The following is a 115343-nucleotide window of genomic DNA, read 5'->3' as shown; positions in this document are numbered from 1 at the left end:
GGTTTTGACCGCCCTTGCCTGGCTGGTGTTCGAACCGCAGTTCGCGCTGGTCAATGCCGTGGCCGTGCTGATCATTGCCTGTCCTTGTGCCATGGGGCTGGCGACGCCCATGTCGATCATGGTGGGCACGGGCCGCGCAGCCCAGCTGGGCGTGTTGTTCAGAAAGGGCGAGGCGCTGCAGCTGTTGCGTGACGCAAAGGTTGTGGCTTTCGACAAGACCGGCACGCTGACCGATGGCAGGCCGGCGCTGACGGACTTCATCCTGGACGATGATTATGAACATGACGAGGTCCTGGCTTTTGTTGCGGCAGTCGAGAAGCGCTCCGAGCACCCGATCGCCCTGGCTATTGTGACAGCTGCCGAAAAGGCACGGATGGTTTTGCCAGAGGTGGAAGGCTTTGCGTCCGAACCGGGCCGTGGGGTCTCGGCGACGGTGGGTGGCCGGAAGGTCGAAATTGGCTCCGAGCGGATGTTTGCAGAGCACAATCTGGCCGATTTCAACACGGCTCGGCTGGCGGCTGAGGGCAAGACACCGGTTTACGCTTCCATAGACGGCAAGCTGGCCGCAGCGATCGTCGTGGCCGATCAGATCAAGCCGACCAGCAAGGCGGTGATCGCTGCGCTTCATGCGATGGGTATCGAAACGGCCATGATCTCGGGAGATAATCAGCAGACGGTGGAAGCGATTGCGAGGCAGCTGGGCATCGACCGCGTCGAGGCCGAAGTGTTGCCGGCTCAGAAGCTTGCCGCCATCAAGGCTCTGCGCGAGCGGCATGGGACGATTGCCTATGTCGGTGACGGCATCAACGATGCCCCCGCCCTGGCCGAGGCCGATATCGGCATCGCGGTAGGCTCCGGGACAGATGCCGCGATCGAAAGCGCTGACGTGGTGCTGCTCGACGGCGACCTGCGCAAGGTTGCGACGGCGCTCAAGCTCAGCCGGGCGACGCTGCGCAACATCTACGAAAACCTGGGCTGGGCCTTTGTCTATAATGCGGTGCTGATCCCGGTCGCGGCTGGTGCTCTCTACCCTGCCTTCGGAATACTCCTGTCGCCGATGCTGGGCGCCGGAGCGATGGCTCTGAGCTCGGTATTCGTCATCGCCAATGCCCAACGCTTGCGCGGAGTGACGCCATGAACATCGGTCAAGCTGCGGAGCGGTCCGGCGTTTCCGCCAAAATGATCCGCTATTACGAAGGAATCGGCTTGATCACCGCGCCGGCACGCACGGGCAGCAATTATCGGGTCTATGGCGAAGACGAGGTGCATGTATTGCGCTTCATCAAGCGGGCGCGGACGCTGGGCTTTTCGGTGGAAGAGACGGCGACGCTACTGGGCCTGTGGCAGGATCGATCGCGCGCCAGTGCCGAGGTGCGTGACATTGCCAAGGAGCATATCGTGGCGCTCGAAACCAAGATTGCCGAGCTCAATGGCATGGTGTCGACACTCAAGCATCTGGTCCATTGCTGCCACGGCGACGACCGGCCCGACTGCCCAATCCTGGACGATCTTGCACAAGGAAACCCACAATGAAGCATACGATCCTCGTCAACGACATGACCTGCAATCACTGCGTCGGCACGGTCCGCGGCGCGCTCGAAGACGCGCTGCAGGGCGCCGAGGTCGAAATCGATCTCGACAGCCACAAGGTCAGCTTCGAAGGCGATCGGGCAAAGGGTGAGGCTGCGATCCGCGAAGCGGGGTATACGCCAGAGGCTGCTTGAAGCTCTAGTATGTCAGATTTGGTGAGCTCCAGCGGCACCAAGGTTTAGGCGGGCGTCGCCCGGAGCTCGGGTGATAAATGCATAGGATCGGGTGACGTTCCTGCGACATTGTGACCAACAGAAAGGGCGCCTTTCGGCGCCCTTCCTGTTTGTCCGGTGGGGGCCACTCGAGCACAGCTCTCATGGCCTTCTCGCCTCTAGTCGCTCCACCGGAGCGATTAGCCCATACGGACGGCTCGAAGTCAGAACGGGGAGTCGGGGAAGTAGTAGGCTTCCGCATTTTCCTGGGTGATCAGCGGCGAACCGAGGATGTAGGAGCCGGTGACCGGGCCGTTCGAGGTGAAGTGGGCAACGGTCACGTCCATGGCGGTCGCAATCTGGGCAGGCGGATAGAGCACGTCGACGGGGACGAGCGCATCGCCATCCATCACGCCCTTGATGATTTCCTTCATGCCGGCGCCGCCGACCACGAACATTTCAGACTCGCGGCCAGCCTGCTTGATGGCTTCGACCACGCCGAGGGTGATGTCGTCGTCCTGGGCCCAGACGCCGTCGATGTCGGGGAAGCGCGACAGGAAGTCCTGCATCACTTCGAAGCCGTCGTCACGGTTCCAGTTGGCGAATTCATCGTCGAGAACGTTGATGCCGGTACCTTCGATGGCGCCCATGAAGGCGTCGAAGCGTTCGGTATCGAGCACGGTCGGAATGCCGCGCAGGATGACGATGTTGTCGCCTTCCTTGAGGCGGGTCTTCATGTATTCGGCCGAGTTGACACCCATTTCGGTGTTGTTGCCGGAAACATAGACGTCCTGGATGGTCGGATCGGTGAGACCACGATCAACCACGGTGATGAAGGCGCCGGTGTCCTTGACGGCACGGACAGGCTCGGTGAGCGGCTCGGATTCGAACGGCAGCACGACAAGGGCGTCGATCTGCTGCACGGAGACGAGATCTTCGAGATCGGATGCCTGGTCTTCCGGACCGTCGGCGGTCACGATGACAAGGTCGATATTGGGGTTGGCAGCTTCGAGGCGCTTTTCAGCTTCGGCGGCGTGCCAGTTCAGGCCACCCATGAAGCCGTGCGTTGCGGCGGGAATGGAAACGCCGATGGTGATCTTTTCGTCCTGCGCCACGGCGCCGCCGACGAGAGCGCTGGTGGCCAACAGGCCCAGTGCAATTGCCTTCAAAGACATTGTAGTCCTCCCTAAGTGAATTGGCGCTTTGCGAGCGCCGGTTATCCTGCCCATACGGGCCGGAATGCTTATTCGGCTGCCTTCTTGCGGCCGGCCCGGAAGGAGCCGCGCTGCAGGTAAACCGCCGCAACGATGATCACGCCCTGCACTGCCCCATTGAGGTAGTTGGAGATGATCTCGGTGAGATTGAGAATGTTGCCGATGGCGGTGAGGATCAGCGCACCGATAATGGTGCCGCCGACCCGGCCGAAGCCGCCCTTGAGCATGGTGCCGCCAATGATCACCGCGGCGATGGCTTCGAGTTCCCACAGCACGCCGGTCGCAGCGGAAGCGGAGCCCAGACGCGGCACATAGATGATGGTGGCGAGCGAGACGCAGAGGCCCTGAAGAATGTAGGTCCAGGTCTTTACCCGATCGACCTTGATGGCCGAGTAGCGGGCGACGTGCTCGTTGGAGCCGATCGCCATACAATAGCGGCCAAAGGCAGTGCGGTTCATCAGGATCCAGCCAATGATGGCGACAAAGATGAAGACCCAGACCGGATAAGGAATGCGCAGGAAGCTGTCGTAATAAACGGGGCGATAGATGTCGCGCGCATCACCGGCCAGCGAGAGCGTGCCGCCATCGGCGAAGTAGGTGACCAGGGAGCGATAGATGCCCATCGTGCCCAAAGTCACGATAAAAGCTTCGATCTTGGCTTTGGTGGTGAGGAAGCCGTTGATGAACCCGGCGCCGACGCCCAGGATCAGCGAACAGCCGATGCCGAAAAGGACGGTTGCGAGCGAGGCGCCCATCGCATCGACGGCCCAGTTCATGATGATGATCATGACGCCGGCGATGAAGGCCGCCATGGAGCCGACCGAAAGGTCGATGCCGCCGGCAGTGATGACGAAAGTGGCGCCGACGGCGATGATGCCAATAAAGGCGGAGCGGGTCAGGATGTTGGTGACGTTGCCTTCGCCCAGAAACAGCGGGTTCAGCGAATAGCCCAAGATCACCAGCAGGATCAGCGCGATCAGCGGGCCGGCGGTCTTGAGGTCGAGGCGAAAGCCCCGGCTGGGCTTGGCGGCCTCAGGCGCTGATACGGTTGTCATTGTCCCCATCCTGCTTAATGCCTGCGGCGTACCGCATGATTTCTGCTTCCACGATCTCGGCGCCTTCGAGCTGGCCGGCGAGGCGCCCGTTGCGCATGACCAGCACGCGGTGGGCAAGACCGATCACTTCCTGCATCTCGGAAGAGATGACGATGATCGATTTACCCTCGGCGGCGAGCGCTGCAACGATGTGGTAGATTTGTTGCTTAGTGCCGACATCGATGCCACGCGTCGGCTCATCCATGATGATGATGTCGGGCTCGGTTTCCATGGTCTTGCCCAGCATCAGCTTCTGCTGATTGCCGCCGGACAGCTGGCCGACGCGTACCGAGGCGTCGCGGGCGCGAATATCGAAGCGGCGGGTGGCACGTTCGAGCGCCTGCTGTTCGCTGTTGCCGTCAAGGAAGCCGTTCTTGAGGTGCTTCTTGAGCGTCAGCAGCGTCAGATTTGGCTGCAGGCCGACATTGAGCAGCAGACCACGGCCCTTGCGATCCTTGGTCATGTAGGCAAGGCCGGCATCGACAGACTTGGCGACATCAGTGAAGGCGGTCGGCTGGCCATTGAGCGAAACATCGCCGGCCGACTTGTTGGTCAGCCCGACAATGGCCTCGGCGACGGCGGTGCGGCCGGAACCGATAAGACCGGCAAAGCCCAGGATTTCGCCGCGGCGCAGATCGAAGGACACATCCTTGACGCCGGGGGCGACAAGGCCGCGAACGCTGAGCACGATCGGCGCATCGACATCGGGCTCGTGCTTTGGCGGGTAGAGGTTGGAAAGCTCGCGCCCGACCATCATCTGGGCGATGGAATCTGGCGTGAGGTTCTCGGTGCCGACGGTGGCGATCAGCTGGCCGTCGCGCAGCACGGTGACGCACTGAGCCAGAGCCATGATCTCGTCGAGCTTGTGCGAGATGAAGATGACGGCAACGCCGCGGGCCGTGAGGCGGCGGATCTGTTCGAACAGGGTCTCCGTTTCGCCCACGGAAAGCACCGCGGTGGGCTCGTCCATGATTAACACGCGCGCATCTCGGCTGATGGCCTTGGCGATTTCCACCATCTGCTTGTCGGCGACGGACAGGGTCGAAATGCGCGCATCTGGATCGACCCGGACATGAAGCGAGTCAAGGATCTCGGCCGAACGGCGGCGCATCTCGTTGAGGTCGAGAAAGCCCCACTTCTTGATCTCGCGCCCGAGAAAGATCGAGTCCGCTACCGTCAGGTGCTCGGCAAGATTGAGCTCCTGGTGGATCAGGACGATCCCCATAGCCTCAGCTTCTCCGTTGGGCGGCAGCGTGACAGTCTTGCCGTCGTAGACAATCGTGCCGGAGGTTGGCTGCTCGATACCCGATAGGATCTTGATGAGCGTGGATTTGCCCGCGCCGTTTTCGCCGATGATAGCGTGAACCTCGCCGGGGCGGATATCGAAATCGACGCTGAACAGCACCGGGATTTCGCCGAAGGATTTGGAAATGCGGTTCGCCGACAGGATCGACGGCGCAGTTGTGCCTTCGGCGATAGACATGTTCGAAACCCCTCCCCGGACATGGCAGGTGACCCAGCTCTTTGTCCTTGATCGATGATGTAAAGGTTTTCATGAATGCTGTAAAGGTTTACACAAACGGAAAACGGGTTAACCGTATCGGGAGGGTCTGGCGCGGACGACGCGATCTGCTAAAGGCAGCGAGCGCGGGCGCCAGAGGTGTGCGGGGCACATAGATTGCAGCACCAGAAACTGGCTACGATCGAGGACGTCGCTGCTTTGGCAGGTGTGTCTATCGCAACCGTCAGCCGTGCCATCAACGAGCCGACCAAGGTGGCCGAGGAAACGCGCCGCCGCGTGACCGAAGCGGTGGCCAGTACCGGCTACACCACCAATGCCATGGCGCGTTCGCTGCGGATGCGCCGCAGCAACATGATCCTGATCCTGGCACCAGATGTGGGTGACCCCAACTTTTCCAACATTCTGGTCGGTCTCGAAACCGAGGCCAGCAAGCGCGGCTATGGGCTGCTGATCGGCAACACGCAGAACGATGCGAGCCGGGAAACGGACTATCTGCGCTTCATCAGCTCGAACCAGGCTGATGGGCTGATCCTGTTCACGGGTCACCTGCCCTTCGGCTTTGGCGTTGGCCAGGACGAAAACCGCTTGCCGCCGATGGTGGCCGTCAACGAGCCAGTGACCGCGCAGGACGTGCCGTTTGTTGGTGTCGACAATTTCGAGGGTGCGCGGGTTGCGGCCGAACACCTCGTCAGCCAGGGGCATCGGCGCATTGCCTTTATTGGCCGTTCCCCCGGGAGAGAGGTCAATCGGCTGCGGGAGGCGGGTTATCGGGCGGCACTCACAGGCGCTGGTCTTGCCGTCGATCCGCGGCTGATCATCGATGGAGACGGAACAACGGAAAGCGGGCGCGCGGCGGCCGAGCTGATGTTCGTGCGCGACGCCCTGCCCACCGCATTCCTGTGCGTCAACGACGCGACGGCGCTCGGGGTGATCATCTCTCTCAACGCGCGCCGCTATGAGCTGCCGCGGCAGTTTTCCGTGATGGGATTCGACGACATTTCCTTTGCCAGCTTCGTCACGCCATCGCTGACCACGATGAAGCAGCCCCGCCACAAGATCGGCGAGGCGGCCATGGAATTGCTGCTGAGCCTGCTGGCAGGCGAAAAACCGAAATCACGCGAAGTGCTGTTCCGTGCCGAGCTGATCGTGCGCAATTCGGTATCGCCGCCGGGCGCCTAATGCTCGGCGTGGCCGTGCTCGGCGAGCCACTCCTTCATCCAGGCGATCTCGGCTTCCTGAGCGGCGATAATGTCTTCGGCGAGTTTGCGCACTTCGGGATCTCTGCCATGCTCGAGCACGATCCGGGCCATATCGACGGCCCCTTGATGGTGCGGCAGCATACTAAGGATGAAATCGACGTCGGGATCACCGGTGAAGTCGATGTCCATGGTTTCATGCATGCGCGTGTTGGCGTCCATATAGGCCGAAGTGGCGGCGCTCTCCTCGCCGGCTGGCGCCATATGTGCGGAGTGGTCTTGCGCAAAAGCCGGAAGCGAAAGCGCGGCAAGAGCAAAGGCAAGGACGACGGGCTTCATGAGTGTTCTCCATCTGGTGGTTCCCGATCCTGCCGCATTCCAAGGTGGGAAGGTCAAGCCCGCGGAGCGGCGTTGTCACGCAGGTGACGACATGGCATTCGGATGGGCATGAAAACCATCCTTGTCGTGGGCATCGGTACGGGCTCTCCCGAGCATATAACGGTTGCAGCGATCGCGGCGCTGAACCAGGCGGATGTGCTCTTTATTCCGGACAAGGGTGCGTCGAAGGCCGATCTGGCCGATGTGCGACGGACGATCATCGCGCGGTTTGTCACCTCGAACGCACGGCACCTGAGCTATGCCGTGCCTCGGCGGAAGGCGGCCGAACCTGACTATGGCAGGGGCGTCGACGACTGGCATGGCGTGCTGGCCGACGTTTTTTCCGGGCTGATCGATCAGGTGCCCGACGGTGGCGCTGGGGCGTTTCTCGTCTGGGGTGATCCGGGGCTTTACGACTCGACACTGCGCATTCTCGAGCGTGTCGAGACGCCGATCGAGGTTCTAGTGGTGCCCGGAATCACTGCGGTTCAGGCGTTGACGGCTGCGCATGGCATTGCGCTCAATCGTATCGGGGAGCCGGTTCTGATCACCACCGGGCGGCAGCTTGGCGCGGTCGAGACGGACACTGTCGTGATGCTGGATGGACAGCTGGCGTTTCTCCAAGCCGATCCGGAGCTCGAAATTTTCTGGGGGCTTACCTCGGCACCGAGGACCAGTTGCTGATCGCCGGAAGGCTGGGGGATGTGGCGGAGCGGATCGCCGCCACCCGCAAGGCGGCGCGCGAGCGGCATGGCTGGATCATGGACACCTATCTCTTGCGCCACCGCTAGTTCCCCGGGCATGCCAATCCGGTAAACCGGTGGCATGGCCGATCTACTCGACATCGTGGATTTTGCACGGCGCGGCGCCTGCCCGACGCTGGATGCGCCGATGCAGACCGGCGACGGGCTGTTAGCACGGGTGCGGATTGCCGGTGGGCGTGTGAGTCCCAGCCAGCTCGCGGGCTTGGCGCGGCTTGCGATGCAGCACGGCAACGGCCTGGTCGAGGTGACGGCGCGCGGCAACCTTCAGGTGCGGGGGCTTAGCGAGGATTCATCGGCGCCGTTTGCGGCGGCAGTTACGGAACTTGTGCCGGTAGAGACGGGTCTGGTGATCGATGTTTCGCCGATTGCGGGGAGGATCCTGAGCAGCTGGCTAGTTCAGCTCATTTGGCGCAGGCGATCCGGGCAGAAGTGCAAGATTTTGAGTACCTGCTGGGTCCGAAGGTCAGCGTGGTTGTCGAAGGCGGCGGACAGGTCTCGCTGGCCGCGCTGAAAGCGGATGTACGGTTGTTGGCGGTCGGCGACGGGCTGTGGTCGGTGCAGGTCGGGCGTGGTGCAGAAGAGATTTGTGACGCCGGGCGGGCGGTTGCGGTGACAGTTGAGACGCTGGCCAGATTGGCGGCGATCGGGCCGGAGGCTCGGGCGGGCGACCTGGTCGTCGAGAGCCCCCACCCGGCCTCCCCGTAAGGCGGGGGAGGAGTCTGATAGGGGTTGGGGCTGGATCTGCGGCTGACTCCGGCGGAACTCCTCCCCCTTCTCCAGGGGAGGTTGGATGGGGTGGGCCGCGCACTCCGGCTTCTGAGCGGAACCACGACGCCGATCGCCCTGCCCTTCGGCGCCGTGCACGCCGGGGTGCTTCTGCAGCTTGCGCAAGCCGCCGGAGAAAGCATCCGCCTTGCCCCGGGTCACATGCTGTTGTTCGACAACGCCTCCCCTGCCTTGATAGAGACTGCCCAAAGGCTCGGCTTTATCACCCGCTCCGACGACCCACGCTTGCGCATCTCGGCCTGTATCGGCAGCGATGGCTGCGCGTCCGGTTTCATGCCGGCGCGACGGCTGGCTGCTCGGGTAGCGAAGCAGGCGCCGCCTGGAAAATCTCTTCATGTCTCCGGCTGCGGGAAAGGCTGTGCACATCCGCGGCGGGCGGATGTAACGCTCGTGGGGCGGGCTGACGGGATTGGCCTTGTCATCGATGGACGTGCGGGCGATACCCCGGTGCAAGTGCTTGACGAGGCGGGCATTGTCCCTGCCTTCGCCGACCTGGATCGCCGATGACCCAATACGAGTACATCAAGGATGGAGATGCGATCTATCGCCAGTCCTTCGCCATCATCCGCGCCGAAGCAGATCTGGCGCGCTTCGATGCGGACGAAGCCGAGCTGGCCGTGCGGATGATCCATGCGGGCGGCATGGTCGAGGCGGCCGAGCAATTCGTTTTTGGCCCGGGCTTTGTCCAGGCGGCGCGGCGCGCGCTGATGGCTGGCGCGCCCATCCTTTGCGATGCGGAAATGGTGGTGCGTGGTGTTACGGCGGCGCGTTTGCCGGCGCAGAACAAGGTCATCTGCACCTTGCGCGACGGGCGCACACCGGCTTTGGCGGCAAGCATCGGCAATACACGGTCGGCGGCGGCGCTGCATCTTTGGGAAGAACATCTCGAGGGCGCGGTCGTCGCGATCGGCAACGCGCCGACGGCCTTGTTTCACTTGCTTGAAATGTTGCGTGATGGAGCGCCGCGACCGGCGGCAATCCTGGGGATGCCTGTCGGTTTTGTGGGTGCGGCAGAGTCCAAAGATGCTTTGGCCGAGAACTCTTATGGTGTGCCCTATGCCATCGTGCGCGGGCGGCTCGGGGGCAGCGCCATAACCGCGGCTTGCCTTAACGCATTGGCGAGGCCGGGGCTTTGACGGGCAAGCTTTTCGGGGTGGGCACCGGCCCGGGAGACCCGGAGCTGTTGACGCTGAAGGGCGGTCAAGGCACTGCAATCGGCTGACGTTGTTGCCTATTTTGCCAAGCGTGGAAATTCGAGCAATGCCCGGCAGATCGTCGCCGGTTACCTGCGATCGGACCAGATCGAAGAGGCGCTCCACTATCCGGTGACGACAGAAATGCACCGGCATGCGGACGGGTATAAGGCGCAGATCGAGGCTTTCTACGTCGAAGCGGCGGACCGGGTTGCAGCGCATCTCGACGCGGGGCGGTCGGTAGCGGTTCTGAGCGAGGGCGATCCGCTTTTTTACGGCAGCTACATGCATCTCCATGTCCGCCTGGCACCGCGCTATGAGACCGAAGTCATAGCCGGGATCACGGCCATGTCGGGCTGCTGGTCGGCAGCCGGATTGCCGTTGGTGCAAGGCGACGATGTGTTGACGGTTCTGCCTGGAACGCTGGAGCAGGTCGAGCTGGCGCGGCGGCTGGGCGACAGCGAGGGTGTGGTCATCATGAAGCTTGGGCGCAACCTGCCGAAGGTGCGTGCTGCCCTAGAACAGGCGGGCCGTCTGGCTGGTGCCGTTTATGTCGAGCGCGGCACGATGGGGAACGGCTTGTCCATGCCGGTGGCGGAAAAGCTCGATGATACAGCGCCCTATTTCTCGCTCGTGCTGGTGCCCGGCTGGAGTGCGCGGCCTTGAGCGGGCGGTTGGTGGTGTTGGGGACCGGTCCCGGCAAGCCGGAGCAGATGACGCCCGAGGCGGCGGCGGCGATCACCGAGGCTGAGGTATTTTTCGGCTATGGGCCGTATCTCGACCGCTTGTGGTTGAGGCCGGAACAGCGGGTTGTGGCTTCCGACAATCGCGCGGAGATCGACCGGTCGCGCGCGGCGCTGGAGGCGGCGGCTGGAGGAGCGCGGGTCTGCGTCGTTTCCGGTGGCGATCCGGGAGTTTTTGCCATGGCGGCCGCCGTGTGCGAAGCGATCGAGGATGGGCCGGCGACGTGGCGGGCACTCGATTTGCAGGTGCTGCCAGGCGTGACCGCCATGCTGGCCGTCGCTGCGCGCGCGGGAGCGCCACTGGGGCATGATTTTTGCGCTATCTCGCTGTCGGACAACCTTAAACCCTGGGAACTGATCGAGCGGCGACTGCGGGCGGTGGCCGAAGCCGGACTAGTGATCGCGCTTTATAATCCGATCTCGAAGGCGAGGCCGTGGCAGTTGCCGGCGGCGTTTCGAGTGTTGCGCGAAGTGCTGCCGGTGAGCGTGCCGGTGATTTTTGGACGGGCAATCGGGCGGGCGGATGAGCGCTTTGCCGTGGTGCCGCTGGCGGAGGCGGAGCAGCATTGGGCGGATATGGCGACTTGCATCATCGTGGGTTCGGCGGAAACGCGGACGATCGAGCGGCCGGGGCGTGATCCGCTGATTTATTCGCCTCGGAGTGCGCGGGGATGAGCGAGCCTTGGCTGACGATCGTGGGCATCGGCGAGGACGGGCTGGAGGGGATTTCGGCGGCAGCGCGGGCTGCGATTTCCCAAGCAGATAAAGTGTTTGGCGGCAAGCGGCATCTAGAACTGGCAGCCGCAGCGATCACCGGGAGCGTCCTGCCCTGGCTGTCGCCGTTTTCGGATTCGGTTGAGCAGATCGTGGCGGCGCGAGGGCGAAAAATCTGTGTCCTGGCGTCGGGTGATCCGTTTCATTTTGGAGTCGGAGCAACGCTGTCGAAGCGGGTTGATCCCACGGAAATGCAAGTGTTTCCAGTAGCTTCTGCCTTCAGCCTGGCCGCAGCACGATTGGGGTGGCCGTTGCAGGATGTGGTGAGCCTGTCGCTACATGGGCGGCCGGTGGATTTGATCCGGCCGCACCTGCATGCAACAGGACGGATTTTGGCGTTGACCTCGGATGAGCATGGGCCGGCAGGCCTGGCCGAACTTTTGACAGAGCTTGGTTTCGGCCGATCGATCATTACCGTTCTGGAGGCCATGGGCGGGCCGCGGGAGCGGGTGCGCTCGCAGATGGCGGAGTTTTTTGAACTCGAGAATGTAGACCCGCTCAACATCTGCGCGGTGACCGTGGCGCCGCTGCCCGGTGCGCGGGTTCTGGCGCTGACGCCTGGGCTCGACGATGCGCTCTTCGAGCATGATGGGCAAATGACCAAGCGCGAGGTACGGGCGCTGACGCTTTCCGCTCTCGCGCCGCGGCGGCACGAGCTGCTGTGGGATATTGGGGCCGGATCGGGATCGGTGGGGATCGAGTGGATGCTCGCCGATCCCTCCTGCCGGGCCATCGCGGTGGAGTCGCATCCAGAGCGGCTGGCGCGGATCGGACGAAACGCCAAGGTCTTCGGGGTGCCGGATCTGCGCATTGTCGAGGGGCCGGCGCCGGGTGCGCTTGAAGGGCTCGAGGCGCCGCATGCGATTTTTGTCGGCGGAGGCGGGTCCGAGCCGGGGGTGATGAAGGCGGCGATGACGGCCTTACGGCCCAATGGACGATTGGTGGCCAATGCAGTGACGCTGGAGATGGAAGCCGTACTGCGGGTCTTGCAGGCCGAGCACGGCGGCGATCTTACGCGACTGCAGGTGGCGCGGGCAGAGCCGGTGGGCACGATGACGGGATGGCGGCCGGCCATGCCGATCACGCAATGGCGGTGGGTCAAGCCGTGGTAGTGCACTTTATCGGCGCGGGTCCGGGGGCTGTCGACCTGATCACGGTGCGCGGCAAGACGCTGCTCGAGAACTGTCCGGTTTGTCTTTATGCCGGGTCGATCGTGCCCCGCGAGATGCTGGACTGGTGCCCGCCCGGCGCCCGCGTGGTGGATACGGCGCCGATGTCGCTTGACGAGATCGAAGCCGAATATGTGCGGGCGCATGGGGCGGACAAGGATGTGGCACGGCTTCATTCCGGAGATCTGTCGATCTGGAGCGCGGTGGCCGAGCAGATGCGGCGGTTGGAGCGGCTCGGGATCGCTTATACGCTCACGCCCGGGGTCCCGGCCTTTGCGGCAGCTGCTGCAGCGCTTACGGCGGAGCTGACGGTTCCCGAAGTCGCGCAAAGCGTGGTGCTGACGCGGGTCAGTGGGCGCGCCTCGCCGATGCCGGAGCGGGAAACGCTGGCGGCGTTCGGCGCGAGCAGAGCGACCATGGCGATCCACCTGGCCATCCATTCGCTACAACGCGTGGTGGCTGAGCTGCGCCCCTTTTATGGGGACGATTGCCCGGTCGCGATCGTGGCGCATGCAAGTTGGCCGCAGCAGAAGATCATCCGGGGGACGCTGGCGGATATCGAGGGGCGGTTTGCGGAAGACCCGGTCGAGCGCACAGCGATCATCTTTGTCGGTCGCGCGCTGGATGCGTCGGAGTTCAGGGAAAGCGCGCTTTACTCGGCAGATTACCAGCGGCGCTTTCGGGGCCGAGACGGGCTTTGAGAGCGTTGGTAGCCTGAACTCTGGCTAACGCCGGGTTGTGTACAATTGTCCGAATTTGCCTTGCTTTAGTTTAGAGCATTGCGCTGCATCTTGTGCTGTAATCGAGCATCATTGGAGGTGCGTCATGCAGGTGAACGTCTTTATCTCAGAGATCGAGCACGAGGGTGAGCGGACACAGATGCTGGTGCTGCCGACCGGGCCCGAAGCAATGATTCCCAATCATTTGCAGCATCGTAACTGGCGTTACTTTGCTACGACGGATGCTGACGATCAATGTATCGGCATGCCCAAGGGCGAGGTCGGGGTGGCGCTGTCGGTCGCCGAATATTTGCTGACAACGCCTTCAGTGGCGCGGCTGAGTTAGCGGCGCCGGAAGGCAGAGCACTAAATCGATCATGGGGCGTTGGCTTGTCCGAAAGAGAGGGCAAGATGTCCCAGCCAATCGGAACCAATACCGGCACAAGCAGTCCGACGGTCCCTTCCAAGGATGAACTCAGCCCTGTGCTGACGCGCAATATCGAGGCGATCCTCGAGCGACGCCAGTCGAAGGCCAAGGCGGCTTCGGCTGAAGAGAAAGCCGCGGCCGCGATCAGCAAATTCGCCGGCAGCATGGTGTTCATTTATATCCATCTGGTGCTGTTTGGCGGATGGATTTTGATTAATACCGGGCTCGTCCCGCTTATTCCGGCATGGGATTCCTCCCTAGTGGTCCTTGCTATGATCGCTTCAGTGGAGGCAATTTTCCTCTCCACCTTCGTGCTCATCAACCAGAACCGGATGGCTGCAGAGGACGACGCGCGATCCGATCTCGACCTGCAGATCAATCTCCTCAATGAACATGAAACGACGCGCCTGATTGCCATGGTCGACGCGATTTCCCAACATCTTGGGATCGAGGTAATGCAGGAGCGAGAGGTCGCGGAGATGAAGCGCGATGTCGCGCCAGAGGCAGTTTTAGACCGGCTGGAGAGCGAAACTGGCGAGGCCAGCTGACGCCAAGACTAAATTCAAATGCTTTAACCTGCGATAAGGCGTCGTTTCCTCCCTGCTGTAGTCTGCCAGGGCGAGGTGACGATGGCGGATAGCAGCACAGAGCTTAGCGGCAAGCGGATCGTGGTCGTCGAGGACGACTATCTTCTGGCGAGCGACATCTGCCGGGAGCTGCGTGAAAAAGGTGCAACCGTGCTCGGTCCGGCGCCTACACCATTCTATGCCATGCAGCTGATCGGTAATCGCAAGCTCGACGCTGCGGTGCTCGACGTTCGACTGCATGGGGCTACAGTTTACGAAGTTGCGGACATGCTGGTCGGGCGCGGCGTGCCGATTGTCTTCGCGACGGGATTTGCGCGCGCGGATATGCCCAAGCGCTTCCAGATGGCCAGCGTTTTCGAAAAGCCGCTGAACCGGAAAACGCTTCTGGCAGAGATTATTTCGATCACACAAAGGCCGGTGGCGCGACCGGTGCCAGCTTCCCAAACGCCGGGCAAGGGAACGCCGCTGGAGCAACCGGAGGAGATTTTTGCGCGGGCTCTGGCGCGAACGATGAGCGCTAGTGCACGCGAAGGTAGGCCGGGCTGAAGCTGGCGATCTTGGCGAGGCCGGCAAAGTTGAGCATGGTCACCTTGCTGCGCGACATGGCGATCAGGTTCTGCTTGCGCAATTGCTGAATGGTCCGATTGACGTGAACATTGGAGAGGCCTAAGGCCTCGCCCAGTTCGGACTGCGTCAGGGCGAAATCGAACTTGCCATCGGCCTCGACACATCCGACATCGCTCAGCCGCGTATAGATTTCGCAAAGGAGATGGGCGAGGCGCTGTTGCGCATCGCGCGTTCCAAGGCTGACGATCAGCTCCTGGGCAGCGGCATGCTGGATGGAAGCGGCCCTCATGCCCGCAAGGATAATATTGGGCAGGCTATTAGAGAGGCTGCCCAGTTGCGCCAGATCGATGCGACCGATGGTGGCCGGACCAAGGGTCATGACGCGCTGGCGAACTGGGCTATTGGACAGAAAGCCGAAATCGCAAAAATCGCCAGGTGTGATGAAACCCACCATCTGCCGCCGGGCACTGTCGAGCAGCCGGTATTGGCAGGCCAGCCCCTCCAGCAGGACGACCGCTTCGCTCGCCGGCCGGCCGTCGGTGTGAATGTCGCTATGGCTTGGAAGCTGGAATGGGCCTTCGATCAGGGCCGCGAGGGCTGCCGCTTCGTGGTCACGGCCGGGGAGCAGTTGCAGAAAACGGCGCGTCACGACAAAGGTGTAAGTGTTGTGCGGACGATCCGAAGAGCCGCGATTATTCTCTTTCAGCAAACCGTGCGTGGTCATGATCCCACCCTGTCGAATGCCGAATAGTACCGGAAGTGCTGCCTTTCGCGGCTAACATGGATTAGCAAAATTTCCGATTCCGCCTTCTCAAGTTAACAAAGCCCGGACACGGCGCGTGTAGCGATCAATCTGGCGCTGGATGCAGGATTGCTCATCTTGGCCATTGCGGTCCGCTGCCATGGTCCAGAGGCCGATCTGAAAGCCGAGATAGCAAAGTTGCATGGCCGCAATGAAGCTGGGGTCGTCGTCGCGACCCAAAAGGGCATAGAGTACTGGGCCAAGATCGTTGACCGGGAGATCGAGTTCGACCGCTGCACCGGCGAGGTCCCAAGCAATGTCCTGGCAGCCGATAAGGTCATGCGCCGCGTGGTGGTCGAGACCGTCGAGCTTGATCCAGCCTTCTGGTCCATGCAGCCATTCACAAGCATGCATGCGGTTGTCTGTGCAGCAGGGCTGCGCAGCAAAACGGCTGGGGTCGCCAAGGGCCAGCTTTGCGGTCTCGCCCCAATCTTGGCCAAGGATTTCGCCGATATTGTATTGTGCCATGCCGAAGAGTTCACCAAGGCTGGCGCCTGCCCCCGTGGGTGGCAGAGTGGTGCGGAGCGCGAGATAGTCGAGCACGCGCTCTGTCGGAGGCCCAGAGTTCGGCGTTGGCACGGACTCAACCCAATCCGTCAAAAGGAAGCCGTGGCAAAGGCTAGCGGGGGCTGGTGCGAAGCCAGACTCGGTCAGTTTTTGCGCAAGGAGGCGCTTATGCTCGCCGCTGTCGCCAAGGCCGACGAACTTGGCGAGGTACTTGCCGCTTTCGGCTTCGACCAGAAACTTGCGTTTTTCTATGGCTGGATCGGCAGGCGGCGATGACCTGGTGAGCGACCGCCAAGCGCCGCCGGAGAGGTCGCGCAGCGGGCGGTCAGCGGACCCATAGTATGGGTGATCCAATGCTCAAGGAGGTCCGATTGAAGCAGCAGCTGATCGAACTCGACCACGTGTTTGCGGGCCTTCGCCCAGCGTGCCCTGTGGGCAGGTTGTGCCTCGGGTCCAAGATCGCCAGCGTGGCTGGGGAAGAAGTGGATGCGGTCCTCGCTGATGCCGTTTTCGACAAGCCAATCAGCCACGCCGTTGAGCGAGCTGCCCGAGAGGCCTGGGCCTTCGTCGACGATGGCGATGGCTCCGGCGCTGGACAGGATGCGGGCGCGGGGGCCCTGCCCTATGTCGATGCGCCGATCAAATGGGTGCCCGACCGGGCGAACGCTGATGGCGGGCGCTGCGCCAAGAGCGGCGGCAACCATCGCCGCAAGGCCGATGCCGATGCTGCGAATGCCGATAACGGTGGTGTCCGGTCCGAGGCCGGATCGGCGCGCGGCATCGAGGTAGCTTTCGGGATAAAGGGCATAGAAGGCATAGCCTTCAGGCAGCTTGGTGCGGATTTGCTCGGGCAAGGACAGCTCCCCGAGCCCACTTTCGTCGACGGCAGGGAACTCGGCGAAATTGCTGTTCCATGACGCCGCAATCGCCTCTGCCAGCGACAACAACAAGCCGGCTCCCGCCTCTTGAGCCGAACTCAGTTCATCGACACCAAGCTGCTCCCGCTCCCGGTCGGCAATGGCTTGAACGAGCGTGCTGGCGTCAATGAAGACGGATACGAGGTCAGCGTGACGCTCCAGGCCCGGTGGCAGCCTTCGACATCTCGCGAGACGGGCCGAGACCCGTCCCGCTACCGCTCCGGCAGTCTCGCTTTGCTCCAGATCCCCAAAAACCAGCATGGATTAAAGTTGCCCCCGTTTCCGGCAGGAACAAAGCTTGGGAGGTGCCGTTGGCTTCATAGATCAGGAGTTCGGGAGCATCTACATGACGGCACAAAAGGTGCGCATCGGCATAGTCGGCGTTGGAAACTGCGCATCTTCGCTGGTCCAGGGCCTCACCTATTATCGGGATGCGGATGGCAACGAGCCGGTGCCGGGTTTGATGCATGTTAATCTCGGCGGCTATCATATTGCCGATATCGAGGTTGCCGCCGCCTTCGACGTGGATAGCAAAAAGGTCGGCAAGGACGTCGCCGAAGCCATCTACTCCGAGCCGAACAACACGCAGCGCTTTGCCGATGTGGCGCCCACCGGCGTCACCGTGCAGCGCGGGCAAACGCTTGATGGCATCGGCAAATATCTCGAGGACGCGGTCGACGAATCCGAGCTGCCGCCCGTCGACGTGGCCGACTACTTGCGCAAGGCTGGCGTCGACGTTCTGGTGTCCTACCTGCCAGTGGGTTCCGAAGAGGCCACAAAATTTTATGCCGAGCAGGCGATCAAGGCAGGTTGCGGCTTCGTCAATTGTATTCCCGCTTTCATCGCATCCAAGCCCGAGTGGGAGCAGCGTTTTGCCGAGGCAGGACTGCCGATCATCGGGGACGACATCAAGAGCCAGGTGGGCGCAACCATTATCCACCGCATGCTGGCCAACCTGTTCCGCGAGCGTGGCGTGCGGGTGGACCGGACCTATCAGCTCAATTTTGGCGGCAATACCGACTTCCTCAACATGCTCGAACGCGAGCGTCTGCAGTCCAAAAAGATCAGCAAGACGCAGGCGGTGACGAGCCAGATCGACGTACCGCTTGCGGCTAACGACGTTCATGTTGGCCCGAGCGACCATGTGCCGTGGCTGACGGATCGGAAATGGGCCTATATCCGGCTCGAGGGCACGACCTTTGGTGGCGTGCCGCTTAATGCCGAACTCAAGCTCGAAGTGTGGGACTCGCCCAATTCGGCGGGCGTGGTGATCGACGCGGTGCGCTGCGCCAAGCTGGCGCTCGATCGTGGCATCGGCGGCGCGCTGATCGGGCCATCGAGCTATTTCATGAAGTCGCCGCCGCGCCAGTTTACCGATGCCGAGGCCAAGCAGCGGACCGATGATTTCATTGCGGGCACCGAGACGCCGATGCTCGGGGCAGCCGAGTGACGGCAACAATCTTTCTGTTGCGACACGCGGCGCATGACAATGTCGGCGGGTTTCTTGCGGGCCGCACGCCGGGGATCAACCTCGGGCCCGATGGCCTGGCGCAGGCGAAGCGGCTAGGGCAGACCATGAAGCGCGAGAGCTTTGACGCGCTTTACGCCAGCCCGCGAGAGCGCACGCAGCAGACAGCACGGGCGGTGGCAGAGGCGCGTGGTGGCATGGCGGTCGAAACGGCGGAGGCGCTGGACGAGATCGATTTCGGCGACTGGTCGGGATCGACCTTCGAGGTACTCAACGCGCGTGAGGACTGGCAGCAGTGGAACAGTGTGCGCAGCCTCAGCCAGACGCCGGCGGGCGAAACCATGCTCGATGTGCAGCAGCGAGCCCTGGGTTTTCTCCGGCCAATTATTTCTGGTGCGGACCGCCGCATCGCGCTGGTCAGCCATGCCGATGTGATCAAGGCCATTGTCGGCCATGTGCTCGGCCTGCCGATCGACAGCTGGCAGCGCTTCGAGATCAGCCCGGCTTCGATCACCACGATCGTGGTGGGCAACTGGGGCGGCAAGCTCATCACGCTTAACGAAGTCACCCCATAGGAGGCCCCATGGTCCTTTCGACAGACGAGATCGCCAAGCGGGTCGAGGAACTCGGACCCTGGTTCCACAATATCGAGATCGGCGGCATCAGGACGGCGCCTAACCATTTTCTGGGCGACTATCCGAACCGGAAATATCGCAAGTTTGCCGATGCCATTCCGGCGGACCTTACGGGCAAGACGGTGCTCGATATCGGCTGCAATGCAGGGTTTTACTCGATCGAGATGAAAAAGCGCGGTGCCGAGCGGGTGGTTGGCGTCGATTTCGACGATCGCTACCTGGCGCAGGCGCGGTTTGCGGCGGAAGTCGCGGGGGTCGAGATCGAATTCCGCAAGCTCTCGGTCTATGACGTGGGGGCGCTGGGCGAAAAGTTCGATGTCGTGATCTTCATGGGCGTCCTCTATCACCTCCGCCATCCGCTTCTGGCGCTGGACCTGATCCGCGAGCATGTCGCCAAGGACATTCTGGTGTTCCAGTCCATGCAACGCGGCAGCACGGAGGTGCCGCAGCTTGCCGAGGATTATCCCTTTACCGAAACGGCGCTGTTCGACGATCCGGCGTTTCCCAAACTGCACTTCATCGAGAAGCGCTACTCGAACGATCCGACCAACTGGTTCGTGCCCAATGCGGCGGCGGCCGAGGCGCTGTTGCGCAGTGCGGGCTTCGAGATCACCGCGCATCCGGAAGCCGAGGTCTATATCTGCCGCGCCGTGACGCAGTCGGACGATGCCAAGCCTATCTACCCAGCCAAGGGAGCCACCGCATGATCGAAGCGGCTATGATCTGGAACGAGCCCAACAACAAGTCCCATTGGGATCCTGAAATCGACCCGGAATGGGTGCGGTTCGGCCAGATGGTCAACCTTGCCGCAGATGCGATTGCCGAGGCCAATGCGCAGGTGATCCGGGTGCTTGGCGGTATTTCGCCGATCGATCCGTCCTTCATGAACCGCATGAAGCGCTATGGCGTGCTGGACCGGGTTAATGCCGTTGCCGTGCATGGCTTTCCTCTCGACTGGAACCTCTGGTCTATCCATGAGTGGCCCAAAAGCTCGATGAGATCCGGGTGGTGACCGACTTGCCGGTATGGGTCAGCGAGGTGGGAATTTCTACATTCGGGGCGGAAGAGGTGCAGGTCTGGGGACTGCAGCGAACCGCCGAACTGCTCAAGGGCAATGCCGAGCGGATCCAGTGGTACAGCCTCTTCGACCTGCCGCAGGAATGGGGCGCGACAACCCGGCATCGCGAGGCGGAGGGTTCGTCGTATTACCGGCACTTCTATATGGGCCTGGTGCGAGAAGACGGAACGCCAAAACCGTCGCTCGAGGAGTTTGCCAAGCACACGCCGGAAATGGGCCTAGTGCAGTGGTTCCATTACCTCGATCCGCGCCTCGACGATGCCGTCAGGCTGATGAAGCAGCTGGGTGTGACGCATCTGCGCACGGGACTTTCCTGGGCCGACAGCTTTAGGCCCGATGCTTTGGCCTGGTTCGATCGGCAGATGGAAGCGCTGGAAGACTTCAAGGTCACGGTGACGTTCTGCTTTACGCCGGAGCATCGGGGCGTCGCGCCGCACCACACCAGTCCGCCGCAAGTGCCGGAAGAATTTGCGGCGTTTTGTGCGCAGATGATCGAGCGGTATGCGCCGCGACAGGTGCAGGCATATGCTGCGGCGCCGGACGGGTCACCTGTGCTGGCGCTCTAGTCGTTGCGCTTGGTGAGCCCTAGCTTTCGGGCGAGGACTCCCGGCCGACCGCGGCCGTAGCTTAAGCCTTGGTATAGCTGGAGCGAGGCGCGTGCCCAGCCGAGATAGAGCTGGGGCTGTTTGACGCAGCGGGAGAGCCAGAACAAGCGGTGGCTCCAGGCGCTAATGCCGTAGCGCAGGCGATAGATCAGCTTGCGGGGGAATGGCAGGTCGGTGCTGGGGGAGACGCGCTTGCGGGGGCGCAGACCGCGTTTGTGCCAGGCGAGGCGATAGGCGAGGCCCTCGCGGCGTTGGCGCAAACCAGCGGCCTGGGTGTCGGCTATATAGTCGGCGTCCACCGGTTTGAGTTCGAGACGGCCTTGGGCGATGCCTGCGTCGATCAGCTTTAGCATGAGCGGCGAGCGGACGACGGCGACATTGGTGCCGCGCCAATCGGAGGAATAGGGTTCGACCCAGGCGTCGCCGAAAGAAATGTCGGCGGTTTCGGCGAGGACGTCGTCGCACCAATTGCAGGCCGAGTTCTGGAAGAATCCGGCGCCCCAGTCGCCATCGGCGAGGTAGAACCAGTCCTTTTGTCGGACCTCGCCGTCTTTGAGCGTCAGCTGGGCGGTGTACCAGTTGGCGGGACGTTCGGGTCCCTTGAGGCGATATTCGGCGCGGGCGACGGCGTCGATCGCGGTGTCGGTCTGCCAGGCGAAGCTTTCCACGAGGCGCGCACTTTTCATGTGGCCGCAGAAAAGACCGAGGGTGAAGGCGATGCGGGTGCGGAAGAGCTCGTCCTGCGCGCGCAGGAGGTGTACGGCCTTGATGAAGCAGGGGACGCCGACGACAGCGTAACGGCCGGGTGTGGCGCGGATCTGGTCCAGCACTTCGGAGAGCTCGACCGGATAGTAGCGCGACTTGGCGCCGGCGTGGAGTTTATCGAGGGTACGGGAGATGCTGTAGCGGAAAAAGCCCCCTCCCCTGAGGGTTTAACGTGAGCGACGCCATCGACGAGGCCGCGGCGCAAGAGTTCGGCGGCGACCCAGCTGACCATGCCGCCGGAACTGCCATTGCTGCGGAAATCGGGTTCGGCCACAGCGCCAACATAGGCGGCTTCGAAGCGGCCTAGGCGGGCGTCGCGGTTTGGCGCGGCGGGGAAGCGTTCGGCGCTGAGGTGGTCTTCGTTGCGCGCATTGGGGGAGAATGGACAGAGCTGGGCGAAACGGGTGCTGCTTTCTTCCGTAAAGGCGCCTTGCGGCTTGTACTGCCCGTAGCGGTCGAAGGTCATGTCAGCGCGGTCAGGCTGCAGCGCCGCAACACAGCTGCCGCAGCCGATGCACATACCGCCCTTGACGATCTCTTGGGGGCTCAGCGCCTCAGGCGAGGATGCCATCGAGATAGCTTTCCGAGCTTTGGCGCAGGGTAGCGATGCGGGCACCGATCATCGGGTTCAGCGGTGTGCCGAGCAGGCGATCGTAGTCTGCGTCGGCGTTTGCTTCGGTGACAAGATGAAGCTGCGCATCCAAGGCGTTGACGAGGTCGCGGACCTTGTTGGAACGATAGTCGGACGGTGCGGTACCGAAGGGTTTGTTGTTGACCATGGCGAAGACGCAGCCGTGAAAGAAGTTGGTCACGACGGCATCGGCCCTGGCGATGAAGCCGGCAAATTCGGCGGGACCTGCGTCGATCCAGCTCTCGTCGGCCCACCAGTTACGATAGCCAATGCTGACGATCTGGCGCCCGATGCGATCGGCGAAGGCGCGGACTTTCTGCGCAAACCAGTCGGGCATGCCGTGGCCGTAAAGGGCGATATAGGGCGGACGCTCGTGCACCGGTGCCGGCTCGATGATCTCGGGAAATTGCAGTACCGGATCGAGCACCATCACTGGCTCGAGCCCAAGTGCCTTGCTGACGATGCCAGCGGAATTGGCGTCACGCACGGCCACGTCGTCGAAGTTGCGCAGGCGCTCGACCCAGGGATGATCGAGCTCGTAGGACTGGTTGCCGAAGCTGGCCGCATAGGAGGCGCGGCGCTTGGCGCGTAGGCCTTCGCCATAGAAAAGCGTCTCACCGCCAAACCAGGGGTGGCGGAGGTTGAAGACTTCGTCGCTGCCGACCACGACCAGATCGAAGGATCCGGCTCTTTCCGGTTCGTCCAAGGGAAATGATCGCGACAGCGGCAGGGTCTCGAAGGCGGCGAAGAACTTTCGCGTTTTTTCCGCATAAAGCTTGCGGTCCTCGCGCTCGCCCCAAAAACCCTGTGCGGGCCGGAGGGCGACGCGCCATTCGGCACGGTCGATGCGCGATGACTGATAGTCGAGCAGCACTGCATTGTGACCGCGGGCGATAAGGCCTTCGACGAGGCAGCGCGCCTGCCAGTAGGAGCCATAGTTGATGCAACGATGAAAGGTCAGGACGCCAATCGGCGCGGAACGGCTAGCGTCCATAGATCTGGTCGAGCGCGGCGGAGACCGCGGTGAAGTGCTCGGCTTCGGGATCGAAGCGTGCACCGGATGAGAGCTTTCCAGCCCAGTCGATTATGGCGCCGCCCGGCCAGTCGCGCTCCGGCTCGGCGAGCACCTGGCTCGACGTGCCGGTGTGATGCCAGGCGCCGAAATCGAAGAAAGAGCCATTCTGGTTCTTAAGGCTCGCGCCGCCTAGCGTGCCGTAAAAGTCGGCTTCGATGATGGCGTCGCGACCGACATTGAGGTGCCACGAACAGGCCAAGCGGAGCACGGTCCCGCCGCCAAGTGTCAGCGTGGCGCTGGCATAATCCTCGACCACGTCGTTATGCGGGCCGATCGGCTGGCCCTTGCTGAAGAGGTTGCCGGTTGCGGAGACGATCTTGGGAAAATCGAGGCCCCAGAGCGCGAGGTCGACGAGGTGGACGCCGAGGTCCATGACGCACCCACCGCCCGACAAAGCCTTGTCGAAGAACCAGGGCTTATCCGGGCCATAAGCGTTGTGGAACACAAGATCGATGCCGAAGACCTTGCCGAGGCTCCCTCGGCGGAGCAGGTCGCGGATGGCGACCATGCCCGCTGTATGGCGATAGGAGAGATCGACGCCCAGGAGCCGGTCGGCGCGGCGGCTGGCTTCCACGACGGCGGCAACTTCGGCTTCAGTGCGGCCCAAGGGTTTCTGGCAGAAGACAGCAGTGCCGGCTTCGAGCGCCTGGATGGATTGCGCTGCATGAAGAGCGCTTGGGGTGGCAATGACGACCCCGTCGAGGTTTTCGGCCAGCAGGCCCTCTAGGCCATCCACGACCTTGGCTCCTGGAGCGAGTTCGCGCGCGGCGTCGAGCATTTGCGGGCTGGGATCGGCGATGGCGGCAGCTCCGATGAGGCCGCTGTCGAGCAGCGACTGCATGCGCATGGTGCCGATGCGGCCGGTTCCAAGAAAACCGATCCGCAACTTCTCGGCAGCCGTCATGGATACATCACCAGCGCCTTGAGGAAGCCGTCGGGGCGGTCGCGCGTGGCATCGAGCGCCTTGTCGAGCTGGGCGAGGTCGAAACGGTCGGTGTAGAGTTTTTGCGGGTCGAGGCGGCCGGCGACAACGGCATCGACGGCATCCCGGATGCCCTGGATGTAGATTGCGGGATCGCGCTCGTGAGCGTTGATGACGTCGAGGCCGCGCCAGTTCCACATCTGCATGTTGACCTGCCGGGGGCCGTCCTGGTGGTAGCCGGCGATGACAAGCCGGCCGCGTTCCTTGGTGAGCTCGGCCGCAAGATCAAGCGGCCACTGTTTTCCCACCGCTTCGATGACGACATCGCAGAACTGGCCACTTGTCAGTTGCTTGACCTGTTCGATGATCTTCCAGTGGTCATCCATGACGATGGTTTCGGCGGCGCCCATTTCGGTCGCGAGATCGAGCGTGAAGGGGCGACGGCCGATGGCGATGACGCGGGCGCCGGCAGCGACGGCGAGCTGGGTAAGGAGCGCGCCAAGAAAGCCAATGCCGACGATGGCGACGGTCTGGCCGGCAGAAATCTGGGCGCGCTTAAAGATGTTCATGGCGCAGCCGAGCGGTTCACCGGGAAACGGCACGCCGGCAAGCTCGGGCGGCAGCTTCACCACGGCGCTGGCATCGGCAATGTCGTGGGTGGCGTAGCTATGGTAGGAGAGCGCGGCGACACGGTCACCGACCTTAAGATCACCAACATCGGAGCCGACGGCGTCGACAAAGCCCCAGCCTTCATGGCCGAGGCCGCCAGGCTCGGTCGGAAACTTCATCCATTCCGGCCCTGCCCAGGGCGTGAGGTTAGAGGCGCAGACACCGCAGCCCTCGAGCTTGATGCGGACCTGGCCGGGTCCGGGCTCGGGGAGAGGCAAGCTTTCCACGTGCATGGTGCCGGGGCCAGTAACAATGGCGGCCTGCATCTGCTGGTCGGTGATCATGGATGAAGTCTCAGTCACGGTTCACGAATTTATTAAAGCGGCTTTCGCCGCCGTCGGCGGTCCTGTCCTGGTAGAGGAAGGCCAGGTTGTTCTCGTCGAAGATGTCGAAGAACTCGTCCCATTCGATGGCTTCGAGATTGTCCTCGGGCTTGCCGAAATCGATGCGCAGGATGCCGCCTTCGCCGCCGGTATCGACCTTGGCCGGATGGCCATCGCGGGCCTCGGCCCATTCGCGGATTTCGTCATGATCGGTGGTCGTGCTTGAACTGCTCATGAAGGGCTCCTTGAGGTTTGCTCAGGCGGGAGACGCGGCAACGGCGAGGCTGGTGACGGTGCCCTGCCCGCGCGCCTTGGCCTTCGGCAAGACATCGGGACGGCCGATGGCGTGGTAGTGAAGGCCGGCGCGCGCTGCCTGCTCGCCCGAGAGGACGTTGCGGAAATCGAACAGGTGAAGGCCATGCATGGTTTCGGCCAGCTGCTTCAGGTTAAGAGCGCGGTACTCATCCCATTCGGTGAGGATGACGGTGACGTCGGCATCCCGGCAAGCGGCGAGCAGATCGTCGTGCCATGTGACGCCCGCCAGCTGACGTTTGCCGGCTTCGGGCTGCGGATCGTGGGCGTGGACGTCGAGACCGGCCTGCTGCAGCAGCGGGATGATCACGAGAGACGCGGCTTCGCGGACATCGTCGGTGTTGGCCTTAAAGCTGGTGCCGAGGATGGCGACCCGGCCGTTGGACGGCGCGGCAGCGATGATGCGCTGGGCGAGCTCGGCCTTGCGCCGGTCGTTGCCATCGATCAAGGCCTCAACCAGGGGCTGCGGCGCGCCGTGGCTTCGGCCGATGCTGGCGAGGGCGCGGGTGTCCTTGGGGAAGCAAGAGCCGCCGAAGCCGGGGCCGGCGGCAAGGAAAGCGGGGCCGATGCGACGGTCGCGGCCGATGCCGTCAGCCACGGCAGTGACGTCGCCGCCAACGGCTTCGCAGAGATTGGCGATGTCGTTGATGAAGCCGATCTTGAGGGCAAGGAGGGCGTTGGCGGCATATTTGATCAGTTCGGCATTGACGGTTTTGCCTGCGACCATGGGGATGCCGCGGCTGGTGAGGGGCGGTAGATTTCCCGCAGCACGGCTTCGGAACGGGCGTCGTCCGCGCCGATAACGATGCGATCGGCTTCGGTGAAGTCGCAGATGGCGGAGCCTTCGCGCAAAAATTCGGGATTTGATGCAACCGCGATGGCTGTGTCGCTACGCACGGCATCGACGAGTTGCTTGAGCTGGGCTGCGGTGCCAGGGATCACGGTGGACTTGACGACGAGGAGGGTGTCGGGACGAAGGCTTGGACCGATGCCGGACACTGCGGCTTCTACATAGGTCAGGTCGATATTGCCATGGTCGTCGGAGGGGTGCCGACGGCGAGGAACACGGCATCGGCGCGGCCGGCGTAGGTTTGCGCATCGGTCGAGAACCTAAGGCGACCGGCCGCGACCTGCTTGCCGACGAGTTCAGAAAGACCGGGCTCGAAAATTGGAATCTGAGCGCGGTTTATGGCCTCGACGCGGGCGTCATCGATATCGCAGCAGACGAGGTCGTGACCCAGTTCGGCAAGGCAGGCGCTGGTGGTGAGGCCAACGTAACCTGCACCCAACACAACAATCTTCATCAGTTCCGCCCTTTCGATCAGCGTGTGCTGCAATCGAGCAATCGTGAGCTTTGTTCCTGGTTTTGATTTTGAACCTCTAGCGAGACGAGGTCTACCCGCGCCTTATCAGCTCTTTGTTGCCCGAGGCGTCGGGGGCTTGGTGCTTGCAGACACCGACTACGAAGATCTTATCCGTCCGTCTAATGTTAATCTGGGATAATAATTGGCCGCACCAGCAGCGTTGAGCAGAGTTCCATTAGACCCCAAAGTTTTTCGGTGCAGCGGCTGAAACAAAGGCTTTGTTCGTACTTGAGGTTCCCGAGCCCAGCTTGGGATGAATGGGTGGCTGGAACCTGGCCTTGGAGGGATGGTTGGCGGAGCAGCTACTTACCTTCCAGGGGCACTCATGAAACAGATACTGATCACCGGCGGCTGCGGCTTTATCGGACGGTATGTGACCGAGGAATTGCTGGCGCAGGGCTATTCCGTGCGCATCCTCGACAGTCTGATCGACCAGGTGCATGGCGACGCCGCTGCGGCGACGCCGGATGGTGTGGAGCTGATCCGCGCCGATGTGCGCGACAAGGCGGCAGTAACGGAAGCGCTCAAGGGCATTGACGGCGTGGTGCACCTGGCGGCGGAAGTCGGTGTCGGGCAGTCGATGTACGAAATCGCGCGCTATGTGGGTGGCAATGATCTGGGCACGGCGGTGCTGCTGGAAGCGATGATCGACCTGCCGATCAAACGCATCGTGGTGGCGTCCTCGATGAGCGTTTATGGCGAGGGGCTCTACCAGACGCAGGATGGCACCCCGTCCGGCTCGATCCGGCGCCGCGGCGCCGACATCAAGGCAAGCCGCTGGGATCCGGTGGCGCAGGATGGATCGGCGCTGACCCCTACCCGACCGACGAGCAGAAGCCGGTTGACCTCGCCTCGATCTATGCGCTGACCAAATATGCGCAGGAAAAGTCGGTGCTGATCTTTGGCGAAGCCTATGGCGTCGATGCCGTAGCGCTCCTGTCAACGTTTTCGGCCCGGGCCAGGCGTTATCGAACCCTTACACAGGTGTGTTGGCGAATTTTGCGTCGCGGCTGATCAACGGGCAGTCGCCGATGATTTTCGAGGACGGGCGGCAGAAGCGCGATTTCGTCCATGTGCGCGACGTGGCACGGGCGTTCCGGCTGGCGCTGGAGCAGAAATCGGCTGCCGGGCATGTGATCAACGTGGGCAGCGGCAATGCCTATGCCATCGCCGACATCGCCAACATGCTGGCGCGCGCTATGGGCGTGCCGGAGCTTGGACCCGAAATCATGAACAAGGCGCGCTCGGGCGATATCCGCAATTGCTTTGCCGATATTTCCAAAGCACGCGAACTGCTCGGCTTCGAACCGCAATTCCGGCTCGAAGACTCGCTGGACGAGTTGGCAGAATGGGTGCGCGAGGCGCAAGCGGTTGACCGTGGCGCCGAGATGCGGCGGCAGTTGGAAGAACGAGGCCTTGTGTCATGACGACTGTTATTACCGGCGGGGCCGGTTTTATCGGGAGCAACCTCGCCGATGCGTTGCTGAGCGACGGCGAGAGCGTCACCATCCTCGACAATCTCAGCCGCAATGGCGTCAGCCAAAACCTTGATTGGCTCAAGGATCAATACAGCGATCAGTTGCAGGTGGTGGTGGCTGATATCCGCGATCCTGGTGCGATCGAGCCGGTCCTGGCCAAGGCCGACGCCGTATTCCATTTTGCGGCGCAAACGGCGGTGACGACGAGCCTTGTCGATCCGATCGAGGATTTCGACGTCAATGCGCGCGGCACGATCAATGTGCTCGAGGCAGTGCGCAAGGCCGGCCGCAAGGCACCGGTGATCTTTTCGAGCACAAACAAGGTCTATGGCGGGCTCGATGACCTGCGGCTCTACGAACTGCACGGGCAGCACGTGCCGGCTGACGAGCTGATCCGCGCGCGCGGCATCAACGAGGACCGGCGGCTCGATTTCTGCACGCCCTATGGCTGCTCCAAGGGTGTCGCCGACCAATACGTGCTCGACTACCAGCGCTCCTATGACATTCCGACGGCCGTCTTGCGCATGAGTTGCATCTATGGTCCACGCCAGTTCGGCACCGAGGATCAGGGCTGGGTGGCGCACTTTTTGATCCGGGCGCTGCGCGGCGAAGGCGTCACCATATATGGCGACGGCAAGCAGGTGCGGGATGTGCTGCATGTGAGCGATGCGGTGGCCGCGTATAAGGCAGCGTTGGCGAACATCTCAAAAGTTCGCGGACGGGCCTTCAACCTTGGTGGGGGACCAAAGAATGCGGTCAGCCTCAACATGGTTCTGGCCGAGATCGGCAAGCTGGTCGGGCGCAAGGTCGAGGTTTCGCACGAGGCCTGGCGCGAGGGCGATCAGCTTTATTTCGTTGCCGAAACCAGCCGGCTCAAGGCTGAACTCGGCTGGCGCGCACGTGTCAACTGGCATGACGGGCTGCAAGATCTTGCCGATTGGTTGATGGCACGCGAAAGCGCGGTGAGGGATCAGGCACGACAGGTCCAGGCATGAACGCTGCCTCCCTGGTCGCTCCACTGGCGGGACAGTCAGCCAGGCACATCCTGATGAGCGTCGATGCCGTTGGCGGTGTGTGGCGCTATGCCATGGACCTCGCCGCAGGCCTGTCGCGCGTAGGCTATCGCTTCACCTTTGTAGGCTTCGGACCCGAACCCTCGCCCGCGCAAAGCAGCGAGGCGGAGCGGATCGGGCAATTGCTGTGGCGGGACGCGCCGCTCGACTGGACGACCGATGACGAGACGCAGCTCGACCGCATTCCGCAATTGCTGAGCGAGATCGTTGAAAGCGCTGGCATCGACCTTGTGCACCTCAACCTGCCGTCGCAAGCGGCGGGGTTGACGCTCGACGTGCCGGTTCTGGTTGTGTCGCATTCCTGCGTGGTGACCTGGTTTGCCGGAGTTCGGGGCACGCCAGTACCGCCGGACTGGGAGTGGCAGTTCCGGCGCAACCGCGATGGGATGACGGCGGCGGATGCGGTGATCGCGCCGAGCCAGTCGCATGCGCAGATGCTGCGGCAGAGCTACGGCGAGATCGAAGGGCTCGAGGTGGTGCTGAATGGCTCAAACCTAGAGGTCGAGCCGGTAGCCAAGGAGCATGTGGTTTTTGCCGCTGGGCGCTGGTGGGATGACGGAAAGAACGGCGCTTTGCTGGATGCTGCCGCCGCCGAGACGAACTGGCCGGTGGTGATGGCGGGAACGCAGAACGGACCCAATGGGCAGCATCTGGCGCTGCACAACGTTGAAGCGCTCGGACACGTGCCGCATGACGAGCTCGCCAGAAGGGTGGCGCAAGCAGCAATCCTTGCTTCGCCCTCGCGCTATGAGCCGTTTGGGCTGGCGCCCCTGGAGGCCGCCCGGGCCGGAGCGGCGCTGGTGCTGGCCGATATTGCGACCTATCGCGAGCTCTGGGACGGGGCGGCGCTGTTTGCGGCGCCGGATGATGCGGCGGGGTTTGCAGCGGCGATCAACCGGCTAGCGGATGATGATGACTTGCGGGCCGACTATGCACAGCGGGCAAAGGCGCGGTCAGCACGGTATTCGATCGATGCGCAAGTGACGGCGATGCAAGACGTATACGATGGGCTGCTACAGCCCGCCCATGAACGGGGGGCCTAGTTTTGCGGTTTGTTTTTTACACCCATTCGCTCGTTTCGGACTGGAACCACGGCAATGCGCATTTCTTGCGAGGGGTCATGCGTGACCTGGTACGCCGCGGGCATTCGGCGCTGGCGCTGGAGCCGGTGGATGCTTGAGCCGCACAAACCTGCTGGAGACGCAGGGACAGGCCGCAATCGACCGCTTCGCGACGGACTTTCCGGAGCTCGAGTCGCGACAGTATGGATCCGATTTCGACCACGAAGCCGCATTGGCAGAGGCCGATGTGGTCGTCGTGCATGAATGGACCGATCCGGCGCTGGTCGAGGAAATCGGTCGCATACGCGCTGGCGGGGCGAACTTTACCCTCTTGTTCCATGACACCCACCACCGGGCGGTATCGGCCGAGGGCGATATCGCCGGGCTGCAGTTGCGCGACTATGACGGGGTCCTGGCCTTCGGCGAGACGCTGCGGCAGCGCTATCTCGATGCCGGCTGGGGCAAGCAGGTGTTCACGTGGCATGAGGCGGCGGATGACGCGCTGTTTCACCCGATGCCCGAGATCGAGCGCCGGAAGAACCTGATCTGGATCGGCAATTGGGGCGACAACGAGCGCACGGCCGAGATCAGTGAATTTTTGATCGAACCGGCGGCGGCGCTCCAGCTTTCTGGGACGATCCGGGGCGTTCGATATTCAGAAGAGGCAATTGTGGCGGTGAAGCGCGCTGGGCTCCATTACGGCGGCTGGATTGCCAATGCCGATGCGCCCAAGGCTTTTGCCGCGCATAAGGTGACCATGCACATTCCGCGGCGGCCCTATGTGCAGTCGCTGCCGGGCATTCCCACCATCCGCGTCTTTGAAGCGCTGGCCTGCGGCATTCCGCTCTTGTCGGCGCCGTGGGAAGATGCCGAGGACCTGTTTCGCCCGGGCAAGGACTTCCTCTTTGCGCAAGACGGAGAAGAGATGCAGCGGCTGTTGCGCGATGTGATCGAAAACCGTGATCTCGGCCGCGAACTGGCGGCGAGCGGCCTCGAAACGATCCTTTCGCGCCATACCTGCCGGCACCGCGTCGACGAGTTGCTGGGCATTCTGGGTCAGGTGGGCACCGCCCGCGTCACCACACATCTCGACGATCTGGAGACTACGCCATGAAGATCGCCTTTTATGGATCGAGCATTCTTTCCGCCTACTGGAACGGCGCAGCCACCTATTATCGCGGCATGCTGCGGGCGTTGAGCGCCAAGGGCTATGACATCACCTTCTACGAGCCCGATGTTTACGACCGGCAGAAAAACCGCGACATCGATCCGCCCGATTGGTGCAAGGTCGTGGTCTATGAAGGCACGGTCGAGGCGCTGAAGCAGGTGGCGGCGGAGGCGCGCCACGCCGATATCGTCATCAAGGCGAGCGGGGTCGGCTTCGAGGACGATCTGCTGCTGGAACAGGTGTTGTCGCATGCCTCGCCGCATGCTTTGCGCATCTTCTGGGACGTGGATGCGCCGGCAACCCTGGCCGAGTTGCGCGCCAATTCGGAGCATCCGCTCCGCAAGGCGCTGGAGACGATCGACCTTGTCCTCACCTATGGTGGCGGCGAGCCGGTGATCGCGGCCTATCTGGCGATGGGGGCGCATGATTGCATCCCGATCTACAATGCGCTCGATCCGTCGACGCATTTTCCGGTCGAGCCGAATCCGAGGTTTGCTGGCGATCTCGGGTTTCTAGGGAACCGCTTGCCGGATCGGGAAGCGCGGGTGGAAGAGTTCTTCCTGGTGCCGGCCATCCGCACGCCCAAGCAGCGGTTCCTGCTCGGTGGTTCGGGCTGGGGCGACAAGGTGATGGCCACCAATGTGAGCTATCTCGGCCATGTGGGGACGGCGGACCACAATGCCTTCAACAACACCCCTAAGGCGGTGCTCAACATTTCTCGGGAAAGCATGGCAGAGATCGGGTTTTCACCGGCAACGCGCGTGTTCGAAGCGGCCGGTGCGGGCGCTTGCCTCATCACCGACTATTGGGAAGGCATTCCGCAATTCTTCCTGCCGGACCAAGAAATCTTGGTGGCGCGGGACGGCAAGGATGTTAGCCAGATCATGGCCGAACTGACACCGGAGCGGGCCAAGCAGATCGGCGCGGCGGCGCTGGAGCGGGTGCTGCGTGAGCATACATATGCGCATCGCGCCGAGGATGCGGACCGCGTGTTCCGCTCGGCGCAGCGGCGGCAGGTGGAGGCGGCTGAATGAGCGCGCCCTACGACATCGTCTTTGTCGGGCTGTCGCTCTCGTCATCGTGGGGAATGGGCACGCAACGACGTTTCGGGCGCTGATCCGGGGCTTGCGCACGCATGGGCAGCGGGTGCTGTTTCTGGAGCGCGATGTGCCCTGGTACGCGAATAATCGCGACATGCCGCATCCGGATTTTTGTACGCTCGCCTATTACACGAGCGTCGATGAGCTGATCGAGAAGTACGGGGTACAGCTCAAGAGCGCTGGGGCGGTGATCGCCGGATCCTATGTGCCCGACGGGGTGACTGTGATTGATGCGCTGGAGCGGCTGAAGCTCAAGAGCTGGCATTTTTACGACATCGATACGCCGGTGACCCTGGCAAAGCTTGTGCGCGGGGACGAGGACTATCTGGCGCGGCGGCAGATCCCGTTATTCGACAGCTATTTTTCGTTTTCGGGCGGGCCGACACTGGAGCGGCTGCAGACGGAGTTCGGCGCCAAAACGGCATTGCCGCTTTACTGTTCGGTCGATGCGGACCGCTATGGGCCGACCGGCGAGGCACCGGAATGGGACCTAGGGTATCTGGGGACCTATAGCGTCGATCGGCAGCCGATACTGGAGCGGCTGTTGCTCGAGCCGGCGCGGCGGCTGCCGCGGATGCGGTTCGTGGTGGCAGGATCGCAGTTTCCAAGCGACATCGAGTGGCCGGAAAACGTGGAGCGGATCGAGCACCTCCCGCCGGCCGAGCACCGTTCGTTCTACAATCGGCAGCGATTTACGCTTAACGTGACGCGTGTCGACATGGTGGCGGCCGGGTGGTCGCCCAGCGTTCGGCTATTTGAGGCGGGTGCTTGCGGCACGCCGGTCATCAGCGATATTTGGGAGGGGCTGGACCAGATGTTCCCGGCTGACTCGATCGTCTTGGCACAATCATCGGACGACGTGGTTCGGGCGCTGGAGCGGACCTCGGCTTCGGAGCGCAACGCCATGGCGGCTTCGGCACGGCGCTATGTGCTGGCCGAGCATACCGGGACCGCGCGTGCCGGGGAGCTTTTGTCCATGCTCGGCCATGAGCGATCGGCGATCCGTCCCTCGGCCTGAAAGGCGAATGCATGAGCGAAGAACGAAAGACGGTTTTGGTGGCGGGGGTGCCGGCTTCGTCGGGTCGCATCTTTGCGATGCATTGCTGGCAGACGGGCACCGGGTCATCTGCGTCGACAATTTTCAGACCGGGTCGGCGCGCAATGTCGAGGCGCTCGACAACCATCCCGACTTCAGCCTGATCGAAGCGGATATTTGTGAGGTCTTCGCGGTCGATAGCAAGCTCGACCAAGTCTACAACCTCGCCTGCCCGGCTTCGCCGCCGCAGTATCAGGCCAATCCGATCCACACGATGATGACTAGCGTCGTGGGCACGGCAAATCTGCTCAAGCTAGCCGAACAGCATGGGGCAAGCTTCCTCCAGGCATCGACCAGCGAGGTCTATGGCGATCCCGAGCAGCATCCGCAGCACGAGGATTATTGGGGCCATGTGAACTGTACCGGGCCGCGCGCCTGCTATGACGAGGGCAAACGGGCGTCGGAGACGCTGTGTTTCGACATGCTGCGCATGGGGCGGGTCGATGCGCGGGTGGTGCGGATTTTCAATACCTATGGGCCTCGCATGAGCCCGGATGATGGGCGTATCGTCTCCAACCTCATCATCCAGGCGCTGCGGGGCGATGACCTGACGATCTATGGCACCGGGGAGCAAACGCGCTCGTTCTGCTACGTGAGCGATCTCGTGGCGGGCCTGGTTGCGCTGATGAATGTTGCGCCCAATCCGGGTAAGCCGGTCAATGTCGGCAATCCGGGCGAGTTCACCATCGGTGACTTGGCGGGCCTAGTGCTGGAGATGACCGAGAGCCGATCGAGGCTCGTCCACCTGCCCTTGCCAATCGATGACCCGCAGCGGCGCCGGCCGGATATCAGCCGGGCCAAGGAAGTGCTGGGCTGGGAGCCGCGGGTGTCGCTTTCAGAGGGCTTGGCAATGACCATTCCCTGGTTTGCCGGCCAGTTGCGGAGCAATCCGGCGGTAAAGGGCCGGTCGCAGCACTCTTCGGCGGTGGCGGCTGCCTTGTAATTCTTCGGCATTCGTTAACGTCCGTTAATTGACGTTAAAGCTTTCCGCTTCCATGCTTGCGTGGCGGCGGAGGACTTTAATAATGGAACGACAATCCCAAGTTTTGGACGTGACGGTCGAGCAGGACGGGCATCGCTATCAGGCGAGTTACTTCGTCGAGCGTGATGTTATTCATGCGCAGATCGAGGGCAAGGTGATGGAGATGCCGCTGGGCCGGAAGCCCGCAGCGGAGACCGTCAAAGGACTGCTTTCGGGCTTTTTGCTGCAGCGCTCGCGACAGCTGCGGCATGTGAATGCCTGGGCCGGCAAGTAGCGAACGAAGTCGGCAGTAGCGCATTATCCTGCGGCAGGCACCACAGAGTGCCGTCAACAGGAGCGCAAGAATGGCCAAGGTCACCTATGAGATCGTCGAGCATGATGGCGGCTTCGCCTACAAGGTCGGCGACGTGTTTTCCGAGACTTTTGTCAGCCATGACGAAGCGCACAAGGCGGCGGAAAGCGCGGCCCAGCGCCAGCAGCTGAGCGGCGAAGACGAGCAGATCCTCTACGAGGAAGCCGATGGCACCTGGAAGGAAGAATTTGCTTCCGGCGGCGATCGACCGGACGCGGTGGTCGAGGACGAGCTCGAAGACGACGCGCCTTAAGCGGCGATATCCTGCATTCTGTCGAGGCCTTGGACCAAGGCGTTGTAGCAGCGCCGGTCGATGGCCTTGTCGAGATCCTTGCGCATGATGGCAAGGGCATCGGACACCGACATGGCCTTTCGGTAAGGACGGTCGGCGGTCAGCGCGTCAAAGACGTCGGCCGTCGTGACGATGCGGGTTTCCATGTTGATCTCGGGGATTTCAGACCGAGCGGGTAGCCCCGGCCGTCGAGCCGTTCATGGTGGCTGCCGGCGATGGTTGCGGTGTCCTTGAGCGCCACGATCTTGAGAAGGATGTTGCGGCCCATCTCCGGGTGGCGCTTGATCTCGGCCCAGTCTTCGGCACTGGGACGGCCGGGACTGTCGAGGATGGTGTTGGAGACGCCGAGCTTGCCGATATCGTGCAGCAGTGCTGCCCGACGCAGGGTGCGCCGGCTGGGTGCATCGTAGCCCATGTGCTCGGCTATAAGATCGGAGAACAGCGCGACGCGGTCACTGTGGCCGGCGGTATAAGGGCTTTTGGCGTCGACGACCTTGGCAAAGCCGGCGGCAATGTCGTCGAGATAGGACTCGTCAATTTCGCGCACGAGGCTTTGTGGTTCGAGCGCGCTGACGCGGTCGACAAGGTCATTGCTGCGCATGGCGGCCCAGATGTCAGGCCGATCGGCGAAGCTTTCAAGGGTTTCGACGAGGACCGGATCAAACCAGCGGCCTGAGCGGTCACGGGCTTCGGCGATCGCTGCAGAGGCGCCGCCGCGCATGAAGAAGACGTCCACGACCTGTGAGAGAAGCGCAATGCGCGAGAAGATCGAAATTTCTTCGCGCACGCGCCGCAGGGGCTGGCCGGTGCCGTCCCAATGTTCGTCGAGATCAAGAATGCCATTGGCGACGGCGTGGGAAAAGCGCATGGAGCGGGCAATATCGGCGCCGCGGTGACAGCGGGTTTCCACCAATTCGCGAGCGATTTCGCCGCCGTTGCGGGCAATGTGGACCATGGCTTGCAAACGCTCGATCATGCCCGAATTGCGACCGGTGTGGGCCACGAGAAAGCGCATGACCTCCGGCAGCCGCGTGTCGACGAATTTGTAGGCGCCTTTGAAGCTCAGGTCGTCAGTGAGGTAGAGGCGGCAAATGCGGGCGGCATTGGAGCTGCAGCCAATGTCCTTGAGCAGCAGCGTATAATAGAGGTCAGAGAGTTCCTCGGGCGAGAGGCCGATGCGCTCGCCCAGATGCATGCCGATCCAGCAACAGCGCAGCGCATGCCCCACGGGCTGGCCTTCGGTGATGTCGAGCGCAAGGCTGAGCGCGCCGACGACGTCCGAAAGGTGAATGGCTTGCGCTGCATGCATGTCGATTTAAGTCCCCGGCCCAGCATAAGCAGAAGCCGCTAATAATTCCTTTGAAGGACCTTTCCACTTGTGTGGTCCGGAGCAACGCGATACTGAACTATATGGTTCAGCTTCAGCATGCTCGTTTCGATACGTCCTTTGCCGCGCTTTCCGACGCCACGCGGCGGGGCGTGCTCGAACAGCTCGGGCGGTCCGACGCTTCGGTCAGCGACCTTGCCGACAAGTTCGGCATGACGCTGACGGGGATGAAAAAGCATATCGGCGTGCTCGAGCAGGCAGGCCTCGTGACCACCGAAAAGGTCGGGCGGGTGCGCACCTGCCGGCTAGGGAGCAGCCGGCTCGAGCAGGAAGTGGCATGGATCGAGCAGTACCGCAGGCTGTGGGACGCGCGCTTCGACCGGCTGGACAGGGTCGTGGAAGAACTCAAACGTCAGGAGAAGAATGATGAATGACAAGCCAATGGATAGCCAGACCGTGGTCAGACGGGTGTCGGACACGGAGGTCGCCGTAACCCGCACCTTCGATGCGCCGGCGCGGGTCGTGTTCAAGGCGTGGAGCAATGCCGAGCTCTTTGCCAAGTGGTGGGTGCCCAAGTCGCTCGGGGCGACGCTGCGTTCCTGCGAAATGGATGTGCGCACCGGCGGCACGTATCGGCTCGAATTCGGCGAGAGCGCCGAAACCAGCTTCGCGTTCCATGGCAAATATATCGACGTCGTGCCGTCCGAGCGGATCGTCTGGTCCAATGAGGAAAGCGAGGACGGCGCCGTATCGACGGTGACTTTCGTCGAGAAGGACGGCAAGACGCACCTGACCTTCAGCGAGACTTATCCCAGCAAGGAAGCGCTCGAAGCCAACCAGGGCGGGCTCGACGGCGCGCCGGAGCAGTTCGAACAGCTGGATGCGCTCCTGCCGACGCTTTCGTAAGAACAAGCGGGCCGCAGCCTTTGCCGCGGCCCCTTTAGTTTCAGCTGATGATCTTGTCGATCGTGAAGGGCAGCGTTCGGAGGCGCTTGCCGGTGGCGTGATAAATGGCGTTGCCGATGGCTGCTGCCACGCCGACGATGCCGATTTCGCCCAGGCCCTTGACGCCGATCGGATTGACCTTGTCATCGTGCTCATCGACGAAGATCACCTCGATGTCCTCGATGTCGGCATTGGCGGGCACATGATATTCGGCAAGGTTGTGGTTCATGATCCGGCCGGTGCCGTGATCGAACAGCCCTTCTTCGTGCATGGCCATGCCGACGCCCATGACCACACCGCCCAGGATCTGGCTGCGGGCGGTCTTGGGATTGAGGATCTTGCCGGCGGCGATGGCGCTGACGATGCGCTTGACGCGGGCGACACCCAATTGCTCATCCACCCGCACTTCGACGAAGACGGCGGAGTGGGTGTAGCTGATATATTTTTGCATCTGCAGCATGTCGGGTCCGGCCTTGCCGGTTTCCTCGACGGCATCCCACTGGGCTGCCTGCATCAGCTCGGCAACGGAGATGGTGGGGCCGGTGCCATCGGTCTTTTTCACCATGCCCGCTTCGACGCAGAGGTCGGCCGAGGCGATGGGGAGGAAAGCCTCGTGGTGGCGATTGGCGCGATGGATCAGCTTGGTCTTGATGGCTTCGGCCGCAAGATGGACGGCACTGCCGACGGAGGCCGCCATCCACGATCCGCCTTCCACCGGTGAAGTCGGAAGGTCGGAGGCGCCGATGCTGACCTTGACCCGGTCTATCGGAATTTCGAAGGCCTCGGCGGCGATCTGCGCCAGGATCGTATAGGTGCCGGTGCCGATGTCGCTCGCAGCGGTCAGCACTTCGACCGAGCCGTCAGCAAGGAGCCGTACCTTGGCTTCGGCCTTGTTGACCTGGGCATCCCAGAAACCACTGGCCATGCCATAGCCCACCAGCTCCTTGCCATCGTGCATGGAGCGTGGCGTCGGCTGGCGCTTGGACCAGCCGAAGTGCTCAGCACCTTCGGCATAGCATTCGCGGAGTGCCTTGCTGGTAAACTCCTTGTCCATGTTCTGGTCGCGCTCGGCATAATTGCGGAGACGGAGTTCGAGCGGATCGATGCCCGCGGCATAGGACAGCTCGTCCATCGCCGTTTCCAGCGCGAAGACTCCGGTGGCGGCGCCGGGGGCGCGCATGTCGCCCGGGGTGTCGGTGTTGACCTGGGAGAGCGTGTACGAAAACGCGGCATTATCGCACTGGTAGGCAAGGCCCGACCAATTGACGACGGCCTCCTGGTAGTCCTCGAACAGCGACGTCGCCTGCACGGCATGATGCTTGAGCGCCAGCAACTTGCCGTTGCTGTCGGCGCCGATCGAGAGCTTTTGCAGTGTGATGGGCCGGTAGCTGAGATAGAACATTTCGCGTCTCGAAAGCTCGAGGCGGACCGATCGTTTGAGCTTGAGCGCTGCCATGACCGCGAGGAAAAGCTGATAGCGTGGGCGCAGGCCGGAGCCGAAAGCGCCGCCGACATAGGCGTTGACCACCTTGACGTCATCGAGGTCGAAAACGGCGGAGACGAACTGCTGGGCATTCTGCGAGCCTTGCGTCTTGTCGTAGATGGTGAGCTTGTCGTTCTCCTCGTAGATGACCGTCGAGGCGAAGAGCTCCATCGGGTTGTGGTGTTCGCTGGGCTGTTCGTATTCGGCATCGACGCGGAACGCTGCCTCGGCCAGTGCCTGGTCGAGATCGCCGCGCGGCTCAGGCGGCGGTGGCACGCCCTCGCGCTTTTTGGGCGGCTCGTACTGGTCGGCCTCGGCGGCGTGGATATCGGTCTGGTGCGGCGCAACTTCGTAAAGGACGTGGACCACGTCTGCAGCGTTGCGCGCGGCTTCGAAGCTTTCGGCGATAACGAGAGCGATGGGCTGCCCGTCGTAGAGGATGCGGTCGGAATGGAGCGGACGGAATGGGTGGCCAGGAGGGGCGGTGTCATCCTGCCAATCGCGATCCCACCAGGAGACGCCCTGCCGATCGAGATGGGTGAAGATCTGGACGACGCCGGGCATTGCGCGGGCTTCGCGCGTGTCGATGGCAACGATGCGACCGGCGGCGATGGTGCTGACGACGACATAGCCGTGCAGCAATTCGTTGGCTTGGTATTCGGCGGCGTATCTGGCCGCACCGGTGACCTTGAGCCTACCGTCGACGCGGTTGCGGGGCTGGCCGATGTGAGAAACCGAGGGGGCCATCAGAACACCACCTTTGCGGACTGATCCTGCGGGGTACCGGCGTGTGCCTGCTCAAGGGCACGGACGATGGCGCGGGGGCCAGATCGAGCTTGAAGTCGTTTTGTCCATGGCCGGTCGCGCCTTCGAGCAACGCCGCGGCGAAGGCTTCGAAGGTCTGCCTTGTAGCGGGACGGCCGGCGAACTCCCCTTCGACATCCTTGCGGCGCCAAGGCTTGTGCGCAACGCCGCCCAGGGCCACGCGCAGCTCGTCGATGGTGTCGCCTTCGAGCCTGATGGCAGCGGCGACGGATACAAGGGCGAAGGCGTAAGACTGGCGGTCACGCAGCTTAAGATAAGTGTGGTGCTGGCCAAACTTTTGGGGGCGCACGGAGATGGCGGTGACGATCTCGCCACGCTCCATGGTGTTGTCCAGGTCCGGACGATCGCCGGGAAGACGATGGAAATCGTCGAACGGAATCTGCCGCTCTCCCGCGGGGCCTTCGACCCTCACCACCGCATCGAGGGCAGCGAGAGCGACAGCCATGTCGGAGGGGTGCGTTGCAATGCAGTCCGGACTTTCGCCGAGGATGGCGTGGATGCGATTAACGCCGTTTAGTGCGCCGCAGCCGGAGCCTGGGCGCCGTTTGTTGCAGGGCGTCGAGGGATCGTAAAAATAATAGCAGCGGGTGCGCTGGAGAATATTGCCGCCATTGGTTGCGGCATTGCGCAATTGCGCGGAGGCAGCGGCGAGGATAGCGCTGGAGAGCAGCGGCCAACCGGATTCGACGTCGGGATGGTAGGCGGTATCGGCATTGGCGGCGAGGGCGCCAAGGTGGAGGGTCCCCTCCCCGTCCACCGCGATGCCGCGAAGATCGAGGCCGTTGATATCGATGACGGTGCCGGGACGGGTGACGTCATATTTCATCAGGTCGACGAGATTGGTGCCGCCGGCGATGACCTGCGCGGAAGGATCGGCAGCGAGCGCGGCTGCGGCTTCGGCGATGGTTTGCGGCCGGGAATAGCTGAAACGCATCATGGCGTGGGCGCCTTCGCGGTCTGGTCGAGCACGCTCTGGACGGCATCGACGATGTTTGTGTAGGCGCCGCAGCGGCAGATATTGCCGCTCATCAGTTCGCGGATTTCATGGCGTTCATGGGCGTGGCCTTCGTTAACGAGGCCGACGGCGGAGCAAATCTGGCCCGGCGTGCAATAGCCGCACTGGAAAGCGTCGTGTTCGACAAAGGCCTGCTGCATGGGGTGGAGGTCGTCGCCGGTGGCAAGGCCCTCGATGGTCGTGATCTCGGCGCCGTCCTTCATGACCGCCAGCGTCAGGCAGGAATTGATGCGCTTACCGTCGATCAAGACGGTGCAGGCGCCGCACTGGCCATGGTCGCAGCCTTTCTTGGTGCCGGTCTTGCCGAGCGGGCCGCGCAACAGATCGAGCAGGGTCGTCCAGGGATCGACGATGATGGAGCGCTCGGCGCCGTCAATGGTCAGGGAAATCGTGTGCGTGCCCGTCTCGGGCGCGACGGCTTCGGGCATCTCAACATGTCCTTGCGTGTGGCGTCGGAGAGCGAACGGGCCACCCACAAGCTTCGTTCCGCCGCAAGGGTTGGAGGCTAGGGCACCAGGCGGTAGCCGACGCCCATTTCGTTGAGCAGATGGCGCGGGGTTTTGGGATCGGCTTCGAGCTTGGCGCGGAGCTGGCCGATGACGACGCGCAGGTACTGGACATCGTCGCCATGGGCGGCGCCCCAGATCTGGGTCAGAGCCTGGCGATGGGTAACGACCTTTTCTGCATTGGCGGCAAGAAGCGCGAAAAGGTCGAACTCCTTGGGCGTCAGATGCACTTCGGTTTCGTCGAGGGTGACGCGGCGATGATCGAGGTCGAGCAGGATAGTGCCGAAGCGCAGCCGGGACTTGGTGACTTCCGCCGGCGTTTGACGAAGGGCGACGCGGATGCGGGCGAGGAGTTCGCCGATGCCGAAGGGTTTTTCGACATAGTCGTTGGCGCCCAGATCGAGGGCTTCGATCTTTTCCGTTTCCCCATCGCGGGCCGACAAGACGATTATGGGCACGCCGGAAAAGGCGCGCACGGTTTCGATCACGACCTTGCCGTCGCCATCGGGCAGGCCAAGGTCGAGCACGATCAGCGCGGGGGCGCGGGTGGCAGCGAGGCGCTTGGCTTCTGCGGCGGTGGCGGCGGTTTCGACATCGAAGCCGGCGGCGATGAGGGCGGGCTTCAGGAAGCGCTGGATCTGCGGTTCGTCGTCGACCACCAGAATGCGTTGCAGCATCAGCTGTCCTTTTCGGCAAGCGGCAGGCGCAGGGTGAAGCGGGTGCCGCGCTTGCGGATGGCGGGGCTCGTGGCCTTGATGCTGCCGCCCATCGCGGTCATCAGCCCACGCGCGATGGAAAGGCCAAGCCCGGTGCCGGCGGGGCGGCCATCGCCTTTGGCGCGACGGTAGAACTTTTCGAAGATCTTTTCGAGATCGGCCTCGGGAATGCCCTTGCCGGTATCGGTGACGGAGATGGCGGCCAGCTTGCCTTCGGCTTTGGCGAACACGGCGACCGGCTGGTCGGCCCCGCCGTATTTGCGGGCATTATCGAGGAGGTTGAAGAGCACCTGTTCGAGGAGGGTGGCATCGCCCAAGGCATGCGGCAGGTCGGGCGCGATGCTGAGCTCGACTTGAAGGTCGGGGTGAAGGCGCCTGGCGCGGGCCGTGGCGGCGTCAATAATGGTGGGGAGATCGATGGGCTCGCGGCGGGCTTTGACGATGCCGGCTTCGATGCGGGTCATTTCGAACAGATTGGCGACGAAGCGGTTGAGGCGACCGGACTCTTCTTCGATGGACAGAAGGAGGTCGTCGCGGGTTTCGGCGGGCAGTTTGTCGCCGAGCTGGCGAAGGGTGGTGATGGCGCCGGTGATGGACGCCAGCGGCGTGCGCAGGTCGTGCGAGAGCGAGGAAAGAAGAGCGGCCTGCACCTTTTCGCCTTCGCGCGCCACCGAGGCCTGGGCACTTTCGCGGCTGAGGCGGGCGCGATCGAGGGCAATGGCGGCCTGGTCGAGCAGCGCGATCCAGGTGCGCTCGTCATCGGCGGGGAGCGGCGCGTCACCCGGCCCCATGCGCAAAGCGGCGACGCCGAGGATTCGCTGCGCCGAGACGATGGGGCGGAAGAGGTAGCGCACTTGCGGCAAGGTGCCGGTCAGAAAGCCGGCGGGTTCGCGTTTGTCGAAGGCCCACCGCGCGGCAGTAAGTTCGGTTGGGTCGAGCGTCTGGTCGGGTGGCCAGGCGGAGGTAGGGACAAGTTCTCCGTCCTCGTTTGCGGCCAAGACTACAACGGAGCGGGAAAGACTGGACTGGAGGTGGCTGGCTATGGCGTCGAGTACGCTATCGAGCCCATGCGCACCCGAGAGCTTGCGGGAAAAATCGAGCAGCGCCTGCGATTGTCGCGCCTGCTGGCGGGAGAGGTCAGCCTGTTCGCGCAAGCGCGCGGCGAGCTGGCCTGAGGCAAGCGCCACGGCAATGAAGATCACCAGCGACAATAGTTCCTGCGGCTGCGCGACGGTCAGCGCGCCGGTCGGCTCGATGAAAAAGAAGTTGTAGGCGACAAAGGACAGGCCGGCCGCAAGCAGCGCCGAGAAACGCCCGGCGATCACAGCCGACAGCAGGACAGCTGCGAGGTAGAGCATCGAGAGGTTCTGCAGCGCGACGAGGGCGTTGATGCCGAGGCCGAACAAGGTGGTGGCGCCTACCGAGAAGAAGGGCAGTCCAAGGGTCAACGCCCATTCTGGAAGGCTTAAAGTCTTGCGCGACTTGCGCGTCTGCGGCTGCGGCTCGCCCGGAACGACGTGAACACCGATATCGCCGGCTCGGCGCAGGACGGCGTCGGGCAAGGAGCGGCGGAGCCAGCGCCGGCCGGCGGGTCGGCCGATGACGATCTGGGTGATGTGCTCGCGCCGGGCAAGTCGCAGGATGGCTTCGACGAAGTCGGCGGCGGTCTCGCGGCGTGTTTCGGCGCCAAGGCGCTCGGCCAGACGCAAATTTTCTTCGAGCCGCTCGGCATCGGTGGGTGACGGCAGGGCGGCGCCGGGGCGCGCCATGGAGACGACCAGCCAGCGGGCATTAAGGCCGGATGCGAGGCGGCTGGCGATGCGGACGACTTTTTCGGACATCTGGTCGGGACCGACACAAACGAGCAAGCGTTCGCCGGTGGCCCAGGGTCCATCGACGGCGCTTTGGCGAAGAAAGTCGACCATCTGGTCGTCGACGCGGTCGGCAGCACGACGCAAGGCAAGCTCGCGCAGCGCGGTCAGCGTCGCAGGCTTGAAGAAGCCACCCACGGCTCGGGCGGCGTTGTCGGGCAGGTAGATCTTGCCGGCATGGAGGCGCTCGATGAGCTCGGCAGGCGGCAGGTCGACAAGGACGATCTCGTCGGCACTCTTGAGCACGATATCGGGGATGGTTTCGCGCACGGGCACGCCGGCGATGCGGACAACGAGATCGCTGAGGCTTTCAAGATGCTGGATGTTGAGGGCGGTCCAAATGTCGATGCCGGCGGCAATCAATTCGGCGATGTCCTGGTGGCGCTTGGGGTGGCGCGCGCCGACTTTGTTGGAGTGGGCGAGTTCGTCAACGATGAGCAGCCCAGGCCGGCGGGCAAGCGCGGCATCGAGATCGAACTCGCCATAGGCGGTGTTTTCGAGGCGCTGCAAAGTTTCGATTCCTTCGGCCAAACGAGCCGTCTCGCCGCGGCCGTGGGTTTCGACGAGGCCGATGACCACGTCGGTGCCGGCGGCCCTGAGGGCCCGAGCACGCTCCAGCATAGCATAGGTCTTGCCGACGCCGGGTGCAGCGCCGAGAAAGATTGTCAGCTTGCCGCGGCTTTCGCGCGCGGCAAGCTGGAGCAAGGCCTTGGGATCGGGCCGATCTTTTTCGGTTTGGCGAACCATCTTAGTTCCGGAGAGGCGCGGCCTCGTCCAGCGCCAGATTAAGGCGCAGTACGTTGACGCGCGGTTCACCGAAGATAGCAAAAGCGGGAGCTTCGGTCACATCGGCGAGCACGGATAAGATGACCGAGGCGTCAACGCCGCGGGCAGTCGCGACGCGCTCGACCTGTGCTGCAGCATTTTGGGGGTGATGTGCGGGTCAAGGCCGGAGCCGGAGGTCGTCACCGCATCGGCGGAGGCGGTGGGTTTGCCGGTAGCAGTGACCGCCTCCCCTACCCGCTCGATTAATGCTGCCCCGGTTGGCCCGACGTTCGAGCCGCTGGAGGCAGCGGCATTGTAGGCATCCGGTCCGGTGGCCGAGGGGCGCGGCCAGAAATATTGCGGCTGGCTGAAATTTTGACCGATTAGGTCGGAGCCGATGATTGTTCCTTCGTCGATGACGCGGCTTCCATTGGCCTGAGCCGGGAATGCGACCTGCGCAGCGCCGGTAATCGCGAGCGGGTATAAAAGCCCGGTCACGGCCGAGAGCAGGCCGAAAAGGACGATGGCGGGGCGGATTTGAGTAAGCATGCCGGCCTCCCTAGATGATGCCCAAGGCGGTGACGGCCATGTCCACCAGCTTGATGCCGATGAAGGGCGCGACGAGGCCGCCCAGGCCATAGACGAGCAGGTTGCGGGAAAGGAGCGCCGCGGCGCCGACTGGACGGTATTTTACGCCACGGAGGGCAAGCGGGATCAGCGCGACGATGATTAGGGCATTGAAGATCACGGCCGACAGGATCGCCGATTGCGGCGACTGAAGGCCCATGATGTTGAGGGCGCCGAGCTCCGGATAGGTCACGAGAAACAGGGCCGGGATGATGGCAAAATATTTGGCCACGTCGTTGGCGATGGAGAAAGTGAGCGCGCCGCGCGTCATCAGGATCTGCTTACCGATCTCGACGATCTCGATGAGCTTGGTAGGACTGCTGTCGAGGTCGACCATGTTGCCAGCCTCGCGCGCCGCCTGGGTACCGGACTGCATGGCGACGCCGACATCGGCCTGGGCCAGGGCCGGCGCGTCATTGGTGCCGTCGCCGCACATGGCGATCAGGCGGCCGCCGACCTGTTCCTTGCGGATATAGTCGAGCTTCTGCTCGGGCGTGGCTTCGGCAAGAAAATCGTCGACGCCGGCTTCGGAGGCGATGGCAGCGGCGGTCACAGGGTTGTCGCCGGTGACCATGACGGTGCGGATGCCCATGGCGCGGAGGGCGGCGAAGCGTTCCTTGATGCCGGGTTTTACCACATCCTTGAGATGCACAACGCCGAGCACGCGATCGGCTTCTGCAACAGCCAGCGGCGTACCGCCGGAACGGGCGATGGTCTCGACGGCCTTGGTGAAGTCGTCAGGCGCCGTGGTGCGATCAAGACCGACAAAGCGGAGCACGGCGTCGACAGCGCCCTTGCGGATGCGGCGGCTTTCGATGTCGATGCCAGATATGCGGATCTGGGCGGAGAAGGCGATGGTCGTCGTGCCGTTTCCGACAATGCGCGGCTCGCCAAGGCCGAAATCGGACTTCGCAAGCGCCACGATCGACCGGCCTTCGGCGGTTTCATCGGCGAGGCTGGCGAGCAGAACGGCTTCGGCAAGTTCCTTTTCGCCGACACCGGCGACGGGCAGGAATTCGGAGGCCATGCGGTTGCCGAAGGTGATGGTGCCGGTTTTGTCGAGGAGGAGTGTATCCACGTCGCCGGCGGCTTCCACCGCCCGGCCGGAGGTGGCGATGACGTTGAAGCGGATCAGCCGGTCCATGCCGGCAATGCCGATGGCCGAGAGCAGCCCGCCAATGGTGGTGGGGATCAGCGTCACGAGGAGCGCCGCGAGCACGGAGACGGACAGGTCGGTGCCGGAATAGGCGGCAGGCCATAGAGCGTCACAACGGCGATCAGGAAGACCAGCGTCAATCCGCTTAGAAGGATCGAGAGGGCGACCTCGTTGGGCGTCTTCTGCCGCTTGGCGCCTTCGATCAGGGCGATCATGCGGTCGACGAATGTTTCGCCGGGTTTTGTGGTGATGCGCACCTTGAGCCAGTCGGAGATGACCTGGGTGCCGCCGGTGACGGCCGAACGGTCGCCGCCGGCTTCGCGGATCACGGGTGCGGATTCTCCGGTGATGGCACTTTCATTAACGGAAGCAATGCCTTCGATGACTTCGCCGTCGCCGGGCATGAGGTCGTTGACCTCGACAAGGACGATGTCGCCGACCTTGAGGCTGGTGGCGGGGATAATTTCGCAGGCGTAATTGTCGCGCTGGTTGGGGAAGAGCAGCTTTTTGGCGACGAGGTCGGACTTGCTGCGCTTCAAACTCTCCGCCTGAGCCTTGCCGCGGCCTTCGGCAACGGCTTCGGAAAAGCAGGCAAACAAGACGGTAAGCCACAGCCAGAGGGCGATCTGACCGGAAAAGCCAGGCACTCCGGATGCCCCAAGCACTTCTTGGACAAAGAGCACAGTGACGAGGACGGCCACGATTTCGGTGACGAAGATCACCGGGTTGCGGATGAGCTGGCGCGGGTCGAGCTTGCGCAAGGCGTCGCCGAGGGCCGGCACGAGGATGGCCGGGTCGAGCATGGAGATGGATTTGGTGGACATGGAATGTTCCTAAAAGCTCTGGCCGGCGAGCATGACGAAGTGCTCGACGATGGGCCCGAGAGCCAGGGCTGGGAAGAATTGCAGCCCGCCCAGGATAAGGATGATGCCGATGAGGAGGCCCACAAAGAGCGGACGATCGGTCGGGAAGGTGCCAGAAGAGACCGCAGCGCGCGGTTTTTTGGCGATGGCACCGGCGATGGCGAGCACAGGCACGAGGTAAGCGAAGCGGCCCAGAAGCATGGCGATGCCCAGGGTCGTGTTGTACCAGGGCGTGTTGGCAGTAAGGCCGCCAAAGGCCGAGCCATTGTTGGCGGCAGCAGATGTGTAGGCGTAGAGGATTTCGCTGAGCCCATGTGGGCCGGGCGTGAGGATCGAATTCGTGCCCCATTCGGCCACGGCAGAGACCGCAGTGAAGCCGAGGATGGTTAGCGGCAAGATGAGGACGGCCAGCATAGCGAGCTTCATCTCGCGCGCTTCGATCTTCTTGCCCAAAAATTCGGGCGTGCGGCCGACCATGAGACCGGCGACGAAAACAGCAAGGATAGCAAAGACGAGAAGACCGTAGAGGCCCGAGCCGACGCCACCGGGCAGGACTTCGCCGAGCTGCATCAGGAACAGCGGCACAAGGCCGCCGAGCGGGGTCAGCGAGCCATGCATGGCGTTGACGCCGCCATTGGAGAGGCCAGTGGTGACGGCGGCGTAGAGGGCCGACATGGCCTGGCCGAAGCGAACTTCCTTGCCTTCCATATTGCCCAGCATCGGGTCGACGCCGACGGCAGTCAGCAGAGGATTGCCGAAGCTTTCGGCCCAGTAGATGGCGCCGGTGCTGACGACCAGCATGATGACGGTGACGGAGAGCAGCGCACAGCCCTGGCGGCGCGAGCCGACCATCTGGCCGAAGGCGTAGACCAGAGCCGAGGAGACGGTGAGCATGGCAATGATCTGGAGATAGTTCGAGAAGGCGGTGGGGTTCTCGAACGGATGGGCGGCATTGGTGTTAAAGAAGCCGCCGCCATTGGTGCCCAGCTGCTTGATGGCCTCTTGGGAGGCAACGGGCCCAGTGGCGATGGTCTGCTGCGCACCTTCAAGCGTCGTCGCGACAAAGCTGGCGTCGAGCGACTGCGGCACGCCCATGGTCACGAATGCCAGTGCGACCACGATGGCGAGAGGCAGCAGCACATAGAGCGTGGCGCGGGTGAGATCGACCCAGAAATTGCCCAGCTCACTGACGCCAGAGCGCATGAAGGCGCGGGTCAGCGCCATGGCGACGCCGATGCCGGTGGCGGCGGAGACGAAGTTCTGGACCGTAAGACCCAGCATCTGGCTGAGATGGCTCATGGTGGTTTCACCGCCATAACTTTGCCAATTGGTGTTGGTGACGAAGCTCACGGCGGTGTTGAAGGCGAGATCCGGCGCAAGGCCGGCGAAGCCCTGCGGGTTGAGCGGCAGATAGTTCTGCACGCGCAGCAAGACATAAAGGCCGAAAAAACCGGCGGTGCTGAAGGCGAGAACGCCAAGGGCATAGCCGAGCCAGGATTGCTCGCGCTCCGGCTTGACGCCGGCCAAGGCGTAAAAGCCGCGCTCGACTGGGGCGAGCACGGGCGAGAGGAAGGTGCGTTCGCCGGAAAAGACGCGGGCCATATAGAGGCCGAGCGGCCTGACCAGCACAAGGACTGCGACCAGCACGAAGCCGATCTGCAGCCAGCCGATAAGGGACATGATGGCTCCGGATCAGAAGCGTTCGGGCGCCAGCAGCGTCACCACGAGGTAGACGGCCAAGGCCACGGCGATGAGGAAGGAGATGATGAGCATGGCGGTGCTCAGAGCCGATCAAGCGCTGCGGCATAGATCGCGAGGGCGATCAGGGTGCCGGCGCCGAGGGCGATAAAGGCAAGGTCGAGCATTGGAGCCTCTTGGAGTTGAGGCCGATCAGATGCTCCCGATGCGCATCAGCTTTCCATATGGAAGGCCGACCCGGCGCATAAGGATTTCATAAGGTCAGATGAGGTGCGGGAGAGCGTTTTCCAGCGTGTGGATGAAACAGACGCCGCCCATCAGCATGTCGCCGGCAAAGCGCTGCGCCCGCTTGTGCCAGGAGCGGGCGAGGCCAAGGACTTGGCTGGCGGCGCCGGTATTGAGGGTCTTCAAACGCTGGCGGGTCAGGCGGTTGGCCATATGCGCCTTGGCAATGAGGTCGGTGCCCCAGTTCGGCGGGCCCACCACGAGCGTGCCCATGGGGGCGTCGCTGTTCCAGAAACCCTGAATGACGTGGCCGTCCGTGGTCGTCGCCGAATCCATTTCGGTGCAGTCTTCGTCGGCGTAGAAGGCTTCGACGACAAGGTGTTCGAGCGCCAGGCCCGGGCCGTATTTGCGATAGGCTTCGTCATAGGCGCATTTGGGCGTGAAGAGCGTTGCGCCCGCGCGAATGTTAACGCTGAGAGCGATGGGGGTGCCGTCGAGCAGGAGGCTATCGACCGAGGTGTGGCCCAGATGGGGGCAGAAGGCCTTGCGCGCAAAGCGGGCGTGCTGCGGGTCGGAAAGGAAGGAGGTGCCGGCCTTGCCCTTCCAGCCGCTATGCTCGACGGCGAGAAATTGTTCGATGCGCTTGGTGACGAGAGCGGGATTTGTCGCGCGCTCGAACTGAAGATCGCCGAGGTCGCGCAGGCGGCGCAGGTTACGTTCGATGTCCTTGACGCGGCTCTTGGCAACGGCAGAGCCCAGATGCTCCTTGAAGCTGCGCGAGAGACGCGCCAGGCGGGCGCGATGATATTGCGGCAGCGGCAGGCAGCGGACGGACGTGTCCGATTGGAGCACGGCCAGCCGGCGGGCGAAGTGGCTCGTGAGATCGAGGTGCGGAAAGCTCCAGCGCTTGGGTGCCCGGCCGGTCCTTGTGGCGCCGAGCCATGCTGCGATTACGGCGTCGGCTTCCTCGCGGTAAATCAGGGGCTGGCCGCAGACCTGATAAAGGTTGGTGGCGGCGACGGCGCTGGGCAGCGGCAGGGTCTTGTTGCGGTATGGGAAGAGGCCGAGCAGACGCTCGCGGTCGGCGCTCCAGATGGCTATGGCACGGAGGCCGGAGCCACGATCCACGGTTTCGATGCCTGCCATCACATAGGCGCGGGCATAGAAGGGGTTGCTGTCCAGCGCGTTGGCGGCCAGCGCATCCCATTGCCCGGCATCGAGCTGGCTCAGGGCTTTGTCGTCGAGAATTTCGACGATGAGGTCGTTTGCAGAACTGGTTTTCATGCGTGCAGCTCCCCCTGCTCACATTCTTGCCGCCGGCAAATACCGGCAGGACGAGACCGAGCCGCTTTCGTGCGAACCAGGCCATCAGCACGCCCCTGACCGTGAGGCCCGTGACCGCGCCCAGGGCTGCCCCGATCGGACCCAGCAAGGGTACAAGGCAGAGCGCTACGGCCAGATTAATGAGCAGCGCCAGAAGGAAAGCAATTGAACATGCCCTTTCCTCACCCAGCATGGTCAACACATCCTCACCCGGCCCCAGGGCGCAGGCGATAACGATGCCCAGGCAAAGCACCGGGATGAAGCTGTGGGCGCTGGTGAACTCGGGACCGAAGAAGGACAGCAGCACGCCGCCGAAGATGGACAAGAGGACGGCGCCGGCAAAGGCAACGGAGGTTGCGAGCCTCGTGGAGCGGCGGATCAACGCCTGCAGCTCGGCGCGCTTATTGGCGGCGGAGAGCTGCGCATATTTCTGTGCAGTAACCGCAGTGACGCCATAAGGCACATAGGCGAGGATTTGTGTCAGGCGTGAGGCAGCGAAGTAGAGCGCGACCGTTTCGGGCGGCACGAAGAAGCCGAGGATCAGGATATCGGCATTGGCGAAGAGGACCTCGGCAACATCGACGCTGGCGATGGGCAGCGCGGTCTTGATCCAGGCCCGGGTCGAAAACTGGGGCTTTGCATCTCGGATAAGCAGGCTGAGGTGTGGCCAGAGCAGCGCGAACTGGATGGCAATGGTGGCGAGCAGGCCGGCAATGGTGAGTGTTATGACCGTAGTAGCGTCGACCGCGAAGCCTAGGGTCAGCAGGGTGGCAAGGCCGCCGATGATGACGATGTGGCGGAGAAGGTAAACGGGACCGATGCCCAGCGTTGGACGATCGATGCCGCGGCCGATGGCTTCGAGAAAGTCCTGGAGGGCAAGGAGCGGTATGGCGGCCAATGCGAGAGTGGCGAGCGAGGCGTATTGGGGCTCGAGCAGTGGTAATGGGCCCTGGACGAGGCCGAAACCGATGACGACAACAATCAGGAAAAAACGCCAAGCGTGGCGGTGACGGAGAATTGAGCAGCCCGAGCGCCCTGCCCCTCTCGCCGCGTTCGAGATATTCGGCAAGCAGGCGGCAGAGCAGTTGTGCGGTGCCAAAGGTGGCGAAATGGCCGAATAGCAGCAGGTAGACGAGGACGAGCGCATAGCGTCCGAACTCTTCGGCGCCCATGATGCGCGAGGCCAAAACCTGGGCGGCGAGTGCGAGACCCGCGCCGCCGATCCGGATTGCCATGACGTGGAAGGATGGATTGGCGAGCTTTTGCAAGCCGCCCAAAATGCGCCGGGTGGCTCCCTTGTCCGGGCTTTGGACGCTCGACAGGCTCAAGGTGCTTCCGTGCGACGAAAGGTCGTTCTCGTGCTTGCACCTTAGAGACGGGAGGGCAAAGCACTATCGCTGAATAAGAATATGGTTAGAGAGCTCTTTGCATTCGCTGAACAAGCTCCACTAGAGGATGAGAAATCTTCCGGGAGCGTGTAACCGGGACGAGTTCGGAAACGTTTGCGGTTGGTCAGGAGGAGTTTTCCATGGAATATCGCAGGCTCGGCAATAGCGGGGCGGTCGTTTCGGCCTATTGCCTCGGCACAATGACGTTTGGGGATGAAGCCGACGAGGCGACTTCGTTTCGCCTGATGGACCAATATGTCGAGGCGGGCGGAAATTTCCTCGACACCGCCAATGTTTATAGCGCCGGCATCTCGGAAGAGATCGTGGGGCGCTGGCTCAAGGGCAAGCAGCTGCGCGACCTGGTGATCACGACCAAGGGCCGGTTCCCGATGGGCGACGGGCCAAACCACGTCGGCCTTTCCCGCAAGAACCTGCGCGAAGCGCTCGATGCGTCGCTGAGGCGTCTCGGGGTTGAGCATATCGATCTTTACCAGATGCACGCCTTTGACGCGCTGACGCCGCTCGATGAAACGCTGCGCTTTCTCGATGACGCGATTGCAAGCGGCAAGATCAGCTATTACGGCTTTTCCAACTTTTTGGGCTGGCAGCTGACCAAGGCGGTTTGGACGGCCAAGGCGCAGGGATACCAGCCGCCGGTGACGTTGCAGCCGCAGTATAATCTGCTGGTGCGGGACATCGAGCATGAGGTGGTGCCCGCAGCCTTGGATGCCGTTGTTGGTCTCCTTCCGTGGTCGCCACTCGGTGGCGGCTGGCTCAGCGGCAAGTACAAGCAGGACCAGATGCCGACCGGCGCGACACGGCTGGGTGAAAACCCCAAGCGCGGCATGGAAGCCTTCGAAAAGCGCAACAGCAATGCGGCGACATGGGAAGTTATCGGCGCAGTGCAGGATCTTGCCGAAGCCCGTGGCGCCAGCATGGCGCAGGTGGCGCTTGCCTGGGTCGCTGCGCAGCCTGCCGTTACCTCTGTGATCTTGGGCGCGCGAACGACGGAACAGCTGGCGGATAATCTCGGTGCCGCATCGCTGACGCTGAGCGAGGCCGAGCTGGCTGAGCTCAGCGCCGTCAGCAAGCCGCAGATGGCGGACTATCCTTATGGCGAGGGTGGTATCAACCAGCGCCATCGCAAGCTTGAGGGCGGACGATAAATATGGCTGAACTTGTTATTCCCGACCTTACCGGCAAGGTCGTGCTGATCACTGGTGCGTCGACCGGTATCGGCGCGGCTTTGGCTCAGGCCTTTGCTGCGCAGGGCGCCAAAATTGGTGTGCATTACCATGCCAGCGTGGATGCTGCCGAGCAGGTAGCGACTTCGATCCGCGAGGCTGGCGGCGAAGCGGTGACCATCCGTGCCGACGCAAACCAGTCGTCCGCGATGAAGCAGGCGGTGGAGGACACCGTTGCGGCCTTCGGGCGGCTCGATGGCCTGATCAACAATGCCGGCGGCATGGTCGCCCGCGTCACCTATGCCGAGATGAGCGACGAGCATTATGATGCGGTCATGGACCTCAACGGCCGCTCGGTGCTGGCGGCAACGGCGGCGGCCGTGCCGCATTTGAAGAAGGCGGGCGGCGGCTTTGTCATCAACACGACATCGATTGCGGCCCGGAACGGGGCCAGCAATGGTGCGGGCATCTACGGCTCGTCCAAGGCCTTTATCGCCAATGTGACGCGCGGCATGGCCAAGGAGCTCATTCCTTTCGGCATTCGCGTCAACGCTGTGGCGCCGGGCGTGATCAGCACGCCCTTCCACGAGCGCTATTCGACCGACGAACAGCTCAAAGCCGCGCTCGCCACGATCCCGCAGGGTCGCCTCGGCACGGTCGAGGACGTGGTCGGGACCTATCTGTTTTTGGCGTCAAAGGCGCTTTCCGGGTACATCATTGGCCAAGAGATCGAGGTCAATGGCGGCCAGTTGATGCCGTAAGAGGAAGAATCCATGAGCAAACGCATCGTTTTTACCGGCGGCAGCGGCAAAGCCGGGCAGCACGCGGTCGCCTATCTCGTGGCGCAGGGGCACGAGGTCTTCAACCTCGATCTCAAGCCACTCGGGATGGAAGGCGTGAACACGCTGATCACCGACTTGACCGATAGCGGCCAGGTCTTCAACGCGCTCTCGATGCATTTCGATTTCGATGGCTTTGCTACAGGGCAAGGTCCTAAGCCGATCGATGCAGTGGTGCATTTTGCGGCGGTGCCGCGCGTGCTGATCCAGCCGGACAATGAGACATTCAAGGCCAATGTGGTCTCGACCTATAATGTCATCGAGGCCGCGACCAAGCTTGGCATTCGCAAGATCGTCATCGCTTCCAGCGAAACGACCTATGGTGTCTGCTTTGCCGAGGGCGACAAGGATTTTCACGCCTTTCCGCTTGAAGAGGATTACGACAGCGACCCGATGGACAGCTATGGGCTCTCCAAGGTTGTCAATGAAAAGACGGCGCGAGCCTTCGCCCTGCGCTATGGCGCAGACATCTATGCCTTGCGCATCGGCAATGTGATCTCGCCGGAAGACTATGCGAACTTCCCGGCTTTCCTGGCCGTTCCGCCGTCACGCAAGCGCAATGCCTGGAGCTATATCGACGCGCGCGACCTCGGGCAGATCGTCGATCTCTGCGTCGGCAAAGATGGACTGGGCTTCCAGGTCTTCAATGCCACCAATAACGAGATCACCGCTTATGAGCCGACGGAAGCGTTTTTGCGCAAGTGGGCGCCGGGCTCGCCGATCACCCGGCCCATGGGAGAATGGGAGGCGCCGCTCTCCAATCGCAAGGCGCGCGAAGTGCTAGGGTTTCAAGAAAACCACAACTGGCGGAAATACGTCAAAGCCCCGTGATGCGGAGGATTGCCAAACTGGGCATCGGGGATCACTGTCGCGCCATCAGATGCGCTGGGGAGTGAGCCGCGATGATTGCAGGGCAGAACGAGGCCGGTGGGCTCAACAGGAGATCGTTCCTCGTGGGTCTCGCCGCTGTCGGGGCTTTGAGCCTGGCCGGATGCGCCACCACTGGCGGCGGCATGAGTGATGCCGATGCGGCGCGCATCTATGGTCCGCTGCCCAACGAGCGCTTTCCCGTCCCAGCGGTTAATCTCAGCAAGCTCAATCCGAAATACCGGCGACAGCGGATACGGTATGACAGCAAGGAAGCGGTCGGGACGATCATCGTCGATCCGCGCGCCTATTATGTCTACCGCATCGAGGGCGACGGCTACGCAACGCGCTATGGCGCCAATGTCGGACGCGCCGGGTTCCTCTGGAGCGGCGACGCCTATATCGGTCGCAAGGCCGAATGGCCGATCTGGACGCCGCCCAAGGAGATGATTGCGCGCCAGCCGGAGGCAGCACCCTATGCTAATGGCATGGCACCGGGCCTCAACAATCCGCTCGGCGCGCGCACGCTCTACCTCTATCAGGACGGCGTCTACACTCTTTTCACGATCTACAGCACGATCATGCCAGAAACGATCGGCCGTGGCGTAACCAGCGGCTGCGTGGGCCTCCTGACGCAGGACATGCTCGACCTTTACGACAAGACCCCGGTCAACACCAAGGTCATCGTCATCAAGGCGTAAGTGGCTAAAGGGTCAGCCCATCTAGGCAAAGGCGCTGTAAGGGAATTGTAAGGCGGTTGACGCGGTCGTGATTGCTTTTTTGATCTTGGGAGTCACATCGGGCCGTAGACACCCTATCTACACGCGGCAGCAAGAAAACATCGATGATTTGCTGGCAGAAACAGGATCATCAATGAAGCTTAGCCACCTCAAAACAGTTCTGCATCTGGAAGACGAGATGATGCTCGTCATGGATCTTGAAGAGCTGATGCGCGCCCAGGGCGTTGCCGAGGTGTTGCATTGCGCGACGGCGCGTGCCGCTATCGAGATCATCAACACGACGCCGCCTGATGCTGCGGTGGTCGACGCCTATGTGCGTGACGGTGACACGCAGGCGGTTGCGGCCTTGCTCAAGGCGCGCAGCATTCCGTTCATCATGCTGAGCGGGGCGTCCGACCCGTTCGACAATCGGACCGACGCGATCTGGGTGAACAAGCCGGCCTCGGACGAGGACATGATCGCGGCGCTTGTTATGGCGACGTCGCCTTCGTAGCCATTTCTGCTTGAGCTTTGAAAGCTCACGCCAAACAATTCTTTTACTTCCATTTTCTTCGACATGCATCGTTTCTGGTCAGGCTCGCGTTTTGCGATCTCTTGCACCCGGAGCGAACATGTCGGACGACTATACGCCTTATGCCCTCGTGGCAGACGACGACGTTTTTATACGCATGGACGCTGCCGAAATCCTCCAGAATGCAGGGTTCCGCGTTTACGAGGCAGCAAGCGTGAACGAGGCTTTTGCAATCCTTTTGGAAGCTGGGAATGCAATTCAATTGCTGTTCACTGACGTCCAAATGCCGCCCGGTGAATTAAACGGGTTCGATTTAGCTCGGCGCTGCTCCAGCGACTGGCCGCATATCAAGATCCTGGTGTCATCCGGCCAGATCAGGCCTCAGCCTGGGGATATGCCGGACGGCGCGGTATTTATCAGCAAGCCCTTCACGCCCGAGGTCATCTACGAACGCTTGCAGGTGTTGTTGCCCGATGGGCAAAAGCCCGAGCCGCTCAAGGTCTCGCACAAGTCTCACTCATCCTGACTTAGGTGTTTTTGCTGCCTTCTCATCAGAGGCAACCAATGTGGTGGGTTACCGATTGGGAGTCCCCTAGACCTCGCCTAACCCACCGGACACAATGACCAGCCAGCAATCGAGCACTCCTGCAACCGCGCGCATGGAGCCCGTCGGCCTGCCCAGCGACCTGGCCACCGCGATGCAAAGCGAGCAGCCCCCTTCCGCCGGTGTGGCGTTCCGACTGATCGGAACGTTAAAGGATCAAGCCCAAAGCTGGATCTATCTTACCACCAGTGAACGCCGGGCCGAGGAAACAACGCGCGCGTTGGCCAGTTTCCTGCCGGGCCGTCTGGTAGTGCACCTTCCCGCCTGGGATTGCCTCCCCTACGACCGCGCGCCGCCCAGCCGCGAAATCATGGGCAAACGCATGCTGGCACTGCGAAAGTGCGTTCGCTCGGAAAGTGCACCCATCCTTGTGTTATCGGTCGAAGCGGCGATACAAAAATTGCCGCCGATCGATGTTGTCCAAGCGACCGAAATGACGCTCAGCAAGGGCCAAAAGCTCGACCGCGAGGCGCTGGAAAAGTTTGCGCTTGAGACCGGCTACACGCTGGACGATCGGGTCGACGAACCCGGCGAGATCGCGTTTTACGGCAATGTGGTTGACATTTTCCCAGCCGACGCGGATGAGCCGGTGCGGATCACCGACATCGACGGCGTGATCCAAACGATGATGCGCTACGATCCGCGTACGCAACGCACGCTCGATGAACTGGCCACCCTAGCGCTAGGCGCAGCATCCGAGGTTATCAGGCGCGCCGAAGATCGTCAGCCTGGGCAGGAGCATCGGCTGTCCGAGCACTATGAGAGCCTTGCCAGCGTTTTCGACTATCTACCGGATGCCAGGCTGATCTTGGCGGGTCCGATCAAAGAGCGCATCGGGCGTGTGCTGGAGCAGATCACCGAGGCGCATGCTTCGGCGGATCAGTTCGGCGACATGCATCCGCTCAGCGTGACCGGGCTCTATCTCGACGAGAAAGCGTGGAAGGCGGAATGCAAGAAGCGCAAGGCGATCGAGGCCGATCTAGCGGACCTTGCGCCGATGGACAGCTTTTCGGCAGAGCGGTTTCCCGGGCGCGCGCTGGCCAAGTTTTTGCGCGATCATGCAGCGGACCCAGTCGTGCTCTGCGGCACGGAAGCGGAGCGCAAGAAGCTTTTCGGCGTGCTCAAGCGCAGCGATATCGAGCCGCAACAATTGGCCGGCTCGTTTGCGGGCGTTGGAGAGGAGCCGGGCCTATGGCTGGCCGATGTCGACCTCGATGCCGGATTTATCGATAGAAAGTCGGGGCTTGCCGTCGTTGCTGCTTCGGATGTGTTCGGCAGCCGCTTTCATGCCGAAGAAGTCGATCTCAACACGCTGATCGCGCCGCTGGAGCTGCGTGTTGGCGATGTGGTGGTGCACGAAGATCATGGCGTCGGCATCTTGCGCGACCTGACCCGTGTCACGACCGGCGAGCTCGAGGAAGATACGATCCAGCTTGAATACCACGGCGAGACCAAGGTCATGGTGCCGGTCACCGATTTCGGCAAGCTCTGGCGCTATGGGGCGGAAGCCGAGGCGGTAACGCTCGATCGTCTCAACACCGATGCCTGGGACAAGAAGCGCGCCACGGTCAGCCTTGAGATCGACGAGGCGGCCAAGCATCTGGCCGATCTCGCCAAGGAGCGGCTCACGGCCAAGGCCGAGACGCTTAAGCCGGCGAAGAAGGACTTCGACCGGCTCGCCCAGCGCTTTCCCTATGTGGAAACGCCAGACCAGACGGCAGCGATCAAGGCCGTGCTGGACGATCTCGCCTCAGGCCATCCGATGAACCGGCTGATATGCGGCGATGTCGGCTTCGGCAAGACCGAGATCGCCCTGCGTGCAGCGGCGGCAGCGGCACTTGCCGGCAAGCAGGTCGCGATGATCGCGCCCACGACGGTGCTGGTGCGGCAGCACCTTGAAAGCTTCGAACGCCGGTTTGCCGGCACCGACATCAAGGTGGGAACGCTGTCGCGTCTCAACAGCGCCGCGGAAGCCACGGCAACCAAGGAGGCTCTGCGCAGCGGCGAAATCCGCATTGTCGTGGCGACGCATGCGCTCAGCGGCAAGGATGTCGAGCTGCCCGAACTCGGGCTCGTCATCATCGACGAGGAACAGCGCTTTGGTGCCAAGCTCAAGCGGCAGTTGCAAGACATGGCAGCCAATGTGCACCTGTTGTCCATGACCGCCACGCCAATTCCGCGCTCGCTGCAAGCGGCCATGGTTGGACTTCAGGATGTCAGCATTCTTGCAACGCCCCCTGCCCGGCGCAGGCCGATCCGCACCTTCGTCGCGCCTTTCGACGCGGCCACCGCGCGAACTGCCCTGCTGCGCGAAGTCCGCCGTGGTGGACAAAGCTTTGTCGTGGTACCTCGCATCGAGGACATCGACGTGGTTCGCGTCGAACTCGAGCGGATCGTACCCGATCTCGAGGTGACCGTCGCTCATGGCGGCCTCAAGCCGCAGGAGATCGACGCAGCGCTGATGGGCTTTGCAAACGGCAAGGGCCATGTGCTGCTGGCCACCAACATCATCGAAAGCGGGCTCGACGTGCCGCGCGCCAACACGATGCTCGTGTGGCGTGCCGATCGCTTCGGGTTGTCGCAACTGCATCAGCTTCGCGGTCGAGTTGGGCGTGGGCGCATCCAGGGGGTCGCCTACCTTTTGCTCGATCCGGAACAGGAAGTCGCGGAGAACACCCGCGCGCGACTATCGACGCTCGAAGCCTTTGACCGGCTGGGTTCGGGTTTCCAGATCAGCGCCCGCGACCTCGAGCTGCGTGGGGCCGGCGACCTTTTGGGCGAAGACCAGGCGGGCCATGTGCATCTGATCGGCTCGGCGCTTTATCAGCAGCTGCTGGAACGCGCCCTGACCGAGGCCAAGAACGAGAAAGCAGAAAGCGTGCGACCCGCCGAGCTCAATATCGGCAGCCTTGGCAGAATTCCGGACGACTATGTGCCGGAAGCAGTGGTGCGCATCAATCTTTATGCCCGTCTCCAGCGCATCGCCAAGCTGGATGAACTCGACGCCTTCGCCGAGGAGCTGGAGGATCGCTTCGGACCCCTCCCCGAGGAAGCGGAACAGCTGATCGCGGTGACGCGGCTGGCCATCGCTGCGGGATCGATCGGGGTCGAACGCATCGACGCCGGTCCCCTGGGTATCGCGCTCACTGCCACCCGCGAAAACGACCCGGCCAAGATCGCCAAGGGGCTCAAGCAGGGCTGCAAGGTCAAGGAGCGACGCCTGATCGTCGAACGGCAGGAGGAGCTTGCGGTGACAGCGCAGTTGCGCGAGTTGCTGGAGGCTTGAACGTCCAAAGACCTTCACGCGAGGGTGGCAGCGCGGCCGCCACCCTCGCCTGGTCCGATGCGTTAGATCAGATCCACTTCGGCGCGCCGCCCTTGTAGCGGTCGCCAAAGCTGCCATTGGGTAGCACTTCTCTTATCCGCGCCAGATCGCCTTCTTCGAGCGTGACGTCGGCAGCACCGAGATTTTCTTCGAGCCGCGTGCGGTTGCGCGTGCCGGGAATGGGAACAATGTCGTCGCCCTGCGCAAGAAGCCAGGCCAGGGCAAGCTGAGCGGGGGTGATGTTCTTCTCCTCGGCCAGCCGTTGCAGCTGGCGAACGGCATCCATGTTCTTTTCGAAATTGCCCGGCTCCCAGCGAGGGTCCAAGCCATTGCGCATATCACCCTGCTCGTAGTCGGAAGCAGGCTTTGCCGTGCCGGTCAGGAAGCCACGGCCCAGTGGCGAATAAGGCACGAGGCCGATACCCAGTTCGTGGAGCGTTGGGAAGAGGGTTTCGACGTCGCGCTCAAAAACCGAATATTCCGTTTGCAGCACCGAGACGGGCTGAATGGCGTGCGCCTTGCGGATGGTCTGCGCCCCGGCTTCGCTGAGGCCGAAATATTTGACCTTGCCCTCATCAATCAGATCCTTGACCGTGCCGGCGACGTCCTCGATCGGCACATTGGGGTCGAAGCGGTGCTGGTAGAGAATGTCGATGTGGTCGGTGCCAAGGTAGCGAAGGCTGTTCTCGGCCACTTCGCGGATATGTTCGGGCCGGCTGTCGGTGCCATAGTCATGCGTTAAACCGAACTTGGTCGCGATGACGATGTCGTCGCGAAAACCGCTTACCGCACGGCCCAGGAACTTCTCGTTCTCGCCCCAGCCATAAAGCTCAGCCGTATCGAACAGGGTGACGCCCAGCTCGTAGGCACGCTGGATGGTCTTGAGCCCGTCGGTTTCGTCAGACGAACCATAGGCCAGGTGGAAGCCCATGGCGCCATAGCCGATGGCGGCGACTTCGAGACCTTCGCTACCCAATTTGCGCTTTTCCATGTCGATCGTCCTTTCGTTGAAATTATCGACACTGTGGACCGTGCACTGGCTCAGGACGATGCCCGATCCTCTTAATTGATTGCCTGATCCTGCCGGCGCATTGACCTTTCCGTGTGATCGCGCCCAGATGGCACCATGACCGATCTAGCCGATATCAAGTCCATGGCCTTGCGCCATGCCGGACCGCACAGCACCGCCCTGCCCCGGCTAAGCATCTTTCAAATCGACCGATCCACGCGGCTGCGCGCCCTGATCTACGATCCCATCGTTTGCCTCGTCTTGCAGGGCGCCAAGCGCACCATCATCGGCAACCAGGTGCTCGAATATACGGCCGGCCACAGCATGATCGTTGCCGCGGAAGTCGCGGCCATGGGCCAGGTGTGCGAGGCGTCGACCGATGAGCCGTATCTCGCGCTTAACCTCTTCATCGACCCGGCCGTCATTGCCGCGCTGATCCTGGAAATGTCCGGCATGCCGGATCCGCCGACCGATACCGGCTTTGGAGTCAGCAAGGCGGGGCCGCAATTGCTGGAGGCCTGGGGACGGTTCGTCGGCTTGCTGGACCGACCCGAAGAGATCGCCGTTATGGCGCATCATTTCGAGCACGAGTTGATGTTTCGCCTTCTCATGGGTCCGCAGGGTGCGCTGCTTCGCCAGATCGCGAGCAGCGATGGGCGCCTCGCTCATATTCGCAGATCCATGGCCTGGATCCGCGATCATTATGCCGAGCATCTGAGCATCGATGCCATGGCGACCGTTGCCGGGATGAGCGTCTCGGTGTTCCACCGGCGCTTCAAGGCGGTCACTGGCCAGAGTCCGCTGCAATACCAAAAGCACATTCGGCTGCATGAGGCGCGACGGCGGCTTGTTTCGGACCAGGCCGAAGCGGCAAACGTCGGCTTTTCGGTGGGCTACGAAAGCGCGTCCCAGTTCAGCCGCGAATACAAACGCCTCTTCGGCGCACCACCACGGCGGGATGCGGAGACGATACAGACGATTGTCGAAACCGGTCTGTGAGAGGGCTGTTAGCGCCTAGGCGGGAGGACGAAAAGCACGACGCCTTTGATGCATGGAGGCGCTGCAAAAACGCACTGCAACTCGATGGCTGAGGAGCGGGTTATTAGGCAGCCAAACCTGGAGCGACTATGAACGACCTGCCTTCATCCTCTCGACGTGTCTTGCCTGGAGATTTTACGAAACTCGGCGCCAATTGGGATGGAGAAGGCACGAATTTCGCGCTGTTCTCCGCTTATGCCTCCCGCGTCGAGCTCTGCTTTTTCGACGAGGCGAGCGGGGCGGAAATCGAGCGCATTACGCTGCCGGAATATACCAACGAAATCTGGCACGGCTACCTTCCCGATGTCGGCCCGGGAACGCTTTACGGCTATCGCGTGCATGGGCCCTACGAGCCGGCACAGGGACATCGCTTCAACCCCAACAAGCTTTTGGTCGATCCTTACGCGCGCGAACTGGTCGGCGACGTGCAGTGGTCGTCTGCGCATTTCGGCTACCTCGCCGATGCGGAAGACAAGGACATGTCGTTCAACGAGGAAGACAGCGCCTCGGTGATGCCCAAGTGCCGGGTGGTCGATCCGCGCGCCTACGACTGGGGCAATGACAGCAAACCCAATATCGAGTGGGCCAAAACGGTTTTCTACGAGACGCACGTCAAGGGCTATACCAAGCTCCATCCTGCCGTTCCGGAGAACCTGCGCGGCACATTCGAAGGCTTGGCGCAGCGCGAGGTCATCGACTACATCAAATCGACCGGCGTCACTTCGGTGGAACTGCTGCCGATCCACTTCTTCCCCGATGACGACTTCCTGCTGCACAAGGGCCTGCACAACTATTGGGGCTACAACACGCTGGGCTTTTTTGCTCCGGCAGCGCGTTATTATGGTCCAAACGGTATCAACGGGCTGCGCAACACCATTCGCGCCTTCCATGATGCCGGACTCGAAGTCATCATGGACGTGGTATACAACCACACCGCCGAAGGCAACGAGATGGGGCCGACGCTCTCCTGGAAGGGCATCGACAATTTCTCCTATTACCGCACCATGCCGGGCAATCCGCGCTACTACATTAATGATACCGGCACCGGAAACACGGTCAATACCAGCCATCCGCGTGTGTTGCAGATGGTGACCGACAGCCTGCGCTATTGGTCGGAAGAGATGCATATCGATGGCTTCCGTTTCGACCTCGGCACCATTCTGGGGCGCGAGCCGGAAGGCTTCAACCAGCGTGGCGGGTTCTTCGACGCCATGGGACAGGACCCTGCCCTCTCCAAGGTCAAGCTGATTGGCGAGCCTTGGGATATCGGTCCAGGCGGCTATCAGGTGGGTGGCTTCCCGCCCGGCTGGGCCGAGTGGAACGACAAATATCGCGACACCGTCCGCGACTACTGGAAAAACACCGACCACACCTCGACCGACTTTGCCGCGCGGTTCACCGGCTCGGGCGATATCTATGACCATCGCGGCCGCCGCCCATGGGCTGGCGTCAACTTCGTCACCGCCCATGACGGCTTCACCCTGCACGACGTGGTCTCCTACAATGAGAAGCACAACGAGGCGAATGGCGAGGACAATAACGACGGTCACAACGACAACCGTAGCTATAATTACGGTGCGGAAGGCGAGACCGAGGACGAGGGCATTGTTGCGAGCCGCGAACGGCAGAAGCGCAATTTCCTTGCGACCCTGCTGCTCTCGCACGGCACGCCGATGCTGCTGGCCGGTGATGAGTTCAGCCGGACGCAGGGCGGCAACAACAATGGCTATGCCCAGGACAGCGAGATCAGCTGGATCAACTGGGATCTCAACGACAATGCCAAGGCGCTGCACCAGTTCGTCCAGAAGCTGACCACGATCCGTGCGACGCAGCCGCTGATCCATCGCTCCAATTGGCGCGATATGATGAGCGTCACCTGGTACAATCCGGGCGGCGGCGAACAGCTGCAGGAGCATTGGCTCGACGGTGGCGCCACGACGTTGGGCATTCGCCTGTCGCGGGACGATCTCCAGAACCAGGATGGCATCTGGTGGGAAGTGGTGGTCCTCTTCAACCCCCACGATGGTGACGTGGAGTTCACGGTGCCGACGCGTGGCGACGGATCGGACTGGACCGCCGAGATCGACACGTCGCAGCCCGACAACGGCCACCGCAGCGTCAAGGGCGGCGAGGCAGTCACGATGGCGCCCCGGTCACTGATCCTGCTGCGCTAGCGATTAGCTCCCCGGCCGCCATTGTGGTGGCCGGGGATTTTGTTATTCCGACCAAATTCAATGGATGCGTGTAGCGTTGGTTGACTTACCGCGTCGCGGATGAAACCTGCTCCTTGCCTTGCCAAGGAGACGACGCTTGCTTCCGATCTACTACATCAATCTCGCGAGCCGCCCCGACCGGCGCCAGTTCATGGAAGAGCAGTTCGCAAGGCTCGGATTGACGGCGACCAGGATCGAAGCGCTGACGCCGTCGGATTTAAGCGAGAGCGATGTTGCGGCCTATTGCGACCCGCTCAAGCCAAATTACATGTCCCCCAACATGTTCTCTTGCGCCATGAGCCATGAGCGTGTCTGGCAGACCATGCTTGCTGCTGGTGAAAGCCAGGTGCTGATCCTTGAGGATGATGCGGAACTCTCGTCCTTGCTCCCACACTTCCTCGAAGCCGCCGGCAATTTCAGCGAAGAGTTGATACGGATCGAGACTACAGGGGCGCGAACCCGCGTCTACCTGGCGCACGAGGTAACGCAAAAGGGTCTCTCCGTAAGGCGTTTTCGGTCCACCCCGATGGGCAGCGCCGGATATGTCCTGAGACGATCGGCAGCGGAAAAGCTACTTGGCCATCCTCGTTTGCGCACATTGGCGATCGATCTTGCGATGTATAGTCCCTTCGAAGAACCCGGCGCGCTCCTGACCCGCAGCCTTGTCGATCCGGCGCTTTGCCGGCAGCTGGGCACGCAAAGGGAGGGTCAATCGGAGGTTGGACGGAGCAATATCGACACCAAGCAGGTCTTGCCCCGGAAGTATGCCGATCTCCATCCGGTCAAGAACGCCGTTGCCCGCATGCGCCGAAAGCTGCGAACCGGGTTGCGCAACGCTGTCGATCATGTGCGCGAGCAACGGAACGGTCTTAACAGCAAGCACGTAGATTTCGCGCCGTGAATGCGCAGCAGTGATTACTATTGCAAGAGAGCGTCTTCACCTTCATCACCGTGCGGGTGAAGAAAATTTAAGCATTTCCCTCAACCATACACGCCTTCCAAGGTAAGCAACTCACCCGGCCAACCAAATATATAAATTGGTGAATTGTGCTTAGGAGCCTTAAGTTCAGTTTCTCAATGCAGCACTGCAGTTTGCGTCAGAGTATCCAAAAAAAATCTACCCCTTTCCAAGTCCTATCAAAGCCCAATTCTAAAATAGAATCTTGGCCTTATTTTTCGTTTTCCAAACCGTCCGGCAAATCGCCAGCCGAACAGTCCAGTCTTGAGGTAAGCGGCCACGCTTCGGGCGTGGCCGCAAACTTATCAGTCGTAGAACGCAATGTCGTCGTCACGTTTCAGTCGAGCATAGAGCTGGCTCGTCAGCTCGTCGAGGAACATGACGTCGTCGTCTGACCCTTCATCATCATCCTCGTCCGATACCCGCACGACGATGTCGCTGTTGATGCCGAAGATAGTCGGCACAAAAGCGGAAGTCGTGGTTGGTACGAAAGAAGTGGCCGGCGCTGCGACTACGAAGGCGGGCGCTGCAGGCTTGAGGTATTCGGGAGCAATTGCAACCTGTTTGAGTACGTAAGGCGTGGCGCTTGCGCCGGACGCAAGCTTGGGCGTGGTGCCGATGCTGGCTGCGTTCATCCCCAGTGGATTGAACTTGGAGGCAACAAGCTGGGCATTGGTCGCAACACGCGTGGTTAGCGGGCTGATCCAAGTACTGCCCAGAACCAAGGCGCTCGAACCGGCGTCAAGGCTCTGGCGCACGATGGACTTACCGGCGCCCACTATCTTGTCGCGGGTCCTGTCAAAAGCGAAAAGGTTCGTGCCTGCACCGCCATCAAATGTATCGTAGCCATTGCCGCCCGAAAGCTGGTCGTTGCCGTCTCCGCCATCGACGTAGTCGTCTCCCAACGTGCCATAAATCATGTCATCGCCCGCCTCGCCGTAGATCACGTCTCCGTCGATATTGAAGGGGTGCGACGATTGACGTCCGAAGTGACCGCCCCATGCAGCGGGCCCTGCGCGCCAAAATTATAAACGTAGCGCAGGTTTGCCGTCTGCGTGGCGCTGGTCTCGCCGATCGGCAGCACGCGGGTGCTGGTAATCATTCCAGTGCTGCCAGTTTTGCCGACGATCGGGATAATGGCGGCAAAGTCACCGAAGACGAGGTCGTTACCAGCACCGGCATAAATCATGTCGGAGTTGAGGGTGATGTAGGATGGAGCGATACCCGCCTTATGACGCTTGTCGGCAGCATCGAGCAGCCAGGCGCTACGCGACCCGGTGCTGGACCAATCGGACACGACCGACTGGACACCCCATGCCTCCGCCCGGGCCGAGGCGTTGCTCAAATTGCCAAGATAGAGCCGGTCGACTGTCTTGAGCATTGCTGCCTGCAGTTTGTCGGCAACCGACTTGCTGGTCGTGGACGTCCATACGGCCAGCATGTTCGGTTGCTGGATGACGGCCGTATCACCGACGATCACGTCGTTCTCGGTACCGCCATCGATCTGGTCATTGCCCACATTGAGCCCGTAGCCAAGGCCACCACCGAAAACCCAGTTGCCAACATTACCGAGCTTGGTGTCAACGGCGTGATGAGCAGCGATATGCGCCCGCAGTGCGTTTGTCAGGTCCTTGTCCTGGGCGGCGAGCGCGGCGTTGATGCCTTTGAGTTCGACCGTGCTGAGTTTTGGCAAGGATGCGGCGGTCGAGGCGCTGATCATGGGGATCATGATGATCCCGTGATCACCGATCAGCATGTCGTTGCCGCCGTCGCCAAAAATCTGGTCATTGCCGATCAAGAGCGTGTGCGTGGCTGGGCGGAGGATGGGCTGACCGGCAAGCGCCGAACCGGACTTGAAAGTAACGCCACCCAGATTGTGCTTTTGAGCGAATTCACGGATCGCCGTCTCGGAGCCGGCGCGGGCGGTGTAGGACATGTCGGCCACCACCGTCTGCAGATCCATGAGCCAGCTGTGGACGAGCTTGGCAGCCGCCACTGGTGATGTTCCGACGACCGCCAGCTGCGAAGACGGAACGATGATCGTGCCGGTATCGCCAAAGATAGTGTCGTTGTCGCCACCGCCACGGATAGTGTCGTTCCCGATGCCTACCGTCGTGTTGGCATTGCCGGCAACGGCATTGATCGCAAAGCCCATGGCCGAAAGGTCACGCAGCATATTGTGCATCGAGACCGACAGACCTGCGACTTCTTTGTCGATGACGGCAAGGCCAGTTTCGGTGATTGCCTGGATACGGCCATCGTCGCCGAAGATCGTGTCGTTTCCCTCGCCACCATCGATGGTGTCATTGCCAAAGGTCAGGTCCTGGGCGCGAGTGGTATCGGCCACGAGCGAGGCGAAAACCTTCAGGTTGGAGTCAGAACCGGTGTTCAGCGTCGTCTTGTTGACGAAGCCGGACAGTGGACCCTCGGCATTGAGGAACACGTCGAGCTGCGGCAGGTAGGGTGTCATTTCCCATGGCAGCAGGTTGACGGCCGGAACGACCAGTTCGCCGTTGACCGGGAGCTTGATGCCAAGACGCTGGCTTTCGTCATTCTTGACGATGCGGAAGGCGTTTATGATCGCCGGCAAGTCGGTGAGAAAGCCTGCGGAATTGGATGCCCGATCACCGAAGATCGTGTCGGCTCCGGCGCCGCCGCTGATGGTGTCGTTGCCGCGCTGTCCGAACAGTACGTCGTCGCCATCACCCCCATTAATAATATCGTCGAAGGCGGGTTCGAGATCGACACCGATCGCCTTCGTATCCCAGGCACCCGAGCCAGCAGTGATGCGCATGCCACTGTCGGTGACGGCACCTGCCAGGAGCAGCATGTCGGCGCCAAGCAGATCAGCGGCAAGGTTCGGGTTGCCTGCCTTGTTGGACGAGATCGACGTCAGGCCGACGACGCGGACCACTTCTTCGAGCACGACGTCACGATGCCAGGCGCCGTCTGTGTCGAGCACGGCCGATCCATCGGCCTTGAAGGCGCGCAGGATCTGACCTTCGTCGCCAAGGATGATGTCCTTGCCAGCGTCGCCACTCAAAATATCGGAGCCCAAGCCGCCGACGATGTCGTCGTTGCCGTCGCCACCATTGATGGTGTCGTTGCCACGCTGGCCATAGAGGCGATCATTACCAGTGTCACCAAAGATGGTGTCGTTGCCACCGATGAAGTCTTCATGATCGAAGGTGACGACATCACGACGGAGCGAAGTGACGCCTGCCACGACCGGGTTGCGCAGCCAGATGGTATCTTTCCAGCTGGTGCCGCCGATCTCGGTACGGGCAATGAGTCCGTTATCGCCGAGTACGACGTCTTCACCGGCGCCGCCGATGAGAAGGTCGCCCAGCCACTTGCCGTCAACCAGTTCGTTTTTGTCCGAACCACCGACGATATTGTGGCCGCCGATGATGTCATCATCACCCGCCCCGCCATCGATGATGTCGCGACCCTGCTGGCCGACGATAATGTCATCGCCGTCATCACCGAAAATGGTGTCGCCAGCGCCGCCGTCATTTTCACCGGCATAGATCGAAATGATCCGCTGGTTGGCCGGGAGCGCGACGTCGTAGAGGCCATGATCGCCGAGGATGCGATCGTTGCCTGCGCCGCCGCGGATGGTGTCCCGGCCCGTTCCGCCGATGACGATGTCGTTGCCCGCTCCGGCATCGATGGTGTCGTCGCCGCCATGGGTTGGAGCCAGGGTATATCCGCGCTGCAGCACTGCCGTGCGGTCGTTGCCAGTGGTGACGATCGAGAACTCTAGCGTTGCACTGTCGCCGAAGATGATGTCTTGGCCGGCAGTCGTGGTGATCGTGTCCTTGCCGTAGCCGCCGACGACGATGACGTCGTAACCGACATTGCCAGTCACGCCCACGCCGGTGGTGATGACATCGTCACCGCCACGATCCGTGTCGGTCGAATAGGCCGTTTTCGGCAGAGTGCCGTCGATGTCGACAAAGCCACTGTCGCCGAAGACTACACTTTCGCCCGAGCCGATGCGGATCGTATCGCCAGCGCCGCCGCCGAAGACGACGTGGCGGCCATCGGTGGCGTCGATGGTATCGCTGCCGTCGTAGACGACTTCGACCGTGTCGATGATCTTGGCACCATAGCGGCTTTCGACGGTGTCGATCTCGCCATTGGCATTGTAGATGGCCGTGCCGCTATCGCCCAGGATGATGTGATTGCCGTTGCCCGCCTTAATGACGTCGTTGAACGAGCCGCCCATTAGGACGTGGTTGCCAGCCTTGACGGTGATCTCGTCGTTGCCGCCACGATGGATGTCGATGCTGGTGACCTTGGCGATCTTGCTGCCACTGAAGGTCGCTTCGCCGTTGTCGCCAAGGATAATGCTCGAGTCGTTGCCGGCCTCGATGCTGTCATTGTCCGAACCGCCCATGATGACATGGTTGCCGTTGAGGACCTTGATCTTGTCCTTGCCGCCATGCTGCGTCGCGGTGGTGCGCACCGTCGCTACGAGACCCAGCGTGTAAAGGGCTTCGCCGTTGTCGCCGAGGATGACGCTGGAGCCATTGCCGGCATCGATGGTGTCGTTGCCGACGCCACCCATGATGACATGGTTGCCGTCGAGCACCTTGATTTTGTCGTTGCCACCCTGATCCGGTGCGATGCTTTCGACGCGGACGATGACGCGGGCTTCAGTGAACTCAGCCCTGCCGCTATCGCCCAGGACGACGCTGCCGCCGGTGCCTGCATCGATGGTGTCGGCGTCCATGCCGCCCATGATGACATGCTGGCCATCGAGGACGGTGATGCTGTCTGCACCGCCGATATTGGCAGCGATGCTGATGCTGAGACTTCGGTGACCTTGCCGTTGGTGAAGAGCGCCTTGCCGCTGTCACCGAGGATGACACTGCTGCCGTTGCCGGCATTGATCGTGTCGCTGCCAAAGCCGCCCATGATGACGTGTTCGCCGCCGAGCACCTTGATCTGGTCGTCGCCACCCTTGTCGAATGCAATGCTTTCGACGCTGATCAGGCGCGCGGGCCTCGGTGAAGAGTGCCTTGCCGCTGTCGCCGAGGATGACGCTGCTGCCAGTCCCGGCATCGATGGTGTCGGCATCCATGCCGCCTATGATGACGTGCTTGCCATCGAGAACGGTGATGCTGTCGGCTCCGCCGATTTCCGGCGAAATGCTCGAGACCTCGGTGACCTTGCCATTGGTGAAGAACGCTTCACCACTATCGCCCAGGATGATGCTGCCACCCTTGCCGGCGTTGATCGTGTCGCTGCCGAAGCCGCCCATGATGACGTGTTCGCCGTCGAGCACCTTGATCTGGTCGTCGCCGCCCTTGTCGGTGGCAATGCTGACCACACTGATCAAGGCGCGGGTTTCGGTGAATTTGGCCCTGCCGCTATCGCCGAGGATGACGCTGCTGCCAGTTCCTGCATCGATGGTATCGGCATCCATGCCGCCCATGATGACGTGCGTGCCATCGAGAACGGTTATGCTGTCGGCCCCGCCAATATCGGCGGCAATGCTGAACACTTCCGTGACCTTGCCGCTGCTGAAGGACGCCTCTCCGCTATCGCCGAGGATGACGCTGCCACCCTCGCCGGCCTTAATGATATCGGCGCCTGCGCCGCCCATGATCACATGCTCACCCTTGAGAATGGTGATCCTGTCATCGCTGCCAATCTCAGCCGCGATGGTGCGAACGGTGGTGACGCCGCCATTGGTGAAGATCGCCTCGCCGCTATCACCCAGGATGATGCTGCCGCCCTGGCCGGCATCGATGGTGTCTTTGCCGAAGCCGCCCATGATTACATGGGTGCCATTGAGGACGTCGATGTCGTCTTCACCGCCGACTGACGTGTCGGTGCTGCGAACTGCCGTGACTACGCCTGCGGTGAAGCTCGCTTCACCGTTGTCGCCAAGGATGACGCTGCTGCCAAGGCCTGCCTTGAGGACGTCGTTACCCACGCCGCCGATCAGGATGTTCTTGTCCTGCGGGTCGGCGCCGGCAATGTCGCCGGCGTGGATGGTGTCGTTGCCGCCGCCGGTGCCGACGGTCTTAATGAGCACGACGCGGCGGTCGTTCATCATGTCGAGCACGCCGACGACGCGATCGACGATTTCGCCCGCGAGACGATCCTGCTGGATGGTGCCGTGATCGCCGATGATGACGTTGGACTTGTTGCCGCCGGTGATCGTGTCGTCGCCGGAGAGGTCGCCATTGCTGCCGTTTGGCACCGCGATCGTGGCCGACGTGTCGATGCTGACAGTGCGAGCGCGATAATCGATGCTGAAAGCGCTGTCGCCGATGATCCAGTTCTTGCCCTGAGCTGCACCGGTGATGGTGTCGTTGCCGACGCCGCCCGCGATGAAGTTGGTGCTCTGGCCGCCGATCAGCGTGTCCGAGCCCCTGCCACCATCGATCACGACGATGCCGAGGGCATCGGAGGCGTCGATGGTGTCATTGCCCGGATTGCTGAAATGGAAAGCCTGGCCATTGATCTTTTCGAGGGTCGAGGAGTAGCGGCTGCCGTCAGCGGAGGTATCGCCAAAGAGCACGATCGGACCGAGGGCCTTGGCACCCGAAGCGTCGTGCGTCTTGACCTTGAGGGTGTCGCTGCCGCCACCGCCGTGCACGACCGTCATGGTATCGAGCGCAGTGCTTTCGATGGTGAAAGTATCGTCGCCCTGGCCGAGCAGGACTTCGACAACATGGAGACCGGTATAGGTGATGCCGCGATCAAAGGTCTTGGCAGCGCCGTTGCCCATGTCGGCAGTGATCGGTGGCAGGCCGCCGCCCATGCCCAGACCGTTGATGGTCGTAGCCGTGAGCTTGCCGGTCATGCCGGTGGTGGCGGTGTCGGTATAGACGTTAAGCGTATCGAGATCTTCCTGGCCGGCCGGAGGCACGACGACGGTGAGCGGAACGTTGACTTCGTCGGGCAGCGCTACAGCGCGGGTGATGGTGCGCGGCTGCGTGCCTGCACCGCCCTCGATGATCAGCGGTCCGGCGATGCGGCCGACATCGTGCGGCTGGACGGCGAATTCGCGGAACGGGCTGTCGTTGCCCTGTGCAGTTTCGTCATACTGGAGGTTGACGGTGACGGCTTCGGTCGCACCGGCGGCAAAGAGCGCATAGTAGCCGCCCTTGCCATCGGCAAAGACGTTGCCGCTGACCAAGACCTTGGCCTTGCCATCCACATTGATGCCGACGCGGACTTCGTGCGTGGGCCTTGTGCTCAGCTTGATCTGGTAGCTGTCGTTCTGATGCGACTGCGAAACCACGGTGCTGCCTTCGGTCTCGATGATCTCGACTGAAGCCGAGTCGCTGTCGACGATGTCGACAAGGATCTGTTCCTTGTAGCCGTCGGGCAGGTTGTCGAAATCTGAACCGGCCAGGGACGAGGTGACCGTGTGCGTGACCAGTGCGCTGGCACGGTTCTCTGGCGTATTGTCGCCAAGCGAGGTCAGAGTAACGATCTGTGCGCTGTTCCAGGCATAAATCGGCCCACCTTCGGCGGTGAGGTTTTCCACCGCGCCGAAGCGAATGCTGGTGCGATCGGCCGTCAGTTGCCCACTGGCGGGGAGACCGACCACGACCGTGACGATCTCACCGGCAGCCGGTGGCTTGCTGAGTTCGACAGTGTAGGTGTCGGCGGAGCCACCCGTGGCGGAGCCGGCGGTCGTCCCTTCCGTAACCGAAGTGCCATTGCCGGTTTCATTGATGATGATGGCTGGCTTGTCGTCGTCAACCACGGTCACTAGGGCGTTCTGGATCTTGAAGCCATCGACGGCCTTGTCAGCACTGATGACGGTGTGGCTGATCGCGACCTTCAGCGTACCCTCGTGGGCAGTGTCGCCTTCGGCCTTGACGTAGACCTTAGCGCCCGACGTCCAGTTCTGGTTGTCGAAGGTGATGGTCAGCGCTTCGTGCCAATCGCCGTCATTGCCGGTCAGCGAGACCAGCACCGTCTTGCCGTTGATGTTGCGGAGCGCGGCCGAGGCCTGGGCTGCCGAGACGGTCACAAAGGCAGGGTGGCCGTTATAAGCGCCAGGCAGCGAAATGGTGTAGTCGTCCTTGTAAAGGGCGCTACCCGCAGCCGCGTTCTCACGCACCTTCAGGCCGTTACCAAGATCGATAGCAGCCGTGGTACCGCCTTTAGCGACAAAGTCGATGCCGCGGACAAAGAGACCTGCGTAGGCCGGATCGAGGCTGCTGACCGTGTGGCTGATGATGCCGCGATCGCCGTCGTTGTCGTCGGAAACGACCTTATCGACTACGTCACCTGCGATGTTGAAGGTGTCGCTGCCAAGACCGCCAATGATGGTGGTCACGACATTGGCGTCGGTCGAGAGCACGTAGAACGTGTCGTCGCCCTCAAGGCCGTCGACTTCCATGGCTTCGGCATTAGCGACACGGACGGTGAGGCCTGCGCCATAAATGCCGTCCTTGGTGACGACGAAGACGTCATCAAGTTCGGTGCCGAGCACGACGACCTTATCGAAGCCGGCGCCCCCGTCGATGTCGACCGGGGCATTGATGTTGTACTGGACGACGTCGTCGCCGGTACCGCCATTGACCTTGACGTTGATGCCCTGAGCGAGCGCGAACGCACGGATGATGAAGGTGTCGTTCCCATCCTCGCCTTCGAGACGCAGGTCGGCGTGGTTGGAGTAGATGGTGAAGATGTCGTCGCCGATGCCGCCGAACATGACCGCCGGCAAGGTGATGCCGTAGGACATGTGACCAAGCGTGGTTTCGATGGTCTTGAACTGATCTTCCTGCGAAAGGATCACATCGAAGGTATCGCGCTTGCTCGAGAACACCTGGCCGACCTGGAAGGCGTCATTGCCCGCCCCGCCGTCGAGGGTCAGGATCGCAGCATTGTCGTCGACGAAGAACTTGTCGTCACCTGCATTGGCGTTGACGATCACGCGGCCATTGATTGAAGCATCGTAGTTGATGCGCTCGAAGGCGTCCTGGTAGCCACCGGCGCCGTTGTCGCGCAGGTGGGCGATGAAGTTGTGACGCAGCAGGAAGGTGTCAGCAGTGGCTAGACCTTCTACCTGCAGGACATCGACGCCGTCATGGCCCGCGCCGCTATCGCTGACGGTCAGCACGTAATCGCTGGCGCCATTGACGTTGACCAGCACGTGGTCGGTGCCGCCTTCGCCATCGATGGTGAGGCGATCGCGCAGCAGACGACCAGTTACCGGGTCGCGAGCAAAGTCACGAGCTGTATTGGCGTCGGTGCCGTCGAGGACGTCGACGCCATTGTAGGTGATCATCGAAGCGAGCTGATCGATAACGATCTTGTCGTTGCCGTCACCGGCCTTGATGAAGGTGTTGCCCAGCAGCAGCGCCGTCTTTTCGATCAGGATCGTATCATTGCCGTTTCCGGTCTGGAAAGTGATCTTGCCCTGTGCGCGCAGGTCACCTTCGATTTTCACGGTGGTCGCGGTGCCATCCACCGTGCCGAGATCGGCATTAATGGTGATGTCAACCTTCGCCGTCAGTTTCGCGCCATCTTCGATGTGCACGTCATCGCCAGCGGTGATGTTGATGCTGCCGGCCGCAGCCTCCAGCACGACATCCTTCTTAATGACGACATTATCGGCAATGGCTTCGTTCTCGGGAGTCGCCGGGTTGTCGACGTCGTTGTCTTCGCCCGCCGTGATGTTGATGTCGCCGGTCGCCGCGTAGTTGTTGTTGGACACCGTGATCGGGCTGGCGGCGCTGATGTTGATCGAGCCACCGCTGCGCGCTGCGAACAGCGCACCGGCATTAACGCCACCGACCTCGAGGCCACCCAGGTTGTGGATCCAGGTGCTACCAGCCTTCGACCAGCTTTCGACATTGGCAATGCCGCTGACGATGCGGTTGCCACTGGCGCCGACATCGAGGCTTGCGACCAGGTAGGTCTTGCCGGAGACGATATTACGCTTGTCGGCCTCGGTCGTGGCGCGGGCATTGAGGATGCTGCCCGAAAGCGCGGTGAGGAAAGTGAAGGTCGGCCCGGCAAGCATGCCACTGCCGGCCTGGAAGAGGTTGAGGTGACCTGCCGTTTCGGTGAGGTAAATGCTGCCGAAATCGGTATAGGCGGTGACGATGCCGGCTGCCTGAGCGGAGCTGTTGATTTCCAGTTCCTGGCCCGGCGCACCGATACCGAAATAGGCGTTCAGCGTCACGCTGTTGCCGATGATGTCGGCGCCGAGACGAACCACCTCGCCGTCCATTCCGGGTACGGCATATTCGGCATCGATGATCGATCCGGTCAGCGCGTCGAGACCCACATTGCCGTGCGTGGAAACAATGCCGCGTACGTTGAGATCGCCATCGGTTTCGTTGAGGTAGATGTCGTTGCGTGCATTGGCGATGATCGTCCCGACATTAGCCTGATCGAGCGCACTTCCCGCTGCCTGAAGCGGGCTGGTGATGTCGATATCGAGGTAGCTGCCGAGCGAACCGATGGAGCCATTGACCGCGCTGAGGCTGACATGGCGGGCTACGATCTTGGCGCCGTCGCCACCCAGGGCATCGACGATCGACTTGTTGAGAGCCGAAAGGAACACATCGCCCTCAGACGAGAAGACGGATTCCACCCGTAGATCGGTCGTCGGCGCACTCATCCAGATGCTCGACTTTGCGCGGGCAATGAGACCGCCCTCGTATGTCGTTGTTCCCAAATGGCTAACCGTAACAGCCTTGGAGCTGTTGCCGATCTGGCCCTGGCCCGCTTCAATAAGGATATCGCGACCGAGAAGGTTCACGCCGGAGGTCAGGACGTTGCTGATATTGCCGCTGGTCTTGAGACGGATTTGTCCCGTCGACTTGTCCTCCTCGAATGTGCCAGCCTTGATCTGGCCGAGATTAAGATCCTGCTCAGAGCCGATGTAGACAGCCTTTGCCTCGGCATCGAGCTGACCTTCGACAGAGACGTCAAGATCTTCGCGACGATCGACGATGATGGCCTTGAGAACCGGCGGCGGGGTGACTTGGGTGATGGTGACAAGACCGATCTGGACGTTGGCACCCAGTTCGGTAGTCAGCAGTTGACCAGTCTTGAGAGTGATGACATCGCCCACGACCGAAGCGACTTCATAGTAGTCCGGCATCTTGGCCGCACCGCTGTCGGCGGAGCGAGTTGCATTGCTGGAAGTGCCGTGAACGTAGATCTTCGATCCCGCGACGACACCGGCCTTGGCAACATCGCCAGCACCGAGCGTGATGGTGCCCTGGTAGAAGCCGCCATTGCCGAAGGAACCAGTGACGGCGGCACCAGCACTGTAAGTGGTGCTGAACTTGCCGGCATCCATCGGGTTTTCGATAACCTCGCCGACCGCGACGGTGCGACCGAGTTCGGCTGCAAAGCCCGAGATGCGATCAATCTGGGTGCTCAGTGGGTTGAACACGCCAAGGGCGTTGTACAGCGCATAGGAGGCATCGGCCGCCTTGCCATTAAACACACCCATGATGTTGAGCGTGCTGCCGCTGACGGAGTGGACGACGTAGTAGGCGCCATCTTCCGTCGCGTGCTGGGTATTGCCCTTGATGTAGACGAGGCTGCCGGCCTGGTAGCCGTCCCAGTTACCGCCCGGACGGGTAATAGTGCCCATCGAGGTGCCGCCAACATTGGCCAAGCCGAAGTTCACGTTCACGCCGGTGGCGTATTCGCTGAGGTAGACAATATCCTGACGCTCGGCGGCAGCCAAGGCAATGCGCTCCGCGTCGGAGAGTTGCTTCTGCGTGCCGGGCGAGAAGTTGATGACGGTATCGACCTGGACGCTGCCGATGACCTGCGAGGCCTTGATCCAGACGGACTTGCCCTCGATGTTGGCGTTTTCCTTGACCACTTCGGTGTCGGTGACGCGCTTGGTGAGACCCGCACCGAAGGCGTTGAGCAGTTCCTGCTCGGTCCAGACCTTGACGCCCGCACGCATGCTGGTGGCGAGCGCAGCATCGGTGAAGAGGTAAGCGAAGCTGGCGTTCTTCGAGGTCTCGCCGAGACGATCGAACATTTTGCGCAAATCGTCGTAATCAGCCAACGCCGCCGCGTCGAGCGAACCGGCGGACTTGTAAGTCCAGTACTGGTTGTAAGCCACGTTGATGTCCGAGCGATAGACGTCGCCGTAGACGCCATAAACGTCGTGCAAGGCGAGGTACTGCTGGTAGCGGCTCTGTTGCAGCGTTGCGATTGCGCTGTCACCCGAGCCGTTGGCTCGCAGATAGGCTTCCTCGGCAGCGCTGAGGACGTATGCGCCGTTTTTGACGTTGGCGCGCAGCTTCCAGTACTGGGCGTATTCGCCGCGCTTGTAGTTTTCGTAGTTCTGGACGGCCTGTTCGGCTTTCTGGGCGGCGCCGGCGCCGCTGGTCAGTTGCAGGTCCTTCCAAAGGCCATTGCGCAGCGTTTCTTCAGCGCGAAGATCACGCTCGACGAAGCTGTCGCCATCGAGAAGCGAGCCGGACAGGATTTCGATCTCGACACGACCGCCCGTGCTCTTTGCCTTCTGCAGGGTCAGATCGCCGATGGTTTCGATGACGGCAATGTCGCCCGTCGCCGAAAGATTGACGAGGCCGGTGGCCGTCGCGGACGAGTTGATGCGGAGGTCATCCGTCTGCGTGCCGATGCTGCCATTGGCGACCATCGTCAGCGTATTGGCCGTGATGAGCGTCGTGGTTTTATCGGCCGCAATTATGTTGCCGGTCTTGGTAGACAGGAACACTTCACCCTTGCTTGCCGAAACCGTGCCGAGCGTCAGGTTGCCGTTCACTTCGTGTAGGAAGATGCTGCCGTTAGTCGAGCTTGCGGACAGCTTGCCATTGGTCGGCGTGGCCTGCGTATTGCCCCGATAATCGACAGCGAACTGGTCGACGATGTCGACCTTGAGCGCTCCGGCATTGACTTCGCCGTCCTGTGCGCTGGCCGCGGCGCCGATATTGCCCCGAGCCTGGAGAACAATGTTCGCGCCCTGCACCAAGGCGTCGCCGGAGGCGACGATGTCGGCATTGGAGACGATCTCGGTCTTGCCGGTCGTGTTGAGGATACCGCCCTCGATGATGACGCTACCGGAACCGGTCGAAGTGATCGTCACATTCGCCGTCGTGTTCCCGATCATCGAGATCGTGACGTTTCGGTCCGCTTCGATCGTGTGCGTGGCCGTCGTGCGGTTATCGCTCTCGACAATGATCTCCTGGTAGTAGGTCGTCTTGCCGTACCAGGTGCTGACTTCCCACTTATTGCCTTCCCTCGTCTGGGAACTTGTGGTCACCTTCTGGCTGATAAAATCGTAGCGCTGCGTATTTGCTGTGTCGATGTAGAAGTAGTCACTGCCTTCCACCAAGGTGGGCTGGGTCAGAGCTTCCCTCTCCACCTTGACAACATTACCCGGATCCGCGGCAAGCCAGTCGATACCCAGCCAAGCTGCGGTACCATAAGTGGTCTTGACACTTTCGCGCTCGGTCATCGCCACGGACCATCCGTAACGCCAGCCTTGGGTGATCTGATAGGTGCCCGAGTAGCCGAAGTTGCTTCCGAGATTGTTGGTGATAACAGCCTCGACATTGGGATTGATGCGCATCCCGTTCGAGTAGCTCGGCTTGTTTCCTTCGACGCCGGCAGGCTGTTGCGCGCGCGGAATGAAATCTTCAACCAGCTTGGACGTCGTACCGTCTGCATTGGTCAGATAGGTCGTGCGGACATAGCCGCCATCCGTCCGCTGCTGCCCAGGTGCAGCGCCCTTCGAGCGATCGTTCAGGACAATCTTGCCGGTACCGCGTTCGGAAACGTCGATGCGCTTCACGACGACATTGTGTGCCGTGTTGTTGTTGACGACGATGTTGGTGTAGCCGCCGAGCGCCTTGATCTCACCGTTGCCGGTGTTCATCAGCTTGCCAGTGATAGTGATCGAACCTGCCGGCGTGCGGAATTCCTGAAGGACCACGCGATTGTTCTCGGAGTCCCAGAACGCCTTGAAGCCAACCCCGCCGGCCTTGGTCAGCTCAATGAGGCCGCCAGAAATAGAACCATCGGCGAGACCGCGCTTGATGGTCTCGATCTCGGCCGAGACATCGGAATTGATGTCGATCTGGTAAGTGGCCGACCCGCTTTGAATGAGGCCGTTGAGATTGATGTACTCCGCAGTGATCGATATCTGGCCAGCCATGATGGCGTTAGCCAGCGTCGGACGCGCATCGATTTTTGCACTGACCGTGTTGTCGTCGAGGCGGCTCATGCCGTCCGTACCTTCGGTCCAGTTGGTGTACGGATTGCCGCCGGTGTGGAGGACGCTGCCGGGCGGAAGATCGATCACCAGAAGACCGTTGGTCTTGATCTGGAGCGTCTTGGCATCGACCGGTGCGTTAACCAGAATATCGCCCTGACCATTGCTGGTATCGAGCGTGACATGGGCGTTGATCGCGTCGATGGCGCCGGTGACGCTCAGCTTGGGCCAGATCGTGACGCCGGTGGGCAGCGAGGCAATCGAGTTCTTGATGATGACGATCGGGTCGCCACCCGTCGTGGTCGGCTGAGACGGATTGAGCGAGAAGCTTGCCGTGCCTGCAACGAGGTTGGGCTCGCCGGCGCGAATACCGTCGCTGTTTTCCTTGCTGACGTTCGAGCTGTTCTGCGTGGTAACGTTCGAATTGGTCAGGACGCGCTTGTCGAAGCCGTTGAAGAAGATGCCGCCGGTATCTTCCGGAATGGTGACGCCCTGGATTTCCATGGCGTACCGGCTGGTATTGTCGATCTTGACGCTGACGTCACTGGGCGCGTCGATGATGCCGCTGCCCTGCAGGACATCCGAACGCAGGTCGATATAGCCGGCCGAGGCAAAGATCGGGGCGACCACGATTGTCGCCACGGTCTTGCGTACGGGCACCAGCGTCACGACGGGCTTGCCGTCCTTATAGATGACATTGCCATCGCCATCGACGGCAGTGCGTTCGACGGCAAGTTGCTGGCTCTTCAGCAGATTGGTCAGGCGGGTAATTTCCGAGTTGTAGAAATCACGCAGCTTGACGTTGTTGGAATATTCCCGCAGCGCCTCGTAGGCTGCATCCAACTCGTCGAAATAAGCCGACTGCTGTTCGCGATTGACTACCGACACGGTGACACCGTCCGTGCCGACGCCGGAATAAGTGACCTTGCCGTTGGCATCGATGCCCGTGATGGTCAGGTCGATTTTGCGGTTGGCGCCGGTTTCGATGCGGCCGTTATTGGTGATTATGGCGTGCGCGTCCTGCTTGGCCGTGCCAGTCGTCTGCAAGTGGGCCTTGCCGCCCATCGCCTTGTCCAGCGCATCACCAACAGCAGAGGCCCAATTGACCGCCTTGCCCTGCGCCGTGATGTCCCCGAATGGGCTCTTGTCGGCATAGAGGCGGACATTGCCGCCTGCCGAAATCGTGGCGCGCGTGGTGCTGTCACCGTGCACGGTGATCAGGTTCTGCTGGAAGATAAGGGATTCGGTGACGACATCGCCGAGCGGAATGACGCTGCCGGCAAAGGTGTCGGCAAACACACGCACGCGATAGTTGTCATGCGCGAAGGCCGAGTTCATACCGGCGAGCAGATTGACGTCACGCAGCGCCTTGATGGTGCTGCCGCGTCCGACGACGACCGAGTTCACCGGACGCAGGTTGACGACTGCCTGGGCGATCGAAACGGTGACGCCGCCATAGTTGTCGACCGAAACGTGCATTTCCGCATCGGCGTGTGTGTTGGCGGACAGTTCGATATTGCCCGCGCTCTTCAGCGAAATGTTGCTGTTGCCAGATGCTGCGTTATCGCCCAGGCGCACCGTTGCGCTGAGATCGTCGAGCGTCAGGGTCAGGCCATCGACCGTTCGCGTGCGCGAGCCGGAGGTGTCGAGTTCGCCGCGGACGAAGACGCCTGAACCGAGCCCACCGCTCTTATATGCGATGTCTTCGCGATAGAAGATGTTGTTGACCGCACGAACGGTGAAGGCGCCGGCATTGTCCGAGGTGCCTTCGACTTCAAGCTTGGCGTTGTCGTGGATCAGCGACATCGTCACGAGCTGCAGATCGGTCTTGCTCGTGGCGCCGGCACCGGCGAGCAAGGCCGCGGCGGTGCCGTCGATGTTCTTGCCAGCCAGCGCAACCTTTTCAAAGCGGTTGGAGGCGAGCACCTGGATCGCAGCCGCCTTTACGTCAGCCGCGTTGCCGACGCTGGCGAGGACAACGGAGTCGATGAGGTTGTCGCCGCTGGCGCCCGTCCCGGCAAGCAGACCGAACGAGCTGGTCTGGAGCTGGGTGTTGGCGCGGGTCAGGTGATCGGCAGTCAGCGAGAACTGACCGGTCTGGCCGAGAGCCGTATTGCGGGTCAGGCGAACAGTGGTGTTGTTTCCGAGCTTGGCGATCGTCGACGCCGTTGCCGACGTATCAAGATCGGCAGCAGCAATGGCAAGGGCGCCAACAGAACCCGGTGTGGCCTTAGCAAAGTTATCGTCGGTGCCAGTTGCCTGGATATTGAGCGAACCGGCATTGATGGTCGAGCCCGAGCCAACTGTGGCGCTGGTCGTGGCAGCGGACAGGGCCTTGGCCTTGGTTGCACCGACTGCGGCAAGGCCGAAGGCAATGCTGTCACTGACGGCACGCTGGCGGCTGTCGTTCTGCGCTGCGACACCGACAGAACGGACCGCATTGATGACGCTGCCTGCGGTCATGAGCGCCGTAACGACGCTGGTGCTGGTGGCTTCGGTGATCGTCGCATCGGCACCGATCAGACCACCGGCGAGGCCTTGGGCCTTGGCATCGGCAGCATAGGTGTTGGTGGTGACCAGTTCGGCCGCGGTAACGCGCAGCGTGTTGACGCGGATATCTGGGCCACCGGCTTCCGCCGAGACCATATTGTTGATGCGCGACTTAGCAAAAGAGACACCAACCGCCGCGGCGCCGGCATTGACAGCGCGGGTCTCGGAGATCGCGCGAGGGGTTGAAGTGGCTTCGACGACCACATTGGTGGCGTTGAGGCGGGCATTGTCGAGCTTGGCGCTTACGGCGACTTCGACGACGGATTCTGCCTTTGCACCGGAAGCGGCAAGACCGATTCCGACCGAGACCGCGATAGCATCGACAAGGCTCGTGACCGTGCTCTTGTCGTAAGCAGCGATCTTGACGTCGCCGTTTACGGTCGTCGTACCGTTGCGCAGGAACGCTTCGGTCGAGGACAGCACCGAATTGGTCGTGACAGCGCCACCGCCGGCGACAGCCACACCACCAAAGGAGGCAGCGACGGCGGCCATCTGCACGGTACCGGTCAGGACGGCTTCGCTTTCGGCGAGGACCGTCAGGTTGCCGGAATTGGTTGCGTAAGCGGGGTTGAGCCGGACGGTTTCATAGACGGGCGGTACCCACTTGCGCTGACCGTTGACCGTCGTTTCATAACCAGCGGTCTTGAGCCGCGTGACTTCCGGACGGTAGATGTAGCCATCGGCAGCGACCGGGACATCGCCGGTCACCTGCAACTGATCGACATCGACGATCGAGGCTTGAACTTCATTGTCGATGGTGTTGAGAGCGACAGCAGAGCCCAGCGAAACGGCCGCCGAGCCGGTGAAGCCGAAGGCTGCGGACAATGATGCGGCGCCGGCATAGGCGTCGATCGTGCTGTAATCCTTGGCATTGACCTTAACGTTGGCCGCCTTGACCACGTCGCCGGTCGTAATGCCGGAATTCTGGATGTAGGCCTTGTTCTGGACGGCGACCTTATTTTCGGTGGTGGAACCAGCGCCCGCCACAGACACTGCGACCGAGCCTGCCGAGACGGCCACAGAACCTGAAACCACCTTGGCGTCTATGTCGGAACGCGACGTGGCGACAACATCGGGTTGCCGTAGGTGTCGACGGTCGTGTCGTTGAGGTAGGACAGAACCTGCACGCGCTGCTGCGGATTCCCTGAGCCCAGAGTGTAACCGATGAAGTTCTGCGCGACGCCGGCACCGAGCGAAGCCGAAACCGCAACGCCACCGATGGAAACCGAACCGGCCAGAGCGGCGACCTCGGCTTCGATAGTCATGATATTGGTGGCCTGGACGAGGATATCATCGCCGGCCCGCAGGCTGCTGCCATTGGCAAAGGCGTTGGTGCTGCCGAGGATGGCGTTGAGGGCAATCGCCCCACCCGCACCGATCGAGGCACCAAAGCTGGCGGCTGCGACGCCGAGCGCAGCCGATGCCGACTGAGCATCGATGGTCGCACCCTGACGGGCGGAGATCGTAATCTTACCCGGCGTTGCCGCGTTGACCGAGGGCTTGTTGGTGTGGACGATCGAACCGTCGCCGCCGCGCGTGTAGACGGGATCGTGCGTCGGGATCAGTTCGGCTTCGAGGTTAGCGTAGAGCGCAAACGCGCTGACATCGTTGTCGATGACGTTCTTCGCCACGGCCACGCTACCGGCGACGCTGACACCGGCAGTCGAGCCGACGGCGGCGGCGAGGGCAACCGAGCCGACGAGGGCGTCGATGTCGGAGCTGTCGTTCGCCGAGATGGAGATATCGGAAGCCGAGATGGTTGCCCGGTTGTTCGACGTGCCCGAAATGGAGGCTTCGGTCTGCATGGCGATACGGTTTTCGGCATAGGTGCCGGCACCGGCGACGCCCACCGCAAGGTCACTGCCAGCGAGGGCAGCAGCTGCTGAAACGACTTCCGCCTTGATGGTCTGGGCCGAGCGACCGGAAAGGCTCACATCGCCATCGACGTCAAGCTGGCTGTTAAGAATTACGGCCTTCAAGGAACTGCCACCGTTGACGCCCTGGACGGGCGCAAACTTAGGGTCGTTGCCTGTTTCGCCGGCATCGGTCCAGTCGCCAATCTCGTTGACGGCAACGGCGACGCCGATGGCAACACCGACACCCGCACCGGGGACGATGACGGCCGCGGCTGCCGCAGCGGCTATCTTTGCCTTGATCGAGCCGATGCTTTCGGCGGTGACCATGACGTTGCCGACGCTATCCAGCTTACTGGACGAAATCTGCGCCAGGACATCGTTGTCAATGCTGTTCTTGGCTGCTGCGCCGGAGCCGGCGACGGCCACCGTGCTGAAGGCCACGGCAAGCGAAGCGGCGGATGCCACGGCTTCGATTTCCGTGTTGTCGCGAGCGGTGAGCGAGACGCCCGCGGAGCCGACATCGATCAGCGTATCGGCGGCGACGATTTCTGCCGTGATCTGATTGCGGACAACATTGTCCGCTGCGCCGATGCCGAGGGCTACGCTGGCGCCAGCGGCGCCGAACGAAGCGGCAACCGACCCGGCAGCCGCGAGCGCCTTGATCTTGGAGGTGTCCTGAGCCGAAACGGCAAGGCCACCAGCGACAATACCCGTGCCGTCACCATTGATGCGGGCACGCGTTGCGACCGCAATTTCGTTGCGGCCACCAGCGCCTGCGCCACCAACGGATACGCCGACGGTTCCGCCACTAAGCGCAGCAGCAGCAGCAAGAATGGTCGCCGTGATCTGGTTGTTAGAAAGGGCATCGACAGTGAGCGTGCCGCCGGCGTCGACGGACACGTTCTCCAGCGTCGCCTCGACCTTATTGCGATCGCCGACGGTACCGATCTGGTTGACGGCGACGGAGGATCCGATGGCAATACCGACACCGGCGCTGAGGTCGGCGCCGACGGCCAGGGCGACGGCCGCGATCTTGGCGTCGATGGTGGATGCAGAAGACGCCTTGACGGTGATCGCGCCAGTGCTTTCGAGACGGCCACCGGTCACATTTGCGACCGTATCGCTCGAGACCTTATTCGTTGCGGCAGCGCCGCCACCGGCGACGGCAATGCCGCCACCGCCCATGCCGACACCAACCGCAGCGGAAGCAGCGTAGGCCTCAGCCTTGATCGTACCGGAACTGACCGCCTCAACGATCAGAAGACCACCCGTGGTCTTGGCCTTAGTAACGTTGAGCAGGTATGCGGAGACATTGCTGTCTATGACGTTCTGCGCCATGGCAAAACCGATGGACGCAGCAACGCCGGTGACGCCACCGATGGCACCACCCAGGCTCGCTGCACCAGCCAGAACCTCGACACGTGCCGTGTTCTCGGCCTTGAAGCGCATTGTGCCGGCAACCAGTTCCTTGGTCGTGCCGGTATTGTCGGCATAGGCTCGGGTCATCAGCGCAACGAAGTTGAGGGCATAGACCCCTGCCCCGCTGACGGCGACGCCAGCCGCCGCACCGCCGGCAAGCGCAACGGAAACCGATGCAACCTTGGCGTCAATGAAGCCAAGAGCCTTCGCGTCAACGTTGAGAGCGCCCTGGGCCGATACGCTCGTATCTTCGAGGTAAGCTTTGACGACGTTGCCGCCATTTACGGCCAGCGTCGCAGATCCGGTCGGGATCGTGTTGCCCGTCTCGGTCTTCTTGGTGCTGCCGTCGCTGTTCTTTTCCTCGAGTTCTTCCTTCTTCTCTTCCACTGACCAATCGCCGATGCGGTTGATCGCGACGGACATGCCGATGGAAACCGCAACACCGGGGCCACCGCCGCCGATGGCGATGGACGCGCTGCCGGCAAGAATGGCGGCGTTGATCTCGGAGCTGCTGGTCGCGCTTACGGCTACTGCGTTGCCGGAGCCAATCTGAACGATGGCACTGTCACCGGCGAAGGAGACCACATCGGTGTCGATATAGTTGTATGCGGCTGCGCCGCCACCGGCCACACCGACGCCGGTGGTGCCACCACCAGCGAGGGCCAAAGCGGCTGCGATCGACTTGGCGTCGATCTGGGCCGCATTGGTGGCGCTGACGATGACGCTGCCATTGGTCGCGCGGACTTCATCGACGCTGGCGAGATAAGCCGAGACATCGCCGGCGATCTTGTTCTGTGTGCGTAAGAAATGCCGATCGAGGCTGCAACGCTGGTGGTGCCCCCAAACGCCGCGGTTATTGCCGCTGCACCCGAGAAGACATCGATGTCGCTTGTATTGCTTGCGGCGAAACGGACCGACTTGGCCTGGATGGTCTTGGTTCCGGCACTGTTGTCGGCGTAGGCGCGCGTGGAGCTTCCGATGTAGTTCAGGGCAAAGCTGCCGCCACCGGCGAGCGCGGTACCGGAATTGCCACCTCCGGCGATGGCAGCAGAAATCGCCGCGACATTGGCGTTCACGCGGCCTGCTGACGTCGCTTCAACATCGAGCGAACCGGTTTCGCTGACGCTGGTGTTTTCGAGATAGGCGAAGGTCTTGGTGCCGTTGTCGGCAGAGAGCGAGCCAGCGCCGGTTGGCTTGGTGCCGGCAGCGGTTCCGGCATTCGACCAATCACCGATGCGGTTGATGGCGACCGAGATGCCAATGGCGACACCGGCGCCGTCCGTACCACCCAAACCAACCGAAGCCGAGGCGGCTACGATGAGCGCATCGATAGTCGAGGCGCTGTTTGCCTTGACGCTGACATGGTTGGCGGAGCCTGACTGGGCCAGGGAACTGTTGATGGCATAGGCAAGCGTATCGACGTCGATGACGTTGTAGGCCGCCGCACCGCCGCCGGAAACGGCGACGCCGGTTGTGCCGCCACCCGAAATACCTAGGGCCGCGGCGACGGCCTTGGCCTCGATAACCGACTGATTGTCGGCTTCGATTTCGAGATCGCCACCGGTCGCGGTGACACTTGCACCGCGAACATAAGCGGTGACGTCGCCGCCAATCTTGTTCTGCGCAAACGAGATGCCAACGGGCACGGCGACGCCATTCGTGCCACCGAATGCAGCAGCGACTGCTGCCGAGCCGGCAAACACGTCGATGTCGGTGGTACTCTTGGCAGAAATCCCGACGGATTTTGCCGAGATGGTCTTTGATCCACCGGTGTTGTCGGCATAGGCCCGCGTCGAGGAACCAATGAAGTTGAGCGCGAAGCTGCCGGCGGCGCCGACGGCGACGCCCGTGGTACCGCCACCGGATACGGCGGCCGCCACGGCGGCGATATCGGCGTTGATCGAACCGGCCGACGTCGCATCGACGATAAGGCTACCGGCTGCCGCCACAGCAGTGTTCTGGAGGTAAGCTAGGGTCTGGGTGCCGGCACCATCTGCGAGTGTACCGTCACCGGTGGGTGCGGAACTCGAAGCATTGGTACCCGACCAGTTGCCGATGCGGTTGATCGCCACCGACGCACCGATAGCAACGCCGACACCATTGGTGCCGCCCAGTCCGACCGAAGCCGAAGCGGCCACGATGAAAGCGTCGATAACTGCTGCGCTGTTGGCCTTGACCGTAACGGTCTTTGTGGCGTCGGTCTGGGTAATCGAGCTATCGCGCACAAAGGCGATCGTGTCGACATCCACAGCATTGTAGGCAACAGCGCCACCGCCAGAGACCGAAGCTCCGTTGGTGCCGCCTGCGGCCACGCCGAGCGCCGCCGCAATCCCGGTAGCCTTGATCGCGGTGGTGGATTCGGACTCGATAAGCACGCTGCCGACCGAAGTAATATTGGCATCATCAACGGTCGCATTGACGTTACCGGCAATGTCGTTGATGGCAGCGCTGATGCCCACGCCGACGGCGACAGCAGAGCCCGGGCCCTTGCCCGCAAAGGATGCGCTGGCCGAAGCTGAGAGCGCCTGGGCTTCTATCCGGCCCTGCCCCTTGGCCGAAACATCGAGGCCATCGGAGCCGGCTGTTATGGTGGAGGTGCCAGAGAGTCCGCCATCGATCGTGGCAATGGTGTCCGAGGCGATCTTGTTGACGACGAAAACGCCGCCGACCGCGACTGCGGTCGAGCCGGCCTTTACCGATGCGCCGACGGCTGCGGACCTTGCGACGGTCGATGCGTCGATCTGCATCGCGGACGTGGCGGTGACGCTGACCTTCTTGCCATCGACGATCGAAGTGCGGATGCGCGCCTCGGTCTTCGCCGAGCGAGACGAGCCTACATCGGTGATGGAGCCGGAATAGCCGATATAGTTAAACGCGAGCGCGACGCCGACGGCTACTGCGGTGCCGGAACCGGTGAAGCCCCCTGCGATGCTGGCTGCTGCCGCCAGAATATTGGCGTCGATGTCCGCGGTATTGTCCGCAGAGACCGAGACGGCGTTTAACGCATCGACATTGCTGTCAACGATGGTGGCGGTGGCGCTGCCCAGAATGGTGTTGAAGGCGATCGTTGCGCCAACGCCGACGGCGAGGCCCGATTCCTTGCCGACAGCCACCGAAACGGCCGCAGAAGACGCTGTCGCGTTGATCTTGCCGGTCTGTTTTGCGCTGACAGCGACACTGTCGGCATCTAGATCGACCACCCTATCGATCGCGGCAGAGGTTTCGATATCCATGTCATTGCGGGCAATAACGGCCGAAACGGAGACGGATTTCGGGTTGGCACCGGCAAAAATTCCGTAGCCGATAGCGACCGCCGAACCGGATACCTTCGCGGTGATCTCCGCATCATTGATGGCGGAGACCGAGAGTGCGCCGCCGGCAATGATGCCGGCGGACTGATCGATCGAGGCCTCGATGGCGCCGCGCACGCGGTTGAGCGCGATCGTTGCACCAACCGACACGGCCGCCTGGCCATCTTGCGCGCCAGCATTGCCCCGAATGACGCGCACGGCGTTCTTGATCTCGGCATTGATCAGCTGCGCGCCGGTCGCACCGACGCTGAGGTTGCCCGAAACATTGACAGTCGAATCGGTAATCCGCGCCGAAGTCTGGGTGTCCTCGTTGCCGTAGATGGCTGTGACGAGATCGGTGCCGACCAGTGCATCGACGGTGTTGAACAGGAAGTTCTGACCCTGCAGACCCACCGTGTTGAAGGCGAGAATGACGCCCGCAGCGTATTGCTTGGATATCACCGACGCGTCGACGGACGCGTCGATCTTGCCCTCGCCGTCAGCCGTGACGGAGAGATCGGAGCTGACACCCGTCGTGGTGACCGTGCTGCCCGAAACCAGAGCGTCGACGTGGTACAGGACATTGTTGGTGGCGATGACGCCGCCGACGGCAAGCGAGGTGCCCTTGGTGCCGCCGGTGGCTTCAACTTCTACAGAGGCATCGGCCTTGATGGCGCTGGCCTGCGTCGCAGCGACGACCACGTCGCCGGTCGAGGTTACCGTGGCATTCTTGATCTGGGCGGTAGCACCACCATCGACATCGTTCAGGATGGCGATACCGCCGACGCCGAGGGCGCTGCCGCCGGCAAGGCTGGGGACCAGGTACTTGTTGGCAAAATCGATGATGCCGCCAACAACATACTTCACCCAAGTCGGGTTCGTGCCTTCGAGGAATGTCTCACCGATCGCCGCGGTCGAACCGACGAATTGGTCGAAGTTGATCGACGTGTCGTCATCGCCGGTGAAGATGAAGATATCACCATCGACTGCGTTGAGCGCGGTCCACTTGGCGGTATCGGTCAACGTGAGACCGGTGTTGGCAGTGATGGTGGCGGTACCCTTGTACCGATAGAGCTTGTCGCCGAACTGAACCAGATCGCCGGTCTTGATAGTGGTCGCCGCATTGTTGTTGACCGCGGCAAGCTTTACGTCGGCATGGACATAGACGAGGTCGTTCTTGTCGACCTCCTGGGTGCCCGACTTGGTGGTAAAATCGTAATTGGTGAGCGCGGACTTGGCGAGATTGGCGACAATGCTGGCGCCATAATCATTCTTGATCAGCGTCAGCGCGACAACCGAGCCTTCGGAGTTGATTGATGCGTCGTCGGCCGCCTTAACAGTAACGCCCTTGCCGGTGATGTCGTAACCTGCGGTCGCGCCGGTGTTGTCGATGCTGGCCGTGGCTTCGCTGGCGACCTTATTGAGCGCGATGACCATGCCAACAGCCTTGCCGTCGGTGCCCGAAATCGAGGTCGATTGCGAAGTCGACTCGTTACCAACCATTGCGTCGATGGACGCCTTGTTGTCGGCAGTGACTTCGACCGAGCCGCCGGCCAAAATGTCGGACTTTGTGATCGATGCGCTGATGCGCGCCTTGTTCTGTGCGCCAAAGCCATTGTCGGCGATGAGGTCGTCGCCGAGCAGCGCGTCGACGCCGTTGAACAAAACGTTGGTGGCATTCCAGCCAACGGTGTTGAACGCCAGAGTGACGCCGACAGTGTCGCCGCCGGTGGTGCCGGCAGCGGCCTGGGTTTCAGCGGTGATGGCGGAAACATTCTCGGCGGAAACGGCCACGTCGCCGGTGGTGGTGATGACGGACGTATCGATCGTCGCGGTAGCGCTCGACTGGACGATATTGGTCGCAATGGTGCCGTTGATGGACAGCACCTTATCGGAAGGTTGTTCTTCGTCCTTTTTCTTTTCGGGTTCGGCCTTGGCTGCGTCCTTGGCGGCCTCGGTCGCGCCCTTCGCCGCTTCGCCGCCAGCAGCGCCAGCGCCGCCCTTGGCGGCGTCTGCCGCGGTAACTTCGGTCGCTGCGGGAGCTGGCGTCGACGAGCTGCCGCTCGAGCCGGTGCCACCGGAGGAACCGGTGCCGCCCGATGTGCCCGTGCCCGTGGGTGCCGTGGTGGAGGTCTTGTCGGCCGGCGCCTTATCGTCGTTGCCGGTCTTCTTGTCACCGTCCCAATCGATGGAACTACCGCCACTCGATTGAACGGAGCTATCGACCTTGGCGCTGAGATCCGCGCGTTCAAGCGCGACGACGCTCACGTCACCCGCAGTGTCCCGGATCGTTGCGTTCCTGATCGAAGCGTCGGCGCCTCCGCGAACGTCATTCATGACGATGAGGCCGCCGACCGACCTGGCCGGCGAGGCCGTGAGGTTCACGCCCTGCAGCAGTGCGGTGGCTTCGGGAGCCTCTTTCCATAGACCCTTATTGGTGAAGTCGGTCGCGGCAAGGTTGGTGTTCGCGCCCAGCGCGTCAGAGCCCAAATAGACGTAGATACTGCCCTTGTTGCCGCCGACCAGCGTCCAGTCGCTGGCGTTCAGCTTATCGAGGCCAGCTTCTACCAGCGCCTCGAGGTCGATCGTGCTCTGGCTGCCGTTGTAGGTATAGACCGAACCGTCTTCGAAGCGAACGCTGTCGCCTGCCGAGATCGGCATTTTGGAGGGCGGCAGCATGCGGCCCAGATCGATGACAATGCTGCTGAGATAGGCATCGTCGATACGCACGCGATCGCCGTGCTTGAGATCGCGGATCTTGGTGCCGAGGCCGGCATCGGGACGGTTGTCGTAATCGGCCGGGATCAGGTCGTTGAGGGTTTCCTGGGCGATGGTCAGGCCACCGTCATTGGTCACCGACGTTTCGACGACGAGCTTGGCGTTGGAGTAAATCTTGACCGCATCATCGGCCGTGACCGCGATGCCCTTGCCGGCCTTGAGCGACTTGCCGGTCGAGTCCGCGTTGTTGATGGTGGCACGAGCAGCGCCCGAAACCTTATTGCCGGAAATTACGGCGCCATAAGCCGCGCCGGACGCCCCGTAAAGCGCTGCGGTTTCGGTGACGGCAGCATTGCTGACCGTCGAGTTGATGCGGGCGTCGTTCGTCGCGGTGACAGTGATGGCACCAGCGGCATCTATCGAGCTCTTGGTGATGGAGGCGAGGGCGTCGGCGCCGACATTGCCGTCAAAACCGAGGTCAGAAATATAGGGTGCGCCGACAAAGGTATCGAGCGTGTTGAAGAGCAGGTTCTGCGCTTCCCAGCCAACCGAGTTGTAGGCCATGGTAACGCCAATGGCGTTGGCGCCAGACTGGGCCGAAGCATAGAGGCGCGCGTCGAGGCCAGCCTTGTTGTCAGCCGTCACGATCACATCGGCAAACGACGTGACGGTGGAATCCGAAATCTTGGCGACCGTCTTGCCGAGAACGACGTTGGTCGCGATCTGGCCACTGAAGCCGATGACCGACCCTGATCCGTCGATGCCGCTGCCGCCCGAAGCGGAAACAGTGTTCGTCGTATAAGCCGTGATCGTGGCTTTGCCGGTGGCCGCGACGGTAACGTCGCCGCCATCAGTGTCGACGATGGCGCTTTCGATATAAGCGCTGGCATCGCCGCGGACGTCGTTCATCGACACGCTGAGGCCGATGGCTTTGGCGTTGGTCTTCTGGATGTTGCCGATCGCCGGGAAGAAGATGTCCTTGTAGTCGGACGTGCGCAACTGGATCCAGTCGCCGGTGTCGTAATTGATCGAGCCGAGATCAACGCCGGTCAGGTCGGCGTCGCCGATGTACTGGTAGACCTCGCCTGCCTTGATATCGAGGGCCGTCCAGTTGCCGTCGGTCAGGTTGATCTGGCCAGCTTTGGTGAGCCTGGTAACCTCGTCCGTTCCACCATTGTAACGATAAATGGTGGAGCCAGACTTTACGCGGTCGCCCCTGACGAGGTCCACAGCGAGATCAGCGTCGGGCGTGGTCGTGACATCGAGTTCGAAGCTGAGCTTTTCGAGCCCGACACGAACCTTGTCCCACTTCTCAATTGTTTGGATGCCCGAACGCGTCGTGAAATCGTAGTCACCCGCACCCAGGCGATCGGCGACCCCAGTCACCGTCTGCTTGAGAGCGTCAAGTGTGTTGGACGGCAAGGCCGTGGCAACCACTTTGATGTCGGCGGCGACACGCGCGGTATTGGATGAGGTTACGGAAACAGCCTCGTCCGCTTCGATCTGCTTGTTGACCGCGCCCGTGTTGTTGATGAACGCGGATGCCCCAGCATTGACCTTGTTCATGGCCAGAACCGCACCGGCCGCCATGCCCTTGGCGCCGTATTTCGCCACGACTCCGAACGGGTTGCTCCACTCCTGCTTGGCCTCGTTACCGGTATCGGCCGTGATTGTCGCGGAGTTCTTGGCGTCGACTGCGACGGTACCCGCGACGTCGACATCGGAATTGACGATGGACGCAATGGTGCTGAAGGCCTGGTCGGCCTGGAGGGCTTCGGAAATATGCGGCGCGCCCATAATGGCTTCCACCGCATCGATGAAGAGATTGGTCCGCGCCCAGCCGATCGAGTTGAAGGCGATGACGGCGTTGACGACCTTGCCGCCAGCAGCCATTTCGCTCAGTGCGGTGGATTCGATGGTGCCGGCATTTGTGCCACGGACCGTCAGATCGTTGTTCGCGCCAGCCCCGGTATCCTTGGCAATGGTGCTGTTGTTGACCGTCGCTAAGGTCTTGCCCATTACCGAGTTGGTGACGGAGACAGCGCCCATCGCCTTAGACGAATTTCCATCCGTGACGTTTTCGGAACTGATGACGCTGATGTCGGTCGCCTTGATCGTCGAGACCTGGTTGGCCAACACGTCGATCTTGTCGGCCGCGGTTATGGAAGCGCCCTCGATGGACGCCGTGACGTCGGCATTGACCTGATTGCGGGCGAAAATGCCGCCCTTGGCGGCCGAGCCCGTGGACGTCATCTTCTTGACGTCCTTGTTGCCACCAAACTTGGCAAAAAGCGCGCCGTCTGCGCAAAGGCAGCCGGAACGATGGCTTCGGTGTTGAGCAGCTTCCACAGACCGAAGTCGCTGAAGTCCGCCAGCGCCAGGTTAACCTGATCGGTGTCGGCGCCCATATATTGGTAGACCTGACCAGCCTTGCCGCTGACCGCCGCCCACTTGCTGGTGTCGCTGAAGTCGGCAGACTTCAGGGTACCGAAGGACGTAATTGGCGAAGTGCCCTTGTATTCGTAGAGGACACCATTCTTCTGGATGCGATCGCCACTGCGAACATCGATGGTGTCCGGTGTGATCAGTTCATCGAGGTTGATCTCGTATGCTACGCGCACCTTGTCGCCGAACTGCAGCTTTTCGGCGCCGGAGACCGAGCCCGGGGTTCCCGACTTGGTGGTGTACTTGTAATCGTCGAGCACGGCGCTTACGATTTCGCTGACGACATCGGTGCCATATGTCGTCGCCGTCTTGTTATCGGCGCCGACATTGGTCAGCGTGCTGATGACTGCTGAATTGGCCGCGTTCACGCGCACCGAGCCTGCATTCACCGTGGACCCAAGGTTGATCTTGGCCGTCGCGCTGTTGCTGATCTTGTTGCCGGAAATGGCAAGAGCCAACGAAGACGACTTGGTCTGGGCCAGCGACTGGAAGGCGCCGGACGTCTTGTTGTCGAGCACGGCAGTGATCAGCCCGGCTGACAGGGCGTCAACGGTGACCGCGCCGGAAGACCACACGGTAGACCCCGAAATAAGGGCATCGACGTTGAAGTTGGTCTGTTCGCGCAGCGCGGCAAGCGTCGTATCTTCAACGAAATCGCCAAGCAGGGTTTCGACCGTGTTGAACAGCAGGTTGCTGCGTTCCCAACCGATCGTGTTGTTGGCGATCTGCATCGCCTCCATCTTCTTGGCGCCTTCGTCGATGGAGATGGCTGAGTTCTTCGCGGTGATGGTGGACGAATTATCGGCCTGTACGGTGACCGCGCCGACCTTGTCGGACGAGGTGCCGACCGAGGCGTTGACGATTTTCGCCGTCGTTTCGCCCTGGATCAGGTTGGTCGAGATGATGACGGTCTGGGACTTGGTGGTTCCGGCAGCCAGAACCTTCTTGACGATGAGGCCCTTGACGCCCTTGGGCGCAACCTTCTTGAGGACGCGCTTCTCGTCAAAGGCGCCCCCGCCCTGCACTTCGTTGTAGACGTCGGACGTCGCGTTGATCGTGCCGATCGACTTGGCGTCGATGAGAACGCTGTCGGCGTCCACGTTGGCATTGGTCAACAGCGCCGTGGCGCCGCCGCGCAGATCGTTGAGGACGAAGACTTGGCCCTTAACGGCCGCGCCGACCGAGCGCACATTGTACTTGTCGGTCAGGATCGAATAATCGAGGTCCGGCTTCCAGAGGTTCTTGTCGGTGAAATCGACGGTTCGCAGGTCGAGATTCGGCAGGTCTGCGCCGAGATAGGTGTAGGTATCGCCCGGTTCGCCCTTGATGGCACGCCATTTCGTCGTGTCGCTGAAATCGGGGGCGCCGGTCTTCCAATCGGTGACAGTCAGGCTGCCTATCCCGACGAACTCATAGAGCTTGCCGACGCTACCCGGCTGGGAGACCAGCAGGACCTGGCCATGGGAAATGGTCAATGGGTTCTTGCGCGTCGTGACGAGGTCGTAGTCGAGACCGACTTTGGTCCCATATTTAACAGGCTCGCGGACACCGTCGGTCAGCGTCCGCTCGGTGTTCATGGTGATGCCGCGGTTGTCGCTTTCGCGGCCGGTGACAGCATTCGTAATGGTATCCGACAGGCCATATTCCAGGAAGCGCTCGAGGGCGTGGAAGCCACCATCGGTGCTGGCAACCGCGGAGCCGGACAGCTTGACGTTGGAATTGACCAGCGTCTGGTCCTGCGCCTGTACGGTGAGTGCACCCGTGGCGCGAACGGATTTCTTGGACGCACCGCCGTCGATGACGGCGCTGGCCAGGCGATTGACCTGATTGTTGGCGAGGGCTGCGCCCATTACCTTGGCGCCGGTCTTGAGAATGCCGACATCGGCACTCTGGGTCGATGCGCTGCTGACGGTTGCGTTGACGACGCCCTTCGACAGCGCGAGAGCCGACACGAGGCCGGCTGCGACGATCGTGCTATCGGTAATCGATGCCTTGACCTCGACCTGGGTCGGATCCTGGAAGAACTGAGTCCCCAGCAAGGCATCGAGCGTCGCCTTCTGCAGCGCCAGATCGTTGCCCTTGATCTGCGGCCCCTGCCCGATCCGGAAGCCGATGATGTTCATCGCCTCCATCCTGGCCGCCGACGCCGCCCCGCCCTTCAGCATCTTCTTGAGCTTGGCGCCAGAAACCCCAACACCCTCAAAATTTACGAAAATCGAGGCATCGATGAAGCTGTCGTCCGTGGCCTTGACCACGACGTCGCTGTTCACGCCGGTCGTCGTGATCTCGCTTTGCTTGATCGTCGCCTTGGTTGAGCCGTTCACGATATTGGCGACGAAAATTCCCGCATTGACCTTCTGTGCGGACACAAGGGGATCGACGCCTTCGGCTTCTTCCTGCGGGATGGCCTCAGCGAATGCAGTAACCGTCGTGATGTTGCTCGCCTTTACGACGACGTCGCCTGCGGCATGAACGACCGAAGACACGATGGAAGCCAACGTGTCCTTCAGAATTTCGTTGAAGTTCGACACCCGACCGACGAACTTCTTGATCGTCGGGTCGGGATCGGCACCATTGGGATCGAGCGGCGGCATAAACGGAATGGATTCCGCCAGCACCGACGACTTGTCGCTCGCGCTGATCGTCAGCCCGCCGGAGCCGGCATAGATGTTGCTCGCTTCGAGCTTGGCGGTGGTCGCGCCAATCAGCTCATTCTCCGAATCGAGGCTGCGCGCAGAGTATGCCGTGTCGCTGAGCGCAAAAATGACGACACTGGCAACCGGCGAAGTGCCGACGCCGTTCGCGATCTGAACGCCCCGCACCAGTGCGGTCGTGGTTTCGTTAGCCTCGTTCGTTGCTGAACCAATCTGGTTCGAGACGATGTCGTTCAGCACTTCACCACTGCTCTTGGCGGTGACACTGACATGTCCGGTTGCACTGAGAACGTTTGGTCGCGCGGACGTCACCGCTTCACCAACAGGGACACCGACGCTGACGCCGGTGGTGCGATTTACCGTAGTGTCGGAATCGATCGCCGAGAAGACGACCATGGTCGCCAGCTTGGGCTTGACGGAATCCACCTCGGTCTGCAGCACATCGCGCACGAAGGTCGTGTCATCGGCCGCAATATCGATCGCGCCGGCACTGCCGGAAATGCGGGCGTCCTTGCTGACCGCCACCGTCGTCGTGTTAGTGACATTGACGTCGGCTTCGACATCCGCGTCAAAATCGAAGAGATTGCCCCAAGCAGTCTTGAGCTCGTTCTTGCGAAGCTCGATGATCTGCTTGATCTCGTCCATTGTGACCTGACCACTTTCGACAATATCTGCGAAAGCGGCGTCGAACGTATTGAAGCTCGGCGCTGGAGGCGGCAACTCTGTAACGATCACATCGTCGCTGTCACGACGCCAATTGCCGTCATCGTCCTGATAATGGTTTGGGTATAGCAGCGAGTTGATCACCGACTGCGGCAGTACGATTTTGCCCAGCGCGGGCGTGGGACTGAAAATCGATGTCGGAATGGTGATTTCCGCCAGACCAAGCAGGTTTGGAATCGGCACTTCGGTCAATTTGATGTCGACGTTGACGTCGGTATCGGCAGAAACCTTCACCGAGCTGCCGGTGATCGAGCCGGTAACGTTGATCGTAGCAGTATTGGTCAGGTTGGTCGTAATGAACCGGACCTTCTCGGACACCCGGCCGTGCATCTTGACCGTGTTGGCGGCTTGGGCCGAGACCCAAACCGCTCCACTAGTGGCGCGGAGTTGACCAGCAATTGTTATAGTTGCCGACGTGAGGCCGGTGACCGTAAGAGTGGAATCGAGATTGTCGCCGTCGGAGTTCGTCGCGCCAGCATTGATAGAAGCATAGGCAAAGTCGATGGCACGAAGGTCGATCGATGTAGCCTGAATTAATACTCCTGAGCCGATGTTGATGTCTTCGGCGCTCAACGCAAGCTTGCCGGAAATGTTTAGAGTCGAGTTGACGACAATCTCCTCGCCGCCGTCAACGGTCAGCGAAAACCCAGACAAGCTCGGCAGTGATGAGATGGTCGTAACGTTGGCGGCGTCGCCCAGGTAAAGCCAAACGTTGGATTCGGTCCGCGTGATCGTCTGAGCAACACCGTTAATGGTCACGCTAAGATCATTGCCGTTAGCGGCGATCAATACGTCCTTATTCGTAGCACCAGAGATGACAGAGGAACGATCAACGACCTGAACCCCGCCGCCGATGGTGAAAGGCTCGAGATTGGCGAAATTCAGCGTATGACCGCCCAGAGTTACCGACCCGGTGCCGCTGGCACCGACATAGGCACTGCTTGCAGTGACGCCCGATAGATATTCAAAGGTGTCTTTGCCGCCGTAACCGCCATCGATCTTGCCGGATAGAGATCCGCCACTCGCGATCTTGAAAACGTCAATGTTACCGTCTGACCCCCTGAGATTTTCCACTTCCGAGAATGTAAGCAGCGTTGGACGAACCGTAGTTCCGACCCTGCCTGCGTTTGCACCGTCAAGCCGCCATTCTGCGCTGTCAGAGGTGTCAAATACGATAGTGTCGCTGCCACCCCCGCCATCGATGGCAACCGAGGGAATTGCCGCAGAGCCAAACGAATCCTCGTCGATGCGGAAAACGTCATTCCCGGCACCACCTCGAATGGTGATCGTACTGCCGCTGATCGTCGACAAATTACCAAACGCCAGGACCTTTCCACCCTGGGCCTGGTCGATGATCTCGACCTTCTGAATGACGTTGGACGTTGTGCCGGTTTTCTCAATTTCTTCGATCATTCTAACAAGAATGTCGTGATCGAGATTGGCACTAAGGGTGACCGTGGAGTTGCCCGACAAATCGCCGTTCAACAAAAGTCGCGGTTCTAGTGGATCGAAAATCAAACGGACGCGTTGTGCAAGCTCGCGTTGCAACTGTTGACGGTTGCGCAAGCGCTGAAGACGCGCTGAGAGTGCGTCTGCAAGGCGCAAACGCCTATGCGAAGTTGGACGCCCTTGGATACCCTTGGATGCGAACGGAAAAGCCATTTCGCTAAACCCTCAATGCGGAAGCGCCGCGTTCATTCCTGTATGGCGGGATAAGGCGCCTGGTGGCGCCCCATCTAGTCGGTGTGCTACGCGTCCAATTTGGCCGGTGACGTTTCTGGCGCTGTTGGAGCTTCTTCGGTCGCCACGCTTTCACCTTCGGCACCGGCGCCGATACGCTCGGCGGTGGACGTCAAGTGACGCAACGAAGCAAGATGCAAAAACAGAAGTTCAAGCTCGTCTTGCGAATTCAATATAGCGAGTTGCTCGCCATTCAGAGCCTTGAGTTTTTCGCGATTGACTGCTTGAAAACCACCAAGAGTTAGCACTGAGCCATTACGCAGCGTGAAGCGCGCCTGCATTGGCTCGAGCAAGCCAAGTTCGCTCAGCCGGCGCGTAAAAGCCTGGGTACGCTGGAACTGGACCTGATAGGCCTGCAAGAAACCCAAAACGCCCTGAAGATATTGCGTACGCTCGCCGTCATTATCGAAAAGGCGCTCGCCGCGCCCCTCGCGATTAGCGCCTTCAAATTCTTCATCGACGCAAAGCGTGAAGTTGTCGCCGTCGTCGGAACTGGAGAACACAAAGGGGTAACGCCGCAGGAAAGCCGGAACATAATTGCCCTGCCAAGCGCCGTCTTTGCCAACGAAGAGATTTTCATCATCCCGCACGCCCAGAAGAACGACGGGAATGATGTCATCACCTTGTCCCGCAAAGACAACAGCCATTTCAGCAGCAGCATGCGGAAACTCCGCTGCCATCAGCGGGACTGAATTGACCTTGCTCGCGAAACTGAAATTGCTCCCGGTTCTGATCGCAAGATCGCCATGGCGCTGGGGGCTAACGGGTTCGGCGCGTTCATAGATCAACAACTGCTTAGGCATGCATCCTCACTCACGAAGTCCGAGGTGCACACGAACAGCGTCAATGCGACGCAAAATTGGGCCCCTCACCGAGCCCAATTAACAGCACATTGCCCTTTTGAACAATCCGAAGTTATACAAATTCCAATCACATTTAGACTAGGAATTGAAATAGAACATCGGACCAATCAAGAATTTGCAACTGGGTATAAATGCGACGCTTGCCAGCCAAATTTCTTGATGTAGGCCGTGTTCAGACCAAGGCACTGCTTGGAAGGGCATACCTCGCGATAGACGCACTGATGAAAGCCGTTTCGTTCGAATTCCAGCCAGAAATCAGGATCGATGTAGAGTTGCGGCTGGTCGTTGCGAAGCAGCGCTCCGTGTTCCGCGAGAAGGCATTCGGGGAAGTTTTTGACCTCCACCGCCCGACCTAAATCGCGCGCCCTTTCGATTGCCTTGCGCAGGAACGGCAGAGCTTCAAGGTGGTTAGCGGCCAGTCCCTTTTCGTCGTCTTCGCTCATTGGGAAATAGAACCAGAATTCCATCTGTTTGAGCGTGCGGACATGCGCCAAGGCCTCGACAATGTCCGGCAGAAGGCGGAAGCTTTTTCCGTTACCACCGTGTTTGTAATCGATTGGACGCCTTCGAAGCGATCCAGGTTTTCGAGCCCACGCACTGCCTTTGCAAACGATCCGCGAACTTGGGTGATATCGTCGTGAGTCTCCGGGTTTGATCCGGCAATACTAACAAAAAATTCGTTCACACCGGCGTCGATTAGCTTCTGCGTGTAGTCAAGCCGTGCCAGATGCATGCCATGAGTCTGTATCCGCACGTGCTCAAAGCCAGCAGACCGAGCTCGCGCAGCGAGTTCAGGAAGGTCGCGGCGGAGTGTGATTTCAGAACCAGTAAGGACGAGGCCGCGCCATTGACGATTGGCGCTGTTGTGCGCCAGAAGTTCCTCGAAGCTTTCGAGCGACTGCGGCTTGAGCCGATCCATAGTATCTTCGATCATGCAGTGCACACATTTGAGATTGCACCGAAATTCCATGGTCAAAGAGACATATTGATTGTGATCGTACAGCCCCATCCCGTCCAGCCTTCAAACGACGCCATAATAGGCGCTCTTAGTCACTTGCAAAGTGCCCTCGATCATACGGTAATCGATTCCAACGTCATAGAGCAGATGATCAAGACGATCGCGGTTTTGACGCAGAAATGATTTGATCGGTTCTGGATAGTTTAGCCGCTGGGCAAAAAATATTAGCTGATCAATGGTAATTCGGGAGAAGTAGACGCCGTCATTGTGCTTCTTGTTGGCGACAACGATCACGCCGCAGTCGCGCAATTCCGGCCAGAGGATAGCGTCAAGCGGAATTTCCCGCAGGCCTATATGCGCCGAACATGCAACTTTGGCGACAATGTCCTTCCATTGCGATCTGGCATCGAAAAAGTAGTAGAGGTTGTCCATCCGTAGACCGCGATCGGTCAGCTGGTAGCAGATGCCCGACGAAACACTGCTTCCCGGATTGCCGATGTACACGCTCAACTGATCAAGGTGGCGAGTCCCCAACTGAGCATCAATATCGAACGAGAACATAAAGTAGGGGCGGTCGGTCGGCAGGGTGATGGTGGAGGGTACCCATGGCGCAATGGTCTGAAGGACCCGCTGTATATCAGCGAGGCGGTCGATCCTGGCATAATCATAAATATAGAGCTCCCAGGCAAAGCCCTCTGCAAGCTTTTTCACGCCCCAGACAGTTTGGAACGCGCCGAGTTCCGTTCTCAACGCTTCAACAAGTTGCCGAAGCGCGGGGGAAGCGCTCAATGTTTCAAAAGACTGCCAGAGAAGGCTACTCTGTCTGAGCTTTCCCTCCGTTTTCGCGATCGGCTTATAATCCCAAAGACAATAGTCGCGATAAAGATCGCTTGGCCGCGCCCATTCCAGAACATTAGGCACGTAAAAGCTCCCTGCCGGGTTTTACGCCGAAATAGAACGTGGTGAAGTCCTCGCCGAATTTATTTGTGCCGACCGAAAGATGTCCAAGTCTCTTTCCGATGAGAGTGTTAAGCAAGACATTCTGGTCCTTCTTATCAATACTGTATCGGCCACATAGATCAGTGATTGAAGATGCAATAGCGAGCCCACCGATTTCTGCCCTGTAAAGATTGAAATCCCAAGACCGGCGCGAAGTCCCCTCCTCTTCTACGCGCAACGCCATTACTTCTTTGCCTTTGATCTTGACCAAACCAAGCAGGATCTCAGCTATATTGACAGAGGGCTGGATGCATTTGCTGGACTTAAGCTGTTTTAACACGTCTTGCGCCAACACATTCGGATCGAGCCAGTAGCGCGTAAAAGATGCCGCCCCGGTCTGGTCCCACTTCAAGGCCAAGTGCATTAGGTGACTCCGCTTTAGAGCTCGAGTGCCGTGTTCGCCGTCGATGTTTTCAAGGTAAAGCTTGCGCAGCGGTTTTGTGCCGCCTTCATGCCCGACATGTATCAACTTCGATATCTCGAAACGGCGATTAAGATCGTCCCTCCACATCTTTGGCACGTCTAGGCGGTGCATGAATTCGTCGAATGTTACTTTCAGATCGTCACGATGAATACTTAGGAGATAACGGTCGGCATTAAGCGTTTTTCGGGAAAGCTTGACCGACTGTTCGATGCCGAAGTCGCAGTCCAGATCGCAAATGATCTGCAAGGGATCATTGCTGGTCAAAGCCTGCGCTCCTCAATGGCAGCAACTGCTGCGAAAAGGAGGAGTCTTGGTCGAATGCCGGCAATATAAGGTCTGCCCGGCTCCGAACGCGCATAGTCTGCAGACGATAGGTTTCAGAAATGAAACCCTGATAGTGGGTCGTATAACTGGTAACCCAACGGGCGAAGTCCAAAGCCCGCGCGGGATCATCTCCTACTTCGCCGCTGGCGTGAAGCAATTTGCGAGCCAAGGCAATATCTGGTGTGGTGTCGATCCACATTGAAAAAGCGATTTCGCTGCCTGTTGCGCCATGCGCTCTGCCAAGCAAGGTATCCAGAATAACGAACCGAGGCCTGGTCCGACGGGCGTCATCGATGGCCTGTACCAGATTGCCCAGATCTATTTCGTCGTAATCCGAACCGCGGGCCATCCAGTCGCGGATTTCAGCACTTCGTCTTGAAGTGATCGTTTCAAAATCATCGTAGTGCAGCGCCGGCACGCCATAACGAGCGGCAAGGTTTCGAGTCAACGTTGTCTTGCCAGCCCCTGGATAACCCGACACGGCGATAACGGGAACGCGGCTCATTTCGGTTTCCGAGCACTTAAAACATGGAAAGGCATTTCCAAAGTGACCGTCTCTGAAGAAATCTCGATAAATCCGAGTTCCGTCAACCAGTCAGTGTAATGCCGGGCGGAGCGAAAAAAGGCAAAAAACCAGGTTCGCGACCATCGAATACGGCATACCTTCGCCTGTAACTCCGATTTCGGCCCTTTCGAAAATCAGCAGAGACCCACCGGGATCAAGTGCGACAAATGCCTTTTGCAGAAAAGAAAGCGCATAATCATCCGGCCAATCGTGTAGCATGGACTTGAAGCTAATAAGATCGAAGCCTCTAGGCAGCACGTCATTTCGAAGATCGCCGGGGATAAAGTGAACCCGATCTGCTTCAGCAAACTTTGCTACGTGACGCTGACCTAGTTCGCAAACGACCGGAAGATCGAACACAGTTGCCTGCAATCCAGCGACGAAGCTTACCGTACGCCGTGCAAATTCTCCGCTGTTGCCACCGACGTCAAGCATGCGGGTCGGATTGAGATCCCGAAGACGTTCGACACAGGCTGGAGCCTCGTGGGCAGTCAAAATCGTCGTGTAGCTGACCCAGCGGCTCGTCGCCTCAATGTTGGCCTCCGTGACATCCAGGCACAAATCGTAGCGGAAAAGTTCGAACACGCCTGCTTGCCTCATGAAGGCAGGAACGTCTGTCAGCAGCATATCGAAAAGCTGATGGACATCCGGCGCAACCAGGGCGGCAAACCACATCTTGGCTTCAAGTAAATCTCGGTAAGCCAACACTGATCGAAAGCGCGCTGAAAGATCGATGAGGTCTCCGTCGCGCTCAAGGACATTTGCGGAAATCAGCAGGTCGAGCACAAGCTTGAAGCCGCGCCTATCCATTTCTTGGAAAGACGCAAGCTCCTCAGCATCCCTAGCAGACATGAAGAAAAAGTCGATCAAGCCATGACCGAGGGCAAAAGAAAGCGCTCTTGCTTCTATTTCAGTACGAAGAAACTCGTCGACCAGCGCGAACGCCGCACTGGCTTCGTCAGAGTTAGACGGCAACCCCGCTGCTGATGTGGTCCACTTTTGTTCGCTTTGTGGCAGATTTGACATGTTCATGAGTGGCAAGCGATGCTATCCACGAGTTGTTTTCGGGGAAACTTGTTCATGACTGGTGCGACAAGTAAACTGGTTGTAGCACTGCTTCTGACCGGCACCGCTGTCGGCACGCCTTCGGCTCAGGAAGCAGTTGACGCCACGGGGTCATGGAACGGTTTTCATGTCGGCGTGCAGACCGGCGTGACCGGCTCGAAGATCGGCTATGTTCAGCAGGGCATTCCCGAATTCGACATCGAAGACGAAGAGTACAGCTTCGCCGACAGGAACGGCATTTTCAGCGTCTATGCCGGATATGACCATGACTTCGGAAATCGCTTTGTCGGCGGCGTCGAGGTCGATGCCAGTTGGCTCAACATTGACATCTCGCCCTTTAATTCTGGCGGCTTTGGAAGCCTGTTTAGCAACACTTATGCATTGGGCATCAGTTCGCGCCTCGGCTATGTCGTTTCGCCAGAAACCCTGGTCTATGCGCGCGGCGGCGTAGTGGGGCTTTACGTTGAAGGCGAAGAGGGCTTCGATGGAACCGCCACAGACTTTTTGCCGGCGGCGCGCTTCGGACTCGGTGTCGAAACGTTTTTGGTTGGCAACGTCACCGGTCGGGTTGAAGCAAATTATACGCTTCCTCTACGCGAACTCGAAATTCCGGATGATGGCGAGACCTTTGATCCCCGCAACCTGGCCATCACCGCGGGTCTGAGTTGGCGCTTTGGCGATGAAGCAGTGCCATCGACTGCACATCTGCCCGAGCCCTCGAAAGATGATTGGCAAGGCGCGTACATTGGTGCAAATGTCGCTTATACGCTTGGTGATCTTGATTTCGACCTGACGACCCCAGGCGCGACAGTTGGTCCATTTGCTGCCGAATTTGTCAATGCCGGGGTGGTTGCCGGTTATGATTTCCGCATCGACGACTTGGTTTTCGGTGTGGAGGCGGACTGGCAGTTGCTGGGTGGGCAGTTTTTTGATCCCGCACAGAATTCGCCGTTGGAAGGCAGTACAGAGCTTATCGGCTCAGTCGACAACAGCTTTTTCATCTCTGGTCGTGTTGGCTTCCTGGCCAATCCGGATACCCTGATTTATGGCAAGGGCGGCATCGGCGTCATTGAAACGACGGCCAATCCTGAGTTTTTTACCTTTGACTCCGGCGGTACGCAGACTCTCCCTGCCGTGCAGCTCGGTGGCGGTTTCGAGACCCGGCTGGCTGATCATGTCAACCTGCGGCTCGAAGGACTCTACACTCATACGACCGAGGGTTTTGTCGTCGACCTGACGCAGGAAGAACAAGCGACACTGTTTCCATCGACTGTGTCGGCCAAAGCTGGTCTGGTTTTCCATTTTTAAAGTTTGAGGCTGCAAGCGAATAAGGTTGTAGTCTTTTCATCACATCTTGGCGCGTTGCTGTTTCTCTGATTGAGTTCCGAGAGGCTTACTGCGCATGTAAGCCTCACTTGATTTCCAGGGAGTTAGACTTGGCGAAGGCACCAGCGACCGAAAAAGATACAGTATCGGAAACAACCGAACGCAAGGGCCTCGAATGGCTCGACGCGCAAATGACAACGCACTTTGCCAATGTGGTCAATGTGCAGGGGACGCGCGAGCAGGTCGATTTGTTTTTCGGCACCAATCGGACTTGGCACGTGACTGAAGACTCTGGCGTGACCGTCGAGCTTTCCAATCGCATCATTCTCACCCGCTCGCTGCCAAGCGCCTGGCAACAGTGTTGGGTAATGTCTTGCGCGAGCACGAGTCCCGTTACGGAACGCTCAACGTCGAATAGGCACGACATGGCCGGACAAAACCAGAATGAAGACTTAAACGGCACGGCAGACGCCATGCCCTTTAATCGTCTGGAAGTTTTGGAACCGGCCTTGTGGCAGCGTTTGACCGACGCGCAGACCGTGGCGGAAGGGTCTGCGGCCTGGCTCGCCCTGCAATGCCGACAAATTTTTGGCGTCAATCGTGGCGTGGTCCGCGTCGTACGACCAAATGGTTTTGAGACGCTTTGCAACTGGCCCGATAATGGCGCGGTCTTCACCGACCTGCTTCGGACGGCAGAGCTGGCTGCTACCGACCAGCGAGCGGTTGCGCGCAATTCTGGTGAGACGCCCAGCGTGGCTGTCCCTGTGATCATCGACGGGCAAGTAACCGCGGTCGTTGCGCTGGGTATCGCCAATGGTGGCAGGGACGACCTCAGGAACGCCATTCGGCAGTTGCAGTGGGGCGTTGGCTGGTTGCGTGATGCGTTGCGGCAGGAGCGTGGCAGCGCCGATAGCTTACAGCTCAGCCAGTCCCGAACGACAATCGACCTTATGGTTACCGCTCTGGAGCACGAGCGCTTTTCGACGGCAGCCATGGCCGTTGCAACCGACCTGGCAGCGCGGTTTGACTGCGCGCGCGTGAGTATCGGCTTCGTGCGCAGCGGGTCGGCGAAAATCGTCGCCATCTCGCACACTGCACAATTCGGCAAACAGATGAACCTCGTGCGGTCCATCGGCGCTGCCATGGATGAAGCGATCGATCAGCGCTCGCTCGTTCTTTTTCCTGGTCCGGCTGACGAACCTATAGCAACCTTTGCGCATGCCGATCTGTCGCGGGAACATCACGGCGGACAGGTGCTGACCGTGCCGCTGTTCGTTGTCGACGCCTTTATCGGCGCTATCGTGTTCGAACGCGGGCACGGACATGATTTCAGTACAGAGGTCATCAAGCTTGCCGATATTGCTGGAGCGGCCCTCGGCCCCGTCTTGGATGAAAAGCGACGCAACGATCGATGGTTGATCATCAAGATCTGGGAATCCTTCTTCAATCAAATAAAGCGACTGGCAGGTCCCGGCCACATTACACGCAAGCTGGTCATCGCGGCCCTTCTTGCGATTGTCGCATTCTTCGCGGTGGCCAGGGACATGTATCGCGTCAATGCCGATGCGCAGCTTGAAGGTTCGGTGCGCCGCGCGGTCGTGTCACCTTATGACGGCTATTTGCGAGATGCGACGGTGCGCGCGGGCGAAGTCGTTACAGCAGGCCAGCCGCTTGCCGAACTCGACGATCGTGATCTTGTTCTTGAACGTCTTCGCTGGGACACCGAAAGGCAACAACACCAGATCGAATACGACCAGGCTCTTGCAGCTCGGCAACCGGCGACGGTCAATATAGCGCGCAGTCAGGTCGACCAAGCCGAGGCGCAGATCAGCCTTATTGATGAGCAAATCGGCCGCACCCGCTTTGTTGCGCCGTTTGACGGCCTGGTTATTTCGGGCGATCTCAGCCAGCGCATCGGCTCGACCGTTTCGCGGGGCGAAGTGCTCTATGAAATTGCGCCGCTGAGTGGATACCGCGTCGTCATGCAGGTCGACGAGCGCCAAATTGCGCAGATCGATGCGGGCCAGACCGGTGAAGTGTTGTTTGGCGCCCTGCCCGATCAACCCTTTAAGATAGTGGTCGATAAAATTATTCCCATCGCCCAAGCAAGCGAAGGCCGCAACATGTTCCGTGTCGAAGGCCATCTGATCGACACGTCGGAGCGTCTTCGCCCAGGCATGGTCGGTGTCGGCAAGGTTGATATCGGCGAGCGTTCGCTCATAGACATCTGGACCATGCCCATCTTCGACTGGATTAATCTCAACCTCTGGCGCTGGCTGGGCTGAGCCATGGCCGCATCGCTGTTCAGCGCTTCGTGGTATCGGGTTGCGCCGCTACGCTTAAGGCTGCGTTCTCACGCCGAAATCCATCGCCAGCGATTTCGCGGCGAGGTCTGGTATGTCTTGCAGGATCACCAGACTGGTCGCTTTCACCGGCTGTCGCCTTCGGCAAATCTAATGATGTCGCTGATGGACGGGCGGCGGACCATTGCTGCAATCTGGGACCTGGTGGGCCAAAAGTCCGGCGATGATCCACCGACGCAGGATGAAGTCATTTCCCTGCTGTCGCAGTTGCACAGCTCCGACCTTTTGCAAGGCGAAATGCCCCCGACTTCGATGAATTGGGCGAGCGCGCCGCTGCCACCGTGCGCCGAAATCTTCTGAGCCGTGTTCGCAATCCGCTTGCATTGCGTCTACCACTGTTCGATCCGGACAAGTTTCTTACTGCCACCATGCCCTTTGTCCGGCCCTTGTTTACGGTCTGGGCGTTTTTGGGGTGGCTGGCACTCGTCGGCACGGGCATTTTCCTCGCCGTTCTGCACTGGGCGGAACTGACGGACGCCGGCAGCGAGCAACTTTTCAGCCTTCAGAACATCGTCTTCATTGCAGCCATTTATCCGCTGATCAAGGCGCTGCATGAAGCGGGGCATGCCTACGCCACCAAGGCGTTCGGCGGCGCAGTGCATGAGGTTGGCATCATGATGCTGATCCTTATCCCGGCGCCCTATGTCGACGCCACCTCAGCCACTGCTTTCCGCGAAAAGTGGAAGCGGGTCGTGGTGAGTGGGGCAGGCATCATGGTCGAATTCTCCCTCGCGGCCGTCGCTATGATCTTCTGGGTCAATGCCGAGCCCGGGTTTGCCCGGGCTGCCGCCTTCAACATCATGCTGATAGGTGGCGTGTCGACTCTGCTGTTCAATGGCAATCCGTTGCTGCGCTTCGACGCCTATTACATCATGGCCGATCTTATCGAGGTTCCCAACTTAGGCGCGCGTGCCAACAAATATTTTTGGTATCTGGTCCAGCGCTATTTCCTTGGATACGAGACTGCGGAAAATCCGGCGCAAGCTAGGGAGAGCGCAAATGGCTGTTTTGGTACGCGCTGATCTCGTTTTTCTACCGTGCCATCCTTAGTTTTACCATCGCACTGCTAGTGGCAACGCAGCTCTTCTTCGTCGGCATCATTCTTGCCGTTCTCTCCCTTGCGAGCACTTTTCTGCTGCCGGTATTCAAGGGTGCAAAATATGTGATCACCTCACCGAAGCTGCACGATCATAGGGTACGAGCCGTTTCGGTTTCGGGAGCGTTCGTCGTTGCAATCTTGGCTTTGATTTTCGTTCTCCCGACGCCTTACGGCACGGTAGCACAAGGCGTAGTATGGATTCCGCAAAGGACCGAAGTCGTCGCAGCGTCGAGCGGAGTTGTCTCTAATGTGCTAGCTTCTCCTGATGCCATCGTTAAAGCTGGCGATGAATTGGTCGAGGTTAATGACCCTACGCTTGCGCCTCGAATAGCCGTACTCGAGACCCAGAGACAAGAATTTCTGCTCCGCTATGAAGCGGTGCGCTACACAGACCGCGTACAGGCGGGTGTGCTTCTGGAGCAGACCCGTAATCTAGATGGCACGCTGGCGTCGCTTAAGCGCCGACAACAGGACCTGATCGTACGGGCAAAGCTCGATGGTCGTTTCATACTACCCAACGCCACCGATATCGTCGGTCATTTCGTCTCAGAAGGTGAACTCATTGGCTACGTGGTCGGCGAGGAAAGTCCGGGCGTCCGCGTCGTGGTACCCCAATCCGATGTGGACATCGTACGCAATCGCACCGATCACATCGAAATGCGTTATGCCAGCAATATAGAGACGAGCGTTCGCGCCCAAATCGTGCGGTCGACGCCAGCCGCGCAATTTGATCTCCCGAGCCTAGCCCTGGCAACGCAGAGCGGCGGCTCGGTCGTCATCGACAGCAGCGGTCAACAGCCACGAGCGCTGGAAAGTATCTTCGTCTTTGACCTTGTGCCGGAAACCAATGACCAACCGCTTCTCTTAGGCAGCCGCGTTCATGTGCGGTTCGATCATGGCCGGGAAGCGTTCGGATGGCGCGTTCTGCGTTCGCTTCGGCAAATTTTCCTGAGCACCTTCAATGTCTGAACTTGCTTCAAGCCAAGCTCTGCCTCGACCAATCCAGTATCCGGAAAAAGCAGACAAGCCGCAGAAGAAGCTAGACAAGGTGGCGAACGACCTGTTTGGCCATGCCATCGCCTGGACCACCAAGCCGCGTTCTCGCGCACTCAAATCGATTGTCGCAAAGGTCGATGCGTATGATGAGAGATATCGAGCGCTGGATCAGGCTGACCTCGAGAGGGCAATCGCGGACACTTCGCAGGCGTTGCGTCGCAGCAGCGGATTCCCAGAACATTTAGTTGTACAGGGGTTCGCTCTGGTGCGCGAGATTTCGGGACGGCTTAGCGGAAGGCGGCACTATGGTGTCCAACTGATCGGCGCCTATGCAATCGTTCGCGGAAACTTGGCTGAAATGTCGACTGGAGAAGGCAAGACGCTGACTGCGGCCCTGGCTGCCGGAACAGTGGCTATGTCTGGCCTGCCCGTACATGTCGTGACCGTTAACGACTATCTGGCGCAACGAGATGCCGAGATCACCAAGCCGATCTATGCTGCGTTAGGACTATCTGTTGGCGTTGTGGTTAGTGGACAAACATTTGAACAAAGGCGGGCTGCCTATGCCTGCGACGTTACCTATTGTACTAACAAGGAGCTGACATTCGACTATCTTCGCGACCGCATTGTGCTCGGGCAGCAAAGCAATAATCTTCGTCTTAAGATGGAAGGACTTCGGGCAGGCTCCACGCGGATGGCCGAATTGAGAATGCGCGGGCTGCATTTTGCCATCGTTGACGAGGCAGACAGTGTCTTGGTCGACGAGGCTAGGACGCCACTGATTATTTCCGGGCAGAGCGATGCGCAGGTGACTGCAGACGTTGCCAAAGACGCCCTCGCCCTGGCGGACAGCATGCAGGTCGATGTCGACTACAGCATAGTCGTAGACGAAAAACGCATCATCCTGACCGAGGCGGGCCGGTCACGCATCGCAGAGTATGCCAAGCATCGCGACCAGAATTGGCGCGGTGTCATCGTCCGCGAAGAGTTGGCCCGGCAGGCCCTTTCTGCGCGGCACCTCTTCCATCTCGGAGAGCAATACATGGTGCGCGAGGGAAAAGTGCAGATCATAGATGAACATACCGGCCGCGCCATGCCGGATCGTGCCTGGAGCGACGGCTTGCACCAGATGATCGAGATCAAGGAGGGCTGCACGCCTTCTCCGCGCCGCGTCACCATAGCACGAATGACCTATCAGCGCTTTTTCCGCCGATACCGCTATCTGTCCGGCATGAGCGGCACCGCCCAGCATGTGGCCAGCGAGCTCTGGTCCGTTTACAAACTACCGGTTGTTCGCATCCCGACCCATCGACCGGTGCAGCGCATCCATTTGACCGATCGTGTTCTGCAAACCACCGAGGCCAAGTGGTCCGTGGCGATTGCCCGGATTCGGGAGTTGCATGAACGTGGAGTACCCATTCTTGTGGGCACCCGCTCAGTGGCAGCTTCCAACGCTGCCAGCAAACGTCTCGCAGAAGCCGGATTGCCGCATGAGGTCCTAAGCGCCGCCCAAGATGGCGAAGAAGCGGCGATCGTGGCGCGTGCTGGAGAGCACGGACGTATCACTGTCGCCACGAACATGGCCGGACGAGGTACCGACATTTCGCTGGCGCCAGGCGTGGAAAATCTCGGCGGATTACATGTTCTGATGGTCGACCGCCACGAAGCCCGGCGCATCGACGACCAGCTTGCCGGCCGCAGCGGACGCCAAGGCCAGAAGGGGTGTTTTCAGGCGATTTTGTCCTTGGAAGACCCTCTGATGGATTTTCCACTCTCCGGCCTGTTGCGGGCCGCGGAAGCAACGATACGCCCGTTTTCAGGCGAAGCTTTCGCGCGGTGGCTGCTGCGATTTGCACAAAGGCGGACCGAACGAATCCATGCCGGCATGCGCCGCGACCTTTAAAATCGGACGAAATGCAGACAAAAACGCTCGCATTCACAGGGCGGGCGGAATGAAGCGCGCCCTCTTTTTCCGATGCTCTTACTCCTGTCTGGTGAGTCCCTTGCCGAGGATTTGACGCTCGATTGCGTCACCGAACCGGCGCAGCGCGTAGAAATCGGCAGCACCGTCACCGGGCTATTGAGCGAAGCCTTAGTAGGACGCGGTGACAAGGTAGCCAAAGGTGAAGTCTTGGCGCGGCTCGATGCGACGATCGAGCAAGCGAACGTGGCGGTTGCTCAAGCCCAGGCCGAAGCCGATGAACTGGTTGAATCGCAGCAAACGCGGCTGGCACTGGCCGAAGCTAACCTCAGAGGTCACGGTCCCTCCTAGATTCGGGGTCGGTCACACAGTCGCGGATCGACGAGCTTCAAGCTCTGGTCGACATCACTCGCAATGATCTGGCTGCCGAGCAACGTCGCCAAAGCCTTGCCGAACTTGAGCTGCAACGCCAACGCGAGCTGCTGTCGCTGCGAACCATAACTAGTCCTCTGGATGGTTTCGTGCTCTCCCAGTCGGTGCAGGTCGGCGAATATGTACGGCAGGATAGTACGGTGATGACCATCGTCCAGACTGATCCGCTTTATGTCGAAGCCTACGTGCCGTCCGAACTTTATGGACAGATCAAGGTGGGCGACAAAGGCAATGTGGCTTTGGAACAGCCGAGCGGCACCGTGGAAGTTGGAACGGTCACTGTCGTCGACCCCGTCTTCGATGCCGCCAGCAGCACCCTCGGAATCCGCCTCGAACTTTCCAACGCGGAAGGCGCCCTGCCCGCCGGCCAAAGATGCCAGGTGACGTTCGAATTGCTTGACTAAGGTGTCGCTTTATTGAGCATCGAGGCGTCCACGCCACTTTCGGTCTTTAGCGCGCAGCCATTCCGGCAAAATGACGTGGGGGCTAGGAGAAAGGCTTTGAGCACGGCTAAGCGAAACCGCCATTTCGGGCCGGCGCTGTTGAAGTAATTCATCTCGGCTCTGGCGATCGCCAGCCGGTAGTAGCCGCGCGATTGAAGAAAAATCCGGTGCTTCCTACGCAAGGCCAGAGCGAGGTCATGCACCAGCTTGTCGTTCTTGTCGGACGACGGCGTGATATACTGGTCCAACACTATTTCTGACGTACCGATAAAGCCACCGCCCATCAGCGCAAGGCGAATGGCCCAGTCGGTATCCTGATGACGCCGAAACAGCGGATCAAAGTCACCGACGGCCATGAACGTTCCGCGACGAGCGAGGAGCGTGCAGGAACCGTGACGGCCCATCCTGCCAGTGGATGGGCGCAAGCCGGTGAGGATGGCAAGGGCGACTGCCTCGCCCTGCAGCACCTCTCCGTCGCTCGCGATGGCGGCGCCACGAGGGTTCCGAGTTTGCCCGATAATCCGGCGTGAGCCGTAGCAAGCAATAAAAGGAAGGCTCGACTGCTGCTCGGCACGGCGCAGTGCCGAGATTTGGTCCCGAAGCCGGGAAGGTCTGCACACATCGTCGTCGTCGAGAAAGGCTATGAACTCTCCTCGCGCCTCCTGGACCAGACGCGTGCGCGTTGCGCCCGTACCGAGGTTTATATTGTGCACCACAACACGGATGCGATTGTCCGACGCCGATAGTTGTCGGACCAGCGCCAATGATTTGTCCGTCGATGCATCATCGACTACTAGGATTTCTAGTGCCGGCCAGTCGAGGGCCTGAGCCGAGCGGATGCTGCGCTCAATGGTGTCGTGGGCGTTGAAGCAGGCAATGGCGATCGTGATCAGGGTTTGCTCTTCGTGCCCAGTCATGGCTGCCACCGGCTGAATTGCAGGCGGCTTTTCCAAGATCGCGCCAGACGGGGAAGGTCGACATCAATCCGCGCTTGGGGTGATGGTCGATCAAGAACCCGGACAGCTTCGACGACGCTTCGATTGGACGCTGCCACAGTTTCGAGACGAACCTTGCTGTGGTGTTTCGTGAGCGCCCTTATATGAGGGTTGGTGTTGATCTCGTAAATCTCGGGGACACCGTTGACGATCGCATAATCCATGCGCCCGAACGAGACGCCTGCGATCTCAAATCCTCGTCGCAATGTATCCTTGTGCGGCATCGACTCGCTGTCTTCGCGGTCGGCAAGGTAGTGCTCCTCCGTCGCTACTCCCGGTGCGCCGAACTTGGCATGCCAAGTGGTGTCGGTGACCGGCGGACCGGCAATCAATTCATCGCCCACCATAAAGGCGGCATGTTTTCGGAAGGCTCCCGGCAATTCGGCAAGTTCTTGCGCCCTGAATTCGACTATCAAAAGGTCCCGTAACGGAAATCCCTGGGCTACCAACCGAGACAACTCTCGGTCGATCTCAGGCTGGCTATGAAGTAGTTCACTCAGCGCTCCCCGGTGTGCCGACTCGGTCCGCAGGAACACCGGAAAGCGAGTTGCCTGCTCTCCGTCCACCGGCCGCCACACCGAGAATGAATTTATTTGCGTGCGAAGCAGCGCCTTCAGGAGACTACCGCGCGGCAGAAAGGTGCGCGGGTCATTAATTAACCTGGCCCCTGCTTTCTCCAAAGCCGTTGCATACCTACAAGTAATTTCGAGCTCCCAGCAACTTAGCCTCTCACAATCGGTGAAAATCCAAGTTCCGAGCGGCAAAACCTTTCGCCAGAGCAACCAATCATAGGTCCTCACGCGAAAAAGTTGCTTTCCAAGTTCTTCGCTGACATGCTCGATATGGTGACGGTGACTTCTGGTGGATAAGAAGGTAATCAATTCTGAGCCCCTGGACTCCCTTCATCCTATCTAACACATGACCACATGAGGAATAGATGATCTCTCTCGACCATTCAAAACTTCTCGGCTTCAAGCTTGTCGGTACCCAGCGCTCCGGCGCCAAGATCGGCAGCAAAGTCGGTTTCAAACCCGGTCGCGCCAAGTTCGGCGCTAAAATCGGTGGCAAAGTCGGCTCTATTTAGCCCGTAGTCGACTGACGTCAGTCAGGAGGTGACGATAAGTCACCTCCAATTCTTCAGGTTTCAATGATGAAATTTCAGTTCGAGCCGTCCGGAACGCGGGCAAATGCGCTGGATCGTGCTATGCATGTCAGCTTGGCACAAAGCCTTCATTATATTAGCCAGCAGTGCTTGGGACAGATCGACTTCGATGCCGTTTCACTGAACCGTCTTGTAGAGAATATTTCGGTTACCCGGTATGGGGCGACGCTCTTCGGTCTTTACTATCAGTTGGTGGACGCCATCGATGATGATGACCACACCCAAGCCGGGCACTTGTTTGA

78 protein-coding genes and 15 pseudogenes (2 of these 93 cut by a window edge) are annotated in these 115343 nt (G+C 61.0%); 50 read left to right on the top strand and 43 right to left on the bottom strand.

Annotation, left to right across the window (positions count from 1 at the left end; genetic code table 11):
- The 3 genes in view from G5575_RS14115 to G5575_RS14105 are tightly spaced (each overlapping or abutting the next) and all read left to right on the top strand, a layout consistent with a single transcriptional unit that may run on beyond the window.
- Nucleotides 1-1138: the 3' portion of a heavy metal translocating P-type ATPase gene (locus G5575_RS14115; protein WP_164534886.1), read on the top strand. The gene continues 1079 nt to the left of window position 1, outside the view; the window shows 1138 of its 2217 coding nt (coding positions 1080-2217); the start codon falls outside the window, past its left edge; the stop codon is at nt 1136-1138.
- Complete coding sequence (gene cueR / locus G5575_RS14110; RefSeq protein WP_164534885.1) at nt 1135-1533, top strand: Cu(I)-responsive transcriptional regulator; 399 nt, start codon at nt 1135-1137, stop codon at nt 1531-1533. The genes G5575_RS14115 and cueR overlap by 4 nt, the downstream gene beginning before the upstream one ends.
- Nucleotides 1530-1724, top strand: coding sequence for a heavy-metal-associated domain-containing protein (locus G5575_RS14105; protein ID WP_164534884.1), 195 nt, complete (start codon nt 1530-1532; stop codon nt 1722-1724). The genes cueR and G5575_RS14105 overlap by 4 nt, the downstream gene beginning before the upstream one ends.
- Before the next feature lie 242 nt (nt 1725-1966).
- Here the strand turns inward: G5575_RS14105 and G5575_RS14100 are convergent, their stop codons facing one another.
- From G5575_RS14100 to G5575_RS14090, 3 genes are all read right to left on the bottom strand, one after another.
- Nucleotides 1967-2917, bottom strand: a complete 951-nt coding sequence (locus tag G5575_RS14100; protein WP_164534883.1) for a substrate-binding domain-containing protein — start codon at nt 2915-2917, stop codon at nt 1967-1969.
- 68 nt (nt 2918-2985) lie between these two features.
- Nucleotides 2986-4011, bottom strand: coding sequence for an ABC transporter permease (locus G5575_RS14095; protein ID WP_164534882.1), 1026 nt, complete (start codon nt 4009-4011; stop codon nt 2986-2988).
- The gene (locus G5575_RS14090) at nt 3989-5533 is read right to left on the bottom strand and encodes a sugar ABC transporter ATP-binding protein (protein WP_164534881.1); all 1545 of its coding nucleotides are present in this window, start codon (nt 5531-5533) and stop codon (nt 3989-3991) included. The genes G5575_RS14095 and G5575_RS14090 overlap by 23 nt, the downstream gene beginning before the upstream one ends.
- Before the next feature lie 195 nt (nt 5534-5728).
- On the opposite strand from G5575_RS14090, the gene G5575_RS14085 reads away from it, so the two are divergent.
- Entirely contained in the window at nt 5729-6751 is a 1023-nt protein-coding gene (locus tag G5575_RS14085; RefSeq protein ID WP_164534880.1) for a LacI family DNA-binding transcriptional regulator, read from the top strand.
- Here G5575_RS14085 and copM read toward each other — a convergent pair.
- The gene (gene copM / locus G5575_RS14080) at nt 6748-7107 is read right to left on the bottom strand and encodes a CopM family metallochaperone (RefSeq protein ID WP_164534879.1); all 360 of its coding nucleotides are present in this window, start codon (nt 7105-7107) and stop codon (nt 6748-6750) included. The genes G5575_RS14085 and copM overlap by 4 nt on opposite strands.
- Nucleotides 7108-7215: 108 nt before the next feature.
- Between copM and cobF the strand changes: the two are divergent.
- From cobF to G5575_RS14020, 12 genes and pseudogenes are all read left to right on the top strand, one after another.
- Nucleotides 7216-7937: pseudogene (gene cobF, locus G5575_RS14075) on the top strand (precorrin-6A synthase (deacetylating)).
- Between the two features lie 34 nt (nt 7938-7971).
- Nucleotides 7972-8421, top strand: a complete 450-nt coding sequence (locus G5575_RS22300; RefSeq protein WP_164534878.1) for a hypothetical protein — start codon at nt 7972-7974, stop codon at nt 8419-8421.
- Nucleotides 8316-8615: a hypothetical protein gene (locus G5575_RS14065; protein WP_164534777.1), complete on the top strand. Its 300-nt coding sequence runs from the start codon at nt 8316-8318 to the stop codon at nt 8613-8615. The genes G5575_RS22300 and G5575_RS14065 overlap by 106 nt, the downstream gene beginning before the upstream one ends.
- Nucleotides 8616-8639: 24 nt before the next feature.
- Nucleotides 8640-9203 carry a hypothetical protein gene (locus G5575_RS14060; RefSeq protein ID WP_164534877.1) on the top strand — a complete coding sequence of 188 codons (564 nt, stop codon included), beginning with the start codon at nt 8640-8642 and terminating at the stop codon, nt 9201-9203.
- Nucleotides 9200-9832, top strand: coding sequence for a precorrin-8X methylmutase (locus G5575_RS14055; protein ID WP_164534876.1), 633 nt, complete (start codon nt 9200-9202; stop codon nt 9830-9832). The genes G5575_RS14060 and G5575_RS14055 overlap by 4 nt, the downstream gene beginning before the upstream one ends.
- Nucleotides 9811-10555 (top strand): annotated as a pseudogene (locus G5575_RS14050) (precorrin-2 C(20)-methyltransferase). Before G5575_RS14055 ends, G5575_RS14050 begins: the two are co-directional and overlap by 22 nt.
- The gene (locus G5575_RS14045; protein WP_164534875.1) at nt 10552-11307 is read left to right on the top strand and encodes a precorrin-3B C(17)-methyltransferase; all 756 of its coding nucleotides are present in this window, start codon (nt 10552-10554) and stop codon (nt 11305-11307) included. Before G5575_RS14050 ends, G5575_RS14045 begins: the two are co-directional and overlap by 4 nt.
- A complete protein-coding gene (gene cbiE, locus G5575_RS14040; RefSeq protein ID WP_164534874.1) occupies nt 11304-12518 on the top strand; it encodes a precorrin-6y C5,15-methyltransferase (decarboxylating) subunit CbiE in 1215 nt (404 codons plus the stop codon). Before G5575_RS14045 ends, cbiE begins: the two co-directional genes overlap by 4 nt.
- The gene (gene cobM / locus G5575_RS14035) at nt 12512-13276 is read left to right on the top strand and encodes a precorrin-4 C(11)-methyltransferase (protein ID WP_164535119.1); all 765 of its coding nucleotides are present in this window, start codon (nt 12512-12514) and stop codon (nt 13274-13276) included. The genes cbiE and cobM overlap by 7 nt, the downstream gene beginning before the upstream one ends.
- Before the next feature lie 124 nt (nt 13277-13400).
- Entirely contained in the window at nt 13401-13640 is a 240-nt protein-coding gene (locus G5575_RS14030) for a hypothetical protein (protein WP_164534873.1), read from the top strand.
- Nucleotides 13641-13705: 65 nt separating this feature from the next.
- A complete protein-coding gene (locus G5575_RS14025; RefSeq protein ID WP_164534872.1) occupies nt 13706-14269 on the top strand; it encodes a DUF1003 domain-containing protein in 564 nt (187 codons plus the stop codon).
- An 81-nt stretch (nt 14270-14350) separates the two neighbouring features.
- Complete coding sequence (locus G5575_RS14020) at nt 14351-14854, top strand: response regulator (RefSeq protein ID WP_164534871.1); 504 nt, start codon at nt 14351-14353, stop codon at nt 14852-14854.
- On the opposite strand, the gene G5575_RS14015 is transcribed toward G5575_RS14020, so the two are convergent.
- From G5575_RS14015 to G5575_RS14005, 3 genes are all read right to left on the bottom strand, one after another.
- Complete coding sequence (locus G5575_RS14015; protein WP_164534870.1) at nt 14826-15599, bottom strand: Crp/Fnr family transcriptional regulator; 774 nt, start codon at nt 15597-15599, stop codon at nt 14826-14828. The genes G5575_RS14020 and G5575_RS14015 overlap by 29 nt on opposite strands.
- Before the next feature lie 87 nt (nt 15600-15686).
- Entirely contained in the window at nt 15687-16220 is a 534-nt protein-coding gene (locus G5575_RS14010; RefSeq protein ID WP_164534869.1) for a hypothetical protein, read from the bottom strand.
- A gap of 212 nt (nt 16221-16432) precedes the next feature.
- Nucleotides 16433-17362, bottom strand: a complete 930-nt coding sequence (locus tag G5575_RS14005; protein ID WP_164534868.1) for a hypothetical protein — start codon at nt 17360-17362, stop codon at nt 16433-16435.
- A gap of 85 nt (nt 17363-17447) precedes the next feature.
- Here G5575_RS14005 and G5575_RS14000 point away from each other — a divergent pair, with 85 nt between their 5' ends.
- The 4 genes and pseudogenes from G5575_RS14000 to G5575_RS13985 all read left to right on the top strand — a co-directional run bounded on the left by G5575_RS14000 (nt 17448) and on the right by G5575_RS13985 (nt 20848).
- Nucleotides 17448-18551, top strand: a complete 1104-nt coding sequence (locus G5575_RS14000; RefSeq protein ID WP_164534867.1) for an inositol-3-phosphate synthase — start codon at nt 17448-17450, stop codon at nt 18549-18551.
- The gene (locus G5575_RS13995; protein ID WP_164534866.1) at nt 18548-19144 is read left to right on the top strand and encodes a histidine phosphatase family protein; all 597 of its coding nucleotides are present in this window, start codon (nt 18548-18550) and stop codon (nt 19142-19144) included. Before G5575_RS14000 ends, G5575_RS13995 begins: the two co-directional genes overlap by 4 nt.
- Nucleotides 19145-19152: 8 nt before the next feature.
- Complete coding sequence (locus G5575_RS13990) at nt 19153-19911, top strand: TIGR04290 family methyltransferase (protein WP_164534865.1); 759 nt, start codon at nt 19153-19155, stop codon at nt 19909-19911.
- Nucleotides 19908-20848: pseudogene (locus tag G5575_RS13985) on the top strand (beta-xylosidase). Before G5575_RS13990 ends, G5575_RS13985 begins: the two are co-directional and overlap by 4 nt.
- Here G5575_RS13985 and G5575_RS13980 read toward each other — a convergent pair.
- The 7 genes and pseudogenes from G5575_RS13980 to G5575_RS20580 form a co-directional block, all read right to left on the bottom strand.
- A pseudogene (locus G5575_RS13980) lies at nt 20845-22172 on the bottom strand (Coenzyme F420 hydrogenase/dehydrogenase, beta subunit C-terminal domain). The pseudogenes G5575_RS13985 and G5575_RS13980 overlap by 4 nt on opposite strands.
- Before the next feature lie 34 nt (nt 22173-22206).
- Nucleotides 22207-23277, bottom strand: coding sequence for a polysaccharide pyruvyl transferase family protein (locus G5575_RS13975; RefSeq protein WP_164534864.1), 1071 nt, complete (start codon nt 23275-23277; stop codon nt 22207-22209).
- Nucleotides 23267-24262, bottom strand: coding sequence for a Gfo/Idh/MocA family protein (locus G5575_RS13970; protein WP_164534863.1), 996 nt, complete (start codon nt 24260-24262; stop codon nt 23267-23269). Before G5575_RS13970 ends, G5575_RS13975 begins: the two co-directional genes overlap by 11 nt.
- On the bottom strand, nt 24259-25233 hold the full coding sequence (locus G5575_RS13965; RefSeq protein WP_235936030.1) for an MDR/zinc-dependent alcohol dehydrogenase-like family protein: 975 nt from the start codon (nt 25231-25233) through the stop codon (nt 24259-24261). The genes G5575_RS13970 and G5575_RS13965 overlap by 4 nt, the downstream gene beginning before the upstream one ends.
- Nucleotides 25234-25243: 10 nt before the next feature.
- Nucleotides 25244-25507, bottom strand: coding sequence for a hypothetical protein (locus G5575_RS13960; protein WP_164534862.1), 264 nt, complete (start codon nt 25505-25507; stop codon nt 25244-25246).
- A 21-nt stretch (nt 25508-25528) separates the two neighbouring features.
- Nucleotides 25529-26311, bottom strand: coding sequence for a nucleotide sugar dehydrogenase (locus G5575_RS20585; protein WP_235936029.1), 783 nt, complete (start codon nt 26309-26311; stop codon nt 25529-25531).
- Nucleotides 26278-26888, bottom strand: a pseudogene (locus tag G5575_RS20580) (nucleotide sugar dehydrogenase). Before G5575_RS20580 ends, G5575_RS20585 begins: the two are co-directional and overlap by 34 nt.
- Nucleotides 26889-27273: 385 nt before the next feature.
- On the opposite strand from G5575_RS20580, the pseudogene G5575_RS13950 reads away from it, so the two are divergent.
- From G5575_RS13950 to G5575_RS13910, 9 genes and pseudogenes are all read left to right on the top strand, one after another.
- Nucleotides 27274-28375: pseudogene (locus G5575_RS13950) on the top strand (NAD-dependent epimerase/dehydratase family protein).
- A 5-nt stretch (nt 28376-28380) separates the two neighbouring features.
- Nucleotides 28381-29421: pseudogene (locus tag G5575_RS13945) on the top strand (NAD-dependent epimerase/dehydratase family protein); the annotation flags it as partial.
- Nucleotides 29418-30542: a glycosyltransferase family 4 protein gene (locus tag G5575_RS13940; RefSeq protein WP_235936028.1), complete on the top strand. Its 1125-nt coding sequence runs from the start codon at nt 29418-29420 to the stop codon at nt 30540-30542. The pseudogene G5575_RS13945 and the gene G5575_RS13940, both read left to right, overlap by 4 nt.
- Nucleotides 30543-30544: 2 nt before the next feature.
- Nucleotides 30545-31674: pseudogene (locus tag G5575_RS13935) on the top strand (CgeB family protein).
- Nucleotides 31671-32762, top strand: coding sequence for a CgeB family protein (locus G5575_RS13930; RefSeq protein ID WP_164534860.1), 1092 nt, complete (start codon nt 31671-31673; stop codon nt 32760-32762). Before G5575_RS13935 ends, G5575_RS13930 begins: the two are co-directional and overlap by 4 nt.
- Nucleotides 32759-33846: pseudogene (locus G5575_RS13925) on the top strand (CgeB family protein). Before G5575_RS13930 ends, G5575_RS13925 begins: the two are co-directional and overlap by 4 nt.
- A 7-nt stretch (nt 33847-33853) precedes the next feature.
- On the top strand, nt 33854-34867 hold the full coding sequence (locus tag G5575_RS13920) for a UDP-glucuronic acid decarboxylase family protein (protein WP_164534859.1): 1014 nt from the start codon (nt 33854-33856) through the stop codon (nt 34865-34867).
- Nucleotides 34868-34949: 82 nt separating this feature from the next.
- A complete protein-coding gene (locus tag G5575_RS13915) occupies nt 34950-35180 on the top strand; it encodes a hypothetical protein (protein ID WP_164534858.1) in 231 nt (76 codons plus the stop codon).
- Between the two features lie 70 nt (nt 35181-35250).
- A complete protein-coding gene (locus G5575_RS13910; protein ID WP_164534857.1) occupies nt 35251-35511 on the top strand; it encodes a hypothetical protein in 261 nt (86 codons plus the stop codon).
- Here G5575_RS13910 and G5575_RS13905 read toward each other — a convergent pair.
- Nucleotides 35508-36418 (bottom strand): annotated as a pseudogene (locus tag G5575_RS13905) (HD-GYP domain-containing protein). The gene G5575_RS13910 and the pseudogene G5575_RS13905 sit on opposite strands and share 4 nt — an antisense overlap.
- Before the next feature lie 542 nt (nt 36419-36960).
- On the opposite strand from G5575_RS13905, the gene G5575_RS13900 reads away from it, so the two are divergent.
- A complete protein-coding gene (locus G5575_RS13900) occupies nt 36961-37311 on the top strand; it encodes an ArsR/SmtB family transcription factor (RefSeq protein WP_164534856.1) in 351 nt (116 codons plus the stop codon).
- Complete coding sequence (locus G5575_RS13895; RefSeq protein WP_164534855.1) at nt 37304-37783, top strand: SRPBCC domain-containing protein; 480 nt, start codon at nt 37304-37306, stop codon at nt 37781-37783. Before G5575_RS13900 ends, G5575_RS13895 begins: the two co-directional genes overlap by 8 nt.
- A 40-nt stretch (nt 37784-37823) precedes the next feature.
- Here the strand turns inward: G5575_RS13895 and G5575_RS13890 are convergent, their stop codons facing one another.
- The 11 genes and pseudogenes from G5575_RS13890 to G5575_RS22290 all read right to left on the bottom strand — a co-directional run.
- Entirely contained in the window at nt 37824-40052 is a 2229-nt protein-coding gene (locus tag G5575_RS13890; RefSeq protein WP_164534854.1) for a xanthine dehydrogenase family protein molybdopterin-binding subunit, read from the bottom strand.
- Nucleotides 40052-41067: pseudogene (locus G5575_RS13885) on the bottom strand (FAD binding domain-containing protein). Before G5575_RS13885 ends, G5575_RS13890 begins: the two are co-directional and overlap by 1 nt.
- Entirely contained in the window at nt 41064-41573 is a 510-nt protein-coding gene (locus tag G5575_RS13880) for a (2Fe-2S)-binding protein (protein WP_164534853.1), read from the bottom strand. Before G5575_RS13880 ends, G5575_RS13885 begins: the two are co-directional and overlap by 4 nt.
- Before the next feature lie 77 nt (nt 41574-41650).
- On the bottom strand, nt 41651-42331 hold the full coding sequence (locus tag G5575_RS13875) for a response regulator (RefSeq protein ID WP_164535116.1): 681 nt from the start codon (nt 42329-42331) through the stop codon (nt 41651-41653).
- Nucleotides 42328-44985: a sensor histidine kinase gene (locus G5575_RS13870; protein ID WP_164534852.1), complete on the bottom strand. Its 2658-nt coding sequence runs from the start codon at nt 44983-44985 to the stop codon at nt 42328-42330. The genes G5575_RS13875 and G5575_RS13870 overlap by 4 nt, the downstream gene beginning before the upstream one ends.
- 1 nt (nt 44986) lies before the next feature.
- A pseudogene (gene kdpC, locus G5575_RS13865) lies at nt 44987-45552 on the bottom strand (potassium-transporting ATPase subunit KdpC).
- 10 nt (nt 45553-45562) lie between these two features.
- Nucleotides 45563-47610: pseudogene (gene kdpB, locus G5575_RS13860) on the bottom strand (potassium-transporting ATPase subunit KdpB).
- 9 nt (nt 47611-47619) lie between these two features.
- Nucleotides 47620-49329 carry a potassium-transporting ATPase subunit KdpA gene (gene kdpA, locus G5575_RS13855; RefSeq protein ID WP_164534851.1) on the bottom strand — a complete coding sequence of 570 codons (1710 nt, stop codon included), beginning with the start codon at nt 49327-49329 and terminating at the stop codon, nt 47620-47622.
- Between the two features lie 12 nt (nt 49330-49341).
- Nucleotides 49342-49422, bottom strand: a complete 81-nt coding sequence (kdpF, locus tag G5575_RS22295) for a K(+)-transporting ATPase subunit F (RefSeq protein WP_164535115.1) — start codon at nt 49420-49422, stop codon at nt 49342-49344.
- A gap of 186 nt (nt 49423-49608) precedes the next feature.
- Nucleotides 49609-50856, bottom strand: coding sequence for a GNAT family N-acetyltransferase (locus G5575_RS13845; protein ID WP_164534850.1), 1248 nt, complete (start codon nt 50854-50856; stop codon nt 49609-49611).
- Nucleotides 50857-51079: 223 nt separating this feature from the next.
- A pseudogene (locus tag G5575_RS22290) lies at nt 51080-52042 on the bottom strand (lipopolysaccharide biosynthesis protein); the annotation flags it as partial.
- 381 nt (nt 52043-52423) lie between these two features.
- Here G5575_RS22290 and G5575_RS13830 point away from each other — a divergent pair.
- The 7 genes from G5575_RS13830 to G5575_RS13800 all read left to right on the top strand — a co-directional run bounded on the left by G5575_RS13830 (nt 52424) and on the right by G5575_RS13800 (nt 60314).
- Nucleotides 52424-53449, top strand: coding sequence for an aldo/keto reductase (locus tag G5575_RS13830; RefSeq protein WP_164534848.1), 1026 nt, complete (start codon nt 52424-52426; stop codon nt 53447-53449).
- 2 nt (nt 53450-53451) lie between these two features.
- Nucleotides 53452-54228: an SDR family NAD(P)-dependent oxidoreductase gene (locus G5575_RS13825; protein ID WP_164534847.1), complete on the top strand. Its 777-nt coding sequence runs from the start codon at nt 53452-53454 to the stop codon at nt 54226-54228.
- Nucleotides 54229-54240: 12 nt separating this feature from the next.
- Nucleotides 54241-55137 carry an NAD-dependent epimerase/dehydratase family protein gene (locus G5575_RS13820; RefSeq protein WP_164534846.1) on the top strand — a complete coding sequence of 299 codons (897 nt, stop codon included), beginning with the start codon at nt 54241-54243 and terminating at the stop codon, nt 55135-55137.
- A gap of 71 nt (nt 55138-55208) precedes the next feature.
- Nucleotides 55209-55874, top strand: a complete 666-nt coding sequence (locus tag G5575_RS13815; protein WP_164534845.1) for a L,D-transpeptidase — start codon at nt 55209-55211, stop codon at nt 55872-55874.
- Nucleotides 55875-56046: 172 nt separating this feature from the next.
- Entirely contained in the window at nt 56047-56406 is a 360-nt protein-coding gene (locus G5575_RS13810) for a response regulator (protein ID WP_164534844.1), read from the top strand.
- A gap of 118 nt (nt 56407-56524) precedes the next feature.
- Nucleotides 56525-56950, top strand: a complete 426-nt coding sequence (locus G5575_RS13805; protein WP_207633158.1) for a response regulator — start codon at nt 56525-56527, stop codon at nt 56948-56950.
- Between the two features lie 94 nt (nt 56951-57044).
- The gene (locus G5575_RS13800) at nt 57045-60314 is read left to right on the top strand and encodes a DEAD/DEAH box helicase (protein WP_164534843.1); all 3270 of its coding nucleotides are present in this window, start codon (nt 57045-57047) and stop codon (nt 60312-60314) included.
- 67 nt (nt 60315-60381) lie between these two features.
- Here G5575_RS13800 and G5575_RS13795 read toward each other — a convergent pair whose 3' ends face one another.
- Nucleotides 60382-61344, bottom strand: coding sequence for an aldo/keto reductase (locus tag G5575_RS13795; protein ID WP_164534842.1), 963 nt, complete (start codon nt 61342-61344; stop codon nt 60382-60384).
- Between the two features lie 135 nt (nt 61345-61479).
- Between G5575_RS13795 and G5575_RS13790 the strand changes: the two genes are divergently transcribed.
- The 3 genes from G5575_RS13790 (at nt 61480) to G5575_RS13780 (ending at nt 65514) form a co-directional block, all read left to right on the top strand.
- Nucleotides 61480-62361 (top strand): AraC family transcriptional regulator, encoded by an 882-nt coding sequence (locus tag G5575_RS13790; RefSeq protein ID WP_164534841.1) that lies wholly within the window; start codon nt 61480-61482, stop codon nt 62359-62361.
- A gap of 128 nt (nt 62362-62489) precedes the next feature.
- Entirely contained in the window at nt 62490-64574 is a 2085-nt protein-coding gene (gene glgX / locus G5575_RS13785) for a glycogen debranching protein GlgX (protein ID WP_164534840.1), read from the top strand.
- A gap of 136 nt (nt 64575-64710) precedes the next feature.
- Nucleotides 64711-65514, top strand: a complete 804-nt coding sequence (locus tag G5575_RS13780; RefSeq protein WP_164534839.1) for a glycosyltransferase family 25 protein — start codon at nt 64711-64713, stop codon at nt 65512-65514.
- A 362-nt stretch (nt 65515-65876) separates the two neighbouring features.
- Here the strand turns inward: G5575_RS13780 and G5575_RS13775 are convergent, their stop codons facing one another.
- From G5575_RS13775 to G5575_RS13720, 13 genes are all read right to left on the bottom strand, one after another.
- The gene (locus G5575_RS13775) at nt 65877-66518 is read right to left on the bottom strand and encodes a hypothetical protein (RefSeq protein ID WP_207633157.1); all 642 of its coding nucleotides are present in this window, start codon (nt 66516-66518) and stop codon (nt 65877-65879) included.
- Nucleotides 66515-70318: a calcium-binding protein gene (locus G5575_RS13770; RefSeq protein ID WP_164534838.1), complete on the bottom strand. Its 3804-nt coding sequence runs from the start codon at nt 70316-70318 to the stop codon at nt 66515-66517. The genes G5575_RS13775 and G5575_RS13770 overlap by 4 nt, the downstream gene beginning before the upstream one ends.
- Before the next feature lie 114 nt (nt 70319-70432).
- Nucleotides 70433-83356, bottom strand: coding sequence for a calcium-binding protein (locus G5575_RS13765; RefSeq protein ID WP_164534837.1), 12924 nt, complete (start codon nt 83354-83356; stop codon nt 70433-70435).
- A gap of 8 nt (nt 83357-83364) precedes the next feature.
- Nucleotides 83365-85626, bottom strand: a complete 2262-nt coding sequence (locus G5575_RS13760) for a hypothetical protein (protein ID WP_268904441.1) — start codon at nt 85624-85626, stop codon at nt 83365-83367.
- A 497-nt stretch (nt 85627-86123) separates the two neighbouring features.
- The gene (locus G5575_RS20575) at nt 86124-93857 is read right to left on the bottom strand and encodes a hypothetical protein (protein WP_164534835.1); all 7734 of its coding nucleotides are present in this window, start codon (nt 93855-93857) and stop codon (nt 86124-86126) included.
- On the bottom strand, nt 93854-99088 hold the full coding sequence (locus tag G5575_RS13750) for an LEPR-XLL domain-containing protein (RefSeq protein WP_268904434.1): 5235 nt from the start codon (nt 99086-99088) through the stop codon (nt 93854-93856). The genes G5575_RS20575 and G5575_RS13750 overlap by 4 nt, the downstream gene beginning before the upstream one ends.
- A gap of 86 nt (nt 99089-99174) precedes the next feature.
- Nucleotides 99175-99969, bottom strand: a complete 795-nt coding sequence (locus G5575_RS13745; RefSeq protein ID WP_164534833.1) for a SapC family protein — start codon at nt 99967-99969, stop codon at nt 99175-99177.
- A gap of 167 nt (nt 99970-100136) precedes the next feature.
- A complete protein-coding gene (locus G5575_RS20570; RefSeq protein ID WP_235936026.1) occupies nt 100137-100472 on the bottom strand; it encodes a hypothetical protein in 336 nt (111 codons plus the stop codon).
- Nucleotides 100469-101038 carry a radical SAM protein gene (locus G5575_RS20565; protein ID WP_235936025.1) on the bottom strand — a complete coding sequence of 190 codons (570 nt, stop codon included), beginning with the start codon at nt 101036-101038 and terminating at the stop codon, nt 100469-100471. The genes G5575_RS20570 and G5575_RS20565 overlap by 4 nt, the downstream gene beginning before the upstream one ends.
- A 12-nt stretch (nt 101039-101050) precedes the next feature.
- On the bottom strand, nt 101051-101908 hold the full coding sequence (locus tag G5575_RS13735) for a hypothetical protein (protein WP_164534832.1): 858 nt from the start codon (nt 101906-101908) through the stop codon (nt 101051-101053).
- Complete coding sequence (locus G5575_RS13730; protein ID WP_164534831.1) at nt 101901-102674, bottom strand: hypothetical protein; 774 nt, start codon at nt 102672-102674, stop codon at nt 101901-101903. Before G5575_RS13730 ends, G5575_RS13735 begins: the two co-directional genes overlap by 8 nt.
- Nucleotides 102661-103239, bottom strand: coding sequence for an AAA family ATPase (locus G5575_RS13725; RefSeq protein ID WP_164534830.1), 579 nt, complete (start codon nt 103237-103239; stop codon nt 102661-102663). Before G5575_RS13725 ends, G5575_RS13730 begins: the two co-directional genes overlap by 14 nt.
- A gap of 90 nt (nt 103240-103329) precedes the next feature.
- Nucleotides 103330-104331: a methyltransferase gene (locus tag G5575_RS13720; RefSeq protein WP_235936062.1), complete on the bottom strand. Its 1002-nt coding sequence runs from the start codon at nt 104329-104331 to the stop codon at nt 103330-103332.
- 48 nt (nt 104332-104379) lie between these two features.
- Here G5575_RS13720 and G5575_RS13715 point away from each other — a divergent pair, with 48 nt between their 5' ends.
- From G5575_RS13715 to G5575_RS13695, 6 genes are all read left to right on the top strand, one after another.
- Nucleotides 104380-105672, top strand: a complete 1293-nt coding sequence (locus G5575_RS13715) for an outer membrane protein (protein ID WP_164534828.1) — start codon at nt 104380-104382, stop codon at nt 105670-105672.
- 128 nt (nt 105673-105800) lie between these two features.
- Nucleotides 105801-107975: an efflux RND transporter periplasmic adaptor subunit gene (locus G5575_RS13705; RefSeq protein WP_235936024.1), complete on the top strand. Its 2175-nt coding sequence runs from the start codon at nt 105801-105803 to the stop codon at nt 107973-107975.
- A gap of 3 nt (nt 107976-107978) precedes the next feature.
- Complete coding sequence (locus tag G5575_RS20560) at nt 107979-108353, top strand: PqqD family peptide modification chaperone (protein WP_235936023.1); 375 nt, start codon at nt 107979-107981, stop codon at nt 108351-108353.
- On the top strand, nt 108311-109075 hold the full coding sequence (locus G5575_RS20555) for a M50 family metallopeptidase (protein ID WP_235936022.1): 765 nt from the start codon (nt 108311-108313) through the stop codon (nt 109073-109075). Before G5575_RS20560 ends, G5575_RS20555 begins: the two co-directional genes overlap by 43 nt.
- A 47-nt stretch (nt 109076-109122) precedes the next feature.
- The gene (locus G5575_RS20550) at nt 109123-110121 is read left to right on the top strand and encodes an efflux RND transporter periplasmic adaptor subunit (protein WP_235936021.1); all 999 of its coding nucleotides are present in this window, start codon (nt 109123-109125) and stop codon (nt 110119-110121) included.
- Entirely contained in the window at nt 110114-112051 is a 1938-nt protein-coding gene (locus tag G5575_RS13695) for a preprotein translocase subunit SecA (RefSeq protein ID WP_164534826.1), read from the top strand. Before G5575_RS20550 ends, G5575_RS13695 begins: the two co-directional genes overlap by 8 nt.
- Nucleotides 112052-112240: 189 nt before the next feature.
- Here G5575_RS13695 and G5575_RS22500 read toward each other — a convergent pair whose 3' ends face one another.
- Nucleotides 112241-112408: a hypothetical protein gene (locus G5575_RS22500; RefSeq protein WP_235936020.1), complete on the bottom strand. Its 168-nt coding sequence runs from the start codon at nt 112406-112408 to the stop codon at nt 112241-112243.
- A 32-nt stretch (nt 112409-112440) separates the two neighbouring features.
- On the opposite strand from G5575_RS22500, the pseudogene G5575_RS13685 reads away from it, so the two are divergent.
- A pseudogene (locus G5575_RS13685) lies at nt 112441-112905 on the top strand (efflux RND transporter periplasmic adaptor subunit); the annotation flags it as partial.
- Here G5575_RS13685 and G5575_RS13680 read toward each other — a convergent pair.
- Together G5575_RS13680 and G5575_RS13675 are read right to left on the bottom strand one after the other, a co-directional pair.
- The gene (locus G5575_RS13680; protein WP_164534824.1) at nt 112902-113861 is read right to left on the bottom strand and encodes a glycosyltransferase family 2 protein; all 960 of its coding nucleotides are present in this window, start codon (nt 113859-113861) and stop codon (nt 112902-112904) included. The pseudogene G5575_RS13685 and the gene G5575_RS13680 sit on opposite strands and share 4 nt — an antisense overlap.
- Nucleotides 113858-114820, bottom strand: coding sequence for a hypothetical protein (locus tag G5575_RS13675; RefSeq protein WP_164534823.1), 963 nt, complete (start codon nt 114818-114820; stop codon nt 113858-113860). The genes G5575_RS13680 and G5575_RS13675 overlap by 4 nt, the downstream gene beginning before the upstream one ends.
- Nucleotides 114821-114876: 56 nt before the next feature.
- Here G5575_RS13675 and G5575_RS13670 point away from each other — a divergent pair, with 56 nt between their 5' ends.
- Together G5575_RS13670 and G5575_RS13665 are read left to right on the top strand one after the other, a co-directional pair.
- Nucleotides 114877-115023: a hypothetical protein gene (locus G5575_RS13670; RefSeq protein WP_164534822.1), complete on the top strand. Its 147-nt coding sequence runs from the start codon at nt 114877-114879 to the stop codon at nt 115021-115023.
- A gap of 66 nt (nt 115024-115089) precedes the next feature.
- Nucleotides 115090-115343, top strand: partial view of an aKG-HExxH-type peptide beta-hydroxylase gene (locus G5575_RS13665; protein ID WP_164534821.1) — the beginning only. Its footprint extends 748 nt past the window's final position; 254 of the gene's 1002 nt are visible here — the first part of the coding sequence; the start codon lies at nt 115090-115092; its stop codon lies beyond the right edge, outside the window.

The organism is Devosia aurantiaca, assembly GCF_011058215.1.
In the GTDB taxonomy this organism is placed as follows: Bacteria; Pseudomonadota; Alphaproteobacteria; order Rhizobiales; family Devosiaceae; genus Devosia; species Devosia aurantiaca.
Note: the sequence above shows the minus strand (reverse complement) of the source record. Positions and strands in the feature narration are given on the sequence as shown.

Coding starts and splice junctions, on each gene's coding strand:
- cueR (WP_164534885.1), top strand. CDS start 1,135: ATGAACATCGGTCAAGCTGCGGAGCGGTCCGGCGTTTCCGCCAAAATG.
- G5575_RS14105 (WP_164534884.1), top strand. CDS start 1,530: ATGAAGCATACGATCCTCGTCAACGACATGACCTGCAATCACTGCGTC.
- G5575_RS14100 (WP_164534883.1), bottom strand. CDS start 2,917: ATGTCTTTGAAGGCAATTGCACTGGGCCTGTTGGCCACCAGCGCTCTC.
- G5575_RS14095 (WP_164534882.1), bottom strand. CDS start 4,011: ATGACAACCGTATCAGCGCCTGAGGCCGCCAAGCCCAGCCGGGGCTTT.
- G5575_RS14090 (WP_164534881.1), bottom strand. CDS start 5,533: ATGTCTATCGCCGAAGGCACAACTGCGCCGTCGATCCTGTCGGCGAAC.
- copM (WP_164534879.1), bottom strand. CDS start 7,107: ATGAAGCCCGTCGTCCTTGCCTTTGCTCTTGCCGCGCTTTCGCTTCCG.
- G5575_RS22300 (WP_164534878.1), top strand. CDS start 7,972: ATGGCCGATCTACTCGACATCGTGGATTTTGCACGGCGCGGCGCCTGC.
- G5575_RS14055 (WP_164534876.1), top strand. CDS start 9,200: ATGACCCAATACGAGTACATCAAGGATGGAGATGCGATCTATCGCCAG.
- cbiE (WP_164534874.1), top strand. CDS start 11,304: ATGAGCGAGCCTTGGCTGACGATCGTGGGCATCGGCGAGGACGGGCTG.
- G5575_RS14030 (WP_164534873.1), top strand. CDS start 13,401: ATGCAGGTGAACGTCTTTATCTCAGAGATCGAGCACGAGGGTGAGCGG.
- G5575_RS14025 (WP_164534872.1), top strand. CDS start 13,706: ATGTCCCAGCCAATCGGAACCAATACCGGCACAAGCAGTCCGACGGTC.
- G5575_RS14020 (WP_164534871.1), top strand. CDS start 14,351: ATGGCGGATAGCAGCACAGAGCTTAGCGGCAAGCGGATCGTGGTCGTC.
- G5575_RS14015 (WP_164534870.1), bottom strand. CDS start 15,599: ATGACCACGCACGGTTTGCTGAAAGAGAATAATCGCGGCTCTTCGGAT.
- G5575_RS14005 (WP_164534868.1), bottom strand. CDS start 17,362: ATGCTGGTTTTTGGGGATCTGGAGCAAAGCGAGACTGCCGGAGCGGTA.
- G5575_RS14000 (WP_164534867.1), top strand. CDS start 17,448: ATGACGGCACAAAAGGTGCGCATCGGCATAGTCGGCGTTGGAAACTGC.
- G5575_RS13990 (WP_164534865.1), top strand. CDS start 19,153: ATGGTCCTTTCGACAGACGAGATCGCCAAGCGGGTCGAGGAACTCGGA.
- G5575_RS13975 (WP_164534864.1), bottom strand. CDS start 23,277: ATGGACGCTAGCCGTTCCGCGCCGATTGGCGTCCTGACCTTTCATCGT.
- G5575_RS13970 (WP_164534863.1), bottom strand. CDS start 24,262: ATGACGGCTGCCGAGAAGTTGCGGATCGGTTTTCTTGGAACCGGCCGC.
- G5575_RS13965 (WP_235936030.1), bottom strand. CDS start 25,233: ATGATCACCGACCAGCAGATGCAGGCCGCCATTGTTACTGGCCCCGGC.
- G5575_RS13960 (WP_164534862.1), bottom strand. CDS start 25,507: ATGAGCAGTTCAAGCACGACCACCGATCATGACGAAATCCGCGAATGG.
- G5575_RS20585 (WP_235936029.1), bottom strand. CDS start 26,311: ATGGTCGCAGGCAAAACCGTCAATGCCGAACTGATCAAATATGCCGCC.
- G5575_RS13940 (WP_235936028.1), top strand. CDS start 29,418: ATGAACGCTGCCTCCCTGGTCGCTCCACTGGCGGGACAGTCAGCCAGG.
- G5575_RS13930 (WP_164534860.1), top strand. CDS start 31,671: ATGAAGATCGCCTTTTATGGATCGAGCATTCTTTCCGCCTACTGGAAC.
- G5575_RS13920 (WP_164534859.1), top strand. CDS start 33,854: ATGCATGAGCGAAGAACGAAAGACGGTTTTGGTGGCGGGGGTGCCGGC.
- G5575_RS13915 (WP_164534858.1), top strand. CDS start 34,950: ATGGAACGACAATCCCAAGTTTTGGACGTGACGGTCGAGCAGGACGGG.
- G5575_RS13910 (WP_164534857.1), top strand. CDS start 35,251: ATGGCCAAGGTCACCTATGAGATCGTCGAGCATGATGGCGGCTTCGCC.
- G5575_RS13900 (WP_164534856.1), top strand. CDS start 36,961: ATGGTTCAGCTTCAGCATGCTCGTTTCGATACGTCCTTTGCCGCGCTT.
- G5575_RS13895 (WP_164534855.1), top strand. CDS start 37,304: ATGAATGACAAGCCAATGGATAGCCAGACCGTGGTCAGACGGGTGTCG.
- G5575_RS13890 (WP_164534854.1), bottom strand. CDS start 40,052: ATGGCCCCCTCGGTTTCTCACATCGGCCAGCCCCGCAACCGCGTCGAC.
- G5575_RS13880 (WP_164534853.1), bottom strand. CDS start 41,573: ATGCCCGAAGCCGTCGCGCCCGAGACGGGCACGCACACGATTTCCCTG.
- G5575_RS13870 (WP_164534852.1), bottom strand. CDS start 44,985: ATGGTTCGCCAAACCGAAAAAGATCGGCCCGATCCCAAGGCCTTGCTC.
- kdpA (WP_164534851.1), bottom strand. CDS start 49,329: ATGTCCCTTATCGGCTGGCTGCAGATCGGCTTCGTGCTGGTCGCAGTC.
- kdpF (WP_164535115.1), bottom strand. CDS start 49,422: ATGCTCATCATCTCCTTCCTCATCGCCGTGGCCTTGGCCGTCTACCTC.
- G5575_RS13845 (WP_164534850.1), bottom strand. CDS start 50,856: ATGAAAACCAGTTCTGCAAACGACCTCATCGTCGAAATTCTCGACGAC.
- G5575_RS13830 (WP_164534848.1), top strand. CDS start 52,424: ATGGAATATCGCAGGCTCGGCAATAGCGGGGCGGTCGTTTCGGCCTAT.
- G5575_RS13825 (WP_164534847.1), top strand. CDS start 53,452: ATGGCTGAACTTGTTATTCCCGACCTTACCGGCAAGGTCGTGCTGATC.
- G5575_RS13820 (WP_164534846.1), top strand. CDS start 54,241: ATGAGCAAACGCATCGTTTTTACCGGCGGCAGCGGCAAAGCCGGGCAG.
- G5575_RS13815 (WP_164534845.1), top strand. CDS start 55,209: ATGATTGCAGGGCAGAACGAGGCCGGTGGGCTCAACAGGAGATCGTTC.
- G5575_RS13810 (WP_164534844.1), top strand. CDS start 56,047: ATGAAGCTTAGCCACCTCAAAACAGTTCTGCATCTGGAAGACGAGATG.
- G5575_RS13805 (WP_207633158.1), top strand. CDS start 56,525: ATGTCGGACGACTATACGCCTTATGCCCTCGTGGCAGACGACGACGTT.
- G5575_RS13800 (WP_164534843.1), top strand. CDS start 57,045: ATGACCAGCCAGCAATCGAGCACTCCTGCAACCGCGCGCATGGAGCCC.
- G5575_RS13795 (WP_164534842.1), bottom strand. CDS start 61,344: ATGGAAAAGCGCAAATTGGGTAGCGAAGGTCTCGAAGTCGCCGCCATC.
- G5575_RS13790 (WP_164534841.1), top strand. CDS start 61,480: ATGACCGATCTAGCCGATATCAAGTCCATGGCCTTGCGCCATGCCGGA.
- glgX (WP_164534840.1), top strand. CDS start 62,490: ATGAACGACCTGCCTTCATCCTCTCGACGTGTCTTGCCTGGAGATTTT.
- G5575_RS13770 (WP_164534838.1), bottom strand. CDS start 70,318: ATGGGCGGCATGGACGCCGACACCATCGATGCAGGCACCGGCGGCAGC.
- G5575_RS13760 (WP_268904441.1), bottom strand. CDS start 85,626: ATGCGCTTCAAGGCCGAGAACACGGCACGTGTCGAGGTTCTGGCTGGT.
- G5575_RS20575 (WP_164534835.1), bottom strand. CDS start 93,857: ATGACGTCCACGGGCTCGGCCGCCAAGGGCGGCATTTTCGCCCGCAAT.
- G5575_RS13750 (WP_268904434.1), bottom strand. CDS start 99,088: ATGGCTTTTCCGTTCGCATCCAAGGGTATCCAAGGGCGTCCAACTTCG.
- G5575_RS13745 (WP_164534833.1), bottom strand. CDS start 99,969: ATGCCTAAGCAGTTGTTGATCTATGAACGCGCCGAACCCGTTAGCCCC.
- G5575_RS20570 (WP_235936026.1), bottom strand. CDS start 100,472: ATGAGCGAAGACGACGAAAAGGGACTGGCCGCTAACCACCTTGAAGCT.
- G5575_RS20565 (WP_235936025.1), bottom strand. CDS start 101,038: ATGGGGCTGTACGATCACAATCAATATGTCTCTTTGACCATGGAATTT.
- G5575_RS13725 (WP_164534830.1), bottom strand. CDS start 103,239: ATGAGCCGCGTTCCCGTTATCGCCGTGTCGGGTTATCCAGGGGCTGGC.
- G5575_RS13720 (WP_235936062.1), bottom strand. CDS start 104,331: ATGAACATGTCAAATCTGCCACAAAGCGAACAAAAGTGGACCACATCA.
- G5575_RS13715 (WP_164534828.1), top strand. CDS start 104,380: ATGACTGGTGCGACAAGTAAACTGGTTGTAGCACTGCTTCTGACCGGC.
- G5575_RS20560 (WP_235936023.1), top strand. CDS start 107,979: ATGGCCGCATCGCTGTTCAGCGCTTCGTGGTATCGGGTTGCGCCGCTA.
- G5575_RS13695 (WP_164534826.1), top strand. CDS start 110,114: ATGTCTGAACTTGCTTCAAGCCAAGCTCTGCCTCGACCAATCCAGTAT.
- G5575_RS13680 (WP_164534824.1), bottom strand. CDS start 113,861: ATGACTGGGCACGAAGAGCAAACCCTGATCACGATCGCCATTGCCTGC.
- G5575_RS13670 (WP_164534822.1), top strand. CDS start 114,877: ATGATCTCTCTCGACCATTCAAAACTTCTCGGCTTCAAGCTTGTCGGT.